Source organism: Streptomyces sedi (assembly GCF_006335015.1).
Classification (GTDB): domain Bacteria; phylum Actinomycetota; class Actinomycetes; order Streptomycetales; family Streptomycetaceae; genus Streptomyces; species Streptomyces sedi.
In genome coordinates, this window is sequence record NZ_VDGT01000008.1 from 1 (window position 1) to 115,343 (window position 115,343).

Consider the following 115,343-nt stretch of genomic DNA (forward strand, 5'->3'; position numbering starts at 1 on the left):
CGGCTCAGCGACGCGAGAAGGCGCGGCGCGGCGGATCGACCACGGAGCCGGGTGGCTCGGGTGCGTCGTCGACCGACGGGCCGGTGGACGGTTACCCGCGCAGTTCCCCGCGCCCCTGGGAACGTGGACGGCTCAGCGACGCGAGAAGGCGCGGCGCGGCGGATCGACCACGGAGCCGGGTGGCTCGGGTGCGTCGTCGACCGACGGGCCGGTGGACGGTTACCCGCGCAGTTCCCCGCGCCCCTGGGAACGTGGGCGCCTCAGCAACGCGAGAAGGCGCGGCGCGGCGGATCGACCACGGAGCCGGGTGGCTCGGGTGCGTCGTCGACCGACGGGCCGGTGGACGGTTGCCCGCGCAGTTCCCCGCGCCCCTGGGAGCGTGGGCGGCTCAGCGACGCGAGAAGGCGCGGTGGGTCGTGGGCGACCACGGAGCCGGGTGGCTCGGGTGCGTGGTCGACCGACGGGCCGGTGGACGGTTGCCCGCGCAGTTCCCCGCGCCCCTGGGAGCGCGGGGAACTGCGCGGTGCATAAGTGACGGGCCGCGGACGACAACCAAGCCAGACCACCCAGATGTGAAGTCGCCCCGAAGAATCACGACGCGCGGAGGAGTGCCGCGTCCTCGCGCCATTTGAGGATCTTGTCGAACGTCACGACCGCCCCGCCGCTGCCCGGTTGGTTGCCGAAGCGGACGCGGTCGGAGAGGGCCTCGATCAGCAGCAGGCCGCGGCCACCGGGGAGCAGGCCGGTCAGCTCCCCGGAAACCGGGGAAGCGGGGGAGGGAACGGATCCGGTCGGATGGGCGAAGCCGGGGCCGCAGTCGGTGACCTCGATGCGGCACATGTCGCCGTGGATCGAGGCGGTGACCCGGTAGACCTCGGAGAGCCCGCCGCCGTGCTGGACCGCGTTGGCGCAGGCCTCGGAGAGGGCCACCGACAGTTCGTGCGAGATGTCGCCGTCCACACCCGCCGTGTCCATCGCGCCGAGAAGCAGCCGCCGGGCCAGCGGAACGCTGGCCGCGTCACGGCGGAGTTGCAGAGACCACCAGATGCTCATGCTCCAGCCTCCTGGCCACGGCTCGACATATCCTTAGGTATTGCCTACCCGCCCGTCCTGTAAGCGTGTGATTGACCCAACACACCCCATTCGGCGGATGCCTCAGGGAGACGGCGGCCGATATGGCGGGCCACCGCCCCGGATGACGGGTGGTACTTCTGTACGAGGCGCCTCCCCTCCCGGCGGGCGGTCGGGGCCCGGTGAGATGATGGCGCCGCCATGCGTGCCGGAGCCGATCTGCGACTGCTGCGGGCCGCGGTCTTCGCCGCGGCCTGTTCCGCGTTGGCCGCCGCCGGGCACGTGCTGGGTGGTGGCGCGGGGGTGCCGCTCTGGGCCGTGGCCGCCGGCGCCCTGTTGACCTGGGCGTTCGCGTTGGCGTTGACCGGCAGGGAGCGGCGCTCCTGGCCGGGGATCGCGCTGGCGCTGGCGCTGACGCAGTTGGCGCTGCACCTCTTCTTCTGTCTCGCCGAGCATGTCGGGGCCTCCGGTGGACACGGCGGGCACGGCCCGGCCGACGGTCCGGCCGACCTGGCCGCGCGGCTGCTGTGCGGGGACCACGGCGCGATCTCCCCGGAGCGCGCTGCCGCCCTGCTCGACGACGCCGGGCTTCCGCCGGCCCCGTCGGGCGCCGGCGCGGTGGCGCACGGAGGGGGCGGTTGGGGTGCGGCCCTGCTCGACGGCGTGGCCACCCTGGGCTCCTGGCCGATGCTGCTCGGCCATCTGCTGGCCGCGCTGACGGCCGGCTGGCTGCTGCGGCAGGGCGAGGCCGCGCTGTGGCTCGCGGTGCGGCTCGCCGTCGAGCTGCCCGCCGCCCCGCGCTGGGCGCGCCGGCTGCTCACCGCGCTGCGGCTGCTGCTGCGGCTGCCGCCGCTGGCCGGCGCCGCGCCGCGCGCGCTGCCGGGGGCGCGGCACCGTTGGCCGCACCCGACGCCGGCGACGCTGGGCACGGTGCTGCCCGACGCGGTCGTGCGGCGGGGGCCGCCGGCCGGCGGCGAGGTCCGTTCGTTCACCCTGGCGGCCTGACCCGTTCCGTTCCGCTCGGCGATGCCGGGGGGCGGGGCGTGGGCGTCCGGCCGTCTCCCCTTCCCTTTGGCATCGGCCCCGAACGGGGCCCGCGTGGGCGGCTCGACGCGCGCCCGCGCCTCACCGTGGAGTGGACAACAACCATGAACAACACCCGCAGGGTCGCCTCCGCCACCGCCGTGGTCACCGGCACCCTCGCCCTGCTCGCCGTCGCCGGGCCCGCCCAGGCGCACGTCGGGATCGACCCGTCCGAGGTCGAGGCGGGCAGCTACCAGGTGCTCAACGTCAAGGTCCCCAACGAGCGGGACGACGCCTCGACCGTCGAGGTCGAGCTGCACCTGGACGCCGAGCACCCGCTGTCCACCGCGATGCCGCAGCCGGTGCCCGGCTGGGAGATCGACGTGGAGACCGCGGAGCTGGACGAGCCGGTGGAGGTGCACGGCAACGAGCTGACCGAGGTTCCGAGCGTGATCACCTGGTCGGGCGGGGAGATCGCGCCCGGCACGTTCCAGCAGTTCCCGCTCTCCGTGGGGCCGCTGCCCGAGGACGCCGACCATCTGGTCCTGAAGGCGATCCAGACCTATGACAGCGGTGAGGTCGTCCGCTGGATCGAGGAGCCGACCGAGGACGGCGAGGAGGCCGCGGAGGACCCGGCTGCCGTGCTGCGGCTGACGCCCGCCTCGGGCGAGGGGCACGGCGCCGACGAGGTGTCGGCGTCCGAGACGGACGACGCCCCCGGCGAGGAGCGGGCGTCGGCCGACGAGGGCGGCGGGTCCGACACCACGGCCAGGGTGCTGGCCGGCGTCGGGATCGCGGTCGGCGTCGCCGGCCTGGTCTTCGGCGTGCTGGGCCACCGCCGCCGCGCCTGATCCCCCCACCCACCACGCCGTGGGGCGGGTCGTCCCGCCCCACGGCCCCCAACGCACGGAAACGTTGAGCACATGCGCACACGCACCAGCATCCGTTCCGGTCTGCTCGGGGCCGCCGTCGTCCTCGCCCTCGCGGGCTGCGGCGGCGGCGAAGGCGACGACGACGGCGGGGACAACCCGCCGGCGGAGGTCTCCGAGACCCGCGCCGAGGACGAGGGAACCGTCCTCGACAACCCCTTCGAGAAGCCCGAACTGGTCCTCACCGACACCGAGGGCCAGCCCTACGACCTGGTCGCCGAGACGGCGGGCAAGCCGACGCTGCTGTACTTCGGCTACACCAACTGCCCCGACATCTGCCCGTTGACCATGGGCAACATCGCCGTGGCCGCGAGCGGCCTGACGCCCGAGCAGCGCGAGGAGCTGCGGGTCGTCTTCGTCACCAGTGACCCGGAGCGGGACACCCCCGAGTCGCTGGGCCCCTGGCTGGACTCGTTGGACCCGGAGTTCATCGGTCTGACCGGGGACTTCGACCAGATCCAGACGGCCGCCAGGTCGGTCGGGGTCGCCATCGAGCCCTCCGTCGAGGAGGAGGACGGCTCGATCGTCTCCACGCACGGCACCCAGGTGGTGGCCTTCCTGCCCGACGACGACCTCGGCCATGTCCTCTATCTGGAGGGCGTCACGGCGGAGACCTTCGAGCGCGACCTGCCGAAGCTGATCGAGGGAGAGCTGCCGTGACCGGCGCCAGGCGCCTGCCGTGGGCGCTCGTGCTGGCGGGTGCGCTCCTCGCCGGCTGCGGCGGCGGGGAAGGCGACGACGAGGGGAGCGGCGAGGGGGGCGCGCCGGAGCTGAGCGTCACCGGCGCCTATCTGCCGGAGCCGGTCAACCCGGAGGTCGCCGGCGGCTTTCTGACGGTGCACAACGCGGGCGGCACCGATGACGCGCTGGTCTCCGTCAGCAGCGACCTGACGGGCTCCGTGGAGATGCACGAGACGGTGGAGAACGCGATGCGGCGGGTCGGGGAGCTGCCGGTGCCGGCCGGCGGCGCCCTCGCGCTGGAGCGCGGCGGCAGCCATCTGATGTTCGTCGATCTGGCGGAGCCGCCGGTCGAGGGCGACGTGGTCACGGTCGAGCTGCGGTTCGAGGTCTCCGAGCCGCTCACCGTCGAGGTCCCGGTCGAGTCCGCCACCCACACCGGTGGCGAGCACGAGGACCACGGCGGGCACGGCGGGCACGAGGGCCACGGCGAGGACGGGGAAGCGGGGGAGGAGCACTCACCATGATCGCCGCCGTCTCCCGTCCCCTGGGCGCGCTGCTGCTGGTCGTCGGCACGCTGGCGGCGCTGCTTGTCGGGGCGCGTCCGGCCGCCGCGCACGCCTCGTTGACCGGCACGAGCCCGGGGGACGGCGAGGTGGTGGCGAGCGCTCCCGCCGAGGTCGTCCTCACCTTCTCCGAGCCGGTCTCCGTCGGGGAGGACGCCCTGCGGGTGCTCGACCCGGACGGTGAACGCGTCGACACCGGCGAGGTGACCCGCGGGGCCGGCGGCGCCGAGCAGACGCTGGGCCTGGTCGAGGGGGTGGGTGACGGCACCCACACCGTCGCCTGGCAGGCGATCTCGAACGACGGGCACCCCATCAGCGGCGCGTTCACCTTCTCCGTCGGGGCGCCGTCGGAGACCAGCGTCGACGTCTCGGGCGGCAGCCCCGACGGGGGCGCGGTGGGGCTGCTCCACGACGCGCTGCGGTACGTCGCGTACGCCGGCTTCCTGCTGCTGCTCGGCCCGGCGGTCTTCGCCCTGGTCTGCTGGCCGGGGGCGGCCGGGCGGCGCGCGGTGCGGCGGACCACGGTCGTCGGCTGGCTGACGCTCGCCGTGGCCACGGCCGCGCTGCTGCTGGTGCGGGTGCCGTACACGACGACGGGCCGGCTGGGGGACGCGTTCGACCTGGACGGCCTGGCCGACGTGGTGGACTCGCGCGCCGGGACCGCGCTGCTGACCCGGCTGGTGCTGCTGTCGGCGGCGGCGCTGCCGGTGGCGCTGCTGCACGGGCGGTACGCCCGCGCGGTGGCGGCCGGCGACGCGCGGCTGGCGCGTGACCTGCGGTTCGGCGTCGGGGTCGGCGGCGGGGCGCTGGCGGTGGGGCTGGCGGCGACGTGGGCGACGGCCGAGCACGCGGCGACCGGTATCCAGACCGGGGTGGCGATCCCGGTCGCCATGGTCCATCTGCTGGCGACGGCCTGCTGGTTGGGTGGGCTGGTGACGCTGCTGGTGCTGCTGCGCGGGGCGGAGGGGCCGCCGCCCGCCGCGGCGGTGCGCCGCTACTCGGCGGTGGCCCTCGCGGGCGTGGCGACCCTGGCGGCGACCGGCCTGTACCAGAGCTGGCGGCAGGTCGGCTCGTTCTCCGCGCTGACGGGGACGGACTACGGCCGGCTGCTGATCGTCAAGGTCGTGGTGGTGGTGGTGCTGCTCGCCGTCGCCAGGGGCTCGCGCCGCTGGACCGGTGCGCTGCGGGACGGCGACGTCGCCGTTCCCGGGGAACGGGAGCCGGCGGAGGAGACCGTTCCGGAGGACCCGGAGCGCGCGCGGCAGTTGGCGCGGCAGCGGGTGGCGGTGGAGCGGGCCAGGCGGCGGCGCGAGGAGGGGCGGGAACGGGCGGGGCTGCGGCGTACCGTGCTGGTGGAGACGGGGATAGCCGTGGTGCTGCTCGCCGTCACCACCGCGCTGACCGGCACCCCGCCCGCCCGGAGCGAGGGCGGGGCCTCGACGGCCGCGCCGGACTCCGGCGGCGGGGCGTCGGGGGAGGGCGCTCCGTGGGAGCTCGACTACGACACCGGGGGCGCCGAGGGCACGGCGACGCTGGAGCTGGCGCCGGGGGCCGTCGGGGAGAACACCCTGGACGTCGCGCTGGTCGACGCCGAGGGGCGGCCGGCCGAGGTGGAGGAGCTGAGGGTCAGCCTCACCCTGCCCGAGGAGTCCATCGGCCCGCTGCGCGTGGAGACCGAGCGGGTGGCCGAGGGGCGTTGGCGTGCGGCCGACGTTCCGTTGCCGCGCCCCGGCGAGTGGGAGATGGACCTGACCATCCGCACCTCGGAGGTCGACCAGGCCACCGAGACGACCACGCTGACCGTGCCGTGACCGGGGCCGGGGCCGCGACCGGGGCCGCGACCGGGGCCGTGAGCGGGGAAGAGCACGAGGACGAGAACGGACGCACCATGACCGAAGGCACCTTCTCCCGCCGCCGGCTGCTGGGCACGGCGACGGCCACCGGCGTCGCCGGCCTCGCCGCCGGGGCGACCAGCGGCGCGCTCGGGCACGCCGCCGCCTCCGAGGGCGGACCCGCGCTGAGCACCCTGGGCAGCGCGACGGTTCCGTTTCACGGCACGCACCAGCCGGGCATCACCACGCCGCTTCAGTCGCGTTCCCATCTGCTCGCCTTCGACCTGGCCGAGGACGCGGGCAGGCGCGGGGCGGCGGCGTTGCTGCGTCGCTGGTCGACGCTGGCGGCGGAGCTGATGGCCGGCCGGCTCGACGAGACGGGGACGGGCATCGCCGACGACGCGGGGCCCGCGTCGTTGACGTTGACCTTCGGCTTCGGGCACAGCTTCTTCGATGCCACGGGGCTGACCGCACTGCGCCCCGAGGCACTGCGACCGCTGCCCGCGTTCTCCCAGGACGCGCTGGACGAGGGGCGTTCGCACGGTGACCTGTGGGTGCAGATCGGGGCCGACGACCCGCTGGTGGCGTTCGGCGCGCTGCGCGCGGTGCGGCGGGCGGCGGAGGGCAGCGCGCGGACGCGGTGGCAGATGAACGGCTTCCACCGCAGCCCGGGGGCGACCGCGCGGCCGATGACGGGCCGGAACCTGATGGGGCAGGTCGACGGCACCAACAACCCGACGCCCGACGACCCGGACTTCGAGCGGCACGTCTTCGTGCCGTCGGACGGCGAGCCGGCGTGGATGGCGGGCGGCTCCTACGCGGTGGTGCGGCGCATCCGGATGCTGCTGGACGACTGGGAGGGGGCGACGGAGGAGGAGCGCGCGCGGGTCCTCGGCCGGCGGCGCTCCGACGGCGCGCCGCTGACCGGCGGGGACGAGCGGACGCCGGTGGACCTGGAGGCGACGGAGACGGACGGCTCGCCGGTGATCGCGGCCAACGCCCATGTCCGGGTGACGGCGCCGGAGTCCAACGGGGGCGCCACGATGCTGCGGCGTTCGTTCTCCTACCACGACGGGGAGCGGGAGGACGGGAGCCAGGACGCGGGGCTGCTCTTCGTCTGCTGGCAGGCGGACCCGCTGCGGTCGTTCGTGACGGTGCAGCGGAAGCTGGACCGGGGCGACGCGCTGAGCGCCTTTCTGCGGCACGAGGCGAGCGGTCTCTTCGCCGTACCGGGCGGCGCCGCGGAAGGCGAGTACGTGGGGCAACGACTTGTCGAAAGCTGAAGCGGCGTCCCTGGCCGTGTCCCGGCGGGACTACCGTGACGCCATGACTTCTGCGAGCCGCTACACCTATCTCGGCCCCGAGGGGACGTTCACCGAGGCCGCCCTGCGCACGCTTCCCGAGGCGGCGACCCGTGCGCTGGTGCCGATGATCTCGGTGCCGGCGGCGTTGGACGCGGTGCGGGTGGGGGAGGCCGCCGGCTCGCTGGTGCCGATCGAGAACTCGGTGGAGGGCGGCGTCACCTCGACGGTGGACGAGCTGGCCACCGGGCGGCCGTTGATGATCTACCGCGAGGTGCTGCTGCCGATCGCGTTCGCGCTGCTGGTGCGCCCGGGCACGGCGTTGGACGACGTGAAGACGGTGACCGGGCACCCGGTGGCGCAGCCGCAGGTGCGCGGCTGGCTCGGGGAGCATCTGCCGGAGGCCGTCTGGGAGTCGGCGGCGTCCAACGCGGACGGCGCGCGGCTGGTGCAGGAGGGGCGGTACGACGCGGCGTTCGCCGGTGAGTTCGCGGCGGCGACATACGGGTTGACGCCGCTGGTCACCGGCATTCACGACGCGGACAACGCGACGACGCGGTTCGTGCTGGTCGGCCGGCCGGCGCGGCCGGCGGCGCCGACGGGGGCGGACAAGACGTCGGTGGTGCTGTGGCTGCGGGACGACCACCCGGGGGCGCTGCTCGACGTGCTCCAGGAGTTCGCGACCTGCGGGGTCAACCTGTCGCGGATCGAGTCGCGGCCCACGGGGCGGGGCATCGGCCAGTACTGCTTCTCCGTGGACTGCGAGGGGCACGTGTCGGACCGCCGGGTCGGCGAGGCGCTGATGGGGTTGAAGCGGCTCTGCTCGGACGTGCGCTTCCTCGGCTCGTATCCGAGGGCGGACCAGCTGCGGCCCGTGGTCGGGGAGGGGACGCGGGACGAGGACTTCCTGACGGCGGCCGACTGGCTGACCCGCTGCCTGGACGGCCGCCCGGGGCCGCTCTGACGCCGGCGGTGAGCCGCACCGGCGCCGTTCGCCGCGCCCCTGGCCGGTCGTGGCGGGCGTGGCCGGCCGGGTGGGGTTCACGCGGGGAGGCGCTGGCCTGTGGACTGTTCGGCAGGTTATCCACAGGCCACCGACCGTGGCTGTGTATAAGTCGGTGGACAAGCGGCCGGAGAGAAACGGGCATTAGCCCCATATGCGGATACTGTGCACGATGGAACCCATCACACAATGAGCCGCTTTTCGTCACCCGAATCACTCCGAATAACCCCTGAGAGCGAGCGAGTTTCCCAGGGATTCTCTCAGATTCCCCCGGAAGTGCGAATGAGCGCGGTTTGCGTGGGGAATTATCCGCCGCGCACCGAAGGGCCCGGAAGGCGCCACGCCGTTCATCCACAACCCCGCCCCCCAGCCTGTGGATAACTCGGTCGAGCCGGTGGACGGACGGGGGGCGAAGGGCCCCCGAAACGCCGCCGAGCAGGGCCGAGAGGGGGCGCGGCCGAGTTTCCCGAGCTCGACCGACTCTTCCGGCAAAACGGGCTTATCGCCCTCCGGGGCCTTTTCGTTTCACCGCCCCGAGACGGCCCGGTAGCCTGTCGGACGTGATTGACCTCCGACAGCTCCGCGAGAACCCGGACCTGGTGCGCGCCTCGCAGCGCGCCCGTGGTGAAGACGTCGACCTGGTGGACAGGCTACTCTCCGCCGACGAGCGGCGGAGGTCGTCCGGATCGCGCTTCGACGAGCTGCGCGCCGAGCAGAAGCGCCTGGGCAAGCTCATCCCCCGCGCCGAGGGCGAGGAGAAGGCCGAGCTGCTGGCCCGCGCCGGCACCCTCTCCACCGAGGTGAAGGCCGCCGACGCCGAGCGCGACGAGGCGTCCGCCGAGGCCGAGGCGCTGCTCCTCCAGCTCTCCAACGTGATCCACCCCGCCGTCCCCGTGGGCGGCGAGGACGACTACACCGTGCGCGAGACCGTCGGCGAGATCAGGGACTTCGCCGCCGAGGGCATCACCCCGCGCGACCACATGGACCTCGGCCAGGCGCTGGGCGCCATCGACACCGAGCGCGCCGCGAAGGTCTCCGGCTCCCGCTTCGCCTATCTGCGCGGCCAGGGCGCACTGTTGGAGCTGGCCCTGGTCAACGCGGCGGTCGCGCAGGCCACCGCCGCCGGCTTCGTGCCGATGGTCACGCCGGCCCTGGTGCGTCCGCGCGCCATGGAGGGCACCGGCTTCCTCGGCCAGGCGGCGCAGGACGTCTACCGGCTGGAGCAGGACGACGCCTATCTGGTGGGCACCTCCGAAGTGCCGCTGGCCGCCTACCACATGGACGAGATCATCGACGCCGACCAGCTGCCGCTGCGCTACGCGGGCGTCTCCCCGTGCTACCGGCGCGAGGCCGGCTCCTACGGCAAGGACACCAAGGGCATCTTCCGGGTGCACCAGTTCACCAAGGTCGAGATGTTCTCGTTCGTCACGCCCGAGGAGGCCGAGGACGAGCTGGAGCGGCTGCTGGGCTGGGAGAAGCAGTGGCTGACCTCCCTTGAGCTGCCGTTCCGGGTGATCGACGTCGCCAGCGGCGACCTCGGCGCCTCCGCCAGCCGCAAGTACGACTGCGAGGCGTGGTTCCCCACCCAGGGCAGGTACCGCGAGCTGACGTCGACCTCCAACTGCACCGAGTTCCAGGCGCGTCGACTCCAGGTGCGGATGCGCGAGAGTGGCCGCACCCGGCCGCTGGCCACGTTGAACGGCACGCTCTGCGCGGTCTCCAGGACCATCGTCGCGCTCCTGGAGTACCACCAGCAGGCCGACGGCTCGGTCCACGTGCCGGAGGTGCTGCGCCCCTACCTCGGCGGTCGTGAGCGGCTGGAGCCGGTCGCTCGATGAGCCAGCCGCGTTCCGAGCCGGCAGCCGTCCCCTCCGCCCCGGCGGAGGGGACCGTGCCGGCCCAACCGGCGGGCGTCGCCGCGCCGTTCCCCTACCGGCTGATCGCCACCGACCTCGACGGGACGCTGCTGCGCTCCGACGAGACCATCTCGCCCCGCACCCGCCGCGCGCTGCGCGCGGCGGTCGCCGCCGGCGCCCGGCACCTCGTCGCGACCGGGCGCAGCGTCGCCTGGACCCGGCACATCCTGCGCGACCTGGGATACGAGGGGCTGGCCGTCTGCGGGCAGGGCGCGCAGCTCTACCACGCGGGCGAGGACCGGCTGGTGACGTCGGTGACCCTGGACCGCGCGCTGGCGCGCGCCGTGGTGGAACGGCTGGAGTCCCGCCTCGGCACGCTGGGTGTCGCGGCCAACCGCGACGGGCTCGACGGGCAGGTCGTCGCGGACGAACGCTTCCCCATCGGCCCCGGCAGCGGCTTCGGCGAGGAGCCGGGGTCGGAGGAGCTGTGGCGGTCGCGTGACCGGGCGGCGCTCTTCGAGGAGCCGCTCATCAAGCTCTATCTGCGCCATCCCACGCTGGACGACGACGCGTTGGCCGCCGCCGCGCTGGCCGAGGTCGGCGACGCGGTGGGCGTGATCGTCTCCGGCGAGGGCCTGGTCGAGGTCGTGCCGGCCGGGCTGAGCAAGGCCACCGGCCTCTCGCTCGCCGCCCGGCGGATGAAGGTGCGGGCCGCCGAGACCATCGCCTTCGGCGACATGCCCAACGACCTGGCGATGTTCGCCTGGGCGCGGCACGCGGTGGCGATGGCCGACGCCCACCCCACGGTGAAGGCCGCGGCCGACGAGGTCACCGGCGGCAACGACGCGGACGGCATCGCCGTGGTGCTGGAGAGGCTGCTCGCCGCGGGGCGTTGAGCGCCAGCGTGCGCGCCCTGAAGCGCACGCCGGGGAACCGCGGGACGCGACGCTCCGTCGAACCCCCAGTAGCGGCGCGGTGACCGAAGCCGGGGGGCCTCGTGAAGATCGTCTTTCTCCTCAACAACGCCTACGGCGTGGGCGGCACGATCCGTTCCGTCGCCAACCTCTCCGCGGCGCTCGCCGAACGCCACGACGTGCGGATCGCGAGCCTCTACCGCTCCAGGACCACGCCGAGCCTCGCCTTCGCCCCCGGCGTGCGGATCACCCCGCTGATCGACCTGCGCCCCGACGCCGCCGACGCGGCCGGCCAGGGCCCCGAACCGGCCGAGCCGAGCGCCGTCTTCGCCGACCTGCCGATGAACTACGGGCGGATCGCGCCCTCCGGGCTCAGCGACCGGCGCATGGGCGACTTCCTCGCCAAGGTCGACGCCGACGTGGTGATCTCCACCCGCCCCGTGCTCAACGTCTATCTCGCCCGCCTCGGCCAGCCGCGCTATCTGCGGATCGCCCAGGAGCACCTCACCCACGACGCGCGCTCCCGGCGCGCCAGGGCCGTGCAGCTGGCGGCGGCACGGGAGCTGGACGCCCTGGTCTGCGTCTCCAGGAGGGACGCCGAACGCTACGCCGAGGCCCTGCGCGGCTCCCCCGTGCGGGTCGTCAACGTCCCCAACTGCTCCCCCGCGCCCAGCGTCCCGCCGGCCGCCGGCGACTCACGGATCATCGTGGCGGCCGGCCGGCTGGCGCCGGTCAAGCGCTACGACCGGCTGATCGACGCGTTCGCCGAGCTGGCGCCCGAGTTCCCCGACTGGCAGCTGCGGATCTACGGCCGGGGCGCGGAACGCGACGCCCTGCGCCGGCGCATCGGCGCACACGGCCTGCACAACCGCGCGCGGCTGATGGGCGCCGCCTCGCCGATCGAGACCGAGTGGGTCAAGGGCGCGGTGGCCGCGGTCTCCTCGGACGCCGAGTCGTTCGGGCTGACCCTGGTGGAGGCGATGCGCTGCGGACTGCCTGTGGTCGCGACCGACTGCCCGCACGGGCCGGGAGAGATCATCACGCACGGCGAGAACGGCGTGCTGTCGCCGCTGCCGGGCGGCAGCGCCGCCCTCGCCGCGGCGCTGCGGCCACTGCTGGCGGACGAGGCGTTGCGCCGCGGGCTGGCGGCGCGGGGGCGCGCCTCGGCGGCGGCGTACGCGCCGGGCGTGATCGCCGCGCGGTACGAGGAGCTGTTCCACGCGTGGGCGCCCGACGCCTCGACCGGCGGGTCCCGCAGGGGACTTGGCGCGCTGTGGCGCCTGCGGCGGCCAACCGGGATCCGGCCCGGCGGCCGGCCCCGCGGCCTCGCGGAGAGCGCGGCGGACGGCGGGCTGCGGGTCTCCCTCGACGGCCGCTCGCTCCCGAAGGGCGCGGGCACGCTGCTGCTGCGGCTGCGCCACGACCCGGGGGGTCGGGAGCTGGCGCTTCCGCTGCCGCGCGTGCGCGGCTCGCGGCGGGTGGAGCTGACGCTCGACCGCGAGACGCTCGAACTGGCCGAGGGCCGCTGGGACCTCTTCGTTGCGACCGGCCTCCCGGAGGCGCCGGGGCGGGCGCGGCGGGTGGCCGCCGACCAGGTGCGCCAGGCCGCCCTGGTCCACGCGCCGCCCCGGGTGGACGGGCGCGGGGTGAGCGCGTGGATCCCCTACCGCACGAAGGACGGCAACCTCACGGTCCGCGCGTGGCTGCGCCCCGCCCACGCGGAGGTCGACGAGGTGCTCCTCGGCGACGACGCGTTCACGGTGCGGGTGACGCCGGCCGGCGCGGTGGGCGGCCCTTCGGGCGCCGGGTGGCGGGCGGTGGGGGAGAACGGCGGGTCCGTGTGCGACCTCGGATGTGCCGTGGACGGCGACCAGTTGGTGGTGACGATCCCGTTCGACGCGGTGGCGGCGACGCCCGGCGACTGGCGGCTGGCGCTGCGCGCCCCCGACGGTACGGCGGTCGCCGCGGCCCGCATCGGCGGCGACGTCGCGGACCGCCGCGCGACGGACGTCTTCCCCCCGCGCGACGGTGCCGGGGCCGCCCTGCGGCTCCGCTTCACCCTCGACCACGACCTGGTCCTGACGGTCGACGCGTAGCCCGCGTCGCGGACAGCGGCGGACGACCACCGAGCCGCCCCCACCGGGCGCGTTGTCGAGCGCACCCCGGCGCGAGGTCACCCGCGCCCCACGGGGTGTCAGGGGCGCGGGGAACTGCGCGAAGCATCCGTGACGGGCCGCGGACGACCACCGAGCCGGACCGGCCAGGTCCGTTGTCGACCACACCCCGGCACGGGGTCACCCGCGCAGTTCCCCGCGCCCCCGGACCGCGCCGGCGAAGCACCACGAAAACCACCGGCAGCATGCCCACCCCCACACACCCCCACGAACCCCGGGGGCGCGGGGAACCGCGCGAAGCACCCGTGACCGGCCGCAGACGACCACCGAGCCGGACCGGCCAGGTCCGTTGCCGACCACACCCCGGCACGGGGTCACCCGCGCAGTTCCCCGCGCCCCCGGACCGCGCCGGCGAAGCACCACGAAAACCACCGGCAGCATGCCCACCCCCACACACCCCCACGAACCCCAGGGGCGCGGGGAACTGCGCGAAGCATCCGTGACCGGCCGCGGACGACCACCGAGCCGGACCGGCCAGGTCCGTTGTCGAGCGCACCGACCGGCGAGGGGCTCAGTCCCCGGTCACGGTCAACGCCGTCAGGCGGCGCGTCGCGTACCAGGCGCCCAGCACCGTGGCCGCCGTCAGCAGGATCAGCGCCAACGGCAGCGCCACGTCCGACGTGACGTCGGAGCCCGAGGCGGCGATGCCCTCGGCCAGGGACAGCGACCACTGCTGCACGCTGAGCGTGCGCACCCCGGCCAGCGTGCTGCCCAGCAGCGCCTCCCAGACCAGCGCGTAGACCAGCCCGAAGACCACCGCGTTCCGCGAGACCGTGCCCAGCAGCAGGAAGATCGCGCTGTAGGCGACGGCGGCGACGGCCGCCGCCACGGTGTAGGCGGAGGCGATGCCCTGGCTGTTGCCGTTGAGGATCAGCCCGGACACCAGGATCGGCGCGGTGGTGAACGCGATCGTGACGGCGATCGCCACGATCAGCTTGGTCATGATGATCGTGCGCCGGGGCAGCGGCTTCGCCAGGAGGTAGACGATCGAACCGTCGTCGATCTCCGGGGCGATGGCGCCCGTGCCGGCGACCACGCCGATCAGCGGGACCATGGAGGCGAGGGCGAAGCCGCCCAGCACCTCGACGGCCGCGCTGTCGTCGGCGCCGCCGATGAGCCGCACGGCCAGCGAGATCGACAGCAGCAGCGCGGGCAGGGCGATCAGTATCAGCACCCGGCGACGGCCGAGCAGGGCCCGGTACGTGAGCCGGGCGACGGTGTGGTTGTACATCGCGGTGTGGCTCCTTAGCGGCGGTGCGCCGATTCGTCGTGGCAGGGGCGGAGTTGACGCATCGTCGTCACGCCCCCACCAGGTAGGAGAAGACGTTCTCCAGGGACTCGTCGGACGGCGCGACCGTCAGCAGCCTGATGTCCCGTTCCCTGGCCAGCGAGGGCAGCCGTTCGGTGAAGCGCGCGAAGTCCACGGCCTCGACCCGCAGCGCGTCCTCGGCCCCGTCCACCTCGATGCCGGTCGTGGAGGCGTCGGCGATCAGCGCGGCGGCCAGCGCCCGGTTGTCGCTGGAGCGGATCAGATAGCGGTGCGGCCGGTCGGTCATCAGCCGGCGGATCTTGCGGAAGTCGCCCGAGGCGGCGTGCCGGCCGGCGACGATCACCTCGATGTGGCTGGCGAGCTGCTCGACCTCCTCCAGGATGTGCGAGGAGAACAGGACCGTGCGCCCCTCCTCCCCCATCTTGGCCAGCAGGTCCATCAGTTGGAGCCGCTGCCTGGGGTCCATCCCGTTGAACGGCTCGTCGAGCAGCAGCACCGACGGCTGGTGGACCAGCGCGGAGGCCATCTTGACCCGCTGCCGCATCCCCTTGCTGTAGGTGTCGATGCGGCGGTCGGCGGCGTGCGTCATCTCGACCGTGGCCAGCGCCTCGGCCGCCGCCGCCTTCGGGTCGGGCAGACCGTGCAGCTCGGCGTTGGCCAGCACGAACTCGCCACCGGTGAGGTAGTCGTACATCCCCTCGCGCTCGGGCACCAGGCCGATGTGGCGGTAGCTCTCCGCGTTCCGCCAGATCGGGCGCTCGTCGAGGGTGACGGTGCCGGCGGAGGGGGCGAGGAAGCCGCTCATCATGTTGATCAACGTGGACTTGCCGGCGCCGTTGGGGCCGAGCAGGCCGGTGACCCCGGGGCCGATCGTCATCGTGACGTCGTTGACCGCGACCACGTTCCCGAACCAGCGGGAGGTGTTGTCGATGTGGAGGGTGGTCACAGCCCGGCCTTTCGGTAGCGGCGTCCCAGCAGCAGGTAGCAGGCGACGGTGACGAGGACCGCGGTGGCCAGCAGGGCGACCCCGGCGATGTCGGTGGGCGGCTCCTCGAACGGGTAACCCGAGGTGCCGCCGAGGAAGGCCGACTGGATGCCGTCGATCACGGAGCCGGGGGAGAAGATCCCGATCCAGCCGAGCGTTTCCTCGCTGCCGGCGTCGTAGGCGACGGCCTGGATGGCGGTGACCGCGAAGTACGGGATGGTCAGCACCCCGATGACGGCGGCCACGCCGAACCCGCGGCGCGGGGTGAGGCTCGCGACCCACAGCGCGATCGCCGCGTGCATCAGCGAGAAGACGACGGAGATCACCAGGCCCTGGGCGAAGCCCTTGGTCTGGTCGGCGAAGCCCAGCTCGGCGAGGAGCCCGCCGACGTACGCGATCACCAGCGGCAGCGCCACGAAGAGGAAGATCGCGGAGCTGAGCGCCGCGTACTTGGCGGCCACGTAGTCGCCGCGCTCGATGGGGCGCGAGAAGTACAGCGGGGTGACCTTGTAGCGCAGGTCGAGCGAGACCATCTGCGGGGCGGCCAGCGCGATGTAGAGGCCGACGATCGGCTGCATGAACAGCGCGTAGCTCGTGTACTCGATCGGCAGCTCGTCCAGGCCGACGAACGCGGCGATCGCCACCATCACCAGCGCGGGCGCCATCATGATGGCGAACAGGCCCATCGGCAGGACCTTGGAGCGTGCCGAGCGGCCGAGACCGAACGAGCCGCGCAGCGAGTGCGTGAAGAGCGCCCGCCTGGCGTGGGAGACCCCCAGCCGCTCGCCCGAGTAGGAGCGGTAGCCGATGTTGTGGATACGGGCATCGGTGCCGGTGCTCATCGGTTGACCTCCGCGCTGGTGACCTCGGCCGTCGGGTCGGCGCCGGCCTCGGGGCCGCGCCGGAACACCTCGGCTATCTCGTGCCGGCCGCGCTCCATCCGGACCAGGCCCAGGCCCAGCTCGACGACGGCGTCCCTGACCTTGTCGTAGACGCCGTCGTCGGTGATCTCCAGATGCAGCTGGCGCCCCGGTGCCGTCACCGCCTCGATCCCGACGGCGGAGAGCGCCGAACGCAGCGCGGCGGCACCGTCCGGGTGCGCGTCGCTGTCGGTCACCTCGACGGCGAGGGCCGCGGTGGCCTCGACGAAGCTGGCCGTGGTCTGCGAACGCAGCAGCTTGCCGCCGTCGATCACCACGATGTGGTCGCTGGTGCGCTCCAGCTCGCGCAACAGGTGCGAGGTGACCAGCACGGAGATGCCGAAGTCGCTGTGGACGCGCCGGATCAGGCCCAGCATCTCGTCCCTGCCGACCGGGTCGAGGCCGTTGGTCGGCTCGTCGAGCAGCACCAGCTTCGGGTCGTGCACCAGCGCCTGGGCCAGCTTCACCCGCTGCTTCATGCCCGTCGAGTAGCCGCCCATCGGGCGGTAGCGCTCCTCGTAGAGCCCGACGTGGCGCAGGGTGTCGGCCGTCCGCTCGCGGGCGGCGGTGCGGGGCAGCCCGGACATGGCGGCCATGTGCACCACGAACTCGGTGGCGCTCACGTCGGGCGGCAGGCAGTCGTGCTCGGGCATGTAGCCCACCTGTGCCCTGATGGCCGAACCCTCGGCGGCGGATTCGAGGCCCAGCACGCGGGCGGTGCCCTCGGTCGCGGGAGCCAACCCCAACAGGATCTTGATCAGGGTTGACTTGCCCGCGCCGTTGGACCCCACCAGGCCTGTCACGCCGGGCTGGATGTCGATGGTCAGGCCGTCCAACGCGGTCACCCGGGGGTACCGCTTGGTCAAGCCGTTGGTTTGAATGACGCTCACGTCGACGACGGTAGTCGCGACCATCGTCACGCGCGTCAGCCTTCGGTAGCTGGTCCCGCGCCGGGGCCCCTAGGGGCCCGCGATGGCCTGGCGGCCGGCGGCGGGCGCCGCGGCTCCGGTGGCGCCCGCTGTGACCTGGGCCATCCCCTCCGACGCGATCTTCTCGAACGTCTCAGGGTCGGTGGCGAAGACCGAGTCCTCGATCGGCCAGTGCACCACGAGCTCGTCGAAACCCAGCTCGGTCACGCGCCCGACGTGGTCGACGAACGCGTCCACCGAGTCCAACGTCGCCACCCCCGCCGGCCGGTCGCCCGTGTCCAGCAGCACCCGCCGCAGGTCACCGGGGCGCCGGCCGCTGTCCTCGCAGACGCTGTCCAGCACCTCGACCTGCCGGGCGAGACCGGCCAGGTAGTCGGCGGGGCTGGCGTCGCTGCCCAGGGTCTTGAGGTCGCCCGTCGTCACCCAGCCCTGCCCGTGCCGCGCGGCCAGCCACATCCCGCGCCGCCCGGCGGCGGCCACCAGGAACGGCAGCCGGGGGCGTTGCAGACAGCCCGGCTCGTTGCGCACCTCGCGCGCCGAGTAGAAGTCGCCACGGTAGGAGACGCCGCCGACTCCGCCCTCCTCCTCGCCGCCCTGGCACAGCACCAGGTCGAGCAGCCGCAGGAACTCGGCGAACCGGTCCGCGCGCTCCCTCGGCGACCACGCCTCGTCGCCCAGGGCGGTCGCGTCGAAGCCGGTGCCGCCCGAGCCGATGCCGAGGGTGACCCGGCCGCCGGAGATGTCGTCGAGGCTCAGCAGGTCCTTCGCCAACGGCACCGGGTGGCGGAAGTTGGGCGAGGTGACCAGGGTGCCGAGCCTGATCCGCTCGGTGGCCACGGCCGCCGCCGTCAACGTGGGCAGGGCACCGAACCAGGGGCGGTCGCGGAAGCCACGCCAGGAGAGATGGTCGTAGGTGTAGGCGGCGTGGAAGCCCAACTCCTCTGCGCGCTCCCAGCGTTGACGCCCGCCCTGGTCCCAGCGGTGGACGGGCAGGATCACGGTGGAAAGCCGCAGCGCAGGCTCGGGAGGAACAGCCATGAGCAGCAAGCGTAGGGCCTTGCCGGCCGTTCCCATGCCGCTTCCCCACAATGCGCCGGTCAGCCGCTCGTCGCGCGCCCCCGAGCCCCCGCCGGCGGCCAGTCCCGCCCGCCGCCGGCGGGCATATGCTGGGTGACCGTGCCAGACACCGCGCCCCGACGCCCCCGACTGATCGCCTCCGACCTCGACGGCACCCTTCTCCGCGGCGACAAGACCGTCTCGCCCCGCACCGCCGCCGCCCTCGCCGCCGCCGGCGCCGCCGGTGTGCGGATCGTCTTCGTGACCGGCCGCCCGGCCCGGTGGATGGGCGTGGTCAGCGCGCACCTGGACGGCCACGGCCTGGCGATCTGCGGCAACGGCGCCGCCGTCGTCGACCTGCGGGACGGCGGCCGGCTCGTCGAGGTTCGGCCGCTGCCCAGGGAGAACGCCCTCTCCGTGGTCCACGCGCTGCGTTCCGCCGCCCCCGGCACCACGTTCGCCGCGGAGCGCAGCGTCGGCCTGGTCCAGGAGCCCGGCTACCCGCCGATGACCATGGACCCGGCGGTCGAGGTGGCGCCCGTCGAGAAGCTGCTCGCCGAGGGCGAAACGTACCGGGGCGCACCGGTGTTGAAGCTGCTGGCGCATCATCCGACGTTCGACCCCGACGCGTTCCTTGAGCTGGCCCGCCGGACGACCGGGCGGTGGGCCGAGTCGACCCGTTCCAGCCCCTCGGCGCTGCTGGAGATCAGCGCCCCCGGCGTCAGCAAGGCCACCACGCTGGCCCTGCGCTGCGCGCGGGACGGCATCGAGCCGGAGCGGGTCGTCGCGTTCGGTGACATGCCCAACGACCTGGAGATGCTGGGCTGGGCCGGCACCGGCTACGCGATGGCCAACGCGCATCCGGCCGTGCTGGCTGCCACCGAGCACCGCGCGGGCAGCAACGAGGACGACGGAGTGGCCCGGGTCATCGAACGGCTGCTGCTCCTCCCCGAGTGACCTCCCGAGTGACCTCCCGAGTGATCCGCGGTGGCCGGCGGGGCCGGCCGCGGGTCAGGGCTCCTCGGAGGGGCCGGTGAAGTCGGGCCCCGCGTAGCCGGGCCGCGCGTAGTCCGGGTGGTACCCGGGCGGGCGACCGTCCCCCTCGCCCGTTCGCCCGCCGCGCGCCTCGCCGCCGCTGGAGAACTCCGGGCTGCTGAAGTGCGGACTGCTGTAACGCAACCGGGGCGTGCGCCCCTCGGACGGCGGCGCGTCCCCCAACTCGCGCCGCAGCAACGGCGCGAAGCCCTCCTCCAGCAGCGCGCGCCGCCACGCCCCGCGCGCCGTCGCCACCTCCTCGGTCAGCGCGGCGCCCGGCGCCGGCGCGGAGGCCCGGATCGAGGTCGCACCGTTGCGCAACGCCGCGACCCACAGGGCGCCCGCGGCCACCAACGCGCCCCCGGATGCCAGCAGCGCGAACGCCCAGCCGACCGAGCGCATGGGCGCCGCGACCGAGGGCTCGGGGCTGGCCAGCCGAAGCGCGTAGCCGAGCAGCAGAAAGACCAGCGCGCTGGAGCCCGCCAGGACCGGGATCAGCGCGAACGTGACCAGCAGCCCGCCGGCACCGCGCCGGTTCGCCGTCCCGCCGCGTTCCCCCCGCCGGCCGGCGACGCCGCGTTCGCCCTGGTCGGCCTCGCGCTGCCGTTCGCGGAGCGCCGCGAATCTTCGGTACTGGGGCTCGGCGGTCGTGAGGATCTCCGGCAGCGCGGCGAGCGCGGACTCCCGCAGCGCCGCGAGGCGTTGGGAGTCGGCGCCGGTCGAAGCCCGCGCGGTGCGCAGCGCTTCGTCCAGCACCTGCTCGACTTCGGACCGGTCACCTGCCGGCAGTTCGACTGGGCTGTTCATGGACGCCCCCAGATCCACTCAGGCAGAGAGCTGTTGAGCGAGGGTCGTTCGCACGCGGGTCGTTCGAACGAAGGTCGTTGAGCCAGAAACCAAGATGGTAGAGCGCGGCAGGCGTTCGCGACAGGAGGAAAGCGCGAGTCGGCAGCGCCCCGGCTCGCCCGCGTCGAAACGTCCCCTGCCCACGTCCACGCCGTCCACACCTCCCGGGCGAAGCCCGGTGGGTCGTCGCGCGCCCCCGCCGACCGCCGGCGGGTCCGGCTCAGTCGGGCAGCGGCAGCCGCGCCACCAGCAACCGGCCGCCCATGGTGACCCCGCCGTCCATGGCGATGGCCAGCGACTCCGCGTAGACGTGCGGCCCCTCGACCCGCGGCGGCGCGTCCTCGCCGTCGCCGTCGGGGTCGGAGTCGGCGCCGCCGGTCTCCCCCGTCAGATACGGGATCGGGCTGTGCCCGTGGACCACGCGCTTGCCGCCGAAGGTGTCCAGCAGCTCGCGCACGGCGCCCGGCCCGTCCTCGTCGCGGAAGGCGAAGCGCTTGGTGAACTTGCGGAACAGCTCCCAGGTCTCGCCGACGTCGTTGCGCTGCAAAGCCTGCCAGATCGCGTCGTTGACGTCGTCGACCGCGCTGCCGTAGTCGAGGTAGGAGGAGGTGTCGGAGTGGACCAGCAGATAGCCGTCCTCCACCGCCATCGAGTCCAGCCGGGACATCCACTGGATGTGGTGGTCGCGCAGCCGCTCCATGTCGGTGCGCTGGCCGCCGTTGAGCATCCAGGCGGCCTGGAAGGACGCGGTGCCGGCGGCCGAGTCGACCGGGGTGTCGGCGAACCTGCTGGCGCCGAGGAGCAGCAGCTCGTGGTTGCCGAGCAGGGCCTTGCAGTAGCCGCCCGAGGCCGCGGCCTCGGCGGAGAGCCGCATCACCAGGTCCAGCACGCCGACGCCGTCGGGTCCCCGGTCGGTGAAGTCGCCGAGGAACCACAGCCGCGCGTTGCCGGCGGCCCAGCTGTCCTCGCTGTCCGTCAGTCCGGCCTCGCGCAGGGCGGCCTTCAGCTCGTCCAGATAGCCGTGGACGTCGCCCACCACGTAGAGCGGCCCGACGCCGCCGTCCAGGACGGGGATGTCCGGCAGAGTGGGCGTGTACAGGTCGGGAGCCGCCCCGTCGCCGCCTTTGGGCGTGCCGTCTCCCACCGCTGGTCCCTGGTCGGCCCCCTGAGTCATCGACCCCTCCACCACTGCGCGCCGCCTCCACCTGCGGGACCCGGACGATCGGGCCGGGTCCCCATGCCGTTCGCCCATCATAGGAATCCCGGTGGCCAGTTGTGACACACCTGGGGGAGACCGTTGCCAGGCCGCTAACTGTTTACCCGAAACTACCGTTCGACGGCAGGGGGCTTGCGGGGGGCTGCCACAGTCGCTCGTTCGGTGCGGCGCGCCCCCGGTTGGGAGGACGCGCGGACGAGGAGTTCGGTTGGCATCATTCCGCACCGGGGTCCGCGCGGCTCGGCGCCCTCGATCGCGTCGATGAGCAGCTGGATCACGGCCGTGCCGATGCGGGCCGGCTGGAGGGAGAGGGTGGTGACCGGCGGCTCGGTCGCCGCGTAGACGGTGGACTCGCTGCAGCACACCAGCAGCAGGTCCTCGGGAACACGCAGGCCGTAGCGGCGCGCGGCGGCCAGCAGGTCGGTGCCGTTGGGGTCGAAGAGCCCGTAGACGGCGTCGGGGCGGTCGGGGCGGGCCAGCAGCCGGTCGGCGGCGATGGCGCCGGCGCAGGGGTCGTGCGCGGGGTACGCCTCGTAGACGGGCTCCTGACCGGCGCGCTCGCACCAGTTGAGGTAGGCGGTGGTGGACAGTCGGGTGTAGGTGTCGGTGCTGGTCCCGGTGAGCAGGCCGATCCGGCGGGCGCCGGCGGCGGCGAGATGGTCGAGGAGTCCGGCGACGGCGGCCTGGTGGTCGTTGTCCACCCAGGCCGTCACGGGCAGGTCGCCGCCCGGCTGGCCGTCGGAGACGACCGGGATGCCCTGCCGCACCAGCTCGGTGACGACGGGGTCGTGGTCGGAGGGGTCGATCACGACGGTGCCGTCGAGGGCGACGTTGGACCAGACGTCGAAGTCCCGGTGCTGGGAGGCGGCCGGCAGGATCACCAGCGCGTAGCCGCGGGCCAGCGCGGCGGAGGTCGCTGCCCGCGCCATCTCGGCGAAGTAGGCGAACTCGGTGAAGGTGAACGGTTCTTCGCCGTAGGTGGTGACCGTGAGCCCGATCAGCCCCGACTTCCCGGTGCGCAGGGTGCGCGCCGCCGCCGACGGCCGGTAGCCGAGCCGGTCGGCGATGGCGCGGACGTGGCGGCGGGTGGTGTCGGGCAACCGCCCCTTGCCGTTGAGCGCGTCGGAGACAGTGGTGATCGAGACGCCGGCCGCTGCCGCCACCTCACGGATGCCCGCCCTGCCGCTGGTACGGCGGCCCTTGGCCCGTGGCGCCGGATGCTTCGCTGCTGTCATGGCGACCTGATCGTAGGCCCGGGCCGGACCGGCTCCCCGGGCCCGAAAGCCCTGGCGAGCAGACGTTTTTGCATGGTCAACACGGCGCCGGTGCCTGGGATCGAAAGACCCGCCAGGTCAGAGAGCGCGGGTTCAACGCCAGCCCTCCGGAGCCGCACGGTGGGCGCCGCTCTTTCAACGCGAGGCGGCTCACTCGATCGAGTGGAGCGCGCAGGGCAGCGCGGGGGCGCGCGGATGCCAGCGTGCGCTGGGCTGACAGGGGGGTGGCGGAAGCGGGACGCGCCCTTAGGGTGAGCGGGTGACCGCTCATTCTTCCTCCTCCCCGGGCGCAGGCCCCGAGCCCGCCACCGGCGGAAGCCCCCGGCTGCGCGCCGCGCTCGACGGCCTGCCGGCCTATGTGCCCGGCCGCGCCGGCGCCGCCACGGGACGCACGTTCAAGCTGTCGTCGAACGAGAACCCCTACCCGCCGCTGCCCGGGGTGCTGGAGACCGCGGTGGCCGCCGCCGGCGCGCTCAACCGCTACCCGGACCTGGCCAGTTCGGCGCTGATCGCCGAGCTGTCCGAGTACCTGTCGGTGCCGGCCGACCACCTGGCCGTGGGCACGGGGTCGGTGGGCGTGGCCCAGCAGCTGGTGCAGGCCACGGCCGGCCCGGGCGACGAGGTGATCTACGCCTGGCGGTCCTTCGAGGCGTACCCGATCGTCGTCCAGATCTCCGGCGCCCGCTCGGTGCGGGTCCCGCTGACCGCCGACGAGGAGCACGACCTGCCGGCGATGGCGGAGGCGATCACCGACCGCACCCGGCTGATCTTCCTGTGCAGCCCCAACAACCCGACGGGCCCCGCGCTGCGCCGCGACGCGCTGCTGGCCTTCCTGGACCGGGTGCCGTCCGACGTGCTGGTGGTGCTGGACGAGGCGTACCGCGAGTTCATCCGCGACCCCGAGGTACCGGACGGGGTCGAGGTCTACCGGGACCGGCCCAACGTCTGCGTGCTGCGCACCTTCTCCAAGGCGTACGGGCTGGCCGGGCTGCGGGTCGGCTACGCGGTGGCGCACCCGCCGGTCGCCGCCGCGCTGCGCAAGACGGCGGTGCCGTTCGGCGTCAGCCAGATCGCCCAGGACACGGCGATCGCCTCGCTGCGCGCGCGGGAGGCGCTGCTGGAGCGGGTGGAGTCGCTGGTCGCCGAGCGCTCCCGGGTGGCCGAGGCGCTGCGCGCCCAGGGGTGGACGGTGGCCGACTCGCAGGCCAACTTCGTCTGGCTGCGGCTGGGCGAGGCCACGGCCGACTTCGCCGCCCGCTGCGAGGCCCGGGGGGTGACCGTGCGGCCGTTCGCCGGAGAGGGCGTGCGCGTCACGGTCGCCGAGCCCGAGGCCAACGACCTGGTCCTCGCGGTGGCCGAGGAGTTCCTGGCGGAACGTTCCTGAGCGTCGCCGGATAGTTCTTCCGGGGAGCCTCGCCGGGCGACCCGAGGGTGGGGCGGGTGGCGGCCGACTACCGGCCTTGCCGGCCCGGACGGTGGTCGGGCGCGCCCGGCTGAGCGCTCGTCGTCGTCGTCGACGACCGCCACCGCCGGCAGCTCCATGGCCACCCCCTCACCCCTTCTCCCACCTGCGGCTTCACAGAAAACACACCCCCCTTTCGGGTCGGTGCGCGACGAGGAGCATAATGGCTTGTGAATGTGAATACGTTCACAAGCAACCTGGAGCGGCACCATGGAACTCGCGCTCGCGCCGGAGACCCTGGCCCGGTGGCAGTTCGGGATCACCACCGTCTACCACTTCCTCTTCGTCCCGCTGACCCTCTCGCTGGCCAGCCTCACCGCCGGTCTCCAGACCGCCTGGGTGCGCACCGGCAAGGAGAAGTACCTCAGGGCCACCAAGTTCTGGGGCAAGCTCTTCCTGATCAACATCGCCATGGGCGTGGTCACCGGCATCGTGCAGGAGTTCCAGTTCGGCATGAACTGGTCCGACTACTCCCGCTTCGTGGGCGACGTCTTCGGGGCGCCGCTGGCCTTCGAGGCGCTGATCGCGTTCTTCTTCGAGTCGACCTTCATCGGCCTGTGGATCTTCGGCTGGGACAAGCTCCCGCCCAAGCTGCACCTCGCCACCATCTGGGCGGTCGCCGCCGGCAGCGTGCTCTCCGCGTACTTCATCCTGGCCGCCAACTCCTGGATGCAGCACCCGGTCGGATACCGCATCGACGAGGAGACCGGACGGGCCGAGCTGACCGACATCGTGCGGGTGCTGACGCAGAACACCGCCGTCGCCCAGTTCGCGCACACCATCACGGCCGCCTTCCTGGTGGGCGGCGCGTTCCTGGTCGGGATCTCCGCCTACCACCTGCTGCGCCGCCGGCACATCGCCGTGATGCGCACCTCGCTGCGGCTGGGGCTGGTGACGATGGTGGTGGCGGGAGCGCTGACCGCGTTCAGCGGTGACCGGCTCGGCAAGATCATGTACGAGCAGCAGCCGATGAAGATGGCCGCCGCCGAGGCGCTCTGGGAGACGGAGGCGCCCGCGCCGTTCTCGCTCTTCGCCGTGGGCGACGTGGACGCCGGCCACAACGTGGTCAGCGTCGAGGTGCCGGGGCTGCTGTCCTTCCTGGCCCACGACAACTTCAGCGACCCGGTGCCCGGCATCAACGACACCAACGAACAGCTGCGGGAGGCATACGGGCCCGGCGACTACCGGCCCAACATCCCGCTGGCCTACTGGAGTTTCCGCTGGATGATCGGCTTCGGCATGGCCTCGGTCGCGGTCGGCGCGGCGGGGCTCTGGCTGACCCGGCGACGGTTCCTGTTGGCCGAGACGCTGCGCACCGGCGAGGAGGAGGTGCCGAGGCTGGCCCTCACCCGCCATCTGCCGCTGGGCCCCGCGCTGACCCGCTGGTACTGGCGGATCGCCACGCTGACCATGCTCTTCCCGCTGGTCGCCAACGCCTGGGGCTGGATCTTCACCGAGACCGGGCGTCAACCCTGGGTGGTGTACGGGGTGTTGAAGACCGCCGACGCGGTCTCCCCCGGCGTCTCGCAGGGCGAGGTGATCACCTCGATGGTCGTCTTCACCGCGCTCTACGGGCTGCTGGCCGTGATCGAGGTGCGGCTGATCGTCCGCTACGCCAAGGCGGGGCCGCCCGAGCTGACCGAGGCGGACCGCCATCCGCCAACCCGGATCGGCGGGCCGCCCTCGCTGCCGGGGCCCCGCCGGGACGACGAGTCCGAGGACCGGCCCATGGCCTTCTCCTACTGACCGCCCACGGACAACGCCACATCGACGCGCGAAGGAGCGTCCGGGATGGAACTTCACACCCTCTGGTTCGTCGTGATCGCCGTGCTGTGGGTCGGCTACTTCTTCCTCGAAGGGTTCGACTTCGGCATCGGCGTGCTCACCGGGACCCTGGCCAGGGACCGGGCCGAGCGACGGGTGCTGATCAACACCATCGGCCCGGTCTGGGACGGCAACGAGGTCTGGCTGCTGACCGCCGCCGGCGCCACGTTCGCCGCGTTCCCCGACTGGTACGCCACCCTCTTCTCCGGCTTCTATCTGCCGCTGCTGCTGATCCTGGTCTGCCTGATCGTGCGCGGGGTCGCGTTCGAGTACCGCGCCAAGCGGCCCGAGGAACGCTGGCAGCGGCGCTGGGAGCACGCGATCTTCTGGTCCTCGCTGACGGTCTCGGTGCTGTGGGGGGTGCTCTTCGCCAACATGGTGCGGGGGGTGCCGATCGACGCCCAGGGCGAGTTCGTCGGCGACCTCGGCGATCTGCTCTCGCCCTACGCGCTGCTCGGCGGCGCGGTGAGCCTGGCGCTCTTCACCCTGCACGGCGCGCTCTTCGCCGCGCTGAAGACGGTGGGCGAGATCCGGGAGCGGGCGCGGCGGCTGGCCGGCCGGCTGGGGTGGGGCGGCGGTGCGCTGACCTTGGGCTTCCTCGGCTGGACGCTGGCCGAGGCGGAGAACGGGCGCGGGGTGCCGGCGCTGGTCGTCGCCGTGCTGGCGCTGCTGGGCGCGCTGGCGGCCAACGCGCGGAAGCGGGAGGGCTGGGCGTTCCTCAGCTCGGGGGTGCTGGTGGTCGCGGTGGTCGCGCTGTGGTTCCTGACGCTCTTCCCCCAGCTGATGCCGTCCTCGCTCGACCCCGCCTGGTCGCTGACGGCGGCCGAGTCCGCTTCCTCGCCCTACACGCTGCGGATCATGACCTGGTGCGCGGCGTTCGCGACCCCGGTGGTGCTGCTCTACCAGGGCTGGACCTACTGGGTCTTCCGCAAGCGGATCGGCACCCACCATCTGGCGCCCGCCGCCCACGGCGCCGACACCCGGAGCCCGGCGTGAGGCCCGTCGACCCCCGGCTGCTGCGCCACGCGGGCGCGGCCAGGCGGCTGCTGGTCGCCTCGGTGCTGCTGGGCGTGGCGGAGGCCGGACTGCTCGTCGCCCAGGCGCTGTTGCTCGCGCGGCTGATCGCGGGCACGGTGACGGCCGGGCAGGGGCTGGACGCGTTGGGCGGCACACTCGGGTGGCTGGCTGCCACGGCGCTGGCGCGGGGGCTGGTCGGCTATCTCAGGGACTGGCTGGCGCACCGCACGGGCGCCTCCGTCACCTCGCGGCTGCGGCTGCTGCTGCTCGACCGGGCGGCGCTGCTGGCCCCGCACGGGCTCGCGGGGCGGCCGACGGGGGAGTTGACCACGCTGGCCACCCGGGGGATCGACGCGCTGGAGGAGTACTTCGGGCGCTATCTACCGCAGCTGGGGCTGGCGGCGGTGGTGCCGTTCGCGGTGCTCGGCTGGGTGGCGACCGAGGACCCGGTGGCGGCCGGGATCATGCTGGTGACGCTGCCGCTGATCCCGCTCTTCATGGTGCTGATCGGCTGGGCGACGCAGGCCCAGACGGACCGGCGCTGGCGACGGCTGGCGCGGCTCTCCGGGCACTTCCTCGACGTGGTGGCCGGACTGCCGACGTTGAAGGTCTTCGGCAGGGCCGGCGCGCAGGCGGAGAACATCCGCGCCATCACCGACTCCTACCGGCGGGGAACGCTGCGCACGCTGCGGATCGCCTTTCTCTCCTCGTTCGCGCTGGAGCTGCTGGCCACCCTCTCGGTGGCGCTGGTCGCGGTGAGCATCGGGATGCGACTGGTCCACGGGGATCTGGGGCTGGAGACGGCGCTGGTGGTACTGGTCCTGGCACCCGAGGTCTATCTGCCGCTGCGGCAGGTGGGGGCCAGGTTCCACGCGGCGCAGGAGGGGCTGGCAGCCGCCGCCGAGGTCTTCGAGGTGCTGGAGACCGAGCCGCCGACCGACGGCGGGGCCCCCGTTCCGACGCGTCCGGCGCTGCGGCTGGAGCGCGCGGTGGTGCGGTACCCCGGGCGTTCGGGCGAGGCGCTGGCGGCGACCAGCCTGAGCGTCGCGCCGGGGGAGACGGTCGTGCTCACCGGCCCCTCGGGCAGCGGCAAGTCGACCGCGCTGCGCGCCCTGCTGGGGCTGGTGCGGCCGGAGTCGGGGCGGGTGCTGGTGGGCGGGGTCGAGCTGGCCTCGTTGGACCTGGCGGCGTGGCACCGCGAGGTGGCGTGGGTGCCCCAGCGTCCGCTGCTCTTCGCCGGCACGGTCGGTGAGAACGTGCGGCTGGCCCGGCCGGAGGCCGGCGACGCCGAGGTGGCGGCGGCGCTCGCCGAGGCGGCGGCCGGGGAACTGGACCCGGGGCTGCCGTTGGGCCCGGGGGGCGCCGGACTCTCGGCCGGCCAGCGGCAACGGGTCGCGCTGGCCAGGGCGTTCCTCGCCGACCGGCCGATCCTGCTGCTGGACGAGCCGACGGCCGCGTTGGACGGCCCGACGGAGGCGGCGGTGGTGGCGGCGATCCGCCGCCACGGGGCGGGGCGGACGGTGGTACTGGTCTCGCACCGGCCGGCGTTGGGCGCCCTCGCCGACCGAATGATTCACGTGAAACATCGCCCGTCCGAGGCCGCGCCCCCGCCCACGCCCCGGCCCCCCGCCGTCGAGGCCGGGGAGCCGGCCGGGGCCGACGCCCCGGCGGCGCCGGGCGCGGCGGGGCCGGCGGCGGCCGAGGGGCCGGCGCTGCGCTGGGCGCGGCGGCTGGCGCGCGGGGGGCGGGTGCGGCTGGCGCTGGCCATGGTGTGGGGGGCGCTGGCGCTGGGCAGCGCGGTCGGACTGATGGCCACCTCGGGGTGGCTGATCTCCCGCGCCTGGGAACAGCCCCCGGTGCTCTATCTGCTGGTCGCGGTCACCGCGACCCGCGCCTTCGGCCTCGGGCGCGCCGCCTTCCGCTACGCGGAGCGGCTGCTCGGCCATGACGCGGTGCTGCGACTGCTGGCCGGCCTGCGGGTCGCGGTCTACCAACGGCTGGAACGGCTGGCCCCCGCGGGGCTGGGCCGGGCCGGGCGGGGCGATCTGCTCTCCCGGGTGGTGGCCGACGTGGACGCGCTCCAGGACTACTTCCTGCGCTGGCTGCTGCCGGTGACCGCCGCGGGCGGCGTCGGGGTCGCCGCCGTGGTCTTCACGGGCTGGCTGCTGCCCGTCGCCGGGCTCGCGCTGGCCGCGGGGCTGCTGCTGGCCGGCGTCGCGGTGCCCGCGCTGACCGCCGCGCTGGCCAGGCGGGCGGAGTCCCGGCTGGCGCCGGCGCGCGGGGCGCTGGCCGAACGGGTGGTCGACCTGATGACCGGCACCGACGAACTGCTGGTGGCCGGGGCGCTCCCCCGGCGCCGCGCCGCGCTGGCCGCGGCGGACCGGGAGCTGACCGGGCTGGCCAGGCGCTCGGCCGGGACCACCGCGCTGGCCGGCGGGCTGACCGCGGTGCTCACCGGGGCGACGGTCGCCGCGGCCGGCTGGGCCGGCGTACCGGCCGTGGCCGGGGGCGAGTTGGCGGGCGTCTGGCTGGCGACGGTGGTGCTGGTCCCGCTGGCCGCCTTCGAGGCGGTGGCGGGGCTGCCGGCGGCGGTGCAGCACCGGCAGCGCGCCCGCCGCGCCGCCGAACGGGTGCGGGAGGTGCTGACCGCGCCCGAGCCCGTGCGCGAGCCCGAACGGCCGGCGCCGACGCCGGACGGCCCGTTCCCCCTGCGGCTGCGCGGCCTGACCGCGCGCCACCCCGGGCGGCCGGCGCCGGCGCTGCGCGGGGTCGACCTGGAGCTGACGGCGGGCCGCCGGATCGCCGTCGTCGGCGCCTCGGGCGCCGGCAAGACGACGCTGGCCCACTGCCTGCTGCGCTTTCTCGACGCGGAGCGAGGCACCTACACCCTGGCCGGCACCGAGGCCACCGCCCTGCGCGGCGAGACGGTGCGGCGCTGGGTCGGGCTGTGCGCGCAGGACGCCCATGTCTTCGACAGCACGCTCCGGGAGAACCTGCTGCTGGCCCGCCCCTCGGCGGCGGAGGCCGAGCTGCGCGCCGCGCTGGGCCGCGCCCGGCTGCTGACCTGGGTCGACTCCCTGCCCGACGGGCTCGACACCCGGGTGGGCGAGGGCGGCGCCCGGATCTCCGGCGGGCAGCGGCAACGGCTGGCGCTCGCCAGGGCGTTGCTCGCCGACTTCCCGGTGCTGGTGCTGGACGAGCCGGCCGAGCACCTGGACCTGGAGACGGCCGACGCCCTCACCGACGACCTGCTGGCCGCCGCCGAGGGCCGGGCCGCCGTGCTGATCACCCACCGGCTGGCCGGCGTCGAAGCGGTGGACGAGGTGCTGGTGCTGGACGCCGGCCGGGTGGTGCAACGCGGCGCCCCCGCCGAACTGGCCGCGGTCGCCGGCCCCTACCGCGCGCTACTCGCCCGGGAGACCGCCGCCGCGCGCGTTCCCGAGCCGGCGGGAGGCCGCTGACATCGCCGGCGCGTCGCTGTCGCGCACCGCCCGGGGGCATTCCCGACTTTCGCTGACGAAGGGGACTCCTTACGCTGCTGCTATGCGGCAGGTGGCGGAGCCGCTGAGGGCCCTGGCCGCCCTCGGCGGCGACAACGAGCCAGACGCCGTGCCGGCCCGGGCAGTCCGGGCCGCCGCGGAGGCGACCGGCGCTGGCCACGCCGCACTCGCCGTGCTCAGCGACGACGGGGAACGCATCGACCGGCTGCTCACCCACGGCGAGGGGCCCGTGCACGACCCAGAGCCGCTGCTGCACGCGCTGCTCGACGGGCGGGGCGCCCGCCCCTCGCCCGACACCACGCTCTGGGCGCCCGTGCTGGTGCACGGCGCCAAGTCCGGCGCGCTGTGGCTCACCGACCCGCCGGGCGAGACGTTCACCGAGGCCGACCGCGAACTGGTGCGGGCGCTGGCCGCCCACGCCGGCCTCGCGGTCGGCAACGCCAGGCTCCACGAGGCGGTCCGCCAACAGGCACGCTGGCTGGACGGCAGCCTGGAACTGTCCACCTCGCTGCTCTCCGCCGAGCCGGAGGACAACGCCCTCGCCGTCGTCGCCGAGCAGGCCAGACGGCTGGCCAGGGCGGCGGTCGGCGCGGTGCTCGAACCGAACGGCGAGGGCGGTCTGACCGTCGTCGCCGTCTGCGCCGACGACCCCGGCGGGCTGCTGGGCTCCACGGTCCCCGCCGACTCCCCCGCGCTGCGGCAGGTCCTCACCGGCGACCCGGTCTTCCGCGACCGCCCCACTCCCGACGCCGCCCCGCTGCTCGGCCTCGGCTCCCCTGAGGGCCCCCACATGCTGCTGCCGCTGACCAGCGACGACACCACGCTGGGCGTGCTCTCGCTGGCCAGGACCCCCGACGCGCCCCCCTACTCGGTGCCGGAACGGGCCAACGCCACCCAGTTCGCCCAACAGGCGGCGCTCGCCCTGCTGTTGACGCGGGCGCGCCGCGACAGGGAGCTGCTGGCGGTACTGGAGGACCGCGACCGGATCGCCCGCGACCTGCACGACCTGGTGATCCAACGGCTCTTCGCCGTCGGCCTGATCATGGAGGGCGCCCGCCGTGTCACCTCGTCCCAGGACGTGCGGGACCGCGTCGACCAGGCGACCACCGAACTGGACGCCACCGTGCAGGAGATCCGCACCGCGATCTTCTCGCTCCAGCAGCACCCGGAGGACGCCCCCACCGGGCTGCGCACCCGCGTGCTGCGCGAGACCGGCGCGGCGGCCCAACTGCTGGGCTTCCGGCCGGCCGTCTCGTTCGTGGGCCCCGTCGACTCGGTGATCGAGGAGGGCGTCGCCCGCAACCTGCTGGCCGCGCTCCGCGAGGGCCTGTCCAACGCGGCGCGGCACGCGAACGCCTCCCGCGTCGAGGTGACGGTCAACGCGCGCGCCCACGGGGACGACGGTCAGGACGCGGTGCGGCTGACCGTCGCGGACGACGGCGTCGGGATGAACGCCGGCGGCCGGCGCAGCGGGCTGCGGAACCTGGCCCGAAGGGCCGAGTCCCTCGGCGGCACGGCCACGGTGGGACCCGGCATCGGCGGCTCCGGCACGGAGCTGACCTGGCAGACCCCCCGCTGAGCCCCTCCGGGGGGGGCGCACGCCGACAACCCACCCAGCCACGAAGCTCCGTAGTCGCGTGCGGCCCGCCACGAATGCACCGCGCAGTTCCCCGCGCCCCCAAGCAGGCCGCCACCTACCGCGCGTGAACCCACACCTGGCCGACCACGCCCACCACAACCAGGGGCGCGGGGAACTGCGCGAGCAACCCACCACCGGGGCGCGGACGACAACCCACCCAGCCACCAAGCCCCGTAGTCGACTGCGGCCCGCCACACAGCATTCGCGCAGTTCCCCGCGCCCCCAGACAGGCCGCCACCTGCCGCGCGTGAACCCACACCTGGCCGACCACGCCCACCACAACCAGGGGCGCGGGGAACTGCGCGAGCAACCCACCACCGGGGCGCGGACGACAACCCACCCAGCCACGAAGCCCCGTAGTCGCGTGCGGCCCGCCACGAATGCACCGCGCCCCCAAGCAGGCCGAGCGCCGGCCCGCGCCTACCCGACGCCCCGCCGCTGGCGGGCCGGGCCCGTCGGGAGGCACCGCGTGTAGACCGCGAGGCACTCGCCGGCCGCCCGTTCCGCCGAGCCGGCCTCGCGCATGTGGTCGCGGGCCGCGCGCCCCAGCGCGCCGCGCAGCTCCGCGTCGACCAGCAGCGTCTCGACCGCGCGGGCCAGCGCCGCCGGGTCGCCCGGCGGGACCAGGCAGTGCGCCGCCTGCCCGGGCGGCAGCAGCTCGCCGGCGCCGCCCACGTCGGTCACCACCGCCGGGCGGCCCACCGCCATCGCCTCCAACGGGGCGAGCCCGGACCCGCCGGACCGGTTGGGCGAGACCACCAGGTCGGCGGCGGCGAACCAGGGCGCCGTGTCCTCGGTGTGCCCGGTGAAGAGGACCTCGGGCCCGGCCGCCCGACGCAGCGCCGCCCGTTCCGGCCCGTCGCCGACCACCGCGAGCCGCGCCTCCGGCACCCGGGCCCGCACCCGGGGCCAGGCCCGCAGCAGTACGTCCCGGCCGCGTTCCGGCGTGAGCCGCCCGACGCACACCACCAGCGGCGCCCGCTGCGGCAGCCCGTGGACGGCGGCCAGCGCCGCCCGCGACTGGCGGCGGGCGACCTGGTCGCCGGCGGGGAGGCGTTCCGGATCGACGCCGGCCCGCACCACCGACATCGGCGCCGCGACGCCGGCCCGTTCGCCGGCCAGGCGCTGCTGGCCGGTGGCGCACAGCACCCGGTGCGTCCACGTGGCCGCCCGGCGCTCCCAGCGGCGGGCGGCCAGCGCGCCGACGCCGCCGGCCGCCTCGAACGACCAGACATGTGGCTGAAAGACGGTGGGCAGCCGCCCGCGCAGCGCCAACCGGCCGGCCAACCCGGCCTTGCCACCGTGGAGATGGACCACGTCGGGGGCGGCTCGCCGCAGCGCGCGACCCGCGCAGTAGACCTCCCACGGCAGGTTCCCCGTCGGGCCGCGTTCCGCGAGCCACAGTCCCACCCCGGCGCCGGCCGCGCCGGCCTCACGGGCGAGCGTCCCGCCGGAGGGGCAGAGCACCACGGGGCGCATCCCCAGAAGCCGCTGCGCGCGCACCAGGTCGGCGACGGCCCTGGCCACCCCGCCGTGCGTCGGCTGCACCAGATGCGCGACGGTCAGCACGCGCGCCCCGCACCCCACTCTTCACACCCCATGACGAGACCTCCACGCTGGGTAACCATCGGGCGGTGAGCAACCCTGGCAGAAACCCATGCGGAAATCACGAGAACGCGCAGAAAACAAGCAGAAAAGGCCATTCTGCGATGACCAGACCGGTTATCCCCCGAACGGCCCCCGCCGCCGGAGTCGAGAGCGTCGGTGACTTTGGTCACGACCCCCGGGGCACCCCGAGAACTCCGGCCCCCGGCCCCCACACGGCACCCCGCCGACCCCAGACACAGCGAAAGGACCCCAGCTACGCTGAGGCCCTTCTCCCGAGATCCGATGGATCTTCGAACTTCTGGTGCGCGAGGGGGGAGTTGAACCCCCACGCCCTTTCGGGCACTGGAACCTGAATCCAGCGCGTCTGCCTATTCCGCCACCCGCGCAAGCACCTTGTCCTCCGGCCTCTCCTCGTCCCGGTGGGGACCGGAGCGCCTTCCGACACCCAGAAGGCTAGCACGCCCACAAGGGTGCCCTCACACGCCTTTTCGCACCCCCGTCCGCACCCCGCGCCCCCGCCCTGACCCGCGCACCGCCCCCGTCCCTCCGCATCACCTCCGGAGATGCGCGACACTGTTGCAAGCTCCCCCCTACGATCCGGGAGGGAGCACCGGTGTCCAGGTGGGAACCACCTGGGCGTCTCGCGCGTGGATACGATCAGCTAGCCCTACCACTTCAGCCGCGTGCCGGGACAACGGAGAAGGAGGTGCACATGGGAGTACTGAAGCGCTTCGAGCAGCGGCTGGAGGGCCTCGTCAACGGCACCTTCGCCAAGGTCTTCAAGTCCGAGGTACAGCCGGTCGAGATCGCCGGCGCGCTCCAGCGTGAGTGCGACAACAACGCCACCATCTGGAACCGTGAGCGCACGGTCGTCCCCAACGACTTCATCGTCGAGCTGAGCACCGGCGACTACCAGCGGCTCAGCCCCTACGCCGGGCAGCTGGGCGACGAACTGGCCGGCATGGTCAAGGAGTACGCCAAGCAGCAGCGGTACACGTTCATGGGGGAGATCCGCGTCCACCTGGAGCAGGTCGAGTCGTTGGACACCGGCCTCTACCGGGTGCGCAGCCGCACGCTCGCCGCCTCGGCCTCGGGACAGGGCGCGCCCCCGCCGTCCTCGGCCCCGACCTATGGCGGACCGCCGCAGCAGCAGCCGTTCACCGGCTCCCCGGGCTACCCGCCCCCGGGAGCCCCGCCGCCACCGCCGAACGCCCCGCCCGGGGCGCCCCCGCGCCCGCCGTCCGCGCCCTCGGCGCCGTACGGCCAGGCCGCGCCGGGACGCACCCGCCGCTGGGTCGAGATCAACGGCACCCGCCACCAGATCTCCCGCGGCTCCCTGGTGCTCGGCCGCAGCACCGAGGCCGACGTGCGGATCGACGACCCCGGGGTCTCCCGCCGGCACTGTGAGATTCAGGCCACCGAACCGCCCTCCGTGCGCGACCTCGGGTCCACCAACGGCATCGTGGTGGACGGACAGCACACCAAACGCGCTACGCTCCGCGACGGCTCACGGATCGTCGTGGGCAACACCACAGTCATCTACCGGCAAGCCGAAGGGTAAGCGGGGGGCAATGTCAGAGCTGACCCTGACGGTCATGAGGTTGGGCTTCCTGGCCGTCCTGTGGCTGTTCGTCATCGTGGCGGTCCAGGTGATCCGCAGCGATCTGTTCGGCACCCGGGTCACCCAGCGCGCCGCCGTCCGGCGCCCGGACCAGGCGGCGCAGCGCCGACCGCAGCAACAGCAGCAGCCGCAGGGCCAGGCCAAGCCCGCCGGCCGCGGCAGGCAGCGGCGCGGCGCCCCGACCAAACTGGTCGTCACCGAAGGTTCCCTGACCGGAACCACTGTCGCCCTCCAGGGGCAGACCATTACGCTCGGCCGGGCACACGACTCGACCATCGTGCTCGACGACGACTACGCCTCAGGCCGCCACGCCCGGATCTATCCGGACCAGAACGGCCAGTGGATCGTCGAGGACCTCGGCTCGACGAACGGCACCTATCTCGACCGAGGCCGACTGACCACCCCGGTCCCCATTCCGCCCGGCGCGCCGATCCGGATCGGCAAGACGGTCATCGAGCTTCGGAAGTAGGTCCGATCACAATGACGACCGGAGGGTGGGAGAGGCGCGCATGAGTTTGTCACTGAGATTCGCGGCGGGCTCCCACGTCGGAATGATCCGGGCCCACAACGAGGACTCCGGCTACGCCGGTCCCCGTCTGTTGGCCATCGCCGACGGCATGGGCGGCCAGGCCGCGGGCGAGGTGGCCAGCTCCGAGGTCATCTCCACCCTGGTCCCGCTCGACGACGACATCCCCGGCTCGGACCTGCTGACCTCGTTGGACGCCTCCGTGCAGCGCGCCAACGAGCAGCTGCGCGGCATGGTCTCGGACGATCCCCGGCTGGACGGGATGGGCACCACGCTCACCGCGCTGCTGTGGACCGGCCAGCGGATGGGTGTCGTGCATGTCGGCGACTCCCGCGCCTATCTGCTGCGGGACGGCGAGTTGACGCAGATCACGCAGGACCACACCTGGGTCCAGCGGCTGGTCGACGAGGGGCGGATCACCGAGGAGGAGGCGACGACCCATCCGCAGCGTTCGCTGCTGATGCGGGCGTTGGGCAGCGCCGACCGGATCGAGGCCGACCTCTCCATCCGCGAGGTGCGCCCGGGGGACCGCTACCTGCTCTGCTCGGACGGCCTGTCCGGCGTGGTCAGCCTGGAGACCATGCGGGACGCGATGGTCACCAACGCGGCGCCGCAGGACACCGTGCGCGAGCTGATCGAGCTGGCGCTGCGCGGCGGCGGCCCGGACAACATCACCTGCATCATCGCCGACGTCGTCGACATGGACAGCCAGGTCAGCGACACCCTGACCATGCAGCTCTCGGACGCGCCGCAGATCGTGGGCGCGGTCGCCGAGACGCAGGCGCAGCGTTCGTCCGACACCCCGCGCACCCCGGCGGCCCGCGCCGCCGAGCTGGGCCGGCCGCAGCAGCAGCCGGCTGGCGGCGCCGCCGGCTCGCCCGACCCGCAGACCGGCGTCTTCGGCCAGCTCTACCCGGACGACGAGTACGTCCAGCAGCGGCCCAAGCGCCGCCCGGTGCGGAACTGGCTGCTGATCGGCCTCGCCGTCGCGGTGGTGGGCGGCGGGCTCTACGCCGGCTACCGCTGGACGCAGACCCAGTACTACGTCGGCGTCAACGGCGATCACCTCGCGCTCTACCAGGGGTTGAGCCAGAGCCTCGGCCCGCTGGACCTCAGCAGCGTCAAGGAGGACCACCCGGAGATCCGGGTGGACTCGCTGCCCGCCTACCAGCGCAGCCAGGTGGAGAACAACTTCTCTGCCGACAGCCTGGAGGACGCCAGGACGCACCTCGACAACCTGGGCGCGCAGGCGGAGGTCTGCGACCTGCTCGCCGAGCAGTCCGAGTCCCCCGAGCCGGAGCAGCCGGAGGAGGAGGCGCCGGACGGAGAGCGGTCGGACGAGCAGGCGACCGAGGGCGGGACCCCCGGCAAGGAGGACCCCGACGCGCCGACCGAGGAGCCGCAGGCCCCGGAGTTGACCGAGGAACAGCGCGAGTTGGCCAAGCAGTGCGGCACATAGTGCGCGTCTAGTGCGCTTCGCAGCGGACCGAGAGACCTGAAGGCATGAGCAGCAACAACAACACGACCGTCTCACCCGGCGGCCTGCCGAGCCGCCGGAACACCGAGCTGCTGATGCTGGTGTTCGCGGTGGTCATCCCGGTCTTCGCCTACGCCAACGTCGGCCTGGCCAAGGACGAGACGCTGCCCGCCGGGATGCTGGGCTACGGCCTGGGGCTCGGCCTGCTGGCCGGCGTCACCCACCTCGCGGTCCGCCGCTGGGCGCCCTACGCCGACCCGTTGATGCTGCCGCTCGCCACGTTGCTCAACGGGCTGGGCCTGGTGCTGATCTGGCGGCTCGACCAGGAGCCGACGATCACCACCGACGCGCTGGGCGGCCCGATGGCCCCCAACCAGCTGATGTGGTCGACGGTGGGCGTGGCGCTCTTCATAGGGGTGCTGCTGCTGCTGAAGGACCACCGGCTGCTCCAGCGCTACACCTACATCTCCATGGTGGTGGCCCTGGTCCTGCTGGCCTCGCCGATCTTCGTCGGCACGGAGATCAACGGCGCGCGGATCTGGGTGCAGATCCCGGGCGTCGGCTCCATCCAGCCGGGCGAGTTCGCCAAGATCGTGATCGCGATCTTCTTCGCCGGCTATCTGATGGTGAAGCGCGACGCGCTGGCGCTGGCCAGCCGCCGCTTCATGGGCCTGTACCTGCCGCGTGGCCGCGACCTGGGCCCGATCCTGGTGATCTGGGCGATCAGCCTGCTGATCCTGATCTTCGAGACCGACCTGGGCACCTCGCTGCTGTTCTTCGGCATCTTCGTCGTGATGCTCTACGTGGCGACGGAGCGCACGAGTTGGATCGTCTTCGGTCTGCTGCTCTCCGCCAGCGGCGCCGTCTTCGTGGCCAGCACCAACGCCCACGTCGGCGAGCGCGTCGACAACTGGCTCAACCCGCTGGACCGGGCCGCCAACGACGGGGTGACCGAGACGGCGCAGGCGATGTTCTCGTTCGGCTCCGGGGGGCTCTTCGGCTCCGGGCTCGGCCAGGGGTACTCGCGGCTGATCAGCGGCATCGCGCCGAAGAGCGACTACATCCTGGCCACGGTCGGCGAGGAGCTGGGCCTGGCGGGGCTGATGGCGATCATCATGCTCTACGCGCTGCTGATCGAACGCGGGATGCGCACGGCGCTGGCGGCCCGTGACCCGTTCGGCAAGCTGCTGGCGATCGGCCTGGCCGGGGTCTTCGCGATCCAGGTCTTCGTGGTCGCCGGCGGCGTCACCGCGCTGATCCCGCTGACCGGTATGACCATGCCGTTCCTGGCGCAGGGCGGCTCGTCCGTGATCGCCAACTGGGCGCTTATCGCGCTCCTACTGCGTATCAGCGACACTGCCCGCAGGCCCGCGCCCGCGCCGGCGCCCTCCCTCGACTCCGAAATGACGCAGGTGGTCCGTCCATGAACAAGCCGATGCGCAGAGTGGCCGTGTTCTGCGGGCTGTTGATGCTGGCGCTGCTGGTCCGGGTGAACTACATCCAGTTCGTCCAGGCCGACGAGTTGCAGAGCCACAAGGACAACCGCCGGGTCGCCATCGAGCGTTACTCCAACCCCCGCGGCGACATCATCGTCGACGGCGAGCCGATCACCGGTTCGGAGGAGACGGACGACCCGGACTTCCGCTACCAGCGGACCTGGATCGACGGCGAGATCTGGGCGCCGGTCACCGGCTACGCGTCGCAGGCGTTCGGCACCAACCAGCTGGAGAACGTCAACGACTCGATCCTCACCGGCGACGACGACCGGCTGTTCTTCAACAACACGATCGACATGCTCACCGGCAAGGACCAGCGCGGCGGCGACGTGATCACCACGCTCAACGGCGACGCGCAGCGCGCCGCGTTCGAGGGCCTGGGCAGCCGCAAGGGCGCGGTCGTGGCGTTGGACCCGCGCTCGGGCGCGATCCTGACGATGGTGTCCACCCCCTCCTACGACCCCTCCTCCTTCGCCGGGTACGGCGCGGAGGACGGGGAGGCGTGGACCGCGCTGGAGACCGACGAGGACAAGCCGATGCTCAACCGGGCGCTGCGGGAGACCTTCCCGCCCGGCTCCACCTTCAAGGTGGTCACCGCCGCGGCTGCCCTGGAGAACGGCCTGATCGACGACATCGACCAGGACACCGAGTACGAGGACCCGTACATCCTCCCGGACACGGACAACGTCCCGCTGGACAACCAGGTCCCCGGCGTCTGCGCCGACGCCAACGTCCGCGACGCCATGCGTTACTCGTGCAACAGCGTCTTCGCCGGCCTGAGCAACGACGTGGGCAACGAGGGCATGATCGAGATGGCCGAGCGCTTCGGCTTCAACGAGGAGCAGTTCGTCCCGGTCCGGAGCAACGCGAGCGTCTACCCCGAGGACAACCGCCCGCAGAACGCGATGGCCGGCATCGGCCAGGCGTCGAACCGGGCCACCCCGCTCCAGATGGCCATGGTGGCCAGCGCCGTCGCCAACAACGGTTCGCTGATGGCGCCGTACATGGTGGACCGGTTGGTCGCCCCGAATCTGAACGTCATAGAGCAGCACGACCCGGAGGAGCTGAGCGAGCCCGTCTCCGGGGACAACGCGCGCGAGCTCCAGGAGGCGATGGAGGAGGTCGTCGAGCAGAACTCCAGCATCGACCGGAGCTCCATCGACGACGACATCCGGATCGGCGGCAAGACGGGTACCGCCCAGCGCGGTGAGAACAACTCGGAGTCGCCCTACGCGTGGTTCATCTCCTACGCGATGACCGACGAGGGCTCCCCGGTCGCGGTGGCCGTGGTCGTGGAGGACGAAGAGGTCGACCGGGACGAGATCTCCGGCGGCGGTCTGGCCGCGCCCATCGCGATGGACGTCATGGCGGCCGTGCTCGCCGACGACCAGGAGTGACGCTCCCGGCCGCCCCGCGTGGGCGCCGGGCAGTCCCTCGCACGCCACCGGCGGGCAACCGGGAACCACCGAACACACGTCATATCTGGGACCGGCCTTGGGTCCGGTTGCGGTGTTGGGCGATACCGGTTGGATATCGGCCGCCCACCGCCACCCGGTGGGTTCATCCCCGCCGGGTACCGTAAGCCAGGGTCTGGCTCCCCGAGCCCGAGTAAGACGAGGGGGGCGCGGCCGGGACCACACGGAGAGGGCTGGAAACATGGATGAGCCGCGTCGCCTCGGCGGGCGGTACGAGCTGGGCCAGGTGCTGGGCCGGGGCGGAATGGCCGAGGTCTACCTGGCTCACGACACCCGGCTGGGTCGCACCGTCGCGGTCAAGACGCTCCGTGCCGACCTCGCCCGCGACCCCACGTTCCAGGCCAGGTTCCGAAGAGAGGCCCAGTCGGCCGCCTCGCTGAACCACCCGGCGATCGTCGCCGTCTACGACACCGGCGAGGACTACGTCGACGGGATCTCCATCCCCTACATCGTGATGGAGTACGTCGACGGCTCGACGCTGCGCGAGCTGCTGCACTCCGGGCGGAAGCTGCTGCCGGAGCGGGCGATGGAGATGTGCATCGGCATCCTCCAGGCGCTGGAGTACAGCCACCGCAACGGCATCGTCCACCGGGACATCAAGCCGGCGAACATCATGCTGAACCGCACCGGCCAGGTGAAGGTGATGGACTTCGGCATCGCCCGCGCCATGGGCGACTCCGGCATGACCATGACCCAGACCTCGGCCGTGATCGGCACCGCGCAGTACCTCTCCCCGGAGCAGGCCAAGGGCGAGACGGTCGACGCGCGGTCCGACCTGTACTCGACGGGCTGTCTGCTCTACGAGCTGCTGACCGTGCGGCCCCCGTTCCTGGGCGACTCGCCGGTCGCCGTGGCCTACCAGCATGTGCGGGAGGAGCCCCAGCCGCCCAGCAACTTCGATCCGGAGATCACTCCGGACACCGACGCCATCGTGTTGAAGGCGCTGGTCAAGGACCCGGACTACCGGTACCAGTCGGCGGACGAGATGCGCGCCGACATCGAGGCGGCGCTGGACGGGCGTCCGGTCGGCGCCGCCGCCGCGATGGGCGCGGCGGGCTACGGCTACGACGACCGCCCCACGACGATGCTGCGGCCGACCGACCCGGCGACGACGATGATGCCGCCGACCAGGGACGACGGGTACAACGACGACTACGGCCGCGCCGACCGCCGGCAGGGGAACCGCCACACGTCGACGATCCTGCTGGTGCTGGCCGCCATCCTGGTGCTGGTCGGCGCCGTGCTGATCGGCCGGGTGATGTTCTCCAACGATCCGCCCGAGGGCGCCCTGAAGGTGCCGGACCTGGCGGGTGAGTCCGTGGAGGCCGCGCAGGATCGGCTGGACGGCCTGGGCTTCTCGTCCACCGTCGGGGACCCCGAGCCCTGCGGCGAGGAGAAGGACACGGTCTGCCGGACCGACCCCGAGACCGGCACGGAGCTGGAGGAGGGCGACACCGTCACGGTGATCCCCTCGGACGGTCCGGAGCCGGTCGAGTTGCCCGATGTCGTCGGCGACGCCTACGAGGACGCGGAGGCCGAGCTGGAGGACCTGGGTCTGAGCGTGCGCCAGGAGACGGAGGAGGCTCCGGACTCCGAGCCGGGCACGGTGCTCTCGCAGGACCCGGAGGGCGGCAGCGAGGTCGAGGCGGAGAGCGAGGTCACCCTGACCGTCGCCACCGCCCCCGAGCTGGAGTCAGTGCCCGACGTGGTCGGCAAGCCGTTCGACCAGGCGCAGTCCGAGCTGACCGCCGCCGGGTTCACGGTGACCCGGCAGAACCAGACGGACGACTCCCGGGCGGAGGGCGAGGTCATCAGCCAGGACCCGGGCGCCGGCACGCAGCAGGAGCCTGGCGGTCTGGTGACGCTGACCGTCGCGATGCCCTCGCAGGAGACCGAGGACCCGCCGGACGAGGAGGAGGCGGAGGTGCCCAACGTCGTCGGCCAGAACGTGGAGCAGGCGCGGGGCGCTTTGAACGGCGCCGGCTTCCAGCAGGTCAACATCCAGGGACCCGACGTCCCGCACGCCCTGGTGGTGTCCATGGACCCGCCGGCCGGCCAGCGGGTCGCACCGGACACCCCGATCACCCTCACCGTGGTCGACCCGACCAACCCGGGTGACCAGGGCGGCCAGAACGGGGACCCGGGCGGCGGCCCGGGCGGCGGCGGCATCTTCGGGATGGGCGGCTGACGCTCACCGGGGCGGCCTGAGCCGGCCCTGACCGAAGAGAAGCGAACGGCGAGCGGGTGCGAGCCGAGGCGTGGAACGCCTCGGCCGTGCCCGCTCCGTCGTGTGAGGCCCCGGCGGGGCTCAGCCCAGCGCCTGCTCCTCGGGCTCGGTGGGGATCTCCGTCGCCGGGGAGGGCTCGACCAGCCAGTCCGGGTCGGTCTGGGCGCTCCACCACTTCCAGGCGACGAGCGCGCCGCCCGCCACCAGGCCCATCAGCCCGAGCCGCCTGACCAGCCGCCCGTTCCTCGCCTTGCGGCGCCGGCGGCGCGCGGTGTGCCGGATCTCCTCGGCCGTGAGGTCGCCGCGGAGCGCGGCGACGGCGGCGGCCGAACGCAGCGCCGCCTTCTCCCGCGCGGGCCCGGCGGCCTGCCTGGCCTGCTCCACGCGGGGGACCCACTGCTCCTCATACTGTCGACGAGCCTGGGTAGCAGCCCGAGAGGCGCGAGGGGCCACGTAGGCACGGGCCTGGTGCGCGTAGCGTGCGGCGTTCTCCTTGGCGGAGAGCGCGTAGGGAAGCACCGCGTCGCCCGCCTGTCGAACAGTTGCCTTCCCGTTCCGGGTCACTGTTTTCGCCTCCTTGGTAATCTTTCGTGGCGGTTTCCCGCTGACTACTCCTCTTGTCCACTCGTGCGCAAATCATGCCGGGTACGCGGGGATTCGGCACGCGAAAGGGCCATCCGGGGGCATGGCGTGTCGGCGTTCCGTGGCAGGATCGGTGACCGTCATTGAACGTAGACGGAAGGTAGATCGTGGCTGAGCAGCTCTATGCCACCCTGAAGACCAACCGAGGCGACATCGAGGTGCGGCTCTTCCCCAACCACGCGCCGAAGACGGTCGCGAACTTCGTCGAGCTCGCCGAGGGCAAGCGCGAGTGGGTCCACCCGGCCACCGGGCAGAAGTCCACCGAGAAGCTCTACGACGGCACGGTCTTCCACCGGGTGATCAGCGGCTTCATGATCCAGGGCGGCGACCCGCTGGGGAACGGCACCGGCGGCCCGGGATACAAGTTCCAGGACGAGATCCACCCGGATCTGTCCTTCGACCGCCCGTACCTGCTGGCCATGGCCAACGCGGGTCCCGGGACCAACGGCTCGCAGTTCTTCGTCACCGTGTCGCCGACCAGCTGGCTGACCGGCAAGCACACCATCTTCGGTGAGGTCACCGGCGAGGCGGGGCAGCAGGTCGTGGACGCGATCGCCACGACCGCGACCGACCGCAACACCGACCGTCCCGTCGAGGACGTGGTGATCGAGTCGGTGACGATCGAGAGCCGCTGACCGGAAGTTCGCACTCCGGGAACGAATCCGGCCCCCTGTCCGTAGGATCAGGGGGCCGGTCTCTCATCGGCTCCGGGCACGCCAGCGGGGAGGGGACACCATGGCCCAGCAGCATCCGCAGCCGGGGCTCGCCCGCTGCTACCAGCACCAGGACCAGGAGACCGGCGTCCGCTGCACCCGCTGCGACCGCCCGATCTGCCCGTCCTGCATGGTGGAGGCCGCCGTCGGCTACCAGTGCCCGCACTGTGTGCGCGGCGCCGCCGGCGCCACCAGGGCCGCCCGCCCCAGGACGCTGGCCGGCGGCCGGGTCACCGGAGACGCCGGGCTTGTCACCAAGGTGCTGCTCGCGTTGAACGCGGTGGTCTTCCTCGCCGTGCTGGCGCGCGGCGACGAGATGGTGATCGACCTCGGGATGCTCGGCTACGCGACGGACGGCGGCACGTTCCTCGACCCGAACTGGATCGGGGTGGCCGACGGCGAGTGGTACCGGCTGCTGACCTCGGCGTTCCTGCACCAGGAGATCTGGCACTTCGGGTTCAACATGCTGGGGCTGTGGCTGCTGGGGCCGGCGCTGGAGAGCGCACTGGGCCGGGGCCGCTATGTGGCGCTCTATCTGCTCTCGGCGCTGGCCGGCTCCACGCTGTCCTTCGTGCTGGCCGACCAGACGCAGCTCTCGCTGGGCGCCTCGGGCGCGATCTTCGGCCTCTTCGGCGCGACGGCGGTGCTCGCCCGCCGGCTCCGGTACGACATGCGGCCGATCCTGCTGCTGCTCGCGGTCAACCTGGTGATCACCTTCGCCTGGTCGGCGATCGCCTGGCAGGCGCACATAGGCGGACTGATCGCCGGAATCGTGATCGCCTCGGGACTGGTCTGGGCCCCGCGCCGGCTGCGCCTCCCGGTGCAGATCGCCGTCTGCGCGCTGGTCGCGCTCACCCTCCTGGTCACGTGTCTGATACGCGCACAGCAGCTGGTGGGCTGAGCCTAAGTTCAGACTTATCCACAGCCGGTGGAGGATCTTGTGCACCCTGTGGACGACTCGCGACCTCCGCCGTCACGACCGACGTTTCCGCAGGAGAACAGGGGTGCGGGAGGTTCGAACACGGGCGCGGCACCCCGCTGAACACACAGGGTTATCCACAGATCTTGCGATGTTAAAGCAACCTGTGGATAACCCTGGTGAGAACGAGCGAGGGACGAGCGGTCGGTCATTTCCACTGGGTGGAGACCACGAACCCCAGTGCGATGAAGCCGAAGCCGACCACGATGTTCCAGTCGCCGAGCGCGCCCACCGGCAGATCCGCCTTGGTCACGTAATAGACCACGATCCAGGCCAGTCCGATGCCGAACAGCGCCAGCATCAGGGGGGCGACCCAACTGCGCCCCGAACGCATGTCGAGCTTCGTCGTCGCCCGCTTCTCCGGGGGCGCGTAGCTGTCGTCCTTCTTCTTACGGACCCGAGACTTCGGCACGAGAGAGACTCCTGTCGATCGCGCTGCGCAAGGCGCTACCTGGTCGCGCTCCGAAGCGCGTAGCTGTGGGATCGTCGGCTAGCGTAGTCCTTCCGCGGCTGTTTAAGGAGACCAGGGTACGGTGAGGAATTTCCCCTTCCGCCGGGCCCGGCTCGGCACGGTCGCCGTCTTCGCCCTGGCGGGCCTCCTCTTCTGGGTGAGCTTCACCGTCTCGCGCGGCAACAACATCCGCACCGACGACTCCCTGCTCCAGATGTCCGACCTGATCAGGGAGCGGGAGCGCGGCAACGACGCCCTGGAGTCGACGGCGGCCCGGCTCCGTTCCGAGGTGGAGGCGCTCACCGAGCGCGACGCCGGCGCCGACCCCGAGCAGTCGCTGCGGCTGGACGCGACGGAGACCGCCGCCGGGCTGAACGAGCTGACCGGCCCGGGGCTGACCGTGACCCTCACCGACGCCCCGGCCGACGCCGAGCCGCTGGTCCCCGGCGCCCCCGAGCCGACCCCCAACGACCTGGTCATCCACCAGCAGGACCTCCAGGCCGTGGTGAACGCCCTGTGGGCGGGCGGCGCCGACGGGGTGCGCGTCATGGACCAGCGGCTGATCTCCACCAGCGCGGTGCGCTGCGTCGGCAACACCCTGATCCTCCAGGGCCGGCTCTACTCCCCGCCGTACACCATCACCGCGGTCGGCTCCACCGACCGACTGCGCTCCGCGCTCGACGACTCCCCCGCGCTGCGCAACTACCAGCAGTACGTGGACGCCTACGGCCTCGGCTGGGACGTCGCCGAACACGGCTCGGTCACCCTGCCCGGCTACGAGGGCGGCGTGGCGCTGCGGCACGCCGAGCCGCTGGAGCCCGGGGATTGACAGCGAGCCCCGCGCGCCCGAGCGCCGTCGTCGTACGCTTGGGGCACGCGGCGTCGCACGAGATGGGGACGGGAAGCCATGTACGGGTGGATCTGGCGACATCTGCCGGGCAACACGCTGGTCAGGGCGGTGCTCGCGCTGGCTCTGGCGCTCGGCGTGGTCTACCTGCTCTTCCAGTACGTCTTCCCGTGGGCCGAGCCGCTGTTGCCCTTCAACGACGTGACCGTGGACGACGCCCAAGGGGGGACCGACAGGTGAGCGCCACCCGCATCCTGGTCGTGGACAACTACGACAGCTTCGTCTACAACCTCGTCCAGTACCTCTACCAACTCGGCGCCGAGTGCGAGGTGTCGCGCAACGACGCGGTCGATACCGGTCACGTCGCCGAGGGCGGCTTCGACGGGGTGCTGATCTCCCCCGGCCCCGGCACCCCCGAGCGGGCCGGCGTCAGCGTCCCGATGGTGCGGCACTGCGCGGAGAACGGGGTGCCGGTCTTCGGCGTCTGCCTCGGGATGCAGGCCATGGCCGCCGCCTACGGCGGGGTCGTCGGCCGGGCGCCCGAGCTGCTGCACGGCAAGACCTCCGAGGTGGTCCACGACGGCTCGGGCGTCTTCGAGGGACTCCCCTCGCCGCTGACGGTCACCCGCTACCACTCGCTGGCCGCCGAGGAGCCGCGGCTGCCCCCCGAGTTGCTGGTCACCGCCCGCGCCGGAGACGTGGTGATGGGCCTGCGCCACCGCGAACTCGCGGTCGAGGGCGTGCAGTTCCACCCGGAGTCCGTGCTCACCGAGGGCGGCCACCGGATGCTCGCCAACTGGCTGGCGCGCTGCGGCGACGCCGGCGCGGTGACGCGTTCCCACGGGCTCGCCCCGATCGTGGGCCGGACGGGCCAGCAGGAGCCCGCGGCGTGAACACGTCGCGCCCGGGGGCGGGCGCGGAGTGGGACCCCGAGCGGGATCCCTACGCGGACGACCCGTATCCGGCGGGAGGGCCGGGCGGCTACCCGGCGGACCCGTACCAGGCGGCCGTCGACGCGCTCAACGACCCGCTGGGCGACCCCCTGCCCGGCCAACGGCCACCGCTTCCCACGGCCGACGACCTCGCCGGGGACTACCCGGCGCACGGGCAGGGGCGGCACGGGCAGACGGGCGGCCAGGGCGGCCAGGGCGGGCACGAGGCGTACGGGGGCTACCCGGGCGGCGAGGGCTACGCGCCGGGCCCGGGGGAGTACCACCACGAGAACCACTCCCCGGGGCACGAGTCCCACCCCCCGGGCAACCGGGCACCCGAGGGATACGACTACGAACCGCCGTTCGACGCCTACGGCGAGCAGCGTTCGGCCGTGCGGGAGCCCGACCCCGAGACCGTGGGGCTCCAGGTGCCGCCGCGCGGCGCCGGGGAGCACGACCCGGAGACGGTCGGGCTGCGGCGCCCCGACGACCTGCGCCCGCGCGCCGGGACGCCGGCCGAGGACGGCCCGGAGGCGCCGGAGGGCGGCGGCCGGGCGGCGCGCAGGCGCGCGGCGCAGCGCGCGGCGGAGCCCGAGCCGCCGGCCGCCGGCGGGCGAGCCGCCCGGCGCAGGGCCGCCAAGGGCGGCGGCGGGCGCCGGGGCGCGGCGGAGCCGGCGACCGCGACCGCCGAGGCGGAGCCGGAGGTGGGCGGGGGCCGCGCGGCGCGCCGCAAGGCGGCGAAGGCCGCGGCCAAGGCCGCCAAGCAGACCGGCACGGCGATCAGCAACGTGATCGGCGAACTCTTCATCACCACCGGTGTGTTGCTGCTGCTCTTCGTTGTCTACCAGCTCTGGTGGACCAACTTCGAGGCCAGGGCCCACGCCAACAAGCAGGCCTCCGAGCTGGAGGAGCGCTGGGACTCGGGGGGCGAGGGCGAGGAGAACCGCGACCCCGGTGTCTTCTCGGCGGGCGAGGGCTTCGCGATCCTCTACCTGCCGACGCTGGACGTGCGGGTCCCGGTGGCGGAGAGCGTCGACCCGGCGAGCGTGTTGGACAACGGCATGGTGGGGCACTACACGGAGGAGGACGGCCTTCCCACGGCGATGCCCTGGGACGAGGAGGGCAACTTCGGGCTGGCCGGCCACCGCAACACCCACGGCGAGCCGTTCCGTTACATCAACAACCTGGAGCCCGGCGACCCGATCGTCATCGAGACCGAGAGCACCTACTACACGTACGAGATGCGCAGCCGGCTCGACTCGACCTCGCCGTCCAACGTCGAGGTCCTCGACCCGGTGCCCGACCAGGGCGGTTTCACCGACCCCGGCCGCTACGTCACGCTCACCACCTGCACCCCGGAGTTCACCTCCACCTACCGGCTGATTGTCTGGGGAGAGCTGGCCGAGGAGAGCCCCCGTTCCGAGGGCAAGCCGGACGCCCTCGTCAACTGACCGAAGACGCAACGACAGCGGAGGACACCGGCGGTGCCGGAGGACAAAGAGAACCCGACCCCCGAGGGGGAGGCCAGCGCCTCCGCCGGTGCGTCGGACGACAGGACCGACCAGACCGACCAGACCGACCAGACCGACCAGAGCAACGAGACCGACGAGCCGCGTGCGACCGGCGAAGGGGACGACTCCCCGGAGAAGGAGACGCCGGACAAGGACGAGGACGGCCGGAACGACGAGGCCGACGCCCCCGACCCCACGCCCACGTCCGACGCGGAGCCGGACCCCGAAGACCCCGACGCCCCCGACGATGTCGCCGCCGCCGACGATGTCGCCGCCGCCGACCCCGACGCCGAACCGACGCCGCCCCCCGCCGGCCCGAGCCGCACCAGGCGGCGCGTCGCCGCCGCCGTCGGCGTCTTCGGCGAACTCTTGATCACCGCGGGCGTCGTCCTCGGTCTCTTCGTCGTCTACTCGCTGTGGTGGACCAACGTCATAGCCAACAAGGAAGCCTCCAGGGACAGCGACGCCGTGCGCGACAGCTGGGCAGCGCAGCCGGAGGAGGACGCCGACGACACCACGCCGCCCAGGGAGTTCGAGCCGGAGGACGGCATCGGCTTCCTGCACGTCCCGACCATGACCGGCAGCGAGATCCTGGTGAAGGAGGGCACCAACCCGAACACCCTCAACGGCGGCGTCGCCGGCTACTACACCGACCCCGTCGCGGCGGCCATGCCCTGGGACGAGGAGGGCAACTTCTCGATCGCCGCCCACCGGGACGGCCACGGCGCGAAGTTCCACGACATCCAGGACGTCGAGGAGGGCGACCCGATCGTCTTCGAGACGAAGAACACCTGGTACATCTACCGCACCTACGCCGTGCTGCCGGAGACCTCCAAGTACAACGTCGAGGTGCTGGACCCCATCCCCGAGGAGTCGGGCGCCACGGAGGCCAACCGCTACATCACGCTCACCACCTGCACCCCGGTCTTCACCTCCCGCCACCGCTACATCGTCTGGGGCGAGCTGGAGCGCACCGAGCACGTCAACGCGGACCGCACACCCCCCGAGGAACTGCTGGAGATCACGGGCGGCTGACAGGTACGGAGGGGGCGACGGCGGCTCCTCCCCTCAGCCCTCGTCCCACCCCCGACGACACCGCCGCGTTGGCACGTCACCACGGGAAACCGGGACAGAAGAACCCCCCTGACCGCGTCTCCGCAGGTCAGAGGGGTTCATTCGGGTGGAGCCTAGGAGAGTCGAACTCCTGACATCCGCCATGCAAAGACGGCGCTCTACCAACTGAGCTAAGGCCCCTGGTGTGCCTTCGGGAAGGCCGTAGCCAAGATTACCCAATCTTCTCCCGGGAGGCCGACCGGGTATCGCACCGGGGAAGACTCCCTCCGTAGGATGACGCGCAACTTCGCTCACGTGAAGCGATCAGGGGAGACAGGGGACACAGGATGGACGCGGTCCAACAAGAGTCGACCGAGAAGGCCAGGGAGCAGCAGACCACCTGGTACGGCGAGCCCCTGGGAACGCTCTTCCGGCGGCTCATCGCCGATCTGGGGCTCAACCAGGCGCGGCTCGCCGGTGTGCTCGGCCTCTCGGCGCCCATGCTCTCCCAGTTGATGAGCGGCCAACGCGCGAAGATCGGCAACCCGGCCGTGGTCCAGCGGGTGCGCGCCCTCCAGGACCTGGCCGCCGAGGTGCGGGCCGGCAGGGTGAGCGCCGCCGAGGCGACGGGCGCGATGGACGACATCCGCCGGACGGCGGGCGGCAACGTGCTCAGCCCCGCCTCGACGACGACCCGTTCCAGCGGGGCCTCCGCCGTTCCGGCCAACCCGAGCAAGCGCGTGGTGCGGGAGATCCAGGCGTTGCTGCGTTCGGTCTCCGACGCCGCCGAGATCCAGAGCGCGGCCCGGCTGCTGGGCGACAGCCACCCCGAACTCGCCGAGTTCCTGCGGGTGTACGGCGTCGCCAGGACGCGCGAGGCCATCGAGCACTACGAGAGCCACCAGGGCTGAACGCCGCCCTCGACGGGCGGTCCCCACGACGACGGACGGAAGCGACGGACACGAGGGCATGGGCGAGATCTTCGCGGGTCGGTACGAGCTGGTCGACCCGATAGGACGTGGCGGCGCCGGAGCGGTCTGGCGTGCCTTCGACCACCGGCGGCGCCGCTATGTGGCGGCCAAGGTGCTCCAACAGTCCGACGCCCACACGCTGTTGCGCTTCGTCAGGGAGCAGGCGCTGCGCATCGACCACCCCCATGTGCTCGCGCCGGCGAGCTGGGCTGCCGACGACGACCAGGTGCTGTTCACCATGGACCTGATGACCGGCGGCTCGCTCTCCCATCTGATCGGCGACTACGGGCCGCTGCCGCCGAGCCACGTCTGTCTCCTGCTCGACCAGCTGCTGGCCGGGCTTCAGGCGGTGCACGACGAGGGCGTGGTCCACCGCGACATCAAGCCGGCCAACATCCTGCTGGAGGCGACCGGCACCCACCGCCCCCATCTGCGCCTCTCCGACTTCGGCATCTCGATGCGGAAGGGTGAGCCGCGGCTCACCGAGACCAACTACGTGGTCGGCACGCCCGGTTACTTCGCGCCCGAACAGCTTGAGGGCGCGGAGCCGGACTTCCCGGCGGACCTGTACGCGGTGGGGCTGGTCGGCCTCTACCTGACGACCGGCGTGAAGCCCGACTCCCTGGCGCTGCTGGAACGTTACGCGGGCGGGATGCCGGCGGCACCGGACGGCGTGCCGGACGCGCTGTGGCAGGTGCTGGGCACGTTGTTGCAACCGAAGCCGGAGGCGCGCTTCCGGACGGCCACGGGCGTGCGCCGGGCGCTCGCCTCGGCGCGCGAGCTGCTGCCCGACTCCACGTTGGAGCGCGAGGTCGTCGAGGTCTTCGACCAACTCGGGCCGCTGCCTGCCGGGTTCGGCCCCGAGGGGCCGAAGCGCGGCGCGGGGGCCGGGTCCGTGGCCGGGGACGAGCCGGTCGACAACATCTCGGGGACGGGCAGCTACCGGATCGCGCCCCCCAGCTCCCAGGGACCGCGGGGCGGTTCCCTTCCGACGCCGCCGATGGGCGCCGGCCCCTCGGGGGAGACCCGGGGCGGCCAGGAGACCGCGGACGTCCCGCGCACGGCGGGCGTTCCCACGCCGACCACCGTCTCCCCGACCACGCCGCAGGGCACCACGGGCCCGATGCCGGTACGCCGGCGCCCGGGGCCGCCGCGCGCGGTGGCGATCCCGGTGCTGCTGGTGGCGGCGGTCTGCCTGGGCTACGGCGTCTGGTCGTTGCTGACGGCGTGAACTGAGCCGGCGGGCACCTCAGCCCCAGGGCGCCGGCCCGGCGGCTGCCAGGGCGCGGCGCCTGCCGACCAGGTACCAGGCGCCGAGGCAGAGCGCGAGCACCAGCCCGACGCCGACGGAGACATAGCCGCGCAGCCGCTTGTCGTCGCTGGCCCGCTCGGCCGCCACCTCCTCGTCCGTCTGCCCCTTGGCGGCCTGGGAGACCATCGCCTCGGTGACGCCGAAGCCGGCCTCCACCGGGTCGGAGGCGTAGGACGGCCCCGGCTGGGCGTCGCCGAGCACCGAGAGCCGCAGGGTCGCCCCCACCGGCTCGTCGGTGATGTCGGCCACGTCGGGGCTCAGCGTGACCAGCAGGTAGTACCAGCCGGCGAACGCCATCTCGTCGACGCCGTCGGTGTCCTCGAAGCGGTTGCCGTAGTGCACGCCGGCGGTGAGCGCCTCGATGCTCAGCTGCTCGCCGTAGTAGTTCTCGGAGATCGGGTCGCCGATCCGGCCCGCGGCCGGGTTGTACAGCTCGGCGCGTACGTGGCCGTACGCCATGGAGTACTCGTCGACGTCGGCGGCGTTGCCCAGGTCCAGTGTCAGCGCGAGCTGTTGGCCCCAGTCGAGCGGAACGCGGTAGGCGCGTGTGGTGCCGGCTTCCAGGTCGTCGCGCCAGACGCCCTCGCCTATGGGCTGGGCGTCGTTGAAGCCGGTGCCGCCCGGGACCCGGACGGCCTCGCCCCCGGGCGGGGCCGGCTGCTCGGTCTCCCAGCTGTCGACGGGCGGCGCCGACTCGGGGAGCTGGCTGAGCCGCGGCTCCTGCGCGAAGCGCAGCTCGATGGGCCACTCCGCGCGGTCCGTGCCGTCCACCCTGGTCACCGTGTACACATAGGTCCCCGCGCGCTGGCAGTCGGCACCCTGCGCCACGACTCGGCCGGCCCAGACGGTGATCGGCCGGGGCGGCGCGTTGGAACCGGTGCCGAACGACCGGTCGGCGTCGGAGCAGGTCTCGTTGTCGGTGGTCAGCAGCTCGACCTCGACGCCGTCGCTCGCGCTGATCTCGGAACCGAGCCGCGGGACGACGACCGTGGTCAGATAGGCGCTCGATCCCTCGTCGAGGTCGACCGCGTAGTGCAGCGTCTCGCCCCGCTCCAGCTGGTCGGTGTAGGTCCCGCCGGCCTCCAGCTTGGGCGCGTCCGCGCTGCTGGCCGCGCCCTCGACGGCCTCGGCGTCCGGCGCGAACGCGTAGGCCGTCGACGCCTGGGACTCGGCGGCTGCCTGGGCCGCGGGTGATCCCACGAGCAACAACGAGCAACCGACCGCCGCAACTCCGAGGCTGGCGCGCATCCTTCCCGTCCCCCGCTCTCCGGCACAAGCGCCGGGTCCCTCACCAACACCAACCAGCACCGTACGAGTTCGCGGTCGCACACAGAACAGCGTTCCGCGTCACGGTCTGGCCACAACACCGCGGGCCCGCCCGCGGCCCGCCCCCCAGGGGTGCCGAGACAGCGAACCGCCCCCGGGCCCACCGCCGTCAGGCGGCAGGGACACGGAGGCGGCAGGAGTCAAGTGTCAGTCCGTGGCGCGACGCCTCAGGCGCCGGTGGAGCCGGCCGGCACGGAGTCGGTCGCCTCCGTCCACAGATCCTGCTCGGCCTTGTCCGCTTGGATCTGGCGGTAGACCAGCAGCCCGCCGATGGCGGCCACCGCTACCAGGAGGAGCTTCTTCACCGCGCTACCTCGTCCTTCTTAACGTGATCGGACCATTGGCGCCCGATGATACCTTCGCGCTTCCCGGTGCCATCGGCCGCTACGTCAAACGGCCCCGGTCACTGGGGACCGGGGCCGTCATGACGGTGGGGCTAACAGGACTTGAACCTGTGGCCTCATCCTTATCAGGGATGCGCTCTAACCATCTGAGCTATAGCCCCGCGTGCTCCGCAAGGCTAGCGCATGGCCGCCCCCGCGCCCAAATCGGAAAGCGGGCCCTCGAACTGGGCGCCACGCGCCCGTCTCACTCGTCCTCGGCGAGCGTCACCTCGACTCCGCCGACGAAGCCGGCGGAGAGGTTGTAGAGGAACGCGCCCAACGTGGCCAGCGCGGTGGCCAGCACCACGTCGATCACGGCGATCACGGACGTGAAGATCAGCACGCGCGGCAACGAGAGGAAGGACTCCAGATCGAAGCCGCTCTCGTCGTCGGTCTCGGTGGCCTGGGTGATCGTTTCACCAATGGTGGAGAAGACCCCCATGCCGTCCATCACCATCCACAGCACGGAGACGGCGATCACGGTGCAGATGCCCAGGGCGATCGAGAGCAGGAAGCTGACCTTCATCACCGACCACGGGTCGGCCTTGGCCACGCGCAGGCGCGCCTTGCGGACCCGGGGGACGGTGCGCGCGCCCGTGCGCGGGCGGCGCACGCCGCCGCCCTGGGTGCTCGGCCCCTGGGCGCCGGGCCCGGGCCCCGAGTCGGGGCGGGAACGCTGCTGCGGGGACTGCTGCCCCACCGTCGGCGCGTTGCCCGGGGGCGCCGGGTACGCCTGGGGCGGGTGATAGTGCTGCTCTGCCGGGGTGCCGTATCCCTGGCCCTGCTGACCGCCCCGCGAGTGCGAGGAGTCCGCGGGTCTGGCACTGGTCATCGTCGTTCCCCCATGGGAAGGGTCGCTAGCGGATTCCTGGGCTCCGGGGGCACCGCCCCCGTGACCCGAGCCGTGGCCGCCCCCGGCGGGATGTCGGGGGGACGCGGCGTTCGATCACTCCGGCCGCCCCCGGGGGCTTCCACGGCTCCACTCACGTACTACTCCTCGTCGGTGACGGGCTCGGCGCCCGTGACCGACTCCGGCCCGGCCTCGGCGACGGGCTCGACGTCCGTGTCCACGGCGTCGACCTCCTCGGCCTCCCGACCCGCCTCGGCGTTCCGCGCGATGCCCACGACGGCGTCGCGCTTGCCCAGGTTGATCAGCTGGACGCCCATGGTGTCACGGCCCGTCTCCCTGACCTCGTTGACCCGCGTGCGGATCACCCCGCCGCCCAGCGTGATGGCGAGGATCTCGTCCGTCGGGTCGACCACCAGGGCACCCACCAGGGAGCCCCGGTCCTCCACGATCTTGGCCGCCTTGATGCCGAGACCACCGCGGCCCTGGACGCGGTACTCGTCCACGGGCGTCCGCTTGGCGTAGCCGCCGTCGGTCGCGGTGAAGACGAAGGTACCGGCCCGGACGACGTTCATCGAGAGCAGCTCGTCGCCCTCGCGGAAGCTCATCCCCTTCACGCCCGAGGTCGCGCGCCCCATGGGACGCAACGAGTCGTCGGTGGCGGTGAAACGGATCGACTGCGCCTTCTTGCTGATCAGCAGCAGATCGTCCTCGGGCGAGACCAGCTCGGCGCCGATCAGTTCGTCGTCACGTCCGTCCGGCATCTCGCGCAGGTTGATCGCGATGACGCCGCCGGAGCGGGGCGAGTCGTAGTCCTTGAGGACGGTCTTCTTCACCAGGCCGGACTTGGTGGCCAGCACCAGGTACGGCGCCGCCTCGTAGTCCCGGACCGCGAGGATCTCGGCGATCCGCTCGTCCGGCTGGAACGCCAGCAGGTTGGCCACGTGCTGCCCGCGCGCCTCCCGCCCGGCGTCCGGCAGCTCGTACGCCTTGGCGCGGTAGACCCGCCCCTTGTTGGTGAAGAAGAGCAGCCAGTGGTGAGTGGTGGAGACGAAGAAGTGGTCGACGATGTCGTCCTCGCGGAGCTTGGTGCCGCGCACGCCCTTGCCGCCGCGCTTCTGCGCCCGGTAGTCGTCGGTCTTGGTGCGCTTCACATAGCCGCCGCGGGTGATCGTGACGACGATGTCCTCCTCGGCGATCAGGTCCTCGATGGACATGTCGCCCTCGAAGGGCACCAGCTGGGTGCGCCGGTCGTCGCCGTACTTGTCGACGATCGCGGCCAGCTCCTCGCCGATGATCTCCCGCTGCCGCTCGGGCGAGGAGAGGATCGCGTTGTACTCGCGGATCCGCGCCTCCAGCTCGTTGCGCTCGGCGGTGATCTTCTGGTGCTCCAGGGCGGCCAGCCGGCGCAGCTGCATCTCCAGGATGGCGTTGGCCTGGATCTCGTCGATGCTCAGCAGGCCCATCAGCCCCTGGCGCGCCACGTCGACCGTCTCGCTGCGCCGGATCAGCGCGATGACCTCGTCGATCGCGTCCAGCGCGGCCAGCAGGCCGCGCAGGATGTGCGCGCGCTCCTCGGCCTTGCGCAGCCGGTAGCGGGTGCGCCGGACGATCACGTCGATCTGGTGGGCGACCCAGGAGCGGATGAACGCGTCCAGCGACAGGGTGCGCGGCACGCCGTCGACCAGCGCCAGCATGTTCGCGCCGAAGTTGGTCTGGAGGTCGGTGTGCTTGTACAGGTTGTTCAGCACGACCTTGGCGACGGCGTCCCGCTTCAGCACGATCACCAGGCGCTGCCCGGTGCGCGACGAGGTCTCGTCGCGGACGTCGGCGATGCCGTTGACCCGACCGTCCTTGACCAGTTCGGCGATCTTCTGCGCGAGGTTGTCCGGGTTGACCTGGTAGGGCAGCTCGGTGACGACCAGGCACTGCCGGCCCTGGATCTCCTCGACCTCGATGACGGCCCGCATGGTGATCGAGCCGCGCCCGGTGCGGTACGCCTCCTCGATGCCCTTGCGGCCGACGACCAGCGCGCCGGTCGGGAAGTCGGGGCCCTTGATCCGCTCGATCAACGCGTCCAGCAGCTCGTCGGGCTCCGCGTCCGGGTGCTCCAGGTACCACTGGGCGCCGGCGGCCACCTCCCGCAGGTTGTGCGAGGGGATGTTGGTCGCCATGCCGACCGCGATGCCGGCCGAGCCGTTGACCAGCAGGTTCGGGAAGCGCGACGGCAGCACCGTCGGCTCCTGGTTCCGGCCGTCGTAGTTGTCCTGGAAGTCGACGGTCTCCTCGTCGATGTCCCGGAGGGTCTCCATCGCCAGCGGTGCCAGCCGACACTCGGTGTACCGCATGGCGGCGGCCGGGTCGTTGCCGGGCGAGCCGAAGTTGCCGTTGGAGTCGACCAGCGGCATCCGCATCGACCAGGGCTGGGCCAGGCGCACCAGCGCGTCGTAGATGGAGGTGTCGCCGTGCGGGTGGTAGGTGCCCATCACGTCGCCGACGACGCGGGCGCACTTGTAGTAGCCGCGCTCCGGGCGGTAGCCGCCGTCGTACATGGCGTAGAGCACGCGCCGGTGGACGGGCTTGAGGCCGTCGCGCACGTCGGGGAGCGCCCGGGAGACGATCACGCTCATCGCGTAGTCGAGGTAGGAGCGCTGCATCTCGGTTTCGAGCGTCACCGGCTCGATCCGCAGCGCGCCCGGGTCGATGCCCTCGGGGGTCGGCGGGGTGGGGGGGGTCTCGTCGGCCATTGCTGTGGGTCCGATTCCTTTCAAGCGGCGGTGATGGGCCGGATGGCCGGCGTCAGATGTCCAGGAACCGGACGTCCTTGGCGTTGCGCTGGATGAACGAGCGCCTGGCCTCGACGTCCTCGCCCATCAGGATCGAGAAGAGGTCGTCGGCCGCCGCCGCGTCGTCCAGCGTGACCAGGCGCAGCACCCGGTGGGCCATGTCCATGGTGGTGATCCGCAGCTCCTCGGCGTTCATCTCGCCGAGGCCCTTGAACCGCTGGATCGAGTCCTCCTTGATCCGCTTGCCGCGCTCGCGGCCCAGCCGGATCAGGCTGTCGCGCTCGCGGTCGGAGTAGGCGTACTCGAACTCGTCGCGGCCCCACTTGATCTTGTAGAGCGGCGGCTGGGAGAGGTAGACGTGTCCTGCCTCGACCAGCGGGCGCATGAAGCGGAACAGCAGTGTGAGCAGCAGGGTGTTGATGTGCTGCCCGTCGACGTCGGCGTCCGCCATCAGAATGATCTTGTGATAGCGGAGCTTCGAGATGTCGAAGTCCTCGTGGATGCCGGTGCCGAACGCGGAGATCAGCGCCTGGACCTCGGTGTTCTGGAGGACCTTGTCGATCCGGGCCTTCTCCACGTTGAGGATCTTGCCGCGGATCGGGAGGATCGCCTGGTACTGCGGGTCACGGCCGGACTTGGCGCTGCCGCCGGCGGAGTCGCCCTCGACGATGAAGATCTCGCTCTTGGTGGCGTCGTTGGACTGGCAGTCGCTGAGCTTGCCCGGCAGCGAGGCCGTCTCCAGCAGGCCCTTGCGGCGCGTGAGGTCGCGGGCCTTGCGGGCGGCGACGCGGGCGGTGGCGGCCTGGATGCCCTTGCGGATGATGTCCGCGGCCTCGGTCGGGTTCCGGTCGAGCCAGTCGGTGAAGTGCTCGTAGACGATCCGCTGCACGAAGGTCTTGGCCTCCGTGTTGCCCAGCTTGGTCTTGGTCTGGCCCTCGAACTGGGGCTCGCCCAGCTTCACCGAGATGATCGCGGTGAGGCCCTCCCTGATGTCCTCGCCCGCGAGGTTGTCGTCCTTCTCACGCAGCAGCTTCTTCTCCCTGGCGTACTTGTTCACCAGGGCGGTGAGCGCCGCCCGGAAGCCCTCCTCGTGGGTGCCGCCCTCGTGGGTGTGGATGGTGTTGGCGAAGCTGTAGACACCCTCGCTGAACTGGGTGTTCCACTGCATCGCGATCTCCACGGAGATCTTGCGCTCCACGTCCTCGGACTCGATCTCGATCACCGAGGCGTGCACCGGCTCACCCTTGCGGGAGTTGAGGTGGCGCACGAAGTCGGAGATCCCGCCCTCGTAGTGGTAGGCGACCCGGCGCGGCTCGTCGTCGGCCGGGGCTGCCGAGTCGGCGCCCGAGGTCTGCTTGGCCGCGGCGCGCTCGTCGGTGAGGGTGATCGTGAGGCCGCGGTTGAGGAAGGCCATCTCCTGGAAGCGCCGGGAGAGCGTCTCGAAGGAGTAGTCCGTGGTCTCGAAGATGTCGCCGTCGGCCCAGAAGCTGACCGTGGTGCCGGTCTCCTCCGTCTCCTCGTGGCGCGCCAACGGTGCGGTGGGGACGCCCCGCACGTACTCCTGGGTCCACCGGTGGCCGTCGGTCCTGACCTCGACCTCCACCCGGGTGGAGAGCGCGTTGACGACGGAGACGCCGACGCCGTGCAGACCGCCGGAGACGGCGTAGCCGCCGCCCCCGAACTTGCCGCCCGCGTGCAGCACGGTGAGCACGACCTCCAGCGCGGGCTTGCCCTCCGAGGGCACCATGCCCACCGGGATACCGCGCCCGTTGTCGACCACGCGGATGCCGCCGTCGGACAGGATCGTCACGTCGATCCGGTCCGCGTGGCCGGCGAGCGCCTCGTCGACGGAGTTGTCCACGACCTCGGTGACCAGGTGGTGGAGCCCGCGTTCGCCGGTGGACCCGATGTACATGCCCGGCCGCTTACGGACCGCGTCCAACCCCTCCAGCACGGTGATCGCGCTGGCGTCGTAGGAGGGGGGAACGTCCGTCGAATCGGCGGAGGGGGAGGTGTTCTGGTTGGCATCGCCGGAATCGGCCACGAAGCGCCCTTTCTGGCACAGCACAAGCCGGCTCCGACTCTGGGGAGCGGCTGCGTCGTTCGACATGGTCCGCAACGGGGCGGTACTTCTCAGTCTACCGCTAGCGCGAACCGTAACGGCGGTTTGCCGGGCTCTCAGTCCGCATGTGCCGCCCTCAACCCGCCTCCGACGACTCCCCATATGTGACCGGGGCCCCTGATCCGTTCACAACGGCGCTCAGCGCTTCCACCTGTCAACCGCCGGGGACGTGACCGGGATCACTCCCGATGACCCGCGTCCGGCCCTACCCGTAGGTGTCTCCCGGCCCTCTGGACCCGGGAGCGCGCAGCCGTCCCGAGGGCCTCGCGGGGGCCGCCGGCCCCTTCACCTTGATCAACTTCACGGTGCCCTGGCCGAGATCGGCGTTGAGCCGCGCCAGCAGCTGGGGCGCGAGAAGACGCAGCTGGGTGGCCCACGCGGTCGCGTCGCAGCGCACCGCCAGCACCCGGCTCTCCTCGTCGTAGCTCTCCGGGGCGCAGTGCTGCGCCACCTCGGGACCCACCAACTCGGGCCAGCGGCCCAGCACTCCGCCGACCGCCAGCGGCATCTCCCAGCCCCGCTCCTCGGTCAGCCGCGCCACGGCGGCGCCCAGCGGCAACGGGTCACGCCCCCCGGCGCGCGCCCCGGAGCGCAACCCGCCCCTGCGCGCCTCCCGACGCTGCCGCACAAACGCGCCGCGCTCCCGCGCGCGTTCCTTCGCGGCGCGCAACGCGACCCGCGCCAGGTCGACACCGGTGGCCTCCGCCGGCTCGGGCTTCTCGGGGCCCCCCGCGGCGGGCGACTCCCCGCGCGCCGCCTCGCGTTGACCGTCCACAGCCGGTGGACGACCGCCCGCGTCCGGCCGCCGCCCCGGCTCAACCGGCCACGACACGGGTGACCTCCCCCTCGGCGACCTCGAAGCGCGCCCCGGCCAGGATCTCCGGCACGTCCTCCGGCACCGCGGCCGTCACCAGCACCTGCTCGGCGGAGGCGACCAACTCCGCCAACCGGTGGCGCCTGCGGGAGTCCAACTCGGCGAACACGTCGTCCAACACCAGGATCGGCTCGGGCCCCTCCTCGCGCAGCAGCCCGTACGACGCCAGCCGCAACGCCAGCGCCAACGACCAGGACTCGCCGTGGCTGGCGTACCCCTTGGCCGGCAACGAGCCCAGCCGCAGCAGCAGATCGTCCCTGTGCGGCCCGACCAGCGTCACCCCGCGCTCGATCTCCCGCTTCCGCGCCTCGGCCAACGCCCGGGCGAGCAGCGCCACATACCCCTCGCGGTCGTCCGGCCCCGGGCCGGAGGCCGCGCCCTCCCCGGCGTCCTCGCCGTCCGTCGAGGCCCGGTACTCCAGCACCACGGGACCGCCACCCGGCGCGACCTCCTCGTACGCCTTGTCGGCCAACGGCCGCAGCGCCTCCAGCAGCGTCAGCCTCGCCCGCACCAACTCGGCGCCCACCTGGGCCAGATGCTGGTCCCACACGTCCAACGTGGACAGGTCCATGCCACGCCCGCCGTGGCGCCTGGCCATCGCCGCGGACTTCAGCAGTGAGTTCCGCTGCTTCAACACCCGCTCGTACTCGGCGCGCACGCCCCCCAGCCGGGGCGCGCGCGCCGTCACCAGCTCGTCCAGGAACCGCCTGCGCTCCGCCGGGTCCCCCTTGACCAGCCGCAGGTCCTCGGGCGCGAAGAGCACGGTGCGCACGATGCCCAGCAGGTCGCGGGGGCGCACCTGGTTCGACCGGTTGAGCCGGGCGCGGTTGGCGCGGCCCGGGTTCACCTCAAGCTCGACCAGCTGCTGGCGCTCCCCCTCCCGCACCAGCGCGCGCAGCACGGCGCGCTCGGCGCCCATCCGCACCAGGGGCGCGTCGGAGGAGACGCGGTGGCTGCCGAGGGTCGCCAGGTAGCCGACGCCCTCGACCAGGTTGGTCTTGCCCTGGCCGTTGGGCCCGACGAAGCAGGTGACGCCGGGCCCCAGCTCGACCTCGGCCCGGGCGTAGGACCGGAAGTCGGCCAGCGACAGATGTGTCAGATGCACGACGGTGGCCCGACCCTCCCGCTCTCTCCGCCCGCAGGCACGTCCGTTACGAGGAGCTCCGCACGGCGTGACCGCCGAACTGGTTGCGCAGCGCGGCGACCATCTTCATCTGAGGCGAGTCCTCCTGCCGCGAGGAGAACCGCGCGAAGAGCGAGGCGGTGATCGCCGGCAGCGGCACCGCGTGGTCCACCGCGGCCTCGACCGTCCACCGGCCCTCGCCGGAGTCGGCGGCGTAACCGCGCAGCCGCTCCAGGTGCTCGTCGTCGTCGAGCGCGCGCACCGCCAGGTCCAGCAGCCAGGAACGGATCACCGTGCCCTCCTGCCAGGAACGGAAGACCTCGCGTACGTCCGTGACCTCCTCGGCCGCCTCCAGCAACTCCCAGCCCTCGGCGAACGCCTGCATCATCGCGTACTCGATGCCGTTGTGCACCATCTTGGCGAAGTGGCCGGCGCCGACGCTGCCCGCGTGGACCGCGCCCGCCTCGCCCGGGGGCTTCAACGCGTCGAAGACCGGCTGGACGCGGGAGACATGCTCCGCCTCGCCGCCGTACATCAGCGCGTAGCCGTTCTCCAGGCCCCAGACGCCGCCGGAGACACCGCAGTCGACGAAGCCGATCGACTTCGCGGCCAGCTCCTCCGCGTGCCGGGCGTCGTCGGTCCAGCGGGAGTTGCCCCCGTCGACCACCACGTCGCCGGGGGAGAGCAGCTCGCCCAGCTCGTTGACCACCGACTGGGTCGCCTCGCCCGCCGGCACCATCAGCCACACCACGCGGGGCGCGGCCAGCGCGTCCACCATCTCGCGCAGGCTGTGGACATCGGCGCTCTCCGAGTCGGGGGCGTACCCCACGACGGTGTGTCCGGCCCGGCGGATGCGCTCGCGCATGTTGCCGCCCATACGGCCGAGGCCGACGAGACCCAGCTCCATCAGGACTCCTTCGTAGCGTTGTTCCTGAGGCCGAGCCTACGCCCGCCCCCGCGCGCACACCTGCGGGGGCGGGCGCTCAAAAGCGCAGATCAGCGCGTCAGCCGCTGAGGCGGACGGGCATGATCAGGTACTTGTAGGCGTCGTCCGCCTCCGCGTCCACCGCGGGCCGGCCGCTGAGCAGCGCGGGCTTGGTGGAGGTGGTGAACGAGAGCTGGGCGACCGGGGAGTCGATCGCGCTGAGCCCCTCCAGCAGGAAGCCCGGGTTGAACGCGATGGAGATGTCGTCGCCCTCCAGCTGGGCGTCCACCCGCTCCACAGCCTGTGCGTCGTCGCTGGAGCCGGCCTCCAGGATCAGCACGCCCTGCTCGAAGTTGAGCCGGACCGGGGTGTTGCGCTCGGCGACCAGCGAGACGCGCTTGACCGCCTCGACGAACGGCGCGGTCTCGATCACGGCCACCGAGTTGAACTCGGTGGGGAAGAGCGTGCGGTACTTCGGGAGGTCGCCCTCCAGCAGCCGCGTGGTGGTCCGCCGGCCGGCGCCCTCGAAGCCGATCAGGCCCTCGCCCGCGCCGGAGCCGGAGAGCGCCAGGGCGACGGTGTCGCCGCCGCTGAGCGACTTGGCCGTGTCCAGCAGGGTCTTGGCGGGCACCAGGGCGACCGCGGAGATGTCGGCCACCTCGGGCTTCCACAGGAACTCCCGCACCGCGAAGCGGTATCGGTCCGTCGAGGCGAGCGTGACCGTGTCACCCTCGATCTCGACCCGGACGCCGGTGAGGACCGGCAGCGTGTCGTCCCGGCCGGCCGCGATGGCCACCTGGGAGACGGCGGAGGCGAAGACCTCGGCCGACACCGTGCCCGTGGCCGTGGGCATCTGGGGCAGCGCGGGGTACTCCTCGACCGGAAGGGTGTGGAGGGTGAACCGCGAGGAGCCGCAGACCACCGTGACCCGCACGCCGTCGGTGGAGATCTCCACCGGGCGGTTGGGCAGCGAACGGCAGATGTCGGCCAGCAGCCGGCCGGAGACCAGAACCGTCCCCTCGTCCTCCACGTCGACCTCGACGGAGACCCGTGCCGAGACCTCGTAGTCGAAGCCGGAGAGGCTCAGGGCGCCCTCCTCGGCCTTCAGCAGCAGCCCCGCGAGCACCGGCACCGGAGGCCGGGCCGGCAGGCTGCGGGCGGCCCACGCCACCGCCTCCGCGAGCACATCGCGTTCCACCCGGATCTTCACTTCAGCCGCCTCCCGCAGTTGCTGGCCGCTCGTCGCCTTCGACTTCCTGTTGGGCCACCAGTCTGACGCACGGCACTGACAGTAGGTGCTTCGGCGAGTCAAATCGAGGCGCGCCGGGTAGGACCTGCCCGGGCCAGGTTGTGCACAGCCCCCACTTCGAAACGAGTCTCCCGCCTTATAACCGTAGTCGTAGTAGTAGGGCCTGTGGAAACCGTGGATAACTCCGAATCCCCTGGTCAGTGCCGGTTTTTTGTGCACAGGCCCTGTGGGCGGAGCGGTGGATGAAGCAGGCCCTCCTGTGGACGGCGGCGCGTTGTGCACAGGCCATCCCCAGGTCGACCCGAGTTCTGCACAGCTCCGTCCCCAGTTTCGGAGCCCTTACCCACAGGCCCGTCGGCAGCTTCCTGTGACCTGATTCACTCGACCTGGTGAGGCGGCGCGTTAGGTTGCCGAACAGTGGATAAACCTGTGGATTGGCTGTGTACAACTGCCCGTTCCCTGTGGGTAGCTGGCCTCGACCGGTGGACAACGCCGAACGGCCCCGGCGGCCCCCGGCGTTCGTCCACAGGTTGTGGAAGTCCGTACTCCACACATCCACAGGCACCTGACCTGCACAGCTCCCGTTCTCCCGCTCCGCCTGTGGACGGAGTTCTGGACGACACGCCAACCTCACAGGGTGTGGACGGCGACAACTCGCCGAATCTGTGGGAAACCCGCGAGATCACGGTGGTCCAGCTCGCTAATCGAACAGGCCCCGGGAGACGAAGCCTCGGCGACGCCCCGATGAACCGCCGCCTCCTCCCCGCGCGTCGGCACGGAGAGCCACCACGAGACCGGTGCGACGGCCCCGGAGAGCGCGCGGAACCACCGCGCGGGCGGGCGTGGGCGTGCGCGGGTGGAAGGGGGACACATGCGGAAGGGGACGGCGGAACGCGCGCGGGCGCGCCGGAGGGGCGTCGTCAGCCGCCGGGTCAGCCGTTCTTGATGCGGTTGGTCAGCTCGGTGACCTGGTTGTAGATGGAGCGTCGCTCGGCCATCAGCGCCCGGATCTTGCGGTCCGCGTGCATCACCGTGGTGTGGTCACGCCCGCCGAAGTGCTGCCCGATCTTCGGCAGCGAGAGATCGGTCAGTTCCCGACAGAGATACATGGCGATCTGTCGGGCCGTGACCAGGATGCGGCTGCGTGAGGAACCCGCCAGATCCTCGATGGTCAGCCCGAAGTAGTCGGCGACGGCCGAGGTGATGGCGTCCGCCGTGATCTCCGGAGTGGCGTCCTCGCCGCCCGGGATCAGGTCCTTCAGGACGATCTCCGTCAACCCCAGGTCCACCGGCTGCCGGTTGAGGCTCGCGAAGGCGGTGACCCGGATCAGCGCGCCCTCAAGCTCCCTGATGTTGCGGGAGATCCGCGAGGCGATGAACTCCAGCACCTCGGGCGGCGCGTTCAACTGCTCCTGGACGGCCTTCTTCCGCAGGATCGCGATCCTGGTCTCCAGCTCGGGCGGCTGGACGTCCGTGATCAGTCCCCACTCGAAGCGGTTGCGGAGCCGGTCCTCCAGAGTGATCAGCTGCTTGGGCGGACGGTCGGAGGAGAGCACGATCTGCTTGTTGGCGTTGTGCAGGGTGTTGAAGGTGTGGAAGAACTCCTCCTGCGTGGACTCCTTGCTCGCCAGGAACTGCACGTCGTCCACCAGCAGGATGTCCATGTCCCGGTAGCGCTTGCGGAACGCGTCGGCCTTGCCGTCCCGGATCGAGTTGATGAACTCGTTGGTGAACTCCTCCGAGCTGACGTACCGCACCCGGGTGCCCGGGTAGAGGCTGCGGGCGTAGTGACCGATGGCGTGCAGCAGGTGGGTCTTGCCGAGCCCGGACTCGCCGTAGATGAAGAGCGGGTTGTACGCCTTGGCCGGCGCCTCGGCGACCGCGACCGCGGCGGCGTGGGCGAAGCGGTTGGAGGCGCCGATGACGAAGGTGTCGAAGAGGTACTTCGGGTTCAGCCGGGCGGTCGGCTCCCCCGGCCCGGTCGCGGGCGCCGGCTGCGCGGCCAACGGCCCGGGCGCGCCTCCCGCGGGCCCCGGCTGGCCGCCGCCCGCCTCGTAGCGGCCGTAGCGCTGCTGCTCGTTGTAGCGCGGCTCGGCGCCGTACGCGCGTTCGCCGTACCGCTGCTCCTGGTACGACTGCTCGCCGAACTGCCTCTCGCCGTACGTCTGTTCCCGGTAGGAGTCGCCGTAGGAGGAGCCGTCGTACCCCTCCGGCCTGCCGTATGAGGAGTAGTCACCGTGCGGCTGGCGCCAACGCGGGCTCTCCTGCGGCGGCTGGTGCCGCTCCGGGTAGGCGGGCCGCACGTCGGGCAGCGCGTGCCCCTGGTCCCCGTGGTATCCGTCGTCGGCGCGGGGCTCTCCCCGGTGCGCCTGCTGCTCGGGAACGGTGGGGGCGGCCGGCGCGGGCGCGGGCGGCGCGGGGTCGGCGGGCGGCGCGGTCACGGTGATCGCCAGCCGCACCGGCTGCCCGCACTCGCGGCTGAGCGCCTCGCTGATCAGCGGCGCGAGCCGCCCCTCCAGCACGTTCTTCGCGTACTCGTTGGGCACGCCGAGCAACGCGGTCCCGGAGACCAGCGCCAGCGGCTGGCAGTCCTGGAGCCAACGGTGGTCCTTGGACTCCAGCCGTTGGCCGTCCGAGAGCATCGTTGTCAGAGCCCGCGGCCAGACCGCTGCAAGGTCCGCTGGAAGGTCAGCCACGAGGCACGCTCTCTCACTCGCAGGGGTGGCGCAGGGGGTCGTGCTGGGTTGGCGGGCACCTGTGGGTGTGACGCCGGGGGCGATCGGGAAAGATTCGGAGTTCAGCCACGTTAGTCAGCGTGAGGCGCGCGCATCAAGTCGTTGTCCACAGGCTGTGTACAAGGATGCGCCGTCCGAGTTTGACCTGTGGCGCGCTGCGCGCGTACCGTTGCCAGGTCGAGTCGTCGATGGCTGCTGCCGCCTGCCTCCGATGGCCCGCCTCCGACCAGAGGTGTTGAGCGGCTGACTCGGGCGTTGCGATTGCCCTCGCGGGCGCACGGTGACAGCCAGCGACGGTCCACATATGTCTCGGCCTATCCATGCCGGTACACCGAAGATCTCTGGAGTCCCCGAGTGAGCAAGCGCACTTTCCAGCCGAACAACCGGCGCAGGGCCAAGACCCACGGCTTCCGGCTGCGGATGCGGACCCGTGCCGGCCGCGCCATCATGGCCAACCGTCGTGCCAAGGGCCGCGCCCGGCTCTCGGCCTGAGTCTGACGACCACAGGTCCCATGCGGTGCTGCCCTCCGAGAACCGGCTGAGGCGGCGCGAGGAGTTCGCGGCCGCGATGCGGCGAGGCCGAAGGGCCGGCCGCCCGCACCTCGTCGTCCATCTGACCGATGGATCGGACCCGCACGTGGCGGAGGGGACACCCCCTCCGCCACGTGCGGGTTTCGTCGTGAGCAAGGCCGTGGGAAACGCGGTGGCCCGCCACCGCGTGCAACGCCGCCTGCGCCACCTGGTCCGCGCGAGGCTCACCGACCTGCCCGCCGGTAGCCTGGTGGTAGTGCGGGCCCTGCCGGGCGCGGAGCGTGCCGCGTCCGACCAGCTGGCTCGGGAGCTGGACGCCGCACTGGAGCGGCTACTGGGAGGGGTACGCGGATGAAGTACCCGCTGCTGCTGCTGATCAAGCTGTATCAGTGGACGATCAGCCCCCTCCTCGGACCGGTCTGCCGTTACTATCCGTCGTGCTCTCACTACGGGTACGGCGCCATCGACCGGCATGGCGCGCTCAAGGGGACGGCCCTGACCGCCTGGCGCATTCTGCGCTGCAACCCCTGGTCTCCGGGCGGAGTCGATCACGTTCCGCCGCGTAGGCGGCCGGTCTGGCACCAGGCGCTGCGCGACCGCCTGCGGCACCGGCCGCTCAACCCCGCCGCCTCTCCCGGGGGTGCCCCCAACAATGCCCAAGGAGCCTGATCCGTGGACACGATCAATTCGATCCTCAGTCCTCTGTATATCGCCGTCTCGTGGATCGTCGTCCAGTTCCACAGCCTCTACAGCCTGATCTTCCACGAGGACAGCGGTTGGGCATGGGGGCTGTCGATCGTCTCCCTGGTGGTCGTGATCCGGATCGCCCTGATCCCGCTCTTCGTGAAGCAGATCAAGGCCACACGCAACATGCAGGCGCTCCAGCCGCGGATGAAGAAGATCCAGCAGCGCTACAAGAACGACCGGCAGCGTCAGTCCGAAGAGATGATGAAGCTGTACAAGGAGACGGGCACCAACCCGCTCGCCAGCTGCCTCCCGATCCTGGCGCAGTCTCCGTTCTTCATCGCGCTCTTCCAGGTGCTGAACCACATCGCCAGCAACAAGACCGTCGGCGTGCTCAACGCCGACCAGGTGCAGTCCGCCCGTGAGGCGACGATCTTCGGCGCCCCGATCGCGACCCGCTTCATGGACGGCGCCGAGAAGCTCGCCGAGCTGGACGCCTCGCAGGGCACCGTCCGCACCGTCACCATCATCATGATCGTGCTGATGTCGGCGTCGCAGTTCTACACGCAGCGCCAGCTCATGACGAAGAACGTCGACCTCACGGTCAAGTCGCCGTTCATGAGCCAGCAGAAGATCCTGATGTACGTCTTCCCGCTCATGTTCGCCGTCTTCGGTGTGAACTTCCCGGTCGGCGTGCTGATCTACTGGCTGACCACCAACGTCTGGTCGCTGGGTCAGCAGATGTACGTGATCACCAAGAACCCCACGCCCGGCAGCATCGCCTTCGAGCAGCGCCAGGAGCGGCTGCGCAAGAAGGGCAAGCTTCCCAAGGAGGACGAGGCCGAGACGAAGTCGGCCGAGGCCACCAGGACCGTCCGCAACCAGCGCAAGCGTCAGACCCGCTCCCAGCGCCAGAGCCCGGCCGGCCAGCAGCCGAAGAAGCAGGCGGCCTCCCCGACCTCGCTGGAGAAGCCCTCCTCCACCTCCCTGGAGAAGACCGAGTCGGGCGACGCGAGCCAGAACGGCAAGCCCGCGGCGAACGGCAAGCCCTCCTCGAACGGTCAGGCCGGGGCGTCCCAGCGCTCCCAGCCGCAGAAGAAGCAGCGGGGGCAGCAGGGGAAGAAGTCCTCCCAGTCGCGCAAGTCCAAGCCGTCGGCCAAGAGCAAGAAGTAGAGGAGCCCCACCCGTGACGGACACCACCGCAGCCCCCGCCGAGGAGACCGACGAGCTGACCCGCCTGGAGCAGGAGGGCGAGATCGCGGCGGACTACCTGGAGGGGCTGCTGGACATCGCCGACCTGGACGGCGACATCGACATGGACGTCGAGGGCGACCGCGCTTCGGTGTCGATCGTCTCCGAGGGCACCTCCCGCGATCTCCAGAAGCTGGTGGGCAGGGAGGGCGAGGTGATGGAGGCGCTCCAGGAGCTGACGCGGCTCGCGGTGCACCGGGAGACGGGCGAGCGGAGTCGGCTGATGCTGGACGTCTCCGGCTTCCGGGCGCGCAAGCGCGAGAAGCTGACCACGCTGGGCGAGGAGACCGCGCAGCAGGTGAAGGAGACGGGCGAGCCGGTGAAGCTCCAGCCGATGACGCCCTTCGAGCGCAAGGTGGTGCATGACGCGGTGGCGGCGGCCGGGCTGCGCAGCGAGTCCGAGGGCGAGGAGCCGCAGCGCCGCGTGGTCGTTCTGCCGTGAGCCAGGACCGTGCCCCGGGTGCCAGGCCCCCCGAGCCCCCGGAGATCGCGCGAAAGGTGTTCGGCGACCGGCTCGGAGACGCCGTGCGCTACGCCGAACTGCTCGCCGATGTCGGAGTGAGCCGGGGGCTGATCGGGCCCCGCGAGGTGCCCCGGCTCTGGGAGCGTCATCTCCTCAACTGCGCGGTGCTCTCCGAGGTGGTTCCCGAGGAGGTCACGGTCTGCGACGTGGGCTCGGGCGCCGGCCTCCCCGGCATCCCGCTGGCCCTGGTGCGGCCGGACCTCCAGATCACGCTGCTGGAGCCGTTGCTGCGCAGGATCAACTTCCTCAGCGAGGTCGTCGAGCTGCTGGGGCTGGAAGGACAGGTCTCCCTGGTCCGTGGCCGGGCCGAGGAGGTGCTGCCGACCTTCACCCCGGTCCATGTGGTGACGGCCCGCGCGGTCGCGCCGCTCGACCGGCTCGCCGGCTGGGGCGTGCCGTTGCTGAGGCCCTACGGCGAAATGCTGGCCATCAAGGGCGAGACGGCGGAGGAGGAGCTGAAGTCCGCCCGGGGCGCACTGGCGAAGCTGGGCATGGTGCGCAGCTCCGTGCTGCACGCCGGAGTGGGCGTGGTCGACCCGCCGTCCACGGTGGTGCGGGTCGAGGTCGGGGAGAGCCCGGGGGGCGTGCGGTTCGCCGCCAAGCGGGCCAAGGCGGCCCGGCGCGGAGGCTCGTCCCGGCGGCCCCGTCGCTGAACCGCGGTCGCCCGGGGTGCGCCGATTCAGCGGTGCATGTGGGGCGGTGCGGGTCTGACGTTCGTCCGAAGCGACGGTATTACGGGCTAATCCGTCGAGGGCGGAGTGTCCTGCCGGGCCAAGACAGTGAGCCTGGGCATCGTGTTTCACGTGAAACGCCGCTCGCTGCTCCAGGGAATCATCAGCCGTGGGCGCGCGACCGCCGAGCCGCGCGCCCGCCGTCCCCGAACTTCACCCCAAAGTGGGTCGCCCGTATCCACAGGGGGCCCTTCATCCACAGGTAAGCGGTCCTCGCTGGTTCACGACCCCCAGGACATGGCAGGCTTTGACTCCACAGAGGCTGTGCGTGTCGAGGAGAGTGAACCATTGCGGTCCGACGCCAACACTGCTGGGCCGACGGCCGATCCGGTCCCCGGCCCTCGGTCCGAACCGGCGGATGCCCCGGGCGGTGCCGTTGACATCGGGACGGCCGCCCCGCCGCAGGCCGACGGCGCCCCGGTCGCTCGCGCCGCGCAACAGGCCATCGCCGCCATGCATCTCTCCGGCGGTGTCCTTCCCCGGCCGGCCGAGACGCGCATCATGGTGGTCGCCAACCAGAAGGGCGGCGTGGGGAAGACCACCACCACGGTCAACCTCGCGGCCTCCCTCGCCCTCCACGGCGCCCGCGTCCTGGTGATCGACCTCGACCCGCAGGGCAACGCCTCCACCGCGCTCGGCATCGACCACCATGCCGAAGTGCCGTCGATCTACGACGTGTTGGTGGAGAGCAAGCCGCTCTCCGATGTCGTGCAGCCGGTTCGCGACGTGGAGGGGCTGTTCTGCGCGCCCGCCACGATCGACCTCGCCGGCGCCGAGATCGAGCTGGTCTCTCTGGTCGCCAGGGAGAGCAGGCTGCAACGAGCCATCAGCGCCTACGAGCAGCCGCTGGACTATGTGTTGATCGACTGTCCGCCCTCGCTGGGGCTGCTCACGGTCAACGCCTTGGTCGCCGGCGCCGAGGTGGTCATCCCCATCCAGTGCGAGTACTACGCCCTGGAGGGCCTCGGCCAGCTGCTGCGCAACGTGGAGCTGGTCCGCGGCCATCTCAACCCGAGGCTGCATGTGTCGACGATTCTGCTGACCATGTACGACGGCCGGACCCGGCTCGCCTCCCAGGTGGCGGAGGAGGTGCGCAGCCACTTCGGCAACGAGGTACTCCGCACCAACATCCCGCGGTCGGTCCGGATTTCCGAGGCCCCCAGCTATGGCCAGACGGTCCTCACCTATGACCCGGGATCAAGCGGCTCGCTCTCCTACCTGGAGGCGGCCCGGGAGATCGCGTTGCGTGGCGCGATCCCGCAGCAGGAGCAGCACAGCCCGGAGGGGACTCAGTGAGCGATCGACGTAGAGGACTGGGCCGAGGACTGGGCGCGCTGATCCCGGCGGCGCCCCAGAGTTCCGAGGACATCGAGAAGGACAAGGGCAGCGTTGTCTCGCCCAGCGCGGTTCCGCTGTTGACCGCCGAGCGCGGCATCGCGGTGCCGACCGGGCCGGCGGCCGAGCGTGAACGCCGGACCGTTGCCGAGCAGGCGCCCCCGGAGCCGGTCGCCGGCGGGGCGGAGCAGCAGCCCCAGGAGGTCTCGGGGGCGCACTTCGCCGAGCTGCCGCTGGACTCCATCACCTCGAACCCGCGTCAGCCCCGCGAGGTCTTCGACGAGGACGCGCTCTCCGAGCTGGTCACCTCCATCAAGGAGGTGGGTCTGCTGCAGCCGGTGGTGGTGCGCCGGCTCTCCGCGGACCGCTACGAGCTGATCATGGGGGAGCGCCGCTGGCGCGCCTGTCGTGAGGCCGGCCTGGAGGCGATCCCCGCGATCGTCCGGGCGACCGACGACGACAAGATGCTGCTGGACGCGCTCCTGGAGAACCTGCACCGCGCTCAGCTCAACCCGCTCGAAGAGGCAGCGGCCTACGACCAGTTGCTGCGGGACTTCAAGTGCACGCACGACGAGTTGGCCGACCGGATCGGGCGTTCGCGCCCCCAGGTCTCCAACACGCTGCGGCTGCTGAGGCTCTCCCCTGCGGTGCAGCGTCGGGTGGCCGCCGGGGTGCTCTCGGCGGGGCATGCCCGGGCGTTGCTCTCCGTGGAGGACGCGGAGGAGCAGAACAAGCTGGCGCTTCGGATCGTCGCCGAGGGGCTGTCGGTGCGGGCGGTCGAGGAGATCGTCACGCTCCAGAGCGACAGCAAGAAGAGCACGCGCGCGCGTGGCCCTCGGGCCGGCAAGCGCATCGCGCCCGCATTGGACACGTTGGCACACCGGCTCTCGGACCGCTTCGAGACCCGGGTGAAGGTGGACCTGGGGCAGAAGAAGGGGAAGATCGTCGTCGAGTTCGCCTCGATAGAGGATCTGGAGCGCATCCTGGGGCAGTTGGCCCCGGGCGAGGGGCCGGTGCTGGACTCCTCCGCATCCGCCGAGTCCGAGCAGCAGTCCGATGAGGGCGAGGGCGGCTCCTCCTCCGAGAGCTGACCGTCTCGACGTCGCGCATGACGAAGGGGCCGTCGCGTTTCACGTGAAACGCGACGGCCCCTTCGGCCGTTTTCTCGGGGGAGACTCAACCGATGAACTCGTTGAGGTCCCGCTCAAGGGCCGCCTTCGGCTTGGCGCCGACGATGGTCTTGACGATGTCCCCGCCCTTGTAGACGTTCATGGTCGGGATGGAGAGGATGCCGTACCGTGCGGCGATCTCCGGGTTCTCGTCGATGTTGACCTTCACGACGGTCAGCTTCTCCGCGTTCTCGGCGGCGATGGCCTCCAGCGCCGGGGCGACCTGAAGGCAGGGACCGCACCACTGCGCCCAGAAGTCGACCAGCACGGGCTTGTCGCTCTGGAGGACCTTCTCATCGAAGTCGGCGGTGGTGGCGGTGACGGTGGCGCCAGCCATGGTGCATCTCCTTTGTCTGGGAAAAACTTTGGTCGATGGTCTTGGACGTGGGCCGCTCAGACCCGAGCTTCCGACGTCACGGCCGCGGCATCGGCCAGCGCCGCGAGATAGCGTTCGGCGTCCAGCGCCGCCGAGCAGCCGGTGCCGGCGGCGGTGATCGCCTGGCGGTAGGTGTGGTCCACTACATCACCTGCGGCGAAGACCCCGGGGACATTGGTGCGGGTGCTGGGCGCGTCCACCGCGATGTAGCCCTCGTCGTCCAACTCCAGGACGCCCTTGAAGAGTTCGACACGCGGGTCGTGGCCGATCGCCACGAAGAGCCCGCTGACCGGGAGCTCGGACTTCTCGTCGGAGCTGGTGTTCCGCACCACGAGCCCGGAGAGCTTGCCGTCCGTGCCCTGGATCTCCGCGACCTCGCTGTCCCAGAGGAACTCGATCTTCGGGTCGGCGAAGGCCCGCTCCTGCATGGCCTTCGAGGCGCGAAGGGTGTCCCGGCGGTGGATGATGGTGACCTTGCGCGCGAAGCGGCTCAGGAAGGTGGCCTCCTCCATCGCCGTGTCGCCCCCGCCGACCACCGCGATGTCCTGCTCGCGGAAGAAGAAGCCGTCGCAGGTGGCGCAGTAGGAGACACCACGGCCGGAGAGCTCGTCCTCGGAGGGCAGCCCGAGCTTGCGGTGCTGTGAGCCGGTGGTCACGATGATCGCCTTGGCCCGGTGAACGGTGCCCGCGGAGTCGGTGACGCTCTTGATCTCCCCGCTGAGATCGACGGAGACGATGTCGTCGGGGATCAGCTCGGCCCCGAAGCGCTCGGACTGGGCGCGCATGTTGTCCATCAGGTCGGGACCCATGATCCCTTCCTGGAAGCCAGGGAAGTTCTCGACCTCGGTCGTGTTCATGAGTGCGCCGCCCGCGGTGACCGAGCCCTCGAAGACCAGCGGGTTGAGCGAGGCGCGTGCGGTGTAGAGCGCGGCGGTATAGCCCGCAGGTCCGGAGCCGATGATGATCACGTTTCGGACGTCGCTCACGGGTATCTTCCTTGTCTGGTGGTCTCTCACCCGGGACCCCGGCTGGGCCCTCAGTCGCTTAACGGTTCCCAGGGTCCCAGACATTCCCAGCCCGTCGGCCTTCGCGGGGGCGTTCACGCGAAGGTGATTCCCGAGCCCGCCCCGCCCAGGCGGGCCGGGCGGGGCGGAGCAGCCCTGACCGCTACTCGCGGGGGTAGCTCTCCTCAAGAAGGATCTCTCCGGGGACCGCCGACGGGGAGGAGACGCACTGGGCGTCCACCACATAGGCGGTCACCAGCGCGGGGTCCTCTACGTGCGGGAAGACCACCAGATAGGCGTCGGTGCCGTCGTAGTCCTCTTCGTTGACGGCCAACGGCTGCTCGGGGCGTCCGATCGCCTCGTCCACGCAGCTCGGGATCTCGCTGAGGGCGTGGAACTCGTCCTCCCCCGGCTCCTCCTCCGCACCCTCGGTGGGCTCCTCGGTCACCGCACCCGTGGGCACGGGGGGCTCGCTCGGAGGGTCGGGCTCGGGAAGCGGATCCTCTGTCGGGGGCTCCTGCTGCTCGCTGGGCTCCGGTCGCGCGGAGTCCGCCAGCAGCTCCCGCACCTGGCCCTCCAGCGCCTCGACCGGAAGCTCGGAGGAGAGCGGGGAGGTGTCGCGCCCGGGGCCCAGCTCGGCCGCCGTATCGGAGCCGTCTCCGGTGTGCTTGCCCAACGTTCCCAGCAGAACGCCGCCGATGCCGACGGCCAGGGCGGCGCCCGCGGCGGCGAGCGCGAAGGAGTGACGGGAGAACCGGCGGTTCTTGCGTGCTGTTTCACGTGAAACGACGACCGACGGCTCGCGAGGGCGGGATGCCTCTGCCGCGAGCGCCGCGTCGATGCGGAAGACGACGTCGTCCGGGATCGGCCCGGGGTCGGTCTCGTCGTGGAGCGTCTGTCGGAGCGAGGCCAGCTCGTCACGGGTCGTCGCGCAGGACGCGCAGTGCTCAAGGTGCTCGCGGAGCACGTCCGCCTCGGACGGTGACAGCAGATCCTCGTCCCATGCCGCCAACTCGGCGGGCTCGGGGTGCCTCTCACTCATGGGTGCCCACCTCCCTGTCGGTGGCGCCAGGTTTTTCCTCGCCTCTGGGAGATGGGACGGATGACCCTAGGGTCCGGTTCCTTGAACGGCTCTCATCGGGAGCGGCTTTGGGATGAAGATGGCGCAGCAGGGGAAGGAGTCTGGCCCGGCCCCGTGCGCAACGGCTCTTGATCGTGCCCACCGGCGTCTCCAGGATGCGGGCGGCCTCCGCCACCGGGTAGCCCTGCATGTCGACGAGCACGAGGGCGGCGCGCTGCTCCAGCGGTAGTTCGGAGAGGGCCGAGTTCAACTGACGACGCAGGTCCTGCCGCTCGGCGGGTGCCTCGGCGGACTCGTGGGGCTCCAGCAGATCCTCCAACCGCTCCGGCTCCGGCATGGGAGCGGTGCGCCGACTCTGGGCCCGGCGTACCCGGTCCAGGCAGGCGTTCACGGTGATGCGGTGCAGCCAGGTGGTGACGGCGGACTGGCCGCGGAAGGTGTGTGCCGAGCGATAGGCGGAGACCAGGGCGTCCTGGAGGGCGTCCGCCGCCTCCTCGCGGTCCCCCAGGGTGCGCATCGCGACCCGCCAGAGACGGTCCTGGTGGCGCCGCACCAGCTCGGTGAAGGCCTCCGGATCCCCGTCCACATGCCGCGCGAGCAGCTCCTTGTCGGTGGAGACCGCCGGTTCGCTGGGAGCCTGGCTACTCACGACGGGACCTCCCCTCTCCCCCTGGGCACTGCCCCGTCGGCGCGTCGTTTCCCGCACCTGCTACGGATTGACGCGGATATCGGTGATGCGGCCACGGTAGTTGCCGTCGTCCCCCTGCGGCAGTTCGGTGAGCCAGACGAGAACAAAACGTGTCTCCACCGGCTCGTCGCCCTGCAACGTGAGTGAGCTGCCGGTGGCGTCGTCCACCGTGGTGAAGCCGGCCGCGTCGACGGGGGGCGTGGTGGTCCCACCCGGAGCGACGCGGAACTCGACGCTGGTGTCGCCGAGGGCCTCCACATTAAGGGACTGGACCTCCTGCTCCTCGCCCAGGTCCAGGATGAGGCCGAGGCCGGCCTTGAGGTTGCCGAAGCCGGGACCGTAGTAGTTCTTGGTGTGCCAGAAGCTGCTGGGGTCGTCGTCGACGGCCAGCGGGGCGGACTCCGGGTTCTGCCCTGACCCCTCCGGGTCGAACTCGATGACGTCGCTGACGGCCAGTGGTTCGGCCGCCGGTTCGTCCGCGTTCTGCTCGCTGTCGGGCTCGGGGGGCGGGCTGGGCTCCTGCGAGTTGTCCCCCTTCAGCAGGGCGTCCGCCAGCTGCCAGCTGCCCAGGCCGAGCGCCGCGATCAGCAGCGCGGAGACCGCGACCTTCAGCGCCGTGCCCCAGCGACCCCCCAGCGGCGGCGGCACCGGGCCGGAAACGGCGGGAACGGCTGGACGGGCCGCTGACGGCGGCTGGCCGCCACCCATGCTGCCCCGCTGGTAGGTGGTGGGCTGGCGGAACTGCGGCAGCGCGGAAGGGGTCGGCTCCGGCGGCCTGATTCTGGGAAGCGCCGCGATCGCCGCGCTCAGCTCCTCGGGGGTGGTGAGCGCCGGCTTCTCGCTCGCGGCCGTGGCGCCGTCGTTGGTCAGGGCGCGCATCGCCACCTCGGAGAGCCCTCGATGCACCCTCGCGCGCACCTGGTCCGGGGTGAGCAGCGGCTCGCTCGCCCCCCGCCCCAGCCCGCCGACGCCGCTGAGCCCGTAGACGCCCTCGGGGTAGGGCCACCGCTGGGTGAGCGCCGCGTAGAGCAGTGCCCCGATCGCCTCGGTGTCCGCGCGCTGAGGATCGTCGGACTCGATTCCGCGCAGCGCGGCGTCGACGGCGAGCCCACGGATGCGGAACTGGCAGGGGCCCGTGCGCAACACGGTGGCCGGGTTGAGCCTGAGGTGGACCAGGTTCTCCCGGTGGGCGGCGGCCATCGCGTCGGCGACCTGGCCGGCCAGGGCCTGTGCCTCGTGCGGGTCCAGCGGGCCGGAGTTCAGCAGGGTGTGCAGCGGCACCGAGTCGGGCAGCCACTCGTGGATGACGTGGACGAGGCCCTTCTCCTCGACCGCGTCGAGCACCTGGACGAAGTGCGGGTCGCGCAGCAGGGCCGTCGCGCGGGCAGCGGCCAGCACCTTGGGCGCCCGCTCGTGGTCGGCCGGCAGCACATGGACGCCCACGGCGCGGCGCAGCTTCTCGTCGACCGCGCGCCAGCTGCTGAAGCCGTCCAGTCGGGTGATGCACTCCTCCAACCGGTAGCGGCCGGCGAGGCGGTGCCCGCTGTGCAGCTCTGCCGGTTCGGGGACGGGCGCGGGGCGCTCCTGCTCAGCCGCGTCTGTGGCCTCGCCCCGGGATCGCTGGGCGTCGGGCGCCTCCGCGGCGCTCGCCGGGTCCGTCGGAGGGCTCGTTGCCGTGCTCCGTTCCGCCACCGTCGCTTCCGCCTCCCCGTTTCGGGCTATCGGTCGTGGACTTCTGCCAGGTTCATTGTGCCGTTACTCCGTCACCCCGCACGACATGTGAGGGCGCCGGGAGGTTGTACGGAGGGTGGCCCGGGGGTGTCCCGGGCCACGGCGCTCGTGCGTGCGCCCAGCTCAGCGCCCCAGTCTGCTGCGCACCATGCCGACCAGAACCGTCATCTCCTGGATACGCATCCGACGCGCCGCCAGGTAGAAGACGACCAGCATCAGCAGCCCGCCGGCGCTGAGCGCCGCCAGGGAGCCGAGCGTGCCCTGCCCGAGGGCGTCCAGCAGGAACAGGCCGACGCTGCCGCCGACCAGCGCGGCCGGAAGGCAGGCCCCGCAGAGACGGATGTAGGTGCGCACCACCCGGGCGCCGTCGAGATCCACGCGCATCCTGCGGCGCAGCCGCCGCCAGGCGACGACCACGCCGAGCCCGTAGGCCAGGCCGTAGCCGAAGGCGATGCCCGCGACCACCCAGCGGTCGGGCAGCACCAGGAAGCTCACGGTGGAGAGCACGATCCAGGCCAGCGAGACCACCACCGTGTTGTAGAACGGCGTCTTGGTGTCCTCGTAGGCGTAGAACGCCCGCAGTACCACGTACTGCGCGGAGTAGGGGATCAGCCCGATGCCGAAGGCCATCAGGATGTAGCCGAAGGACCGCGCGGTCTCGGAGCCGGCGGAGTTGAAGAGCAGCGTGCAGATCGGAAGGCCCAGCGCGAGGAAGAGGAAGCCGATCGGGACGATGGCGACCGCCGAGGTGCGCAGCCCGTGCGAGAGGTCGTCGCGGACGGCCGCCGTGTCGTTGTCGGCCGCGGAGCGGGAGAGCCGGGGCAGCAGCGCGGCCATCACGGAGACCGTGATGATGGCCTGCGGCATCTGCCAGATCAGCAGCGTGCTGTTGTAGGCGGTGAAGCCGGTGCCGGGGAAGCCGGCGCGGTCGGCGTTGTCACCGGCCCAGGTGGCGAACTGGGTGACGACGATCAGCGCGGCCTGGTTGGCGAGGACGAACGCGACGGTCCACTTGGCCAGCCGGGCGGCCTTGCCGAGCCCGTGGCCGCGCCAGTCGAAGCGCGGCCTGATGCGGAAGCCGGCGGCCCGCAGATAGGGAAGCATGGCGCCGGCCTGGACGATCAACCCCAGCAGGGTGCCGATGCCGAGCAGCCGCACTCCCTCCGGGGTGATCGTGGTGACGTCCATCCCCGAGCTGCCCTGGTTGCCGTAGACCCAGAGGAACATGCCGAAGGTGAAGATCACGACGATGTTGTTGAGGACGGGAGTCCACATCATCGCGCCGAAGCGCTCGCGGGCGTTGAGGATCTGCCCCAGCACCGTGTAGACGCCGGTGAAGAAGATGGTGGGCAGGAAGTAGCGCGCGAAGGTGATGGTCAGCTCGTTGGCCGCCGGGTCGCTGGCGAACTTGGCGGTCTGCATCCGGACCAGCAGCGGCGCCGCCAGCATCCCGCCGACGACCAGCAGGGCCAGGGCGGCCATGACCAGGGTCAGCAGCCGGTTGGCGTAGGCGTCGCCGCCGTCCTCGTCGTCCTTCATCGCCCGCACCAGCTGGGGGACGAAGACGGAGTTGAGGCCGCCGCCGATGATCAGGAAGTAGATCATCGAGGGCAACGCCCAGGCGACGGTGTAGGTGTCACCGAGCACGGCGGCGCCGAGCGCCGCGACGATCACCAGCTGGCGCACGAACCCGGTGATCCGGGACACCAGCGTGCCGGCGGCCATTATGGCGCTGGATCTCAGGATGCCGCCGCCCTTGCCGCCGCCCCCGCCCGAGGTCTCGGCCGGCGCCGGGGTCGGGTCGGCCGCCGGCGCGGGCGCGGCGGCCGGCGCGGGAGGCGACGGTGGTGGGGCCGACTCCTGGGGCGCGTACTGCTCGTGCTGGGGGTGGCGCTGCTGCGGGTGGTGCGGGTGGTGCGCGTAGTGCGTCTGCGGTGGTTGCTGCGCGTGCTGGGGATAGGGCGCGGGGGCGGGCGCGGCTCCCGGGTGCTGCTGGTCGCGGAAGAGATACGCGAACGCGTCGTCCGGCTGCGCGGGGGGCTGCCGCTGTCCGCCCTGCGCCGGGTAACCGGCGGCGTTCCCCCCGTACTGGCCGGCGTCATAGGGCCCCGGGGGCTGCTGACCGTAGGGCCCCGCCTGCGGCTCCTGCTGGTAGCCGGACGCCCAGCGCGGGTCCTGGTACTGCTGCTGCCCGGGCTGCTGCGGATAGCCGCCGTACTGGCCCTGGGGCTGCTGAGGGCCCTGGGGGTGCTGGTACTGCTGGGCGTTGGGCTGCGGAGGATGGGCGGTGCGGTCGTAGAGCGCCTCGCCCACCGGGTCCTGCGCCAGCGGGTCGCGGTCGGCGTACGGGTCGTGCCCGTAGCTGTCCGCGAGATAGGGGTCGTAGGCGCCGGGCTGCTGGGGACCCTGGTGCTGCCCGGGCTGCTGGGCGTAGGGGGAGTAGCCGGCGTTCTGGTCGTAGCCGGGATGCGGGGGCTCAGCGTAGGGCTGGCCGCCGTGCTCGGGACCGTGCTCCGACCAACCGGACCGGTCGCCGCCGTCCGGCGCCTGGCCGCGTTCACGGTCATACGGCGCTTGCATCGCTACCCCACCTTAGGTTCACGGTCCGGACTCCGGCTCACTCGTCGGAGTCCAGAGTCTCACCCCGGGGCGGGGTACCGGTGTTGACGCTGCTGGTGTCGGCGGGGCTCTCACCCGCCGGGGCGTCGTCCTCGGAGGTGGCGTCCTCGCGGGCGGCTCGCTTGCGCTGCGTGTACATCCGGATTCCGGCGAGCACGACCAGCAGCAGACCACCGGCGATCACCATCAGCACGGCGGAGGTGATCGAGGTGACGTCGGCCTGGAAGCGCATCGGCTCGCCGTACGCCTTCTCGTCCTCGGTGCTGAAGAGCCGGGCCTCCAGGAAGGTGCGACCGTTGGCGCGCGCGGTGGTGGAGAACTTCACCGTCTGGCTGTGCCCGCCGCCGACGGCGATCTGCTGGGTCTCGCTGACCTCCAGGCCGAGCCTGCGGCTGGAGGTCAGCCGCAGCTCCAGACCCTTGACGTCCTGGACCAGGTTGTTCTCGACCGTCACGGGGATGGTCGCGCTGCGTCCGGAGAGGGTGATCGGCGACTTCTGGATGATCCGGACCCGGTCGGTGAGGTCCTCCAGGCCGTTCTGCACGGTGAAGCGGTAGGCGGCGGCGTCCGACTCGTGGCCGCGCCAGGAGGTGGACATCTCGCGGCGGATGGCGTTGCCGAACGGCGGCTCGACGCGGTCGGGCGCGGTGAGGATGACCGTGAAGTCCTCCAGCGTCCGCTGCGTCTCGCGCATGGTCTGGAAGGCGCTGGTGGGCAGCTCCTGCTGACGCAGCCGGGAGGGGTACTCGTCCGAGCCCGGCACCCGCTGGTTGGCGCCCGGGTCCGGCTGCGCGGAGGCGGTGGCGCTCAGGTTCTCGAACGAGAGCCAGTCGGCCTGCTCCTGAGCGGCCCGGACGGCGTCCGCCATCGCCTGCGCCTGGTCGCCGGTGGGCATCCGCTGGGGGGCCAGCAGCAGGTTCCGCTCGCCGGCGCCCGCCTCGCCCGCGATGGCGTGAGTCTGGGCGAGCAGTTGCTGGCGGGCCAGGGTCGCGTTGCTGGTGCCGCGCATGTCCTCGGTGAAGAGACCGGAGAGTACGGCGTCGGCGACGACCGCCGTGTTGCCGTCACCGATCGGGCGGGGGGCGGAGGGGGTGTGGGCGAGCCCTCCGTCGCGGAGGCTGTCGCTCCGGGCGATCACATGGTGGGCGCCGGCCGAGGTGGCGACGGAGACGATCGAGGGGTCGACGGCGCCTTCGACGGGCCACGCGAAGTCGGTGGTCGGCTCGACCTTCAGCACCGAGTCGATGGTGAGGGCGGCGGTCTCGGTCGCCGTGGCCAGCTGCCGCAGCGCGCCCTGGACCTCACGCCCCTGGTGGGCGAGGGAGGCGAGGTCGGGGTCGCCGAAGGGAAGGGCCACCACCTCGTCGTCGTGGACCGCCTCCTGGAGGGCGCCGAGCCACTCCCTGGCCTCCCGCTGGCCGTTGCCGGCGACCAACTCGTTGCCCTCGTAGACCTGGTACTCCTCCACCATCGCGTCCACGGAGGCGAGAAGGTCGGGGTCGATCACCCAGGTCACCGGGAGGTCGGCGCCCAACTCCACCAGCCGGTGGAGCCGGCCGCCGGGGGAGATCTCCTCCAGCAGCGAGCCGTCCCTGAACGTCGGGGTCTGCTCCTCGTCGGCGCCGGTCTGAGCGGTGAGGTGGGTCCGGGAGATCAACGGCCACAGCACGGTGAGGCTGGTCCCGTCTGCGGGGGAGTCGCCCCAGGGGAGCAGGGTGCGGCCGACGCCGAGGATCTGGTCCCACTGGCGGTCCTCGGTCTGTCCGGTCAGCGCGACGCCGACCTGGTAGACCCCGTCGGGGCCGAGGGAGAGCGCGGAGACCGGCACCTCAAGGGAGAAGGTGGCGGACATGCCCGGCCTGACCGTGCCGATGTCCTGGCCGTGGCCGAGCACTATGGGACCGTCGGCGTCGCTGTTGAACTCCGTGCGCGCCATGGCCTCGTCGATGGCACCTCGGCCCTCAAGCGCGACGCCCTGACGGGCCGCGACCGAGCTGTCGAGGATGTCGGTGCCGCCCTCGTTGGTGACCGTTCCCCGCAGGGTGAGGGTGTCGTCGGCGTCGGGGGCCTCGGGTGTGACCTCGGTGAGGGAGACCGTGGCGGTCAGCGAGCCGGTGCCGATTTCGGTCGGGGCGGCGCTCGCCGCCGGCAGTCCGGTCGACATGGCGGTGGCCAGCAGCGCGGCGAACAGTCCGAAAAGCCTGCGTCCGCGACGCCCCAAAAGCCCTCCGTGCCTGCCGGCACCGGAGCGGGACGATGGTGTCTCCGCCATCTCTGGCACGCGTCAGCCCCGTTCCTTCTCGTCCCCGGCTGCCCCGGGGTCCGTCCCCCAGCCCTCAACGCGCCTTCATGGTAACGATGATCGAGACGTGTGATCGCCACGGAGTGCGGTGCCCGATCGCCCCCCGGTCACGGTGGGCGGCGAGCCGGGGCACGTACCCTGTGCTGTTGTGCCGAACGACAGGAAAGACAGTAACGTCCGCCATGCCGCACCCGAGCTGAGCCAGGCGCAACGGCGGGCCGTGGGAGAGCTGCTGCGGGTCTCCCCCATCGCCGACGATCTCGCCACCCGCTTCGCGGATGCCGGGTACACGCTGGTTCTGGTGGGGGGTTCGGTACGCGACGCGCTTCTCGGGCGGCTCGGCAACGATCTCGACTTCACCACGGACGCGCGTCCCCAGGAGATCCTGCGGCTGGTCCGTCCCTGGGCCGACGCCGTCTGGGACGTGGGGATCGCGTTCGGCACCGTGGGCTGTCGCAAGCGCGCCCCCGAGGGGGGGAACGACGCGGAACACCGCGACTACCAGCTGGAGATCACCACCTACCGCTCCGAGGCGTACGACCGGGACTCCCGCAAGCCGGAGGTCGTCTACGGCGACTCGCTCGAAGAGGACCTGCGGCGCCGGGACTTCACCGTCAACGCGATGGCGGTGACGCTTCCGCGGAAGGAGTTCGTGGACCCGCACAACGGGTTGAACGATCTCGCCCAGCGGCAGCTGCGCACGCCCGGCACCCCGGAGGAGTCGTTCTCCGACGACCCGCTGCGGATGATGCGGGCGGCCAGGTTCTCCGCCCAGCTGGGCTTCACCGTGACCACGCCGGTGCGGCAGGCGATGAAGGACATGGCCGCCCGGATCGACATCGTCTCCGCGGAGCGGGTGCGCGACGAGCTGAACAAGCTGCTGCTCAGCGCCGACCCGCGGCGAGGGATCACGTTGCTGGTGGAGACCGGACTCGCGGAGCGGGTGCTGCCCGAGGTTCCCGCGCTGCGGCTGGAACGCGACGAGCACCACCGGCACAAGGACGTGTACGAGCACAGCCTGACCGTGCTGGAGCAGGCCATCGACCTGGAGGAGAACGGGCCCGACCTGGTGCTGCGGCTGGCGGCACTGCTCCACGACATCGGCAAGCCCAAGACGCGCCGCTTCGAGGGAGACGGGCGGGTCTCGTTCCACCACCACGAGATCGTCGGGGCCAAGCTGACCAAGCAGCGGATGACTCGGCTCAAGTACCCCAACGAGCTGGTCAAGGACGTCTCGCGGCTGGTCGAGCTGCATCTGAGGTTCCACGGCTACGGAACCGGTGAGTGGACCGACTCGGCCGTGCGGCGCTATGTGCGCGACGCGGGGCCGCTGCTGGACCGGCTGCACAAGCTCACGCGCTCCGACTGCACCACGAGGAACAAGAGGAAGGCCCAGGCGCTGTCCCGCGCCTACGACGGGCTGGAGGAGCGGATCGAGCGGCTCAAGGAGCAGGAGGAACTTGATGCCATTCGCCCCGATCTCAACGGCAATGACGTGATGGAGATCCTCGGTGTCCCGCCGGGGCCCGAGGTCGGTCGCGCCTACCGCTTCCTGTTGGAACTGCGGCTGGAGAAGGGCCCGCTGGGCCGCGAGGCCGCCGAGGCGGCGCTCCGTGAGTGGTGGGCCGAGCAGAACTAGTCGCGGCGCGGCGCGGGGTGCCCGCGCTCAGCTCGCCGCCGTGGCGTCGCCCGTCGCCGCTTCCCGCGAAGTCGATGTTTCCCGCGAAGTCGCCGTTCCCCGTGGAGGCGCTGTTTCACGTGAAACAGCGCGCCGCAGCCGATGGATCAGCGCGGCGGTCAGCAGATAGACGAGTGAGACCAGGCAGAGCAACGCCGGGGAACGGCCGTCCGACGGCAGTATCAGGGCGGCCACCCCGGCGGCGCCCACGAAAGCGATGTTGTAGAGCATGTCGTAGAGCGCGAAGACCCGTCCCCGGAAGGTGTCGGAGACCGACGACTGCACCACCGTGTCCGTGACGATCTTGGCGCTCTGCGAGACGAATCCCAGCACAAAGGCGGCCACCAGCATGGGGGCGGGCTGGAACGAGAGCCCGAGCGCCGGCACCAGCACGGACGCCGCCAGCGCGCAGCAGACATACCAGCCCAGCTGTCCCAGTCGGGTCACCAGCCACGGCGTCAGCACCGCCGCCACAAAGAAACCCGCGCCCGAGACGCCGACGGCTATGCCGAGCAGCGCCACGCCCTCGTCGCCGCCGTCGTCCCAGGAGTAGCGGCAGAGCATCAGCACGGTGACCAGCAGGGCGCCGTAGCTGAAACGCATCATGCCGACGCCGGCCAACGCTCCGGCGGCCGTGCGCCGTTGACCGAGATGCCGGAGACCGCCGAGCAGCCCCCGGCCGGTGGTCACGAGGGCCGCGCGCAGGTCGTGCGCGAGGGCGTCGTCGTCGGGGCCCAACTGGTCCCGGCCCATCCGCAGCGCGGAGAATCCGGCAAGGAGATAGATGGCGGCGGCCAGCAGCAGCGCCAGCGTGTCCTGGGCGCCCTGGGAGTTGGCGAGCAGCTGCACGAGGAACGCCCCGCCCCCGCCGACCGTGGCCGCCAGCGTGCCGGCCGTCGGGGAGAGGGAGTTGGCCACGACCAGCTGCTCGCGCTCGACCACCCGGGGGAGGGCGGCCGAGAGCCCGGCCAGGATGAAGCGGTTGACCGCCGTCACCAGGAGGGCCGACAGATAGAAGAGCCAGTCCGGGGCGCCGCCGAGGATCAGGGTGCAGGAGGCGGCGACCAGCCCGCAGCGCAGCAGGTTCCCGTAGAAGAGCACCTGTCGACGGCGCCAGCGATCCAGCAGCACCCCGGCGAACGGGCCCAGGAGCGAGTAGGGCAGCAGCAGTACCGCCATGGCCGCCGCGATGTCGCCGGGGCTGGTCTCCTGCTCGGGAGCGAAGACCACATAGGTGGCCAGGCCGATCTGGAAGACGCCGTCGGCGAACTGCGAGAGCAGCCGGACCGTCAGCAGTTGGCGGAAGCCGGTGCCACGTAGCAGCCCCCGTAGCTCGCGGAGGACGGGGGCGCGCTCGGGCTGGGAATCAAGTTTCACGTGAAACGTCGTCCGTGGTGGTCTGGGGCGGCCAGGGCTGGTCCGGCCGGGGCGGCGCCGGCGGTGGGGCTTCGGCCGGGCGGGAGACGCCCCAGGCTACATAGGCGCTCTGCGCGGTCGGCGGGGCATCCCTGCGGCGGAGCGTGAACACGTCCGGCGCGCCGTCCAGGACGCCGCCGCCCGGGTCGTCCGAGCCGTCCCTCCGTACGAGGTCGTGCTCGGGGCGCAGCGCGTCCCGCACCACCATCGCGCAGAGATAGGCGGTCCCGAGCAGATGGAGCAGGATGGCCAGCTGGTAGCCGCCCATGGAGAGCCCCTGCTGGTCCTCGCCGTGGCGGTAGGCGAGATACATCCAGATGCCGAAGTAGTAGAGCACCTCGCAGCTCTGCCAGATCAGGAAGTCCCGCCAGCGCGGCCGGGCGAGGGCGGCGAGCGGGATGAGCCACAGCACGTACTGCGGCGAGTAGACCTTGTTGGTGAGAACGAACAACGCCACGACGAGGAAGGCGAGTTGGGCCAGCCGCGGTCGTCGGGGCGCGGCCAGGGCGAGCAGCGCGATCCCCGCGCAGCCGAGCGCCATCAGCACCATCGCGTAGGTGTTGACCGACTCCAGCGCGTGGTTGGTCCGTTGGGAGATGACCAGCCAGAACGAGCCGACGTCCACCGGCCGGTCCTGGCTGAAGACATAGAACTTCGACCAGCCCTCCCAGGCCGGCAGCATCACCGGAAGGTTGACCGCCAGCCAGGTGACCACGGCCGCCGCCGTGGTCACCGCCAGCTCACGCCAGCGGCCGGCTCGCCAGCAGAGCACCAGCAGGGGGCCCAGCAGCAGCGCGGGATAGAGCTTGGCCGCCGTCGCCAGGCCGATCAGCACCCCGGCCCAGACCGTGCGGGAACGCGACCACATCAGCAGCGCGGCGCAGGTGAGTGCGCCGGCCAACAGGTCCCAGTTGATGGTGGCGTTGAGCGCCAACGCGGGGGCGAGTGCCACCAGCAGGCCGTCCCAGGGCCGGCCGCGGTGGATGCGCGCCACGCAGGCGGTGATCACCACGGCGCAGACCAGCAGCAGGCCCGCGTTGATCATCCAGTAGAGCTGTGCCTCGCGGATTCCGCCTCCGTCCGGGGTGAGCCAGGAGGCGACCTCCATGAAGAGGCCGGTGAGCACCGGGTACTCCAGGTACTCCATGCCGCCGGAGAGCGACTCGGGAAGCTTCTCGAAGTAGGGCACCCGCCCCTCGGCGAAGCCGCGGGACTCGTAGAGGTGCGGGATGTCGGAGTAGCAGGCGTGGGTGTACTGCCCGGTGGCGCCGAAGAACCAGTGCTCCTCGTAGCAGGCGGACTTCTGGGCCATGCCCAGCGCGAACATCCCGATCACGACGAGCACCACCACGCGCACCGGGCTCCACCAGCCCCCGCCCGGCACCGCCCGTCTCCCCGCCGGTCCGCCGATCAACTGGCTGCCGGCTGACGCCACTTCGTCCTGAGCGGTGGGGTGGACGACCGACGACTTGTGGGGATGCGCCATGCGCCCATCCTGCCGCACGGGTCGGCGCACCGCCGGGGGGCGGGGCGTGGTTGCCGGAAACGGCCAGGGGCCGGGACACGAGTCGTCGCTCGTGTCCCGGCCCCTGGAGGGGATCGGCCCTCGCGGGCGGATCGATCTCGGCCGGGCTCAGTAGCCCTCCCGGCCCCAGATCGCGCCGCCGCCCGGTCCGCCGTTGTCCTCTCCGCCGTCCTGGCCCTCGTCTTCACCGCCCTCGCTGCCGCCGTTGTCGGTGCCCGGGTCGGATCCCTCGTTCCCCCCGCCCTCGGAGGAGTCGTCGCAGTCGATCTCCCAGGGCTGGCAGGTCTCGGTGGGATCGGGTTCCGGCTCCTCGGGTTCCGTTGGTGGCGGAGGCTCCTCGGACTCCTCCGTCTCCTCGGTCTCCTCCGGCTCGTCGGGTTCCGTCGGCGGCGGGGGCTCCTCCGTCTCGACCGGGGGCGGGCTCTCGGCGCCGCCGCCCCAGATGGTCTCGCCGATCTCGCGCGCCTCCGGGAACTCCGTCGGCTCGTCGCCGGCGGTGGCCTCCTTCATGTAGGCGAGCCAGACGGAGAGCGGGAGGCTGGAGCCGTTGATCCGTTCGTTGCCGCCGGTGCCCCACATGGACATGAAGCCGGCTTCCTCGTCCTCGCGCAGATCCTCCGGGTCGTCGGCGATGCGCCACATCCCGATCGCGGTGGAGAGGTGCGGTGTGTAGCCGACGAACCAGGCGCTGTTGTTCTTGTCCGTGGTGCCGGTCTTGCCCGCCACGGGCTTGTCGAAGCCCTCCTCGACGATGCGGTGGCCGCTGCCCTGGTCGCTCTCGACCACGTCCTGGAGCACGTCGTTGACGTTGTCCGCGACGGCCGCGTCGATGGCGCGCTCGGTCTCGTTGGGGTGCTCCCACTTGCTGCCGTCGGGCATCTCGACCGAGGTGACCGAGTAGGGGTCGGCACGCTCGCCGCTGGCGGCGAAGGTGGCGTAGGCGGTGGCCATCCGGATCGGGCCGGGCGTGGAGACACCCAGGGCGAAGGAGGGCACCGAGTCGTTGGCCGGGCCGAGGCTGTCCTCCAGCAGGCCCGTCGCCTGGGCGACCTTGGAGACGGTGGCGGGGCCGATGTCCATGCCGAGCTGGACGAACGGGGAGTTCGCGGAGACCTCCATGGCCTCCCGCAGCGTCACCTCGCCGTGGTCCCCGCCCTCGAAGTTGGCCTGGTGCCACTCGCCGTCCTCGCCGGTCTCGGCGTCCTCGACGAGCAGCGTGTCCCCGTTGTACTTGTTGATCTTGAGGCCGTCCTCGCTGAGGTAGACGGCCTCCGGGGAGAGCTGGATGCGCTCGTCGCGCTCCTGCTCCGGGCCCCCCTCGGGGTCGCGGACGCCCTCCTGCATCGCCGCGGCGAGCACGAAGGGCTTGAACGTCGATCCGACCTGCGCGTTCGGCGAGTCCGCGTTGTTCACGTAGTGCTCGGGGTAGCCGGCGCCGCCGTAGATGGCGACGATCGCGCCGTCGCCGGGCACCACCGAGGCGCCGCCGAACTGCACGTGGCGGTCCTCGTCACGGGCCTCCGGGTCGATGTTCGCTTCCTCGACCTCGGTGACCGCGTCCGCCATCTGCTCCATCTTCTCGCGGTCGAAGGTGGTGTGGATCTGGTAGCCGCCCTTGGCCAGCTTGTCCTCGGGGACGATGTCCTGGGAGATCAGGTAGTTGTCGACGAGGGCCGTCAGATAACCGATCTGGCCCTCCTTCTCCATGGCGGGAGTCGGCTCCTGGACGTCCGGGAACTCGGTGATCTCGTCGTACTCCGCCTGGGAGAGGTTGCCGACCTCAAGCCGCCGGTCCAGGACGTACCGCCAGCGTTCCTCCGCGCGCTGCTGGTTGCCCTCGTCGAGCTCGCCGTTGAGGTTGTAGGGGTCGTACAGCGACGGCCCCTTGAGCACGTTGGTGAGGAAGGCGGCCTGGCTCGGGTCGAGGTCGGCCGCGTCGATGCCGAAGTACGCCTGGGCCGCGGCCTGGATGCCGTGGGCGCCCCGCCCGTAGTAGGACGAGTTGAGGTAGCCCGCCAGGATGTCCTGCTTGGAGTACTCGGCGCCCACCTTGATGGAGAGCAGCAGCTCGCGCCCCTTGCGCTCCAGCGTCTGCTCCTGGGTGAGGTACATGTTCTTGACGTACTGCTGGGTGATGGTCGAGCCCGACTGGACGTCGCCGCCGCGCGCCATGTTGAGTACGGCGCGGCCGATGCCCATCGGGTCGATGCCGGAGTCCTCCCAGAAGGTGGCGTTCTCGGCGGCCACCACGGAGTCCCGCATCGCCTCGGGGATCTCCTCGTAGGGGATCTCCTGGCGGTTGACCTCGCCACCGGAGACGACCATGCGCTCGTTGTCGGCCCAGTAGTAGACGTTGCTCTGCTGCTTGGCCAGCTCGTTGGGGTTGGGGATCTCGGTCATGGCGTAGGCCAGACCCACCAGGCCCACCAACAGGCCGAAGAACGCGACGGCCGAGCCCAGCACCTGTTTCCAGGAGGGCACCCAGCGGCGTACCCCGTGCTTGTTGGCGCGGGGATAGTCGATCAGTCGCTTGCGCCCGCTGGGCTCGGCCCTGCGGCGGCGACCGCCGCTCGCGCCCTCGGCGGCGCTCTCGGCGCCGGCCGCTCCCGCGGAGGCGTTGGCCGCGCGCCGGCGTCCGCCGCGCTGGGCGGCGCGTCTGGCCTCCGCACGGCTACCGAAGGCGCGCTCCTCCGACTCCCCGGAGGGAGCCTGGGGCGGGGGAGCGGGCGGCGGCTCGGCGCGGCGCCCGGATGACGCGGCGCGGCGGCCGCGTGACTGCGGCGGCTTGCGACGGTGCTCGCTCATGGGGCAGTTACTCCTAGGACAGACATCTCTGTCTGCGGACGGCGGGTACTTCTTGTGGCCCAGTCCCCCGGCGTGTGATCCGAATCCACTTCTGGGCGCACGTCACCTAGCACGAAGACGTCATCGCGCTCCGCAAGGTTCCCCGTTGGGCTGATCCGCACGGGCCCAGACTACGCAGCGCCAAAAACCATCTTTCTTGCCGGGGCGGGCAATTGGGACATTCCTTCGCGGGTGAAGTAAAGATGTGACCCCCTTCACCGCATCCTCGCTTGCCGAGTCTTCCTCCGCGTTCTATCTTTGCGATGTATCGAGCTGATACATCGACTCAATGCATCGGAGCGAGTAGCGCTCCGGAGGCGGAGGGTCCGGCCCCCTCGGGGGCCGCGCACGGGCAGGGCAGGACACGGCGGACGAGGGTGGAGGTGACCTCCGGGATGAGCAGGCGTTCAGGCGTTCTGGAGTTCGCCGTACTCGGCCTCCTGCGTGAGGCCCCGATGCACGGTTACGAGCTGCGCAAGCGGCTCAACACCTCGCTCGGCGTCTTCCGCGCGTTCAGCTACGGCTCCCTCTACCCCTGCCTCAAGGCGCTGGTCCAGCAGGGCTGGCTGGCCGAGGAGTCGGGTCGCGCCTCGGACGACCCGCGTGCCACGCCGCTGACCAACCGCCGGGCCAAGATCGTCTACCGCCTCACGGCCGAGGGCAAGGAGCGCTTCGAGGAGCTGCTCGCCCAGACCGGCCCTGACGCCTGGGAGGACGAGCACTTCGGTGTGCGCTTCGCCTTCTTCGGCCAGACCTCGCGGGACGTGCGGATGCGCGTCCTGGAGGGGCGCCGCAGTCGTCTGGAGGAGCGCCTCGCCAAGATGCGGGCCTCCATGGCCCGCACCAGGGAGAAGCTGGACGCTTACACCCTGGAGTTGCAGCGTCACGGCATGGAGTCCGTGGAGCGCGAGGTCCGCTGGCTCAACGAGCTGATCGAGAGCGAGCGGGAAGGGCAGGGCCAGCGCGAGCAGCGCGGTCCGAGCGGCGCGCACGAGCGTGCGGGCCCCGATCCTTCCGACGACAGCACCAACTAACCTCCCCGCGACGATGCGGGGTCACGTCGAGAACACACAACAGGGAGCAACCGGAATGGGTTCGGTTCGCGTAGCCATCGCTGGCGTGGGCAACTGCGCCGCCTCGCTGGTACAGGGCGTCGAGTACTACAAGGACGCCGCCCCGGACAGCCGCGTCCCGGGTCTGATGCACGTCCAGTTCGGCGACTACCACGTCTCGGACATCGAGTTCGTGGCCGCCTTCGACGTTGACGCCAAGAAGGTCGGCATCGACCTCAGCGATGCCATCGGCGCCAGCGAGAACAACACCGTCAAGATCTGCGACGTGCCCCCCACCGGCGTGAACGTGCAGCGCGGGCAGACCCTCGACGGTCTGGGCAAGTACTACCGGGAGACCATCGTCGAGTCCGACGACGAGCCGGTCGACGTGGTCCAGGTCCTCAAGGACACCCGGGCCGACGTGCTGATCTGCTACCTGCCGGTCGGCTCCGAGGACGCCGCCAAGTACTACGCGCAGGCCGCCATCGACGCCAAGGTCGCGTTCGTCAACGCCCTCCCGGTCTTCATCGCCGGCACCAAGGAGTGGGCCGACAAGTTCGTCGAGGCCGGCGTCCCGATCGTGGGCGACGACATCAAGTCCCAGGTGGGCGCCACCATCACGCACCGCGTGATGGCCAAGCTGTTCGAGGACCGGGGCGTCATCCTGGACCGCACCATGCAGCTGAACGTCGGCGGCAACATGGACTTCAAGAACATGTTGGAGCGCGACCGGCTGGAGTCGAAGAAGATCTCCAAGACCCAGGCCGTGACCTCCCAGATCCCCGACCGGGACCTCGGCGAGAAGAACGTGCACATCGGCCCGTCGGACTACGTGGCCTGGCTGGACGACCGCAAGTGGGCCTACGTGCGGCTTGAGGGGCGCGCCTTCGGCGACGTGCCGCTCAACCTGGAGTACAAGCTGGAGGTCTGGGACTCCCCGAACTCGGCCGGCGTGATCATCGACGCGCTGCGCGCCGCGAAGATCGCCAAGGACCGCGGTGTCGGCGGCCCGGTGCTCTCCGCCTCCTCGTACTTCATGAAGTCGCCGCCCGTGCAGTACTTCGACGACGTGGCGCGGGAGAACGTCGAGCAGTTCATCCGCGGCGAGGTCGACAGCTGAGCGACCTCAAGGGACCCACGCCCCAGGCGTGACCGAGCAGCGGCAGCCCCGGCCCGTTTCCGGGGCTGCCGCCGTCTGTGGGGCGGGCCTTCTCGGCCCGCCTCGTTCCCCGCGGCGGCCGTCCTCGCGACGGCCGCCGCCGTTCCGTCGGGGCGGTGACCGCCTCGGCTCAGCGGTCCGCGAGGCGGTCCACCTGGGTCGTCGTGTGCCGCAGGATCGCCTTCAGCTCGTCGCCCACCTTGGGCTCCTTGGCCTCCGCCGGCACGAACAGGATCGATACCTGCATGTGCGGCGGCTCCGCGAACCAGCGCTGCTTGCCGTCCCAGACGAACGGCGAGAGGTTGCGGTTGACCGTCGCCAGACCGGCCCTGGCCATTCCCTTGGCGCGCGAGGTCATCCCGTGCAGCGCCTTGGGCGCCTCAAGACCGACCCCGTGCGAGGTGCCGCCGGCCACCACGGCCAACCAGCCGTCGCCGGCCGCCTTCTGCTGCCGGTACCCGAAGCGGTCCCCCTTGGCCACCGGCGTGACGTCGAGCACCGCGCCGCGGTACTCCGTCGCCCCGTGGTCGCCCAGCCACAGCCGGGTGCCGATCCGCGCCCGGAAGGTGGTCTGCGGGAACTGCTGCCGCAGCCGCGCCAGTTCGCGCGAGCTGAGATGGCTGACGAACATCGTGTCCAGCGGCAGCCTGGCCGCCCGCAGCCGGTCCATCCAGCCGATGACCTCCTCGACGGCGTCGCTGCCGTCCGTGCGGTCCAGCGGCAGGTGGATGGCGAAGCCCTCCAGCCGCACGTCGTCGAGCGCGGCGTGCAGCTTGCCCAGGTCGCGCTCGGTCACCCCGTGGCGCTTCATGGAGCTCATCACCTCGACGACCACCCGCGAGCCGACCAGCCCGTAGACGCCGTCGACGGAGGAGGCGGAACGGATCACCCGGTCCGGCAGCGGCACCGGCTCCTCGCTGCGGCGGTAGGGCGTGAGCACCAGCAGGTCGCCGCTGAAGCGGTCCTTCATGGCCGCGGCCTCGTAGGTGGTCCCGACCGCCAGCGTGTCCAGCTCCAGCTGGGAGACCTCCTCGGCCAGGCGGTCATGGCCGAAGCCGTAACCGTTGCCCTTGCACACGGGAACCAGACCGGGGAAGTCGGCGAGCACCGACCGCTGGTGCGCCCGCCAGCGGTCCGTCTCGACGTACAGGGTGAGCGCCATGGCCGGGGGGTCCCTTTCTGCTGATGTTCTGCTGTCGGTGCGCCGGGAGTCCGCTCGGGTCCGGGGTGATGCGGCCGGGCGGTCGGTGGGTCGGGCGGTTGGTCCGTCGGGAGAACGAAGGCGGAGCCGGTCGGCGCCGGCGCGCGGTCAGCGCCGCGACATGTACATGTCGAGCGCCTTGTGGAGAAGCTTGTTGAGCGGGAAGTCCCACTCGCCGAGATACTCCGACGCCTCACCGCCCGTACCCACCTTGAACTGGATCAGGCCGAAGAGGTGGTCGGTGTCCTCCAACGAGTCGCCGATGCCCCGCAGGTCGTAGACGTGCGCCCCGAGTTGGTGCGCGTCCTGGAGCATCTGCCACTGCATCGCGTTGGAGGGGCGAACCTCGCGCTTGTGGTTGGCCGACGCTCCGTAGGAATACCACACGTGTCCGCCGACGATGAGCATCGTCGCGGCGGCGACCGGCTCGTTCTCGTGCATGGCGAAGTAGAGCCGCATACGGTCGGGCTCTTCCTCGTTCAGAACGCGCCACATCCGCTCGAAGTACATCAGCGGGCGCGGGCGGAACTTGTCGCGCTCGGCCGTCACCTCGTAGAGCCGCTGCCAGGCCGGAAGGTCCTCGAATCCGCCCCTGACGACCTGCACCCCGGCCTTGTCGGCCTTCTTGATGTTCCGTCGCCACAGCTGGTTGAAGCCCTTCTGGACCTCCTCCAACGTGCGGTCGCGCAGCGGGATCTGGAAGACGTAACGGGGCTGCACGTCGCCGAAGCCGGCGCCGCCGTCCTCGCCCTGCTGCCAGCCCATCCGCCGCAGTTGGTCGGCCACCTCGAACGCCTTGGGCTCCAGAACGGTCGGCTCGACCTCACGCAGCCGCTTGACCTCGGGGTTCTGAATGCCCGCCTTGATCGCCGCCGCGTTCCACCTGCGGATCACCACCGGCGGGCCCATCTTGACCGAGAACGCCCCCTGCTGCTTCAGGTGCGCCAGCATCGGGCGCAGCCACTCCTCCAGGTTGGGCGCGTGCCAGTTGATCACCGGGCCCTCGGGAAGGTACGCCAGATACCGCTTGAGCTTGGGGAGTTGACGGTAGAGCACCAGGCCGGCGCCGACGAGCCGCCCGCTGGCGTCGAACCAGCCCAGCGACTCCGAGCGCCATTCAGCCTTCACATCACCCCATGCCGGAACCTGCATATGGCTGGCTGACGGGAGCGAGCGGATGTATGCGAGGTGTTCGTCGCGGCTGATGGTCCTCAGGGTCAGGCTCATGCGGGCGCTCCTTGGGCGTCAAACGCAGCGTCTCGCCCGGAAGCCTAACGGCGCGACCACTTTCCGTGGACGGCGCGGTGGCGCTCGGCGCCCGCGTGGCGCCCCGATCCCGCGGCCGGCGCGACGCCCGGCGGCGGGGGCCGCCGCCGTCCGCCAGGTCCGGTGGGAGAGGAGTGCTCAGCCCGGCCAGGCGGGGAAGAAACCTCCGTGCGAGAGGCCGAGATAGAGCCCCACCCCCGCGCCGCCGAGTCCGACCACGGTGAGAGCGCGCTGCCCGGTGGTGGCGGAGACCAACTGGCTGACCGCGCCGATCAGAAGACCGACAAGACCGGTCCAGCTGCTGATCACGTGCAGTCCGTAGAAGGCCGAGGTGATCGCCGCGACCAGCCCCAACGCCAGGGTGATCGAGGCGAGGGTGTTCTCCCTGGGGTGTGCCCGGCCGTCGCTGTTCAGCAGGAGACCGACGGTGTGCGAGACCGGACCGCGGTGTGCTGCCTGAGTCATTACGGACCCTTCGTTGGCTTACATCCCTGTATATCCAGATTGCAGCGCTACCCGGGAGGATTTCAACCGGAAGGCGGGATGCGGGTACGGTGTACTGTCCGCGCCCGTCCAGACGGCCGGGTGTGGACCGCATCACGACCCTCCTGCCACGGAACGCCCGTGGCCGCCTGAGTCCAGAGGAGGTGGGTTCACGTATGCGTCACTACGAGGTGATGGTGATCCTCGACCCCGATCTTGAGGAGCGCTCCATCGCGCCCCTGATCGAGTCGTTCCTGTCGGTGGTCCGTGAGGCCAACGGCAAGGTCGAGAAGGTCGACACCTGGGGTCGCCGCCGTCTCTCCTACGAGATCAACAAGAAGCCCGAGGGCGTCTACTCGGTGATTGACCTCCAGGCCGAGCCTGACGTGGTCAAGGAGCTGGACCGGCAGATGAACCTCAACGAGTCGGTCATGCGGACCAAGGTCCTGAGGCCCCAGACGCGCTGATCCCCCGGATCGGCGCGTAACGCCAGGCAGCGGTCGAGCGCCGTCCCCCGCCCCTCACGGGGCGTCCCGGGCGGCGTGCGAACCGGCCGAGCGGCTACCGAGTCGGTACTCACAGTCACCACTGTCAGTGCCATGAGTCATCATCGCAGCAACAGCAGTTAACCCCCGCCGAGAGGTTCCCCCAATGGCAGGCGAGACCGTCATCACGGTCGTCGGCAACCTGGTCGACGACCCCGAGCTGCGCTTCACCCCATCCGGTGCGGCGGTCGCGAAGTTCCGTGTCGCGTCCACGCCGCGGATCTTCGACCGGCAGACCAGCGAGTGGCGGGACGGCGAGAGCCTCTTCCTCACCTGCTCGGTCTGGCGTCAGGCCGCGGAGAACGTCGCGGAGTCCCTCACCAAGGGGATGCGCGTCATCGTTCAGGGCCGGCTGAAGCAGCGGTCCTACGAGGACCGTGACGGCGTCAAGCGCACGGTCATCGACCTCGACGTCGACGAGGTCGGCGCCAGCCTGCGCAGCGCGACGGCCAAGGTCACCAGGACCACGGGCCGTGGCGGTCAGCAGGGCGGCGGCGGTGGCGGCGGCTGGGGCGGCGGTGGCGGCCAGGGCGGTCCGGCCGGCGGCGGCCAGCAGGGCGGCGGCGCGCCGGGGGGCGACCCCTGGGCGACCGGTGCTCCCGCGGGCGGCGGCCAGCAGGGCGGCGGCGGTGGCGGCTGGGGCGGCGGTGGCGGCGGCTACTCGGACGAGCCCCCGTTCTGACCTGGTGCGCTCGACACCCACTTCTTATTGAAATCACCGGAGAAACACGATGGCGAAGCCGCCCGCGCGCAAGCCCAAGAAGAAGGTTTGCGTGTTCTGCAAGGAGAAGATCTCCTACGTCGACTACAAGGACACGAACCTGCTGCGGAAGTTCATCTCCGACCGCGGCAAGATCCGTGCCCGCCGGGTCACCGGCAACTGCACCCAGCACCAGCGTGACGTCGCCACGGCCGTCAAGAACAGCCGTGAGATGGCGCTGCTGCCCTACACCTCGACCGCTCGCTGACCGGAAAGGATGGTATGACACATGAAGATCATCCTGACCAATGAGGTCTCCGGCCTGGGCATGGCCGGCGACGTCGTCGAGGTGAAGGACGGGTACGCCCGTAACTACCTGCTCCCCCGTGGTGTGGCGATCCGCTGGACCAAGGGTGGCGAGAAGGACGTCGAGCAGATCCGTCGCGGTCGCAAGATCCGCGAGATCGCCTCGATCGAGCAGGCCAACGACGTGAAGGCCCAGCTTGAGGGCGTCACGGTCCGACTGAAGGTCCGCGCCGGCGACGGCGGTCGGCTCTTCGGCTCGGTCACCCCGGCCGACATCGCCACGGCGGTGAAGAGCGCGGGTGGCCCGGACGTGGACAAGCGCCGCATCGAGCTGAGCACCCCGATCAAGAGCCTCGGCTCGCACCGGGTCTCGGTCCGGCTGCACGCGGACGTCGTGGCCAACGTCGGCATCACGGTCGACGCCGCCAAGTAACGCCTCTCGACGATCGACGAGGAGTTCGCGCGGCGGAGGGGGCCGCGCCCCGGAGCCTTCACGGGCCGGGGCGCGGCCCCCTCGTCATGTCCGGGGCCCTCGCGCCGGGTCCCTTGAGTCGTGCCTCTCCCGGGCACCACCGTCAGGCGGCGCCGGTCACCATCCAGCGCCCGGTCCTGGCCCGCAGTCCCAGGGTGAGCAGCCGGGTGCCCATCATCAGCCCGGCGACGGCCGCCCAGAGCGCCGTCACACCGCCGCCCAGCGCCGGCACCAGCAGCGCGACCGGCGCGAAGACCACCAGCGTCAACAGCATCGCGACCGCCAGATACCGCCCGTCGCCCGCGCCCATCAGCACCCCGTCCAGCACGAAGACCACCCCGGCCATCGGCTGGGTCACCGCGATCACCAGCAGCACGGGAAGCAGCTGGTCACGCACCTCCGGGTCGCCGGTGAAGAGCCGCAGCGCCAGCGGGATGGCCGCGACCAGCAGCACCGCGAGCCCGGCGCCGCCGACCACGCCCCACCACACCATCCGCCGGCAGGCCGCCCGGGCGCCCTCCCGGTCGGAGGCGCCGAGATAGCGGCCGATGATCGCCTGGCCGGCGATGGCGATCGCGTCCAGCGCGAACGCCAGCAGCGTCCAGAGGGTGAGGGCGATCTGGTGCGCGGCGATGTCGGCATCGCCGAGCCGGGCGGCGACGGCGGTCGCGATCAGCAGCACGGCGCGCAGCGAGAGCGTGCGCACCAGCAGCGGAACGCCGGCCCTGGCGTTGGCCCGCAGCCCGGCGACGCTGGGGCGCAGCACGGCCCCGTGTGCCCGGGCGCCTCTGACGACCACGCGCAGATAGACGGCGGCCATGCCCCACTGGGCGAGCACGCTGCCCCAGGCCGAGCCGGCGACGCCGCCGTCCAGGCCGTAGATGAAGAGCGCGTTGAGCACGATGTTGGCGCTGAAGCCGCCCACCGCGACCAGCAGCGGGGTCCTGGTGTCCTGGAGCCCGCGCAGCACGCCGGTCGCGGCCAGCACCATCAGCATGGCGGGGACGCCGAGGGCGCTGATCCGCAGATAGCTGACGGCGTGCGGGGCGGCGGTCTCGGAGGCGCCGAAGGCGTCGACGACGGCGGGGGTGGCGGGGATCAGCACCGTGATCAGCACGGCGCCGAGCAGCAGCGCGAGCCAGACGCCGTCCATGCCGCGCCGGATGGCGGTGGGGAGGTCCCCGGCGCCGACGCTTCTGGCCACCGAGGCGGTGGTGGCGTAGGCGAGGAAGACGAAGACGTTGACCACGGTGGTCAGCAGCGCGGCGGCGACGCCGAGGCCGGCCAGTTGGGCGGTGCCCAGATGGCCGATCATCGCGCTGTCGGCCATCAGGAAGAGCGGTTCGGCGACCAGGCTGCCGAACGCCGGCAGGGCGAGCGCGAGTATCTCCCGGTCGTGCCGCCGCATCCGTCGCCGGCGCTCTCGCGGGTCACTCTCCGGCGTTCGTTCGCCCATGGCGGACGGCGGCGGGACCTCCGCCCTGCTGCTGGATGACATGACACGATCCAAACATCCACAGGTAATGGACGCAATAGGTATCCAGCCCTTACCTTCGCTCGTGTGTCCGGTTGTTCGGCGGGCCGGGCGGGCCGGTTTTCAGGTAAGTCGACGGGGGCGGCAACCCGTTCCGCATCGCCCGTCACCCTGTGGGAAAGTCGCAGGTGGTGAGCGGTTTCGCCGTGAGGGTGTCCGTATGGCGGAAGGCGGGGTCCCCGGTTGGTCCACAGGAAGGGGTGAGTTATCCACAGGGTCTGATCTGAAATCCACATAGCCTGTGGATAACTCGGGTTGGTGGACCGCGATCCTGGCCGTACCGTAGGTCCGCCCGGCCCGGTTTCCGGGGTCGGCCGAGCCCGCTCGCGCCGCCCGTCAGCCGAACTGTCAGAGCCGTGCCGTAGACATGGGTGTGGGCGCGGTGCCCTGGCCGGGAGGAGGCGGGACGATGGCGGATCTGGAGCACGCGGGAGCTGCGTGGGACGAGGCCGACGCGGGTGACCGTTTCTCCGTCTCGCGTCCCCGCGCGAGCGCGGAGGAGGAGCCGCCGGACGAGCGCGCGGCCTTCGAGCGGCTGCCCCCGCAGGACCTCGCGGCCGAGCAGTCGGTGCTCGGCGGGATGCTGCTGTCGAAGGACGCCATCGCGGACGTCGTGGAGGTGCTGCGCGGACGGGACTTCTACAAGCCGGCGCACGAGACGATCTACGAGGCCATCCTCGACCTCTACGCCAAGGGCGAGCCCGCCGACCCGATCACGATCTCCGACGCGTTGACCAAGCGCGGCGAGCTGGCCAAGATCGGCGGCGCCGGCTATGTGCACTCGCTGGTGCAGATGGTGCCGACGGCGGCCAACGCCGAGTACTACGCGGAGATCGTGCACGACCGCGCGGTGCTTCGCCGCCTGGTGCAGGCCGGCACCCGGATCACCCAGATGGGGTACGCCGCCGACGGGGACGTCGACGACATCGTCAACTCCGCGCAGGCCGAGGTCTACCAGGTCACCGAGCAGCGCACCGCGGAGGACTACCTGCCGCTCGGCGACATCATGGAGGGCGCGCTCGACGAGATCGAGGCCATCAGCAACCGCAGCGGCGAGATGACCGGTGTGCCCACGGGCTTCACCGATCTCGACTCGTTGACCAACGGGCTGCACCCGGGCCAGATGGTCGTCATCGCCGCCCGCCCCGCGATGGGCAAGGCCCTGGCCCTCGACACCCCGCTGCCCACCCCGACGGGGTGGACCACGATGGGCGAGGTGCGGCCCGGCGACCGCCTGCTCGACGCCTCGGGCAGGCCGACGCGGGTGGTGGAGGCGACGGGGGTGATGACCGGACGCCCCTGCTACGAGGTGGCGTTCGACGACGGCACGACCGTGGTCGCCGACGCGGACCACCAGTGGCTGACGGAGAGGGACACCGTCGCCGTCAGGACCACCAAGGAGCTCGCCGAGACGTGGTACGACCCCCTCGACGAGGCCCTCCCGCCGCACACGGTGCGGAACGCGGCCCCGCTCGACCTGCCCCGAAGGGAGCTGCCGGTCCCGCCGTACGCGCTGGGTGCCTGGCTCGGGGGGGACGCGGCAGCCGCGGGTGAGGGGGAGCTGCTCGCCGGGTTGCGGGAGTTGGGCGTGGTGGAGGACAGGCGGGTGCCCTCGGGCTATCTGCGCGCGTCCCCCGCCCAGCGGGCGAAGCTGCTCGCCGGCCTGCTGGACGCGGCGTCGACGGACGCGGGGCCGGGCGCCGACGCCGGCTCCGTGCGGCTGGAGGTGGCCGGCGTGAGGTTGGCCGAGGACGTCCGTGAGCTGCTCGTCGGCCTCGGCCACCGCTGCGAGTCCCGGAGCGGGCCGGCCGGCAGCCACTTCCTGACGTTCACGCCCACGGGTGTGGACCCCGCTTCGGAGCGGCGGGTCGTCACGGGCGTCCGGGAGGTCCCCAGCGTGCCGGTCCGCTGTGTCCAGGTGGACAACCCGGACCATCTCTACCTCGCCACCCGCTCGATGGTGCCGACGCACAACTCGACGCTGGCGCTCGACTTCGCACGCAGCTGCTCGATCAAGCACAAGCTGCCGAGCGTGATCTTCTCGCTGGAGATGGGGCGCAACGAGATCGCGATGCGCCTGCTCTCCGCCGAGGCGAGGGTCGCGCTGCACCACATGCGTTCCGGCAGCATGACCGACGAGGACTGGAACCGCCTGGCCCGCCAGATGGCCGAGGTCAACGAGGCGCCCCTCTACATCGACGACTCGCCGAACCTCTCGATGATGGAGATCAGGGCCAAGTGCCGGCGGTTGAAGCAGCGCAACGACCTCCAGCTGGTCGTCATCGACTACCTCCAGCTGATGCAGACGGGCGGCAGCCGCCGGCCCGAGAGCCGGCAGCAGGAGGTCTCCGAGATGTCGCGAAACCTGAAGCTGCTGGCCAAGGAGCTGGAGGTGCCGGTGGTGGCGCTCTCCCAGCTGAACCGCGGCCCCGAGCAGCGCACGGACAAGAAGCCGATGGTCTCGGACCTCCGTGAGTCGGGTTCGATCGAGCAGGACGCCGACATGGTCATCCTCTTGCACAGGGAGGACGCGTACGAGAAGGAGTCGCCCCGCGCGGGCGAGGCCGACCTGATCGTCGCCAAGCACAGGAACGGCCCGACGGCCACCATCACGGTCGCCTTCCAGGGCCACTACTCCCGCTTCGTCAACATGGAGGGCGGGTTCTGAGCCTCCTCGACGGCTCTCCCCCGGGGCGCCCCGGCGTGTCGACCTGGGACGACGCGGGGAGGGCGTGGGGACGGCGGTCGGTGGGCAAACGGGGTGCCGGGCGCGAGGGTTGTTCATATAGTCGTGCGTGTTCGGGGAGCGGCGACGATGGCCGCACGAGAGGGGGAGCGATGAAGCTGGCCGAGGCACTGGCGGAGCGCGCGGAGGCCGCGCGTCGGGTGGAGCAGCTGAGGGCGCGGGTCGTCGGCAGCGCGCGCTATCAGGAGGGCGAGACCCCGGCCGAGGACGCGGCGGCGCTGCTGGCCGAGGCCGGCGAGGTGCTGGACACCCTCGAAACGCTGATCCGACGGATCAACAGGACCAACGCCGCGGTGCGCATGGGGCCCGGGGAGACGCTGACCGACGCGCTCGCGCGCCGGGACACCCTGCGGCTGCGCCACGCGGTGGTCACCGCCGCGGCGGACGCGGCGGCCGGCGCCGGCGGTCGCGGACGGCAGCTGCGCTCCGAGCTGAAGATGCTCTCGGCGCTCCCCGTCGCCGAACTGCGCGCCCAGGCGGACGCGTTGGCGCGGGAGATCCGGGAGACCGACGTGCGTATCCAGCGCGTCAACTGGGAGGCGGATCTGCTGGACTGACCCGGCGAGGCGGGGACGAGAGGAGCGGGTAGCCGCTCCGGAGGCGTGCACACGCCGCGGCCGGCGGTCATTCCGGCCCTCCTGGTGCGTGAGGAGCAACGCAGGGGTTCGACTCCCCGGCAACGGCGCAGCTCAGCACGGCACACAGGTAACGGTGCACCACGCACGGCACATCACCACGTGCAGATCCGGGGCGGTGAGGGCGGGTTCGGGGATTCCTCATCGTGGCGTGGCGTGGCGTGGCGTGCCGGGGCGGGCTGTGACCGTGCGGTTCCGGCGGACTCAGCCGCACTCACGCAGGGCGCGGGCGAGGACGGCCACGCCCGCGTCGATCAGCCCGGGCGCGGTCGCCGCGTAGCCGAGGACCAGTCCCGGGGGGCCGGGGAGTTGCCGGTGCCAGCTCAGCGGTTGGGTGCGCACACCGAGCGCGAGCGCGCGGGCGGCCAGCGCCGAGTCGTCGACCCCCTCGGGCAGCGTCACCGTCAGGTGCAGCCCCGCCGCGGTGCCGTGCACCACCGCGTGCGGCAGCCGCCACCGCAGCGCCGCGACCATCGCGTCCCTGCGGGCCCGGTGTCGGCGGCGGGTCAGCCGCAGATGGCGTTCCAGTTCGCCGCTCTCCATGAGGGCGGCGAGCACCAGTTGGGGAAGCACCGCGTTGCCGAGGTCGGCGAACCTCTTCGCCTCCACCAGGCGCTCGTGCCAGTGCGGCGGTGGGACCAGCCAGCCGACGCGGAGCGCGGGTGAGAGGGTTTTGGAGACGCTTCCCGCGTAGCAGACCCGTTCGGCCAGCAGGGAACGGACGGCGGCGACCGGCGGGCGGTCGTAGCGGTGCTCGGCGTCGTAGTCGTCCTCGACGATCAGCCCTTCGCGTTCCGCCGCCCAGCGCACCAACTCGCGCCGCCGTCGGCCGGAGAGCACCTGGCCGGTGGGGAACTGGTGCGCCGGGGTGAGCAGCACGGTCCGTGCGTCGAGTCGGGCGAGCGCCTCGACGCGCACGCCCTCCTCGTCGACGGGGACGGGTGGCGTGGCCAGGCCGCAGTCCGCGAGGTGCTGGCGCGCGCCGAGCGACCCCGGGTCCTCGACGGCGACCTCCCGCGAGCCCTCGCGGTGCAGCAGCCGTCCCAGCAGGCTGAGCGACTGGGCGGTGCCGGCGACGATCAGCACCTCGTCCGGGGTGACCAGGACCCCGCGGTTGCGGGCCAGCCAGTCGGCGACGGCCGCGCGCAGCGCCGGGGTGCCGCGCGGATCGCCGTAGCCCAACTCGGCGGCGGGCAGCCGGCTGAGCAGGGCACGTTCCGTGCGCAGCCAGGCGGCGCGGGGGAAGGCGGCGAGGTCGGGCAGCCCGGGCGAGAGGTCGATCCCGGCGGGGGCGGCGCGCAGTGCGTCAAACGCGTCCTTGCCGGGTTCCCCGTCGAACGGGTCCGCGAGTGCACGGGGTTGACCATTTCTGACCGACAGGTGTGGGGCGGCGACCACCACGGTTCCGTTGCGCCGTCGTCCGGCGATCTGGCCCTCCTCCATCAGTCGGCGGTAGGCCTCGGTCACCACGCCGCGCGACACGCGCAACTCGGCGGCGAGCGCGCGGGTGGCGGGCAGCCGGGCGCCGAGCGGGAGCCGGCCGTCGGCGATGGCCAGCCGCAGCTGTCCGGCGAGCCAGTCGGCCCGGCCGCCGGCGGGGGCCAGCGCCATGTCCAGCTGGAGGAAGTCCGACCCCGCTCTCTCCTCGTCCCTTTTGGACCTGTCATGACCGGAGTCTTTGGACCTGCTCACGGGGCCATCATCCCGGCCAGGGTGGGGCCATGGAAACGTTCATCCCTCACGCCCCCGTGGGCCCGGTCTCCCGCGAGGTCCCCGCCGTTGGCTATGTGCACGGCTACTCGGAGCGCGAGGCCGCGCGCCTCGGCGACCAGGCGGACGTGCTCGCCGAGCTGCTGCACTCCGGCACCCGCTACCCCGACGGCAGCCGGGTGCTGGAGGTCGGCTGCGGCGTCGGCGCGCAGACGAGGCATCTGGTCGGCCACAGCCCGGGGGCCCGGCTGGTCGCGGTCGACCGTTCGGCGCAGTCGCTGGCGATCGCGCGGGCGCGCGTCGCGGAACACGCGCCGGGGGCGCTCGTCGAGTGGCGCCAGGCCGATCTCTTCGCCCTCCCCTTCGACGAGGGCGCGTTCGACCATGTCTTCGTCTGCTTCGTGCTGGAGCATCTCGCCGACCCGGCGGACGCGTTGGAACGGCTGCGGCGCGTGCTGCGGCCCGGCGGCTCGCTCACCGTGATCGAGGGGGACCACGGCTCGGTCTTCTTCCACCCGGACAGTGCGCCGGCCAGGGCGGTCATCGACTGCCAGGCGCGGCTCCAGGCGGCGGCCGGAGGCGATGCCTCGCTGGGGCGGCGGCTGCTGCCGCTGCTGGAGGCGGCCGGATTCACCGACGCGCGCGTCCGGCCGCGCACCGTCTACGCGGACCGCACCCGCGAGTGGCTGCGGGCCGGCTTCACCCGCGACACGTTCGTCGCGGCGATCGCGTCGGTGCGCGACGAGGCGCTGGCGGCCGGGCTGGCCACGCCGGACGAGTGGGACCTGGGGATCGAGCAGCTCCGGCTGGCGGCGGCGGGCGAGGGCACGTTCCACTACACGTTCTTCAAGGCGGTGGCGCGCCGGCTGGAGCGATAGCGCGGGCGCCGACTCAGCGCTCGGGCTCCGGGTGGAACAGCGGGTGGGTGCAGACGGTGCGGAACAGCTCGGCCGGGTCGCCCCCCTCCAGCGTCGGCAGGTTGCCGGTGAGCAGCAGGGTGGCGAGGCCGTGCGCCAGCGACCACGCGGCGAGTCCGCCCAGCCGGGGGTCGTCGGGCTGCCGTGCGGCGATCCCGCGCTCCAGCCGCTCGCGGGTCTCGGCCCGGGCGGCGACGAGCGCGGGGGTGTCCCGGTCGAGCAGTTCCGGGCGGAACATGACCTGGAAGTGTGCCGGATGCGTCAGCGCGAAGGACACATAGCGACCGCCGAGGTCACGCAGATCGGTCGCCCGGTCCAGCTCGTCGACGAGCAGCCGGTATCCGTCGACCGCGACGGCCGTCAGCAGCCCGGCCCGGTCGCCGAAGTGGTGAGCGGGCGCCGCATGGGAGACGCCGACGCGCCGTGCCAGCTCCCGCAGGCTGACCGCGTTCGGCCCTTCGGCCGCGATGACCTCCAGCGCGGCGGTGATCAGGGCGCGCCGCAGATCGCCGTGGTGGTAAGGGCGTTGGCTGCGCATGGGGACACCCTAAGCGCATCTTGTCGTTGACAAGATCTGGTGCGGCGGGTCAGGCTGGCGCCGTTCTGTCGCGCAGTACCGGAGGTGGACCGAATGACCCGTGACCTGGGACAGGTGCGTCAGCTGTGGCACCTGCTGGAGCCACCGCACGCCGTGCTCTACTTCGCGCCCGAAACGGCCGAGGAGCTGGGTGCCCTGGGGTACCCGGCCGAGGATCGTTGGCGCGCCTACTTCGCCTGCCGGGCCGCGCCGCTGGGTCCGGTCGGGCCCAGGCCCGTGGCCTCCGCCTTCTACAGCTTCGCCCCCGCGATGGTGCGCCGGCACGCGACCGACCTCTGGTCGACGGCCGAGCCGGCCGCGGTGCTGGAGGCCAGGCTGCGGGTGGTCGACCGGGTCTACCGGCGGCTGTTGGGCGACCGGGTGGACAGCCCCGAGCTTGCCGAGGCGGCCGAGCTGGTCGAACGGGCGGCAGCGGCGGCGGAGTGCGCCGGCCGGCCGTTGGCCGCCGCCAACGCCGCGCTGCCCCTGCCGGAGGCGCCGCATCTGCGGCTGTGGCAGGCGGCTGCCGTGCTGCGGGAGCACCGGGGCGACGGGCATCTGGCGGCGCTGCTGGTCGCGGAGTTGGACCCGGTCGAGTCGCTGGTGTCGTTCGCCGCGTTCGGCGCGGCCTCCACCGAGGTCTTCGAGAGCCGGGGATGGGAGCCGGCCGAGTGGTCGGCGGCCGAGCGGCGGCTGACCGCCCGCGGACTGCTGGCGGCCGACGGCACGGCCACGGAGGAGGGGCGCGCGCTGCGCGCGAGGATCGAGCGGGAGACCGACATCCTGGCGGCCGGCCCCTGGGACGCGTTGAGCGGCGAGGAGAAGGCCCGACTCGTCGAGCTGCTGGGCGAGTTCTGGGTGGTCATGCTCAAGTCCGGGCTGCTGCCGCGGGAGAACACCCTGGGAATCGGCCGCATCTGAGACCGCCTTCGGCGCCCGTCCCTCCCCCGTCGCCCCGGAGGGGGGATGGACGGGCGCGCCCGTGCGTGTAAACATATGTTGCATGGCGAATAATGATGCGGACGGTGTGGGTGCGGGCGTCGAGTGGCCCCAGGGCTTCCTCGGGTACGCGGGACACGCCGGGGTGCGACGGAACGGGAACGACCTGTCGATCATCGCCTCGGAGCGACCGGCGGTCAGCGCCGCCGTCTTCACCCGTAGCCGCTTCGCCGGCCCCTCGGTGGTGCTCAGCCGCCGTCACGCGGCCGACCAGCGGATGAGCGCCATCGTCACGGTCGCCGCCAACGCCAATGTGGCCACCGGCGCCGAGGGCGAGCGGAACGCGGCGGAGTTGGCCGCCCTCGTCGGGGAGCTGCTGAGGATCCCGGCCGAGCGGGTGCTCGTCAGCTCCACCGGGGTGATCGGTCGCCAGCTGCCCATGGCGCCGCTGCGCGCGCATCTCGGCGGCGACGGGGCCGGTGAGGCCGGAGCGGGGGGAACGGTCGCCGGCGCGCGGGACTTCGATGCGAGCCCGTTGGCCGTGGCCGGGGCCATGATGACCACCGACACCCATGCCAAGGTCAGCAGCCGCACGGTGGGCGGCGCCCGCGTCGTCGGGGTGGCCAAGGGCGTCGGCATGATCGAGCCCGACATGGCGACCATGCTGGCCTATCTGGTGACGGACGCCGAGGTCGGTCCGATCGAGCTGGACAACGCCCTCCGCAGCGCGGTCGACCGCACCTTCAACTGCCTCAGCGTGGACACCGACACCTCCACGTCGGACACCGTGGCGCTGCTGGCCAACGGTGCCGCCGGGCCGGTCGACCCGGACGCGTTCGCCGAGGCCGTGCACGCCGTCTGCCTGGAGCTGACCGAGCAGTTGGCCAGGGACGGCGAGGGGGCGACCAAGCTGCTGCGGGTGGTGGTCGAGGGCGCCGCGAGCCCGGGGCAGGCGAAGCGGATCGCCAAGAGCGTCCTCAACTCACCGCTGGTGAAGACCGCGGTCCATGGCGCCGACCCCAACTGGGGCCGCGTCGTGATGGCCGTCGGCAAGAACACCGAACACGAGGAGGACCTCGCCATCACCCCGGAGAAGACGACCGTGCGCTTCGGGGCGATGGAGGTCTACCCGCGGGCCACCGGTGAGGAGGAGTTGGCCCGGCTGGTGGAGATCATGCGCCGGGACGAGGTGGAGATCGGCGTCACGCTCGGGCTCGGGGAGGACGCCGCCACGGTCTACGGCTGCGACCTCTCCGACGGCTATGTGCGGATCAACGCCGACTACACCACCTGACCCGCTCCACCTCGTGTCGATGTTTCACGTGGAACAAGAAGCTCATGTTTCACGTGGAACATCGTGGGCGAGCGGCCCGAGTCGCGCCCGGAGTCGGCGCAGCGCATCGGCGGAGTCGCTGCCCGGCAGCGCGGCATAGAGAACGAGTCGCTGCCCCGGGTCCTCCGGTAGCTCGGCGAGATGGTCGGTCAGCGTGAGCGCGCCCACCACGGGATGCTGATAGGTGAGGGTGTGGGTCGAGCAGACCTCCACCTGGTGCCCGGCCCAGAGCCGGCGGAACTCCTCGCTCTCCCGGATCAGCTCCTCCACCAGCTGTCGCAACACCCGATCGCCCGGGTGGAGGCTCGTCGCCCGTCGGAGGTCGGAGACCATGTCCCGACATCGGGAGGCCCACCCGACTCCGAAGAGTCGCCGCAGGCAGGGGTCGAGGAACAACAGCCGGATCACATTGGGCCGGGCGGCGTGCGGAAGATGCGGGGCCAGCAGCGTGTGGGCCAGCCGATTCCACACCAGCACGTCTCCCCGGCGGCCCAGCACCAGCGCCGGAGTCTCGTCCAGGGCGCGAACGAGCGCGACCAGCGCCGGTCGCAGCGCCTCGGCGGGGGCGGAGGCGACCTGGCGCGGCCTGGCCAACTGCCGCAGGTGACGCTGCTCGGCCTCGTCCAGGCCGAGGGCGCGAGCGAGCGAGTGCAACACCTGGTCGGAAACCCCGGGGCTCGCGCCCTGTTCCAGCCGGGTGTAGTAGCCGACGCTGATCCCGGCTATCTCGGCCAGCTCCTCGCGCCGCAACCCGGGTACCCGACGCCGCCCCAGCGTCGGCAGCCCGACGTCCTCTGGGCGCAGCTGGGCGCGCCGGGAGCGGAGGAAATCGCCGAGGTCGGGAGGGAGAGTTTTGCTCACCCGCTCATCCTGCACCGGTCGGAGGTGCCCTCCGTGCCGTGCTGGTCACGATCGCGCCAGGGACCGCGCTGTGCCGCGTTCGCCGGTCATGCCGCCCGGCCGCGTCGACCGGTCGCGAGCGCCGGCCGTGCGTGGTCGAGGAACGTCCTTCGGAAGGTCATGGCCCGGTGAAAACCGGTGGCCGACGGGTCAGGTTCCCCCGGTACGGTCCGCTCTCATGGAACGTGAGGAGCGGCGTCTCTCGCCGGAGTCGCGCGCGGTGCGCGAGATCGCCACCGCCCACGGGGTCGCCTGGGAGTCCGTCAGGCCGTCGCCGGTGCAGGGCGAGGCGGCCCGGGTCTGGCTGCTGGGTGGCGAGTGGGTACTCAAGGTCGCCCGGGAGGGGTTCGCGAACGACCTGCGCAAGGAGGCGCTGGTGATCCCGTTCGCGGTGCGCCGCGGGGTGCGGACGCCGGCGCTGCTGGACCGGGGCGAGCTGCCGCTCCCCTGGCTGCTGATGCGTCGCGTGCCCGGCGGGCCGGCCGACGAGGGCGAGCCGGGCGACGCCGGACTGCGGGCGCTCGGCCGGGAACTGGCGGCGCTGCACTCCGCCGAGGTCCCGGACGAGGTGCGGGCGGGGGTGCCCGCGGACGGGTCGGACGACCCGCGCGCCGGAATCGAGGGGCTGGCCGGCCGCGGCTATCTGAGCCCCGCGCTGGCCGACTGGCTGGGCCGCTGGCTCGACCGCCTCGACGGGGCCCGGGACAAGCCGGCGCGGGCGACGTTGATCCACGGCGACATCGCGGCGGGCAACCTGCTCTTCGCCGAGGACGGCTCGCTCACCGCGCTGCTGGACTGGGGCGACGCCGCATGGGCCGATCCGGCCATGGAGTTCGCCAAGGTGCCGCCGCGGAGGCTGCCCCCGGTGCTCACCGGCTATCTCGACGACGGCTCCCCCGAGGGGCCGAGGACGCTCGCCGAGCGGGGGCCGGGACTGGTGGCCGGCGTGCTGTGGCACCAGCTGAGCTGGGCGGTGCTGCGGCTCGCGGACCAGCCCCGGCCGGACGGCGCGCACTGGAGCGCCCAGCCCGCCAACCGACTCCTCGAACTGCTGCGTCTCTACGCCGAGGAGCTGCCCGAGCCGTGGGCCGGCTGGATGAGGTCCCAACGGTTGCCGTAACGGTCCACGAAGACCATCACCCGGCCGTAGCTCTCGGTCCTCGGCGGCTCTTCCAGGGTGACCCCGGCCGCCATCAGCCGGGCCAGGTCGGCGTCGAAGTCGTCCGTGTCGAGGAAGAACCCGACCCGGCCACCGGTCTGGTCCCCGACCCGCGCCCGCTGCCGTTCGCCGACCGCCCGCGCCAACAGCAGCCCGGTCTCCGCCGTCGGGCTCGGGGCGACGACCACCCAGCGTTTCCCGTCGGGCGCGAGCAGCCGGTCCTCGCGCAACGTGAAACCGAGCACCTCGGTGTAGTAGGCGATCGCCTCGTCGTACTCCGGTACCACCAGGGTTACCAGTCCCATACGGCGCATGGGGCTCAGCCTGCCATGCTGGGAGGCGTGTACAGCGAACGGCCTGCCGAGCGGCTGCCGGGGGCGGTGCTCTGGCGGAGCGTTCCCCGACCGGGAGACGCCCCGGGCCGGGTGCTGCCCGACGGCTGCATGGACCTGATCCTGATCGGCGACCGGCTGGTGGTCGCCGGGCCCGACACCCGTGCGCTGGTCGGCTACCAGGGCGCCGAGCTGCCCTGCGTGGGACTCCGCTTCGCGCCCGGGCAGGCGCCGCTGGTGCTCGGGGAGCCGGCGGACGCCTTCGTCGACGCCCGGGTGGCGCTGGCCGAGGCCTGGCCGGGGCGGGTGGTGCGCGAGCTGACCGAGCGCGTCGCGCTCGCCGAGCGCCCGGGCGCCGTGCTCCAGGAGGCGGCGCTCGCCAGGCTCGGCGAGCCGCCCACGCGGGAACGCTGGCGACCGGCGGCGGTGGCCGCCCTGGGGGCCGGGCGCTCGGTGGCGGAGACGGCGCGCGGGCTCGGGATCAGCGAACGGCAGCTGTACCGTCGCAGCCTGCGCGCCTTCGGATACGGCCCGAAGACGCTGGCCCGCGTGCTGCGGATGCGGCGCGCCCTGGCCCTGGCCAGGGGCGGGGCGCCGCTGGCGGCGGTGGCGGCCGAGGTCGGCTACGCCGACCAGGCCCATCTCGCGCGGGAGTTCAGAGCGCTGGCCGGGGTGCCGGTGGGGAGGCTGCTGACGCCCTGACGCGGACGATGGGGGCTCAGTGCTGCCAGGCGAAGAGGTCGACGGAGTTGCCGTCCGGGTCGAGCACCACGGCGTAGCGCTGCCCCCAGACCGCGTCCCAGGGCTCGTGCTCACCGGGGTGGCCGGCGTCGACCAGCTCGCGGAAGAGGGAGTCGACCTCGGCCGGGCTGTCGCAGCGGAAGGCCAACGAGACTCGTGCGCCCTCCGGCCTCGGCTGGTAGTCGGGGCGCATCGAGCGCACCGATTCCAGGGTGTCCCAGGCGAGCCGCACGCCGCCGTCGAGCACCGTCTCGGCGTGCGGCTCGGCGGCGTCCTCCGGCACGGTCACGCCGAGGCGGCGGTAGAAGGCGAGCGAGGCCGTCAGGTCGTCCGTGACCAGGCCGATCATGTCCATTCGCGGTGTCATGGGGCCAGCGTAGGAAGCGGCGACGGCGGGGGTCTTGAACGAATCGGCCGTGTCCTCCCGCGTACGGGCGACGGTGCCGTGGCCACGCGGACGGGGGTTCCCGCACCGCCGGGGCGGGGCTACCCGTGGGCCATGGAGAAGGGCGCGAAGCGGCGGGCGGGGGTGCCGGGGGGAGTGTGCGCGCCGTGGATCATCAGCTCCGTGTGTCCGGTCTCCTCAAGGCCGCGCGCGTGGAGCCAGCGGGCCAGTTCCGGCTGGTCGTCGCCGACGTCGAAGCGGGCCGGGGTCGGGGTGCCCAGCGCCAGCGGGGTCAGCAGCGCCCTGGCCACGGACGCGTCGTCGGCGACCAGCGGGCCGATCGAGGTGGTGGTGACGTTGGGCCAGGAGGCGCCGAAGCCGGCCAGGCGGCCCTCGGGGGTCCTGGCCACCAGGAAACGGTCGGCGAAGCGCGGCAGCCGGGCGAGGAGTTCGGTCCGGTCGGCGCCGAAGGCCACGAGGTCGTAGGCGAGGATCTCCGGCAGGTCCGCCGCCCGCGCCGGCCGCACCGCGACCCCGCCGTCGTCCCCACGGTTCTCCCCGCCCACGGGCGGCTCGGTGAGGGTGCCGCGCAGCGTGGTGATGCCGCCCATCGCCTTGAACCCCAGCCGTTCGTAGAGAGGCCGCCCCTGGTCCGTGGCGGTGAGCAGCAACGGGGCCCCCGCCGCGTCCTCGACCACCCGGCGCATCAGCCGCATCCCCAGGCCGCGCCGCTGGCGGCGGCCGGCCACCAGCATCATGCCGACGGCGTGCCACCGCTCCGCGTAGGAGGTGCGGATCACGGTCGCCAGCAGCCCGCCGGCCGGGTCGTCGGCGGGGGCGTCGATCCCGTACCCCGTTCCCGAGGCGAGCAGCAGGCGCCACTTGTGCTCCTCGCGTCCCCAGCCGTGCTCTTCGGCGAGGTCGAGGCAGGCACCCAGGTCGGCCGGCGTGAGAAGGCGGATCGGTGGGTGGTCGTCGTGTGAGGTCACCCGTTCAGACTGGCCGAGGTCTCGGCGGGCCGGCGACCGGTTTTCGCCGCGCTCCCCCGCGCCACCACGCGCCGCGTCTGCCGGAGGAAGCAGCCCCCGCTACTCGCGGCCGGGTACCCCGGTGGGTAAAGGTGTTCCCCATGACCGACAAGAGCCGCGAGAACAGCCACCAGCACAGCGCGAGTGACGGCACGACCAGCGTCGATCCGGGCGCCGCCTTCACCGAGCCGCTGCCCGAGACCCGGCGGGAGCTGGCGCACCGCGCGGCGGCCTGCCAGGCGGCGGGGCGGGTCCCCGCCCTGGTCGCCACCGTGGCCCGCGAGGGGAAGCCGGTCTGGAGCGGCGGTGTCGGCGAGTTTCCGGTCGGGGCCGCCCCGGAACAGGTGCGCTTCCGCATCGCCTCCATCACCAAGTCCCTGACGGCGGTGCTGGTGCTGCGGCTGCGCGACGAGGGCCTGATCGAGCTCGACCAGCCGATCGAGCGCTGGCTGCCCACCCCGCACGGCGGCGGCGCGACCGTCGCGCAGCTGCTCGCGCACACCGCGGGGCTGGCAGCCGAGTCCCGGGGACCCTGGTGGGAGCGGACCCCGGGCGAGCTGCGCCCCGAGCTGCCCGACCTCTTCGGTCCCGACCAGGAACTCCACCCGACCGGGCGGCGCTTCCACTACTCCAACCCCGGCTACGCGCTGCTCGGCGCGCTGGTGGAACGGCTGCGCGGCGAGCCGTGGTACACGGTGCTGCGCCGCGAGGTGCTGGCGCCGCTCGGCATGGAGCGCACCTCCTACGAGCGGCGGGAGCCGGCGGCGCGCGGCTGGGCCGTGCACCCCCACGCCGACCTGCGGCAGCCGGAGCCGGAGGTGGACACCGGGCGGATGGCGCCGGCGGGGCAGCTGTGGTCGACGACGGAGGACCTCTGCGCGTTCGCCGCCTTCCTGACGGGGCACCACGAGAACGCCGACGCGGTGCTCGGCGCCGACAGCCGGGCCGAGATGCGATCCTCCGCCGTGCCGTTGGAGCTGACCGATCTGACCAGCGGCTACGGCCTCGGTCTTCAGGTCGTCCAGCACGAGGGCCGCCAACTGTTCGGTCACGGCGGCTCGTTGCCGGGCTTTCTCGCGGGGGTCTGGTTCGACCCCGAGCAGCGCACCGCGGCAGCCGTGCTGGCCAACGCCACGGCCGGGCCCGCCGTGCGTTCCCTCACGTTCGACCTGCTCTCCACCCTGCGCCGGCGCGAGCCGAGCTTCCCCGAGCCCTGGCGGCCGGCGGCCGACGCCGACCCGGCGCTGCTGCCGCTGACCGGCGACTGGTACTGGGGCACGACCTCCCACACCCTGCGGCTCGACGACGCCGGTGGCGTCTCGCTGTACCCGACGGGCGGCTCGGGGCGCGGCTCGCGGTTCCGGCGGGTCGGCGCGGAGGAGTGGCTGGGCCTGGACGCCTACTACGCGGGGGAGAGGCTGACCGTCCAGCGGGGGCCCGACGGCCGGGTCACCCATCTCGACGTGGGCACCTTCGTGTTCACCAGGGAACCCTACGAGCCGGCCGCGCCCGTGCCGGGCGGCAGCGACCCGACGGGCTGGACGGCCTGAGTGCCCGGGGGGCGCGGGGCGGGGGGCCGTTCAGAGCGTGAGCTTGTATCCCACGTGGGTGGCCTCGAACCCGAGCCGTTCGTAGAAGCGGTGCGCGTCGGTCCTGCTGGCGTCCGAGGTCAACTGGACCAGCGCGCACCCCTCCCGCCGCGCCTCCTCGACGGCCTGGCGGATCAGCCAGCCGCCGATGCCGGCGCCGCGCCGGTCGGTGCGCACCCGCACGGCCTCGATCAGCGCGCGGGAGGCGCCTCGACGGGAGAGCCCGAAGAGGATCGCCAGCTGGAGCGTGCCGACGACCCGCCCGTTCTCCTCGGCGACCAGGAGCCGCTGGTGCGGGTCGGCGGAGAAGCGTGCGAACGCCGCCTCGTAGGGCGCGAGGTCGTCGGGGCTCTCCCGGGTGGCACCGAGCGGGTCGTCCGCCAACATGGCGACGATTTCCGGCACATCGTCCGAAGTCGCGGCACGCAGAAAGATGTCCATGCGGGACAGCCTAGGAAGACGTGGGGGAAAGGGGCGAACCGCCCTTCCCCGCACGGGGCTTGTGTCTCGTCCGTATAACGGTAAGGTCAGTCCCGCATCGGGGCGGCGAGCCGCTCAGTTTACGGGGTCCGAGGGATCGCTGGCCGGTTTCCGGTTAACCGCCCCGCTTCCGGTGAGCGTGCTGACACGCTGTCCGACCGGGAGTTGAGTGAGGCGAGGCAGGGCATGACCGCTATATCGGCCGACGAGGGTGCCACCGTGCAGCATGATCTCGGAAGTGGCGTCCAGCCGTCCCGCGACGCCAAGGCGATCCGGCGCAGCCTGGCGGAGATGGCTCCGGTGGCCGACGAGGCGACGTCCTACTTCTACGCGCTGCTCTTCACCTACGGCCCGCATCTGCGCGACATGTTCCCCGCCGCGATGGACGCGCAACGCGACCGGATATTCGGCGCGTTGCTCTCCGCCGCCGAGACCATCGACGAGCCGGAGAAGCTGACCAGCTATCTGCGGGACCTCGGCCGGGGCCACCGGAAGTACGGGGTGCGCGCCGACCAGTACCCGCTGGTCGGCGAGGCGCTGATGTACGCGCTGGAACGGTACGCGCCGCGCAGTTGGGGCCCGGAGACCGAGGCGGCCTGGGTCCGCGTCTACACGCTGATGTCGCAGACCATGATCGACGCCGCGGACGAGGACGAGTCGGTGGCGCCCCCGTGGTGGGACGCCGAGATCGTCTCGCACGAGCGCAGGACGCACGACGTCGCCGTCGTCACCGTCCGCCCCGACCAGCCGTACCCCTACCGCGCCGGTCAGTACGCCAGCCTGGAGACCCCCTGGTGGCCCCGGGTGTGGCGGTCCTACTCGTTCGCCTCGATGCCGCGGTCCGACGGGCTGCTGTCGTTCCATGTGAAGTCCGTGCCGGCCGGCTGGGTCTCGCGCTCGCTGGTGCACCGTGCGCGGCCCGGCGACGTGCTGCGTCTGGGCGCGCCGGCCGGCTCGATGACGCTGGACCACGCCTCGGACCGCGGGCTGCTGTGCATGGGCGGCAGCACCGGCATCGCGCCGATCAAGGCGCTGGTCGAGGACGTCGCGGAGCGCGGCCAACGGCGTCAGGTCGAGGTGTTCTTCGGCGCCAACCGGGACAACGAGCTGTACGACCTGCAGTCCTTCCTCGACC

At 72.2% G+C, this 115,343-nt stretch carries 97 protein-coding genes, 3 tRNA genes and 1 pseudogene (1 of these 101 running past the window's edge); 55 read left to right on the forward strand and 46 right to left on the reverse strand.

The features are described from left to right. Positions 1-591 precede the first annotated feature (591 nt). Positions 592-1,053, reverse strand: a complete 462-nt coding sequence (locus FH715_RS12295; protein ID WP_139644445.1) for an ATP-binding protein — start codon at positions 1,051-1,053, stop codon at positions 592-594. A gap of 219 nt (positions 1,054-1,272) precedes the next feature. Here FH715_RS12295 and FH715_RS12300 point away from each other — a divergent pair, with 219 nt between their 5' ends. From FH715_RS12300 to FH715_RS12345, 10 genes are all read left to right on the forward strand, one after another. After that, on the forward strand, positions 1,273-2,076 hold the full coding sequence (locus FH715_RS12300) for a hypothetical protein (protein ID WP_139644447.1): 804 nt from the start codon (positions 1,273-1,275) through the stop codon (positions 2,074-2,076). A 143-nt stretch (positions 2,077-2,219) separates the two neighbouring features. Further along, positions 2,220-2,945, forward strand: coding sequence for a YcnI family copper-binding membrane protein (locus FH715_RS12305; RefSeq protein ID WP_139644449.1), 726 nt, complete (start codon positions 2,220-2,222; stop codon positions 2,943-2,945). 72 nt (positions 2,946-3,017) lie between these two features. Further along, on the forward strand, positions 3,018-3,683 hold the full coding sequence (locus FH715_RS12310) for an SCO family protein (protein WP_139644451.1): 666 nt from the start codon (positions 3,018-3,020) through the stop codon (positions 3,681-3,683). Next, complete coding sequence (locus FH715_RS12315) at positions 3,680-4,228, forward strand: copper chaperone PCu(A)C (protein ID WP_211367592.1); 549 nt, start codon at positions 3,680-3,682, stop codon at positions 4,226-4,228. The genes FH715_RS12310 and FH715_RS12315 overlap by 4 nt, the downstream gene beginning before the upstream one ends. After that, positions 4,225-6,078 carry a copper resistance CopC/CopD family protein gene (locus tag FH715_RS12320; RefSeq protein ID WP_139644453.1) on the forward strand — a complete coding sequence of 618 codons (1,854 nt, stop codon included), beginning with the start codon at positions 4,225-4,227 and terminating at the stop codon, positions 6,076-6,078. The genes FH715_RS12315 and FH715_RS12320 overlap by 4 nt, the downstream gene beginning before the upstream one ends. 77 nt (positions 6,079-6,155) lie before the next feature. Then, entirely contained in the window at positions 6,156-7,382 is a 1,227-nt protein-coding gene (efeB, locus tag FH715_RS12325; RefSeq protein ID WP_139644455.1) for an iron uptake transporter deferrochelatase/peroxidase subunit, read from the forward strand. A 43-nt stretch (positions 7,383-7,425) separates the two neighbouring features. After that, complete coding sequence (pheA, locus tag FH715_RS12330) at positions 7,426-8,364, forward strand: prephenate dehydratase (RefSeq protein ID WP_139644456.1); 939 nt, start codon at positions 7,426-7,428, stop codon at positions 8,362-8,364. 599 nt (positions 8,365-8,963) lie between these two features. Beyond that, complete coding sequence (gene serS / locus FH715_RS12335) at positions 8,964-10,241, forward strand: serine--tRNA ligase (protein WP_139644459.1); 1,278 nt, start codon at positions 8,964-8,966, stop codon at positions 10,239-10,241. After that, positions 10,238-11,155: an HAD family hydrolase gene (locus FH715_RS12340; protein ID WP_139644461.1), complete on the forward strand. Its 918-nt coding sequence runs from the start codon at positions 10,238-10,240 to the stop codon at positions 11,153-11,155. The genes serS and FH715_RS12340 overlap by 4 nt, the downstream gene beginning before the upstream one ends. A 101-nt stretch (positions 11,156-11,256) precedes the next feature. Beyond that, positions 11,257-13,269, forward strand: a complete 2,013-nt coding sequence (locus FH715_RS12345) for a glycosyltransferase (RefSeq protein WP_139644463.1) — start codon at positions 11,257-11,259, stop codon at positions 13,267-13,269. A gap of 589 nt (positions 13,270-13,858) precedes the next feature. On the opposite strand, the gene FH715_RS12350 is transcribed toward FH715_RS12345, so the two are convergent. The 5 genes from FH715_RS12350 to FH715_RS12370 all read right to left on the reverse strand — a co-directional run bounded on the left by FH715_RS12350 (position 13,859) and on the right by FH715_RS12370 (position 18,489). Beyond that, positions 13,859-14,578, reverse strand: a complete 720-nt coding sequence (locus FH715_RS12350) for an ABC transporter permease subunit (RefSeq protein ID WP_139644465.1) — start codon at positions 14,576-14,578, stop codon at positions 13,859-13,861. 67 nt (positions 14,579-14,645) lie between these two features. Then, entirely contained in the window at positions 14,646-15,563 is a 918-nt protein-coding gene (locus FH715_RS12355) for an ABC transporter ATP-binding protein (RefSeq protein WP_139644467.1), read from the reverse strand. Then, positions 15,560-16,444: an ABC-2 transporter permease gene (locus FH715_RS12360; RefSeq protein ID WP_139644469.1), complete on the reverse strand. Its 885-nt coding sequence runs from the start codon at positions 16,442-16,444 to the stop codon at positions 15,560-15,562. Before FH715_RS12360 ends, FH715_RS12355 begins: the two co-directional genes overlap by 4 nt. Beyond that, positions 16,441-17,436: an ABC transporter ATP-binding protein gene (locus FH715_RS12365; RefSeq protein ID WP_139644803.1), complete on the reverse strand. Its 996-nt coding sequence runs from the start codon at positions 17,434-17,436 to the stop codon at positions 16,441-16,443. The genes FH715_RS12360 and FH715_RS12365 overlap by 4 nt, the downstream gene beginning before the upstream one ends. 45 nt (positions 17,437-17,481) lie before the next feature. Continuing rightward, positions 17,482-18,489: an LLM class flavin-dependent oxidoreductase gene (locus FH715_RS12370; protein WP_139644471.1), complete on the reverse strand. Its 1,008-nt coding sequence runs from the start codon at positions 18,487-18,489 to the stop codon at positions 17,482-17,484. Between the two features lie 132 nt (positions 18,490-18,621). Here FH715_RS12370 and FH715_RS12375 point away from each other — a divergent pair, with 132 nt between their 5' ends. Next, complete coding sequence (locus FH715_RS12375) at positions 18,622-19,464, forward strand: HAD family hydrolase (protein ID WP_139644473.1); 843 nt, start codon at positions 18,622-18,624, stop codon at positions 19,462-19,464. 54 nt (positions 19,465-19,518) lie between these two features. Here the strand turns inward: FH715_RS12375 and FH715_RS12380 are convergent, their stop codons facing one another. From FH715_RS12380 to FH715_RS12390, 3 genes are all read right to left on the reverse strand, one after another. Beyond that, entirely contained in the window at positions 19,519-20,349 is an 831-nt protein-coding gene (locus FH715_RS12380) for a hypothetical protein (RefSeq protein WP_139644474.1), read from the reverse strand. A 259-nt stretch (positions 20,350-20,608) separates the two neighbouring features. Next, positions 20,609-21,562 (reverse strand): metallophosphoesterase, encoded by a 954-nt coding sequence (locus FH715_RS12385; protein WP_139644476.1) that lies wholly within the window; start codon positions 21,560-21,562, stop codon positions 20,609-20,611. Between the two features lie 152 nt (positions 21,563-21,714). Further along, positions 21,715-22,839: a LacI family DNA-binding transcriptional regulator gene (locus FH715_RS12390; protein ID WP_139644480.1), complete on the reverse strand. Its 1,125-nt coding sequence runs from the start codon at positions 22,837-22,839 to the stop codon at positions 21,715-21,717. 298 nt (positions 22,840-23,137) lie between these two features. Between FH715_RS12390 and hisC the strand changes: the two genes are divergently transcribed. The 5 genes from hisC to FH715_RS12415 all read left to right on the forward strand — a co-directional run bounded on the left by hisC (position 23,138) and on the right by FH715_RS12415 (position 32,260). Further along, on the forward strand, positions 23,138-24,262 hold the full coding sequence (hisC, locus tag FH715_RS12395; RefSeq protein ID WP_139644482.1) for a histidinol-phosphate transaminase: 1,125 nt from the start codon (positions 23,138-23,140) through the stop codon (positions 24,260-24,262). A gap of 288 nt (positions 24,263-24,550) precedes the next feature. After that, on the forward strand, positions 24,551-26,086 hold the full coding sequence (locus tag FH715_RS12400) for a cytochrome ubiquinol oxidase subunit I (protein ID WP_139644483.1): 1,536 nt from the start codon (positions 24,551-24,553) through the stop codon (positions 26,084-26,086). A gap of 45 nt (positions 26,087-26,131) precedes the next feature. After that, positions 26,132-27,160, forward strand: coding sequence for a cytochrome d ubiquinol oxidase subunit II (cydB, locus tag FH715_RS12405; protein WP_139644485.1), 1,029 nt, complete (start codon positions 26,132-26,134; stop codon positions 27,158-27,160). Next, a complete protein-coding gene (gene cydD / locus FH715_RS12410; RefSeq protein ID WP_139644487.1) occupies positions 27,157-30,642 on the forward strand; it encodes a thiol reductant ABC exporter subunit CydD in 3,486 nt (1,161 codons plus the stop codon). Before cydB ends, cydD begins: the two co-directional genes overlap by 4 nt. An 82-nt stretch (positions 30,643-30,724) precedes the next feature. After that, positions 30,725-32,260, forward strand: coding sequence for a GAF domain-containing sensor histidine kinase (locus FH715_RS12415; RefSeq protein WP_139644488.1), 1,536 nt, complete (start codon positions 30,725-30,727; stop codon positions 32,258-32,260). 480 nt (positions 32,261-32,740) lie between these two features. Here the strand turns inward: FH715_RS12415 and FH715_RS12420 are convergent, their stop codons facing one another. Both FH715_RS12420 and FH715_RS12425 read right to left on the reverse strand, forming a co-directional pair. Continuing rightward, positions 32,741-33,889: a glycosyltransferase family 4 protein gene (locus FH715_RS12420; protein WP_246108712.1), complete on the reverse strand. Its 1,149-nt coding sequence runs from the start codon at positions 33,887-33,889 to the stop codon at positions 32,741-32,743. A gap of 338 nt (positions 33,890-34,227) precedes the next feature. Then, positions 34,228-34,314, reverse strand: a tRNA-Leu gene (locus FH715_RS12425). A 326-nt stretch (positions 34,315-34,640) separates the two neighbouring features. Here FH715_RS12425 and FH715_RS12430 point away from each other — a divergent pair. The 6 genes from FH715_RS12430 to pknB all read left to right on the forward strand — a co-directional run bounded on the left by FH715_RS12430 (position 34,641) and on the right by pknB (position 42,711). Continuing rightward, on the forward strand, positions 34,641-35,489 hold the full coding sequence (locus FH715_RS12430; protein ID WP_139644490.1) for an FHA domain-containing protein: 849 nt from the start codon (positions 34,641-34,643) through the stop codon (positions 35,487-35,489). A 10-nt stretch (positions 35,490-35,499) separates the two neighbouring features. Then, positions 35,500-36,018 carry an FHA domain-containing protein FhaB/FipA gene (locus tag FH715_RS12435; protein ID WP_139644492.1) on the forward strand — a complete coding sequence of 173 codons (519 nt, stop codon included), beginning with the start codon at positions 35,500-35,502 and terminating at the stop codon, positions 36,016-36,018. Between the two features lie 40 nt (positions 36,019-36,058). Next, entirely contained in the window at positions 36,059-37,534 is a 1,476-nt protein-coding gene (locus FH715_RS12440) for a PP2C family protein-serine/threonine phosphatase (protein ID WP_139644494.1), read from the forward strand. Positions 37,535-37,578: 44 nt separating this feature from the next. Beyond that, a complete protein-coding gene (locus FH715_RS12445; RefSeq protein WP_139644497.1) occupies positions 37,579-38,979 on the forward strand; it encodes an FtsW/RodA/SpoVE family cell cycle protein in 1,401 nt (466 codons plus the stop codon). Continuing rightward, positions 38,976-40,445, forward strand: a complete 1,470-nt coding sequence (locus FH715_RS12450; protein ID WP_139644499.1) for a penicillin-binding transpeptidase domain-containing protein — start codon at positions 38,976-38,978, stop codon at positions 40,443-40,445. The genes FH715_RS12445 and FH715_RS12450 overlap by 4 nt, the downstream gene beginning before the upstream one ends. A gap of 259 nt (positions 40,446-40,704) precedes the next feature. Next, a complete protein-coding gene (gene pknB, locus FH715_RS12455) occupies positions 40,705-42,711 on the forward strand; it encodes a Stk1 family PASTA domain-containing Ser/Thr kinase (RefSeq protein WP_139644500.1) in 2,007 nt (668 codons plus the stop codon). Positions 42,712-42,831: 120 nt separating this feature from the next. On the opposite strand, the gene FH715_RS28215 is transcribed toward pknB, so the two are convergent. Next, positions 42,832-43,314 carry a DUF5324 family protein gene (locus tag FH715_RS28215; protein WP_281290737.1) on the reverse strand — a complete coding sequence of 161 codons (483 nt, stop codon included), beginning with the start codon at positions 43,312-43,314 and terminating at the stop codon, positions 42,832-42,834. A 185-nt stretch (positions 43,315-43,499) separates the two neighbouring features. Between FH715_RS28215 and FH715_RS12465 the strand changes: the two genes are divergently transcribed. Further along, positions 43,500-44,027 (forward strand): peptidylprolyl isomerase, encoded by a 528-nt coding sequence (locus FH715_RS12465; protein ID WP_139644504.1) that lies wholly within the window; start codon positions 43,500-43,502, stop codon positions 44,025-44,027. Positions 44,028-44,127: 100 nt separating this feature from the next. Next, a complete protein-coding gene (locus tag FH715_RS12470) occupies positions 44,128-45,006 on the forward strand; it encodes a rhomboid family intramembrane serine protease (protein WP_139644506.1) in 879 nt (292 codons plus the stop codon). A 226-nt stretch (positions 45,007-45,232) separates the two neighbouring features. Here the strand turns inward: FH715_RS12470 and crgA are convergent, their stop codons facing one another. After that, positions 45,233-45,496 (reverse strand): cell division protein CrgA, encoded by a 264-nt coding sequence (gene crgA / locus FH715_RS12475; RefSeq protein ID WP_139644508.1) that lies wholly within the window; start codon positions 45,494-45,496, stop codon positions 45,233-45,235. A 121-nt stretch (positions 45,497-45,617) separates the two neighbouring features. Between crgA and FH715_RS12480 the strand changes: the two genes are divergently transcribed. The 5 genes and pseudogenes from FH715_RS12480 to FH715_RS28885 all read left to right on the forward strand — a co-directional run. Next, a complete protein-coding gene (locus FH715_RS12480; protein ID WP_139644510.1) occupies positions 45,618-46,364 on the forward strand; it encodes a DUF881 domain-containing protein in 747 nt (248 codons plus the stop codon). A 78-nt stretch (positions 46,365-46,442) separates the two neighbouring features. Next, entirely contained in the window at positions 46,443-46,622 is a 180-nt protein-coding gene (locus FH715_RS12485; protein ID WP_097232195.1) for a hypothetical protein, read from the forward strand. Next, on the forward strand, positions 46,619-47,275 hold the full coding sequence (locus tag FH715_RS12490; protein WP_139644511.1) for an aminodeoxychorismate/anthranilate synthase component II: 657 nt from the start codon (positions 46,619-46,621) through the stop codon (positions 47,273-47,275). Before FH715_RS12485 ends, FH715_RS12490 begins: the two co-directional genes overlap by 4 nt. After that, positions 47,272-48,765, forward strand: a complete 1,494-nt coding sequence (locus FH715_RS12495; protein ID WP_139644513.1) for a class E sortase — start codon at positions 47,272-47,274, stop codon at positions 48,763-48,765. The genes FH715_RS12490 and FH715_RS12495 overlap by 4 nt, the downstream gene beginning before the upstream one ends. Before the next feature lie 345 nt (positions 48,766-49,110). Further along, positions 49,111-49,860, forward strand: a pseudogene (locus tag FH715_RS28885) (class E sortase); the annotation flags it as partial. 146 nt (positions 49,861-50,006) lie between these two features. Here the strand turns inward: FH715_RS28885 and FH715_RS12505 are convergent. Beyond that, positions 50,007-50,079: transfer RNA gene (locus tag FH715_RS12505), tRNA-Ala, on the reverse strand. A 146-nt stretch (positions 50,080-50,225) separates the two neighbouring features. Here FH715_RS12505 and FH715_RS12510 point away from each other — a divergent pair. Both FH715_RS12510 and FH715_RS12515 read left to right on the forward strand, forming a co-directional pair. Beyond that, on the forward strand, positions 50,226-50,789 hold the full coding sequence (locus tag FH715_RS12510) for a helix-turn-helix domain-containing protein (RefSeq protein WP_097232200.1): 564 nt from the start codon (positions 50,226-50,228) through the stop codon (positions 50,787-50,789). Between the two features lie 58 nt (positions 50,790-50,847). Beyond that, on the forward strand, positions 50,848-52,080 hold the full coding sequence (locus FH715_RS12515; protein ID WP_139644518.1) for a serine/threonine-protein kinase: 1,233 nt from the start codon (positions 50,848-50,850) through the stop codon (positions 52,078-52,080). 18 nt (positions 52,081-52,098) lie between these two features. On the opposite strand, the gene FH715_RS12520 is transcribed toward FH715_RS12515, so the two are convergent. The 11 genes from FH715_RS12520 to dnaA form a co-directional block, all read right to left on the reverse strand. Then, positions 52,099-53,361, reverse strand: coding sequence for a hypothetical protein (locus FH715_RS12520; RefSeq protein WP_139644521.1), 1,263 nt, complete (start codon positions 53,359-53,361; stop codon positions 52,099-52,101). A 293-nt stretch (positions 53,362-53,654) separates the two neighbouring features. Continuing rightward, positions 53,655-53,792: a DLW-39 family protein gene (locus FH715_RS12525; RefSeq protein ID WP_170184714.1), complete on the reverse strand. Its 138-nt coding sequence runs from the start codon at positions 53,790-53,792 to the stop codon at positions 53,655-53,657. Positions 53,793-53,918: 126 nt separating this feature from the next. Further along, positions 53,919-53,992: transfer RNA gene (locus tag FH715_RS12530), tRNA-Ile, on the reverse strand. Between the two features lie 83 nt (positions 53,993-54,075). Beyond that, a complete protein-coding gene (locus FH715_RS12535) occupies positions 54,076-54,702 on the reverse strand; it encodes a DUF3566 domain-containing protein (protein ID WP_139644522.1) in 627 nt (208 codons plus the stop codon). A 158-nt stretch (positions 54,703-54,860) separates the two neighbouring features. Further along, on the reverse strand, positions 54,861-57,464 hold the full coding sequence (gyrA, locus tag FH715_RS12540; protein WP_246108713.1) for a DNA gyrase subunit A: 2,604 nt from the start codon (positions 57,462-57,464) through the stop codon (positions 54,861-54,863). A gap of 52 nt (positions 57,465-57,516) precedes the next feature. Then, positions 57,517-59,571: a DNA topoisomerase (ATP-hydrolyzing) subunit B gene (gene gyrB, locus FH715_RS12545; protein WP_139644524.1), complete on the reverse strand. Its 2,055-nt coding sequence runs from the start codon at positions 59,569-59,571 to the stop codon at positions 57,517-57,519. 259 nt (positions 59,572-59,830) lie between these two features. Beyond that, a complete protein-coding gene (locus FH715_RS12550) occupies positions 59,831-60,400 on the reverse strand; it encodes a DciA family protein (protein WP_139644807.1) in 570 nt (189 codons plus the stop codon). Positions 60,401-60,440: 40 nt separating this feature from the next. Beyond that, entirely contained in the window at positions 60,441-61,604 is a 1,164-nt protein-coding gene (gene recF, locus FH715_RS12555) for a DNA replication/repair protein RecF (protein WP_139644525.1), read from the reverse strand. A 46-nt stretch (positions 61,605-61,650) separates the two neighbouring features. Next, positions 61,651-62,529 carry a phosphogluconate dehydrogenase (NAD(+)-dependent, decarboxylating) gene (gene gnd / locus FH715_RS12560; RefSeq protein ID WP_139644526.1) on the reverse strand — a complete coding sequence of 293 codons (879 nt, stop codon included), beginning with the start codon at positions 62,527-62,529 and terminating at the stop codon, positions 61,651-61,653. Between the two features lie 97 nt (positions 62,530-62,626). Continuing rightward, on the reverse strand, positions 62,627-63,757 hold the full coding sequence (gene dnaN, locus FH715_RS12565) for a DNA polymerase III subunit beta (protein WP_139644527.1): 1,131 nt from the start codon (positions 63,755-63,757) through the stop codon (positions 62,627-62,629). A gap of 971 nt (positions 63,758-64,728) precedes the next feature. Then, a complete protein-coding gene (dnaA, locus tag FH715_RS12570) occupies positions 64,729-66,492 on the reverse strand; it encodes a chromosomal replication initiator protein DnaA (RefSeq protein WP_139644528.1) in 1,764 nt (587 codons plus the stop codon). 393 nt (positions 66,493-66,885) lie between these two features. Here dnaA and rpmH point away from each other — a divergent pair, with 393 nt between their 5' ends. The 8 genes from rpmH to FH715_RS12610 all read left to right on the forward strand — a co-directional run bounded on the left by rpmH (position 66,886) and on the right by FH715_RS12610 (position 72,677). Beyond that, on the forward strand, positions 66,886-67,023 hold the full coding sequence (rpmH, locus tag FH715_RS12575) for a 50S ribosomal protein L34 (protein ID WP_097232211.1): 138 nt from the start codon (positions 66,886-66,888) through the stop codon (positions 67,021-67,023). A gap of 25 nt (positions 67,024-67,048) precedes the next feature. Next, entirely contained in the window at positions 67,049-67,417 is a 369-nt protein-coding gene (rnpA, locus tag FH715_RS12580; protein WP_139644529.1) for a ribonuclease P protein component, read from the forward strand. Then, entirely contained in the window at positions 67,414-67,731 is a 318-nt protein-coding gene (gene yidD / locus FH715_RS12585) for a membrane protein insertion efficiency factor YidD (RefSeq protein ID WP_097232213.1), read from the forward strand. Before rnpA ends, yidD begins: the two co-directional genes overlap by 4 nt. A 12-nt stretch (positions 67,732-67,743) precedes the next feature. Continuing rightward, positions 67,744-68,919 carry a membrane protein insertase YidC gene (gene yidC, locus FH715_RS12590; protein ID WP_139644809.1) on the forward strand — a complete coding sequence of 392 codons (1,176 nt, stop codon included), beginning with the start codon at positions 67,744-67,746 and terminating at the stop codon, positions 68,917-68,919. Between the two features lie 13 nt (positions 68,920-68,932). Beyond that, positions 68,933-69,439, forward strand: a complete 507-nt coding sequence (locus FH715_RS12595) for a Jag family protein (protein ID WP_139644530.1) — start codon at positions 68,933-68,935, stop codon at positions 69,437-69,439. Then, on the forward strand, positions 69,436-70,173 hold the full coding sequence (rsmG, locus tag FH715_RS12600) for a 16S rRNA (guanine(527)-N(7))-methyltransferase RsmG (RefSeq protein WP_139644531.1): 738 nt from the start codon (positions 69,436-69,438) through the stop codon (positions 70,171-70,173). The genes FH715_RS12595 and rsmG overlap by 4 nt, the downstream gene beginning before the upstream one ends. 315 nt (positions 70,174-70,488) lie before the next feature. Then, positions 70,489-71,547: a ParA family protein gene (locus tag FH715_RS12605; RefSeq protein ID WP_139644532.1), complete on the forward strand. Its 1,059-nt coding sequence runs from the start codon at positions 70,489-70,491 to the stop codon at positions 71,545-71,547. Next, the gene (locus FH715_RS12610) at positions 71,544-72,677 is read left to right on the forward strand and encodes a ParB/RepB/Spo0J family partition protein (protein ID WP_139644533.1); all 1,134 of its coding nucleotides are present in this window, start codon (positions 71,544-71,546) and stop codon (positions 72,675-72,677) included. Before FH715_RS12605 ends, FH715_RS12610 begins: the two co-directional genes overlap by 4 nt. Positions 72,678-72,762: 85 nt before the next feature. Here the strand turns inward: FH715_RS12610 and trxA are convergent, their stop codons facing one another. The 7 genes from trxA to FH715_RS12645 form a co-directional block, all read right to left on the reverse strand. Beyond that, positions 72,763-73,092 carry a thioredoxin gene (gene trxA, locus FH715_RS12615; RefSeq protein WP_139644534.1) on the reverse strand — a complete coding sequence of 110 codons (330 nt, stop codon included), beginning with the start codon at positions 73,090-73,092 and terminating at the stop codon, positions 72,763-72,765. Positions 73,093-73,148: 56 nt separating this feature from the next. Beyond that, complete coding sequence (trxB, locus tag FH715_RS12620; RefSeq protein WP_139644535.1) at positions 73,149-74,117, reverse strand: thioredoxin-disulfide reductase; 969 nt, start codon at positions 74,115-74,117, stop codon at positions 73,149-73,151. A 181-nt stretch (positions 74,118-74,298) separates the two neighbouring features. Then, the gene (locus FH715_RS12625; RefSeq protein WP_139644537.1) at positions 74,299-75,177 is read right to left on the reverse strand and encodes an anti-sigma factor family protein; all 879 of its coding nucleotides are present in this window, start codon (positions 75,175-75,177) and stop codon (positions 74,299-74,301) included. Continuing rightward, positions 75,170-75,865, reverse strand: a complete 696-nt coding sequence (gene sigM, locus FH715_RS12630) for an RNA polymerase sigma factor SigM (RefSeq protein WP_139644539.1) — start codon at positions 75,863-75,865, stop codon at positions 75,170-75,172. The genes FH715_RS12625 and sigM overlap by 8 nt, the downstream gene beginning before the upstream one ends. 60 nt (positions 75,866-75,925) lie before the next feature. Next, on the reverse strand, positions 75,926-77,596 hold the full coding sequence (locus FH715_RS12635; protein WP_246108714.1) for a protein kinase family protein: 1,671 nt from the start codon (positions 77,594-77,596) through the stop codon (positions 75,926-75,928). A gap of 162 nt (positions 77,597-77,758) precedes the next feature. Beyond that, on the reverse strand, positions 77,759-80,215 hold the full coding sequence (gene murJ, locus FH715_RS12640) for a murein biosynthesis integral membrane protein MurJ (protein ID WP_139644542.1): 2,457 nt from the start codon (positions 80,213-80,215) through the stop codon (positions 77,759-77,761). A gap of 37 nt (positions 80,216-80,252) precedes the next feature. Then, positions 80,253-82,475, reverse strand: a complete 2,223-nt coding sequence (locus tag FH715_RS12645; RefSeq protein WP_139644544.1) for a DUF6049 family protein — start codon at positions 82,473-82,475, stop codon at positions 80,253-80,255. Between the two features lie 229 nt (positions 82,476-82,704). Between FH715_RS12645 and FH715_RS12650 the strand changes: the two genes are divergently transcribed. After that, a complete protein-coding gene (locus tag FH715_RS12650; protein ID WP_139644546.1) occupies positions 82,705-84,195 on the forward strand; it encodes a CCA tRNA nucleotidyltransferase in 1,491 nt (496 codons plus the stop codon). Positions 84,196-84,222: 27 nt separating this feature from the next. Here FH715_RS12650 and FH715_RS12655 read toward each other — a convergent pair whose 3' ends face one another. The 3 genes from FH715_RS12655 to FH715_RS12665 form a co-directional block, all read right to left on the reverse strand. Next, on the reverse strand, positions 84,223-85,611 hold the full coding sequence (locus tag FH715_RS12655) for an MFS transporter (protein ID WP_139644548.1): 1,389 nt from the start codon (positions 85,609-85,611) through the stop codon (positions 84,223-84,225). Then, positions 85,601-87,136 carry a glycosyltransferase family 87 protein gene (locus tag FH715_RS12660; protein WP_139644550.1) on the reverse strand — a complete coding sequence of 512 codons (1,536 nt, stop codon included), beginning with the start codon at positions 87,134-87,136 and terminating at the stop codon, positions 85,601-85,603. Before FH715_RS12660 ends, FH715_RS12655 begins: the two co-directional genes overlap by 11 nt. 147 nt (positions 87,137-87,283) lie before the next feature. Next, entirely contained in the window at positions 87,284-89,980 is a 2,697-nt protein-coding gene (locus tag FH715_RS12665) for a transglycosylase domain-containing protein (RefSeq protein WP_139644552.1), read from the reverse strand. 434 nt (positions 89,981-90,414) lie between these two features. Between FH715_RS12665 and FH715_RS12670 the strand changes: the two genes are divergently transcribed. Together FH715_RS12670 and FH715_RS12675 are read left to right on the forward strand one after the other, a co-directional pair. Continuing rightward, positions 90,415-91,053: a PadR family transcriptional regulator gene (locus FH715_RS12670; RefSeq protein WP_139644554.1), complete on the forward strand. Its 639-nt coding sequence runs from the start codon at positions 90,415-90,417 to the stop codon at positions 91,051-91,053. A gap of 55 nt (positions 91,054-91,108) precedes the next feature. Next, positions 91,109-92,191 (forward strand): inositol-3-phosphate synthase, encoded by a 1,083-nt coding sequence (locus tag FH715_RS12675; protein ID WP_139644556.1) that lies wholly within the window; start codon positions 91,109-91,111, stop codon positions 92,189-92,191. A 169-nt stretch (positions 92,192-92,360) separates the two neighbouring features. On the opposite strand, the gene FH715_RS12680 is transcribed toward FH715_RS12675, so the two are convergent. The 3 genes from FH715_RS12680 to FH715_RS12690 all read right to left on the reverse strand — a co-directional run bounded on the left by FH715_RS12680 (position 92,361) and on the right by FH715_RS12690 (position 95,162). After that, positions 92,361-93,392 carry an alanine racemase gene (locus tag FH715_RS12680; RefSeq protein ID WP_139644557.1) on the reverse strand — a complete coding sequence of 344 codons (1,032 nt, stop codon included), beginning with the start codon at positions 93,390-93,392 and terminating at the stop codon, positions 92,361-92,363. A 147-nt stretch (positions 93,393-93,539) separates the two neighbouring features. Further along, entirely contained in the window at positions 93,540-94,658 is a 1,119-nt protein-coding gene (locus FH715_RS12685) for a lipid II:glycine glycyltransferase FemX (protein ID WP_139644559.1), read from the reverse strand. Between the two features lie 177 nt (positions 94,659-94,835). After that, on the reverse strand, positions 94,836-95,162 hold the full coding sequence (locus FH715_RS12690; protein ID WP_139644561.1) for a hypothetical protein: 327 nt from the start codon (positions 95,160-95,162) through the stop codon (positions 94,836-94,838). A 194-nt stretch (positions 95,163-95,356) separates the two neighbouring features. Between FH715_RS12690 and rpsF the strand changes: the two genes are divergently transcribed. From rpsF to rplI, 4 genes are all read left to right on the forward strand, one after another. After that, positions 95,357-95,647, forward strand: coding sequence for a 30S ribosomal protein S6 (gene rpsF / locus FH715_RS12695; protein WP_097232233.1), 291 nt, complete (start codon positions 95,357-95,359; stop codon positions 95,645-95,647). A 184-nt stretch (positions 95,648-95,831) separates the two neighbouring features. Further along, the gene (locus tag FH715_RS12700) at positions 95,832-96,407 is read left to right on the forward strand and encodes a single-stranded DNA-binding protein (protein WP_139644563.1); all 576 of its coding nucleotides are present in this window, start codon (positions 95,832-95,834) and stop codon (positions 96,405-96,407) included. A 49-nt stretch (positions 96,408-96,456) separates the two neighbouring features. After that, positions 96,457-96,693 (forward strand): 30S ribosomal protein S18, encoded by a 237-nt coding sequence (gene rpsR / locus FH715_RS12705; RefSeq protein ID WP_003978893.1) that lies wholly within the window; start codon positions 96,457-96,459, stop codon positions 96,691-96,693. 21 nt (positions 96,694-96,714) lie between these two features. Further along, a complete protein-coding gene (rplI, locus tag FH715_RS12710; RefSeq protein WP_139644566.1) occupies positions 96,715-97,164 on the forward strand; it encodes a 50S ribosomal protein L9 in 450 nt (149 codons plus the stop codon). Between the two features lie 142 nt (positions 97,165-97,306). Here the strand turns inward: rplI and FH715_RS12715 are convergent, their stop codons facing one another. Next, a complete protein-coding gene (locus tag FH715_RS12715; RefSeq protein ID WP_139644811.1) occupies positions 97,307-98,659 on the reverse strand; it encodes an MATE family efflux transporter in 1,353 nt (450 codons plus the stop codon). Between the two features lie 658 nt (positions 98,660-99,317). Here FH715_RS12715 and dnaB point away from each other — a divergent pair. Further along, on the forward strand, positions 99,318-101,405 hold the full coding sequence (dnaB, locus tag FH715_RS12720) for a replicative DNA helicase (RefSeq protein WP_425472710.1): 2,088 nt from the start codon (positions 99,318-99,320) through the stop codon (positions 101,403-101,405). 170 nt (positions 101,406-101,575) lie between these two features. Beyond that, on the forward strand, positions 101,576-102,040 hold the full coding sequence (locus tag FH715_RS12725; protein ID WP_139644569.1) for a DIP1984 family protein: 465 nt from the start codon (positions 101,576-101,578) through the stop codon (positions 102,038-102,040). Positions 102,041-102,322: 282 nt separating this feature from the next. Here the strand turns inward: FH715_RS12725 and pdxR are convergent, their stop codons facing one another. After that, positions 102,323-103,810: a MocR-like pyridoxine biosynthesis transcription factor PdxR gene (gene pdxR / locus FH715_RS12730; protein WP_425472708.1), complete on the reverse strand. Its 1,488-nt coding sequence runs from the start codon at positions 103,808-103,810 to the stop codon at positions 102,323-102,325. A 29-nt stretch (positions 103,811-103,839) separates the two neighbouring features. Here pdxR and FH715_RS12735 point away from each other — a divergent pair, with 29 nt between their 5' ends. Then, positions 103,840-104,706: a methyltransferase domain-containing protein gene (locus FH715_RS12735; protein WP_139644571.1), complete on the forward strand. Its 867-nt coding sequence runs from the start codon at positions 103,840-103,842 to the stop codon at positions 104,704-104,706. Between the two features lie 13 nt (positions 104,707-104,719). On the opposite strand, the gene FH715_RS12740 is transcribed toward FH715_RS12735, so the two are convergent. Then, complete coding sequence (locus FH715_RS12740; RefSeq protein WP_139644574.1) at positions 104,720-105,283, reverse strand: TetR/AcrR family transcriptional regulator; 564 nt, start codon at positions 105,281-105,283, stop codon at positions 104,720-104,722. Between the two features lie 93 nt (positions 105,284-105,376). On the opposite strand from FH715_RS12740, the gene FH715_RS12745 reads away from it, so the two are divergent. Both FH715_RS12745 and argJ read left to right on the forward strand, forming a co-directional pair. Further along, complete coding sequence (locus FH715_RS12745) at positions 105,377-106,243, forward strand: SCO6745 family protein (protein ID WP_139644575.1); 867 nt, start codon at positions 105,377-105,379, stop codon at positions 106,241-106,243. A gap of 82 nt (positions 106,244-106,325) precedes the next feature. Further along, a complete protein-coding gene (gene argJ, locus FH715_RS12750; RefSeq protein WP_139644577.1) occupies positions 106,326-107,555 on the forward strand; it encodes a bifunctional glutamate N-acetyltransferase/amino-acid acetyltransferase ArgJ in 1,230 nt (409 codons plus the stop codon). 42 nt (positions 107,556-107,597) lie between these two features. On the opposite strand, the gene FH715_RS12755 is transcribed toward argJ, so the two are convergent. Beyond that, complete coding sequence (locus FH715_RS12755; RefSeq protein ID WP_139644578.1) at positions 107,598-108,455, reverse strand: helix-turn-helix domain-containing protein; 858 nt, start codon at positions 108,453-108,455, stop codon at positions 107,598-107,600. A 217-nt stretch (positions 108,456-108,672) separates the two neighbouring features. On the opposite strand from FH715_RS12755, the gene FH715_RS12760 reads away from it, so the two are divergent. Beyond that, the gene (locus FH715_RS12760) at positions 108,673-109,614 is read left to right on the forward strand and encodes an aminoglycoside phosphotransferase family protein (RefSeq protein WP_170184716.1); all 942 of its coding nucleotides are present in this window, start codon (positions 108,673-108,675) and stop codon (positions 109,612-109,614) included. Here the strand turns inward: FH715_RS12760 and FH715_RS12765 are convergent. Next, the gene (locus FH715_RS12765) at positions 109,554-109,967 is read right to left on the reverse strand and encodes a VOC family protein (protein ID WP_139644581.1); all 414 of its coding nucleotides are present in this window, start codon (positions 109,965-109,967) and stop codon (positions 109,554-109,556) included. The two genes, FH715_RS12760 and FH715_RS12765, sit on opposite strands and share 61 nt — an antisense overlap. 27 nt (positions 109,968-109,994) lie before the next feature. On the opposite strand from FH715_RS12765, the gene FH715_RS12770 reads away from it, so the two are divergent. After that, positions 109,995-110,687 carry a helix-turn-helix transcriptional regulator gene (locus FH715_RS12770; protein ID WP_139644583.1) on the forward strand — a complete coding sequence of 231 codons (693 nt, stop codon included), beginning with the start codon at positions 109,995-109,997 and terminating at the stop codon, positions 110,685-110,687. A 16-nt stretch (positions 110,688-110,703) separates the two neighbouring features. On the opposite strand, the gene FH715_RS12775 is transcribed toward FH715_RS12770, so the two are convergent. Further along, positions 110,704-111,093, reverse strand: a complete 390-nt coding sequence (locus FH715_RS12775; RefSeq protein ID WP_139644585.1) for a VOC family protein — start codon at positions 111,091-111,093, stop codon at positions 110,704-110,706. Between the two features lie 119 nt (positions 111,094-111,212). Beyond that, positions 111,213-112,100 (reverse strand): GNAT family N-acetyltransferase, encoded by an 888-nt coding sequence (locus tag FH715_RS12780; RefSeq protein ID WP_139644587.1) that lies wholly within the window; start codon positions 112,098-112,100, stop codon positions 111,213-111,215. Between the two features lie 140 nt (positions 112,101-112,240). On the opposite strand from FH715_RS12780, the gene FH715_RS12785 reads away from it, so the two are divergent. Then, positions 112,241-113,689 carry a serine hydrolase domain-containing protein gene (locus FH715_RS12785; RefSeq protein ID WP_139644590.1) on the forward strand — a complete coding sequence of 483 codons (1,449 nt, stop codon included), beginning with the start codon at positions 112,241-112,243 and terminating at the stop codon, positions 113,687-113,689. Positions 113,690-113,719: 30 nt separating this feature from the next. Here FH715_RS12785 and FH715_RS12790 read toward each other — a convergent pair whose 3' ends face one another. After that, the gene (locus FH715_RS12790) at positions 113,720-114,169 is read right to left on the reverse strand and encodes a GNAT family N-acetyltransferase (RefSeq protein WP_139644592.1); all 450 of its coding nucleotides are present in this window, start codon (positions 114,167-114,169) and stop codon (positions 113,720-113,722) included. Positions 114,170-114,394: 225 nt separating this feature from the next. Between FH715_RS12790 and FH715_RS12795 the strand changes: the two genes are divergently transcribed. Continuing rightward, a protein-coding gene (locus FH715_RS12795) for a globin domain-containing protein (RefSeq protein ID WP_139644594.1) crosses the window boundary here: on the forward strand, positions 114,395-115,343 show its 5' portion. It continues 263 nt past the right edge of the window; 949 of the gene's 1,212 nt are visible here — the first part of the coding sequence; the start codon lies at positions 114,395-114,397; its stop codon lies off the right edge, out of view.

Bases quoted from the DNA above. Each gene is read 5' to 3' on its own strand.
- FH715_RS12295 (WP_139644445.1), bottom strand. From the start codon at position 1,053: ATGAGCATCTGGTGGTCTCTGCAACTCCGCCGTGACGCGGCCAGCGTT.
- FH715_RS12300 (WP_139644447.1), top strand. From the start codon at position 1,273: ATGCGTGCCGGAGCCGATCTGCGACTGCTGCGGGCCGCGGTCTTCGCC.
- FH715_RS12305 (WP_139644449.1), top strand. From the start codon at position 2,220: ATGAACAACACCCGCAGGGTCGCCTCCGCCACCGCCGTGGTCACCGGC.
- FH715_RS12310 (WP_139644451.1), top strand. From the start codon at position 3,018: ATGCGCACACGCACCAGCATCCGTTCCGGTCTGCTCGGGGCCGCCGTC.
- FH715_RS12320 (WP_139644453.1), top strand. From the start codon at position 4,225: ATGATCGCCGCCGTCTCCCGTCCCCTGGGCGCGCTGCTGCTGGTCGTC.
- efeB (WP_139644455.1), top strand. From the start codon at position 6,156: ATGACCGAAGGCACCTTCTCCCGCCGCCGGCTGCTGGGCACGGCGACG.
- pheA (WP_139644456.1), top strand. From the start codon at position 7,426: ATGACTTCTGCGAGCCGCTACACCTATCTCGGCCCCGAGGGGACGTTC.
- FH715_RS12340 (WP_139644461.1), top strand. From the start codon at position 10,238: ATGAGCCAGCCGCGTTCCGAGCCGGCAGCCGTCCCCTCCGCCCCGGCG.
- FH715_RS12350 (WP_139644465.1), bottom strand. From the start codon at position 14,578: ATGTACAACCACACCGTCGCCCGGCTCACGTACCGGGCCCTGCTCGGC.
- FH715_RS12360 (WP_139644469.1), bottom strand. From the start codon at position 16,444: ATGAGCACCGGCACCGATGCCCGTATCCACAACATCGGCTACCGCTCC.
- FH715_RS12365 (WP_139644803.1), bottom strand. From the start codon at position 17,436: ATGGTCGCGACTACCGTCGTCGACGTGAGCGTCATTCAAACCAACGGC.
- FH715_RS12370 (WP_139644471.1), bottom strand. From the start codon at position 18,489: ATGGCTGTTCCTCCCGAGCCTGCGCTGCGGCTTTCCACCGTGATCCTG.
- FH715_RS12380 (WP_139644474.1), bottom strand. From the start codon at position 20,349: ATGAACAGCCCAGTCGAACTGCCGGCAGGTGACCGGTCCGAAGTCGAG.
- FH715_RS12385 (WP_139644476.1), bottom strand. From the start codon at position 21,562: ATGACTCAGGGGGCCGACCAGGGACCAGCGGTGGGAGACGGCACGCCC.
- FH715_RS12390 (WP_139644480.1), bottom strand. From the start codon at position 22,839: ATGACAGCAGCGAAGCATCCGGCGCCACGGGCCAAGGGCCGCCGTACC.
- FH715_RS12400 (WP_139644483.1), top strand. From the start codon at position 24,551: ATGGAACTCGCGCTCGCGCCGGAGACCCTGGCCCGGTGGCAGTTCGGG.
- cydB (WP_139644485.1), top strand. From the start codon at position 26,132: ATGGAACTTCACACCCTCTGGTTCGTCGTGATCGCCGTGCTGTGGGTC.
- FH715_RS12415 (WP_139644488.1), top strand. From the start codon at position 30,725: ATGCGGCAGGTGGCGGAGCCGCTGAGGGCCCTGGCCGCCCTCGGCGGC.
- FH715_RS12430 (WP_139644490.1), top strand. From the start codon at position 34,641: ATGGGAGTACTGAAGCGCTTCGAGCAGCGGCTGGAGGGCCTCGTCAAC.
- FH715_RS12435 (WP_139644492.1), top strand. From the start codon at position 35,500: ATGTCAGAGCTGACCCTGACGGTCATGAGGTTGGGCTTCCTGGCCGTC.
- FH715_RS12440 (WP_139644494.1), top strand. From the start codon at position 36,059: ATGAGTTTGTCACTGAGATTCGCGGCGGGCTCCCACGTCGGAATGATC.
- FH715_RS12445 (WP_139644497.1), top strand. From the start codon at position 37,579: ATGAGCAGCAACAACAACACGACCGTCTCACCCGGCGGCCTGCCGAGC.
- FH715_RS12450 (WP_139644499.1), top strand. From the start codon at position 38,976: ATGAACAAGCCGATGCGCAGAGTGGCCGTGTTCTGCGGGCTGTTGATG.
- pknB (WP_139644500.1), top strand. From the start codon at position 40,705: ATGGATGAGCCGCGTCGCCTCGGCGGGCGGTACGAGCTGGGCCAGGTG.
- FH715_RS12470 (WP_139644506.1), top strand. From the start codon at position 44,128: ATGGCCCAGCAGCATCCGCAGCCGGGGCTCGCCCGCTGCTACCAGCAC.
- FH715_RS12485 (WP_097232195.1), top strand. From the start codon at position 46,443: ATGTACGGGTGGATCTGGCGACATCTGCCGGGCAACACGCTGGTCAGG.
- FH715_RS12510 (WP_097232200.1), top strand. From the start codon at position 50,226: ATGGACGCGGTCCAACAAGAGTCGACCGAGAAGGCCAGGGAGCAGCAG.
- FH715_RS12515 (WP_139644518.1), top strand. From the start codon at position 50,848: ATGGGCGAGATCTTCGCGGGTCGGTACGAGCTGGTCGACCCGATAGGA.
- FH715_RS12535 (WP_139644522.1), bottom strand. From the start codon at position 54,702: ATGACCAGTGCCAGACCCGCGGACTCCTCGCACTCGCGGGGCGGTCAG.
- gyrA (WP_246108713.1), bottom strand. From the start codon at position 57,464: ATGGCCGACGAGACCCCCCCCACCCCGCCGACCCCCGAGGGCATCGAC.
- gnd (WP_139644526.1), bottom strand. From the start codon at position 62,529: ATGGAGCTGGGTCTCGTCGGCCTCGGCCGTATGGGCGGCAACATGCGC.
- yidD (WP_097232213.1), top strand. From the start codon at position 67,414: ATGAAGTACCCGCTGCTGCTGCTGATCAAGCTGTATCAGTGGACGATC.
- FH715_RS12605 (WP_139644532.1), top strand. From the start codon at position 70,489: ATGGCAGGCTTTGACTCCACAGAGGCTGTGCGTGTCGAGGAGAGTGAA.
- trxA (WP_139644534.1), bottom strand. From the start codon at position 73,092: ATGGCTGGCGCCACCGTCACCGCCACCACCGCCGACTTCGATGAGAAG.
- FH715_RS12625 (WP_139644537.1), bottom strand. From the start codon at position 75,177: ATGAGTGAGAGGCACCCCGAGCCCGCCGAGTTGGCGGCATGGGACGAG.
- murJ (WP_139644542.1), bottom strand. From the start codon at position 80,215: ATGCAAGCGCCGTATGACCGTGAACGCGGCCAGGCGCCGGACGGCGGC.
- FH715_RS12660 (WP_139644550.1), bottom strand. From the start codon at position 87,136: ATGGCGCATCCCCACAAGTCGTCGGTCGTCCACCCCACCGCTCAGGAC.
- FH715_RS12665 (WP_139644552.1), bottom strand. From the start codon at position 89,980: ATGAGCGAGCACCGTCGCAAGCCGCCGCAGTCACGCGGCCGCCGCGCC.
- FH715_RS12670 (WP_139644554.1), top strand. From the start codon at position 90,415: ATGAGCAGGCGTTCAGGCGTTCTGGAGTTCGCCGTACTCGGCCTCCTG.
- FH715_RS12675 (WP_139644556.1), top strand. From the start codon at position 91,109: ATGGGTTCGGTTCGCGTAGCCATCGCTGGCGTGGGCAACTGCGCCGCC.
- FH715_RS12680 (WP_139644557.1), bottom strand. From the start codon at position 93,392: ATGGCGCTCACCCTGTACGTCGAGACGGACCGCTGGCGGGCGCACCAG.
- FH715_RS12685 (WP_139644559.1), bottom strand. From the start codon at position 94,658: ATGAGCCTGACCCTGAGGACCATCAGCCGCGACGAACACCTCGCATAC.
- FH715_RS12690 (WP_139644561.1), bottom strand. From the start codon at position 95,162: ATGACTCAGGCAGCACACCGCGGTCCGGTCTCGCACACCGTCGGTCTC.
- rpsF (WP_097232233.1), top strand. From the start codon at position 95,357: ATGCGTCACTACGAGGTGATGGTGATCCTCGACCCCGATCTTGAGGAG.
- FH715_RS12700 (WP_139644563.1), top strand. From the start codon at position 95,832: ATGGCAGGCGAGACCGTCATCACGGTCGTCGGCAACCTGGTCGACGAC.
- rpsR (WP_003978893.1), top strand. From the start codon at position 96,457: ATGGCGAAGCCGCCCGCGCGCAAGCCCAAGAAGAAGGTTTGCGTGTTC.
- rplI (WP_139644566.1), top strand. From the start codon at position 96,715: ATGAAGATCATCCTGACCAATGAGGTCTCCGGCCTGGGCATGGCCGGC.
- FH715_RS12715 (WP_139644811.1), bottom strand. From the start codon at position 98,659: ATGGGCGAACGAACGCCGGAGAGTGACCCGCGAGAGCGCCGGCGACGG.
- dnaB (WP_425472710.1), top strand. From the start codon at position 99,318: ATGCTGCTGTCGAAGGACGCCATCGCGGACGTCGTGGAGGTGCTGCGC.
- FH715_RS12725 (WP_139644569.1), top strand. From the start codon at position 101,576: ATGAAGCTGGCCGAGGCACTGGCGGAGCGCGCGGAGGCCGCGCGTCGG.
- FH715_RS12735 (WP_139644571.1), top strand. From the start codon at position 103,840: ATGGAAACGTTCATCCCTCACGCCCCCGTGGGCCCGGTCTCCCGCGAG.
- FH715_RS12740 (WP_139644574.1), bottom strand. From the start codon at position 105,283: ATGCGCAGCCAACGCCCTTACCACCACGGCGATCTGCGGCGCGCCCTG.
- FH715_RS12745 (WP_139644575.1), top strand. From the start codon at position 105,377: ATGACCCGTGACCTGGGACAGGTGCGTCAGCTGTGGCACCTGCTGGAG.
- argJ (WP_139644577.1), top strand. From the start codon at position 106,326: ATGGCGAATAATGATGCGGACGGTGTGGGTGCGGGCGTCGAGTGGCCC.
- FH715_RS12760 (WP_170184716.1), top strand. From the start codon at position 108,673: ATGGAACGTGAGGAGCGGCGTCTCTCGCCGGAGTCGCGCGCGGTGCGC.
- FH715_RS12765 (WP_139644581.1), bottom strand. From the start codon at position 109,967: ATGCGCCGTATGGGACTGGTAACCCTGGTGGTACCGGAGTACGACGAG.
- FH715_RS12775 (WP_139644585.1), bottom strand. From the start codon at position 111,093: ATGACACCGCGAATGGACATGATCGGCCTGGTCACGGACGACCTGACG.
- FH715_RS12785 (WP_139644590.1), top strand. From the start codon at position 112,241: ATGACCGACAAGAGCCGCGAGAACAGCCACCAGCACAGCGCGAGTGAC.
- FH715_RS12790 (WP_139644592.1), bottom strand. From the start codon at position 114,169: ATGGACATCTTTCTGCGTGCCGCGACTTCGGACGATGTGCCGGAAATC.